The sequence below is a fragment of the Parashewanella spongiae genome, assembly GCF_004358345.1.
Lineage (GTDB): Bacteria > Pseudomonadota > Gammaproteobacteria > Enterobacterales > Shewanellaceae > Parashewanella > Parashewanella spongiae.
Window position 1 is genome coordinate 3,460,293 of the sequence record NZ_CP037952.1, and the last position, 115,343, is coordinate 3,575,635.

Here is a 115,343-nt window from a genome sequence, read left to right on the forward strand (position 1 = left end):
AAACATTGTAGGTGTCTACCAACGAATTTTAGAAGTCCTTATATATTCATGGTTTATATTCTTCGGTTATCAGTTAAGCAGGCAAAGTTGACTAACAACGTTATAAATCGAGAAGGTTGTACTTATAACTTTCGTACCAATTTACGATGTTATAGTTTGAGTATTTTTTACCAATACTGCGTTGCTTATCCTTACAATAGAATAACTATTACCTCGAATAAGCGCCTTGTCTAAATTAGGCCAACCGCACGAGTGAGTGATCCTAAAAACAACAGTTGAACGCTGAGTATATGAGTAACTGTTTGAGCAATTGGATGATTTTATTATCATGTTTTTCACCCAATGAGTGAAACGCTCTACGCTCACAAGCTTGCTAAAATGGCTGCTATCTGCGTTGTAACTTTTGCAAGTAGAATAACTACTTGCTGCAAGCTACGTCTTAATATCAGCCATTTTTTCTACGCATGAGAACACAGTCAACTGATGTTTCTAGGGTGATATATAAACAACTCCATGTGGTAATTTCGTCATTCCCACGAAAGTGGGAATCTAGCGCCTGATAATTGAACACCCAATGTCACTGAATACCAGCCTTCGCTGATATGACAAAGATTGGTACTTTCTAAATTGCTAGATCCCTAACAAGGATAGAGTTTCTACCCTTTATACATCTGGTTAGTGATGAACAACTTTTTGAGCTAAAACAACACCAGCTAAATTAAATATATGATGTGATTTTACAAGCTTAAAACCACATAATGTTAGGTGTTCTAAAAATTGATGATGATCAAAGCGATTATGCTGAGGGTGTTCGAATAATCGTTTTGAAACAGGATTGGTAATAGCAAGACGGTACAAGTCTTCAACCACAAAAAAACCGTTCGGTTTTAATACCCTATACACTTCTTTGACCGCTTTTTGCCAATCTGGAATATGATGAAACACGGCAAAGTTAAAAATCAAATCAAAGTTATTGTTTTCAAAAGGTAACTGGCTTGCATCAGCTTGACTCACCGATAGCCATTTTTCATCAGCATATCGAGCTTTAGTGGCTTTAACCATTTCAATATCATAATCAACGGCTGTGAGTGATTCGGGGAAAAAATGCTTTCGTATTAACCCTACCCCATTGCCATAACCACAGCCAATCTCAAGCGCTGAACTTAAATATTGCGGCACAATGTCAAATAACGAGGTAATAATAGGCATTTCTATTTTATCTTGAGCCCAACAACGAAGTGGGTGCTGCACTATTGTCTTTTCGAATTCATTCAATTTCATTTATGCATCCTTTCGACTTAGTGGAAATAAAAAAGCGACTATCATAATCTTATTGATAGTCGCTTTTTTATTTTAGCACGGCAAAATAACCTTGCTATTATTGGGAGGTTAAACGGCTGATAAAGCCTGCTTGCAAAGCTCGGTAATTTTCTCCCAATCGCCTGATTCCATCGCATCTGCTGGTGCAATCCAACTACCACCGACACAATCAACATTATTTAATGCCAAATAGTCTTTATAGGTTTTTGGTGTTATTCCACCTGTTGGGCAAAAGCGTATATCCGCTAATGGACCAGAGAACGCTTTTAATGCACTCACACCACCTGATGATTCAGCAGGGAAAAACTTAAAATGGGTGTAACCCAACGCCATTCCTTTCATGACCTCTGAAATGCTCGCCACACCAGGGATTAATGGAACCTTTCCTTTCATAGCCGCTTTTAATAAGTCACTTGTTGCACCCGGGGTAATAATAAACTGTGAGCCTGCTGCAATGGCTTGCTCAAGTTGCTCTTCATTCAAAATCGTGCCAGCTCCGACCAAAGCTTCAGGCACTTCTTGTTTGATTTGAGCGATGGCTTCCAGCGCACATGAAGTCCTTAACGTCACTTCAAGCACGTTTATTCCACCCGCTACTAATGCTTTTGCTAGCGGCACCGCATCTTCAATTTTATTGATAACCATTACTGGTACAATCGGGCTACATTTGAATATTTCATTGGGTTGTAATGACCAATTATTGTTAACCATTTGTTTTCCTTACCTCGTTATCAATACAATTCATCGACAGCTTGAGTGCTGCGAGCGCCAGTCTCAGGGCTACTGAAGTTACTTCTCAGTGCGCTAAATAGCTCTCTTCCCATTCCATAGTGAGACTTTCTTAGATCCAACGCCTCTACTTCGCGAGAGTGCAATTCCAATTCACTGACGAGCAAAGTAAGCTCACCAGTTGTTGCATCAACACGAATTAAATCACCATCTTGAATTTTACCTATCAAACCACCATCAATAGCTTCAGGAGTTAAGTGAATGGCAGCGGGTACTTTTCCTGATGCACCAGACATACGCCCATCAGTTAATAAAGCAACCTTAAAGCCTTTATCTTGTAACGAACCAAGTAACGGTGTCAGTTTGTGTAATTCAGGCATTCCATTCGCTCTAGGACCCTGCCCTTTAACGACCACAACACAATTACGATCGATATCACCATTTTTAAATAATGCATCGAGCTTGTGTTGATCATCAATCACAACGGCAGGGGCTTCTACGATACGATTGTTAGCAGGAACCGCTGAAACTTTGATAACAGCACGACCAAGATTGCCTTTCATCAGTTTCAAGCCACCATTGGATTGGAAAGGCGCATCAACAGAAGCCAACACTTCTTTATCAAGACTCTCGGTAGGACCTTCGACCCAGCTCAGCTGTCCGTCAAGTAATTTAGGCTCTTGGGTATAACGGCGTAAACCGAAACCAGCAACTGTATTAACCTCTTCATGCAATAAGCCTGCATTGAGTAATTCATTAACCAAAAATGCCATGCCACCAGCGGCATGAAAGTGGTTTATGTCTGCATGACCGTTCGGGTAAACACGCGCAATCAGAGGAACAACATCTGAGAGCTCAGAAAAATCATCCCAATTAACAATAATACCGGCAGCACGAGCCACAGCAACAATGTGCATGGTCAAATTAGTAGAACCACCTGTAGCCAAAATAGCCACAATGCCATTAACTATGGACTTTTCATTAACTATTTCACCAATGGGTGAGTATTGACCGCTATGTTCAGTCAGTCGGCAAACTTGATGTGCTGCCTTCGTAGTCAAGGCTTCACGTAATGGATTATCAGGATTGACAAAAGAAGAACCGGGAAGCTGAAGCCCCATCACTTCAAGCATAAGCTGATTGGAATTTGCCGTACCATAAAAAGTACAGGTACCTGCGCTGTGATATGAGCTTGATTCGGCTTCAAGCAATTCTGCTCTGTCCGCGAGCCCTTGAGCAAAGCGTTGCCTAACCCTTGCTTTTTCTTTATTTGGAATACCAGATTTCATTGGCCCAGCAGGAACAAATAACATAGGTAAATGACCGAAGCTCAATGCACCAATAAGTAAACCCGGGACAATTTTGTCACAAATTCCTAGAAGTAAAGCGCCATCAAACATGTTATGAGAAAGGCCAACTGCGCTTGCCATTGCGATAACTTCGCGACTAAGCAAGCTAAGCTCCATACCGGGCTGACCTTGAGTCACGCCGTCACACATGGCTGGAACACCACCGGCTACCTGTGCAACACTGCCGATTTCATGACAAGCTTTTTTCAACTTATCTGGATAGTCGCCATATGGCTGATGCGCCGATAACATGTCATTAAATGCAGTGACGATACCGATATTCGCCTTACTAAATTGTTGAAGTGCTGATTTATCATCTTGGTTACAAGCCGCAAACCCATGGGCTAAGTTTCCGCAGCTCAGCGAACTTCGGTGAACACCATTTAATTGTGCTTCTTTAAGCGCGGATAGATAACGACTTCGGCTTTCTTTACTTCGCTTAATGATCCTGTCTGTGACAGATTGAACTACTGAATGCATTTTTGCCTCCATGTACCAGTTCTTCTACTAGTTGTTAGAACTCTGGTTACGCACTCCAATACACATCAACTGGGGTTTTATGTTGTGATAAAACCGCGCGTATTGGCATTGAGTAAACATCATCATTTTCTAAGACCTGACGGTAAACCGTCAGTTTTTGCTCACCGACTAGATGTAAAAAGACTTGTCGACTCGCAAGAATTCTTTGTTTTGTTAATGTGATCCGCTCATGTGGTGCTGTAGTCGGCGTGACGGCAACACAGGTTGTATCCGTAGTAAGTGCTACCTCTAAAGACGAACGATTTGCACACGGGAACCAAGAACATGTATGGCCATCATTACCCATACCTAAAACCACAACATCGAATTTAGATGGAAAGTGTTGCAGCTTTTCTGAAGCCATTTGACAGCCTTCAACGGCCGTTTCAAACATATTTTTTAGGCCGGTAAATTTAGCTGATGACGCTTTATTTTGTAGTAAATGCTGCAACACCAAGTTTTCATTAGAGTCTTTATTTTCAGAATCAACCCAACGCTCATCAGCTAAAGTGATATAAACATCTTTCCAACCTATATTCTTTTTACTTAATAACTTAAACAACGTAATGGGAGTTGAGCCGCCCGATACCACTAGACTCGCTTTCCCTCGTGTATCAATACCTTCTTGAAGCAAGCCTGCAATTTTTTCTGCTAATTTTTCAGCTAACTGATTTGCATCATCAAAGGATTTAAAAACAGCTTCTTTCATTTCTTCATCTCTATTTATACTTTCCAAAAAACGGACTTACTCATCCCATGAACGACCGTCTTTACTTATTAGCGCTACAGATGCAACAGGTCCCCACGAACCAGCAGGGTAAGCTTTCGGTTTTTCGCCACTTTCTTCCCAAGCTTCAATAATTCCATCTACCCAGCTCCAAGCTTGCTCAACTTCGTCACGACGAACAAACAGTGCTTGATTTCCTAACATAGCTTCTAACAATAAGCGCTCATAAGCATCAGCAATACGATCGTTTTTAAATGTGTCAGAAAAACTTAAGTCGAGTTTTGTGGTCTGAAGTCGATGATTCTGCTCTAATCCAGGCACTTTATTCATCATCTGAATTTCAACACCTTCATGGGGCTGAAGACGAATCGTTAATTTGTTAGGCGGAAGGTTACGTAAAGTTGAACGATACAAATTATGTGGTGGGTTTTTAAAATAAACAACAATCTCTGAGCTTTTACCTGGCATTCGTTTGCCGCTGCGTAAGTAAAATGGAACGCCAGCCCAACGCCAGTTATCGATATCGACTCTTAGCGCAACAAAAGTCTCAGTGCCCGATGCTTTATTTGCGCCCTCTTCTTCCAAGTAGCCCGGAACTGCCTTTCCGTTTAAAAAACCACTTCCGTACTGTCCGCGTACCGTATTTTCATACATGTTATCTTGATTGATAGGGCGTAATGACTTAAGTACTTTCACTTTTTCGTCACGTATACTATCGGCATCTAGATTCACAGGTGGATCCATGGCAACCAAAGTTAGAACCTGCAACAAATGGTTTTGGATCATATCTCGCATCTGACCAGCTTTGTCGAAGTAACCCCATCGCCCTTCAATGCCCACTTCCTCAGCAACTGTGATCTGAACGTGATCTATCGTTCTATTATCCCATTTAGATGCAAAGAGTGAATTAGCAAAGCGCAGTGCTATCAAATTTTGAACGGTTTCTTTACCTAAGTAGTGATCGATACGATAAATTTGTGACTCATTAAAATAAGTAGAAACTTGGTCATTAATGATTCTTGAGGATTCGAGATCTGAGCCAATTGGTTTTTCAAGTACAACTCTTGTGTCTGGTTGAATCAGCTTTTGCTCGTATAAGCTCCGACAAATGTCTCCGAACAGTGACGGTGGCGTTGCAAAATAATTGACAAGAACTCTTTTTTCAGGTTCCACTAATGCCTTAAACGCCACATAATCTTCTGATTTGGTAAAGTTTGCGCTGACATATACACACCGTTCTATAAAACGGTTGACGGTTTCTTCGCAAAGCTCATCTTTAACAAATGTTGTAAGTGATAAACGAACGGCGTCATGAAATTGGGCAAGAGTAAAATTATCTTTAGCAACCCCGATCACACGAGTGTCATTCGATAATAAATTTGCTTTATCTAACTGATATAAGGATGGCAGTAATTTTCTACGAGCCAAATCACCTTTTGTTCCAAAAATTACGAAATCACAAGCTTTAGTTTCTGATGCTTTTTTGACCATCACCTACCAATCTCCTTTAAACTTCTGTGACGCCTGACTAAAATTTTAACCAGCACCACATAATTTTGTTGTAATATAACAACAGAATTAATTAAATGCACCTGTAAAACAAAAATAATCATCATTTTACCCAGTAGCCAATTCAATGGTAAACCTGTTATTATTTTTGTAGTTAACTTACTGTTGAGATAATAATCTTTTCACATTTGATGTAAAAAATGACGTAAAAATAATTCCCTAAAACCTGAGCAACACCAATACGCCGTCTGATCACTCAGGTATTAAACATAAATAAAATTACAATATTAATTGGAACGGACATTCGCGTATGAATACCTTAGAAAAGGTTCAAAAAAGCCTCATTCATTTTAGTAAATCCGAGCGAAAAGTTGCTGAAGTAATACTCTCAGCACCGCAAACGGCAATTCATTCAAGCATTGCTACATTAGCTAAAATGGCTGATGTCAGTGAACCTACGGTTAATCGGTTCTGCCGCCGTTTGGACACTAAAGGGTTCCCTGATTTTAAATTACATCTTGCTCAAAGTCTCGCTAATGGTACTCCTTATGTTAGCCGACATGTAGAAGAAGATGACTCCCCTGATTCTTACACAACAAAAATCTTCGAATCTTCAATGGCGTCACTTGATACAGCAAGGCAAAGTCTCGATGTTGTTGCTGTTAATAAGGCTGTAGATATTCTTACTCAAGCCAAAACGATTTCGTTTTTTGGCTTAGGTGCATCTTCATCTGTTGCCCATGATGCACAAAATAAGTTTTTCCGTTTCAACGTACCTGTCATGTGTTTCGACGACGTGTTAATGCAGCGTATGAGTTGCATTAATTGTAATGAAGGTACTGTTGTTGTGCTGATCTCGCACACAGGTCGTACGAAATCACTTATTGAAATAGCTAAACTTGCCCGCGAAAATGGAGCTGCTGTAATAGGTATTACAGCGAGGAACTCTCCACTCTCGGAAGAATGTACTCTTGCGGTAACGCTTGAGGTGCCAGAAGATACAGACATGTACTTACCTATGGCATCTCGACTTGCGCAACTTGTTGTTATTGATGTACTTGCTACTGGTTTTACATTAAGACGAGGCCCGAGATTTAGAGATAACTTAAAACGCGTTAAAGAAGTATTAAAAGAATCACGGACGACAAAAGATACCATCCTGTAATTTTTTATCGTTTAGAAGGTTGCTAGAACAACATTTTTTGTTCTAGCAACTCACCAATAAAACCGTTTCAATTACAAAATTGAGTTGTTCCTCACAAAAATTATTCTTTCACACCTCTCATTTTGGTGTAACTTTCCTACATTAATAATTTTTCTTTGTTAATATAATCAAAGAATTTTTTATATACACAAACGGAGTATCCCATGTTCCGCAGAACTAAGATCGTTACCACACTTGGCCCAGCAACTGATCGCGATGACAACCTACGTAAAATCATTGCAAAAGGCGCGAATGTAGTCAGATTAAACTTCTCTCACGGCTCACCAGAAGATCATCTTAAACGTGCTACTGATGCTCGAAATATCGCGAAAGAACTAGGTGTTCACGTTGCCATTTTAGGCGATCTGCAGGGGCCGAAAATCCGTGTATCAACGTTTAAAGACAATAAAAAGGTACAACTTGACTTAGGTCAGCCATTCATCCTAGATGCTGATTTAGCGAAAGGTGAAGGTACTGTTCAACAAGTAGGCATTGATTACAAGCAGTTACCTCAAGATGTAAACATTGGCGACATTCTGATGTTGGACGATGGTAGAGTACAGCTTAAAGTTGAACGTGTTGAAGGCCAAAAAGTCCACACGACAGTTACCGTTGCGGGCCCATTATCAAACAATAAAGGCATCAACAAGCAAGGTGGTGGCTTATCAGCCGCAGCATTAACAGAAAAAGATAAAGCAGACATTATCACTGCTGCTGAAATTGGTGTTGAATACCTCGCCGTTTCATTCCCTCGTACAGGGGCAGATCTCGACTATGCACGTGACTTAGCAAAACAAGCGGGTCATGAACCTATGATTGTTGCAAAAGTAGAGCGTGCTGAAGCTGTTGCAACTGATGAAGCTATGGACGATGTAATTAAAGCATCCGATGTAGTAATGGTTGCTCGTGGTGATTTAGGTGTTGAAATTGGCGATGCTGCACTAGTTGCGGTTCAGAAGAAACTTATCCAACGTTCTCGCCAATTGAACAAAGTAGTCATTACCGCAACTCAAATGATGGAATCTATGATTACCAGTCCAATGCCGACTCGTGCTGAAGTAATGGACGTTGCCAACGCTGTCCTTGATGGCACTGACGCAGTAATGCTTTCTGCCGAAACCGCTGCTGGTGACTTCCCAGAAGAAACTGTTACGGCAATGGGTAACGTATGTATTGGTGCTGAGGCTCATCCAAGTATCACAGCTTCAAAACATAGATTAGATGAATCTTTCACTACGATTGAAGAAACCATCGCACTTTCAACCATGTATGCCGCCAACCACTTAAAGAGCATTAAGGCTATCATAGCATTAACTGAATCTGGTGAAACGCCTAAGTTAATGTCTCGTATTAGCTCTTCATTGCCTATTTTCGCTTTAGCTCGTCATGACAAATCGCTCGCTAAAATGGCACTTTATCGTGGTATTAAGCCTGTCTATTTCGACTCAACTAAATATTCAGCGGACACTCTAGCGAAAAAAGCACTGGAAGAACTAACATCTTCAGGTTATTTAAAGTCAGGTGATACAGTGTTGATGACTAAGGGTGACTCAATGGAAACGGTTGGCGGAACAAATACTTGTAAAGTACTCGTTGTTGCTTAAATATTTAGTTTTATAATACCAATTACAGTAATTAATCTCTCACTCAGCAAGAGCTAAAGGGTTTCAGTGCAAGGCACAAGCTCGAAGTACTATATTCCCTACGGCCGCCATACAAAGCTGGCGTTCAACGCACTTAGTGCTTTTGTCGGGATAATTCAAGTGCTTGTAACACAGTAATGGAACCCTTTAGCCTTGCCCTTCGGGAGTTTGTATGTGCTCAAATTACTTCTCAAAATTGCCTTGACGTAGCAATGTAATAACGACAGCTGTATATGTCGGTAACAACTATGCCTTCATCAATTTCGATTGCACTTTGAGCAAATACATAGCTCTGAGTTGAGCATTTAATTACTGTAATTGGTATAAGTTATAGCTTTCTATATGTCATAAAAAAACGCCACAGCTGTGGCGTTTTTTTATGGGGAAAATACAGGTTATAACGTCTCGAAATCGTCCACATTTATGGCAGCTAAACGCAAGTCATCAGCCTCTTTTAATTGTTCGAATTCAGTTTCCGAAATGACCTCTTTTTCTAGGGCTAAATTAAATAACGCCATGCCACGTAGTTTACGGTGCAATTGTCCGTCTTTTTTCGCTTGATTCATTTTTTCATACAAGCTCCTACATTCATGTTGAGCCAAGAATGCACGTTCAACTTCTGCTACCCCACTCTTATCACCTTCATAAACATGACTTAAAAAGGTAATACGATCACGCGCAGGGCTTGGCTTCAACATCGCGTTAGATAATATAATAGCTTGTTTATCCGACGGCGCCTTGAATCGGTTACCTAACGGAAAGATTAAAACAGTTAACAGCCACGATATCGGTTTATTCGGGAAATTACGGATTGCTTCCTGCATAGCTTGTGCGGCCTGATACAAACGATCACGCATAACATAGTGCACAATAGGTAAATCATCCTGTTGGTGCCCATTATCTTCGAATAATTTTAAGGCAGCTGAGCCCAGATACAACTGACTTAATACGTCACCTAAGCGAGCAGATAGCATTTCCTTTCGCTTCAACTCTCCACCAAGTACCAACATAGACACATCTGTCATAAATGCCAGTGCAGCAGACATACGTGACATGTCTTTATAATATTGCTGGGTTTCACCACTTACCGGAGCTTGTGCAAGCCAGCTTGCTGTCAAAGCATGGCCTAAAGCACTAAAGGCATTTCGGCAAGCATAACCAATGTGTCCCATTAACAATTTGTCAAAACGATCGACTGCCGCTTTTTGGTCTTCCATTACTGCGGTTTCCATTTCAGGAATCACGTAAGGGTGGCAGCGTGTTGCACCTTGTCCAAAAATCATCAATGAACGAGTAAGTATGTTTGCACCCTCAACAGTAATCGAAATAGGCAGTCCCATGTAGCCATGCCCTAAATAGTTTTTAGGCCCTAGCTGAATACCTTTACCCGATTGGATGTCCATTGCGTCATTGATTACCTTACGACCCAGTTCGGTCATGTGATATTTTGCAATAGCCGTAACAACAGATGGTTTAACTTTTAAATCTATACCTGTTGTCGTTAATCGACGTGCTGCTTCTAATTGATATGAATTAGCAACAATTCTTGATAATGCTTCTTGAACACCCTCGAATTTACCAATTGATAAGCCAAATTGCTTACGAACATAACTATAAGCCGTAGTCGTTTGAGTTGCTAAGTGCCCTGAAGCTGTTGCCAATGCAGGTAATGAAATACCTCGACCTGCTGATAAACACTCAACCAGCATACGCCAACCTTTACCTGCATACTGTGGGCCTCCAATGATCCAATCTAAAGGAATAAAAACATCTTCACCTGAGGTTGTGCCGTTCATAAAGGCCAACCCCATTGGATCATGGCGGCGGCCGATTTCCACCCCCTTATAATTGGTTGGAATTAACGCACAAGTAATCCCTAAATCGACTTCTTCACCCAAAAGTCCATCAGGATCTCGCATCTGAAAAGCTAAACCCAAAACTGTCGCGACGGGAGCCAGCGTAATGTATCGTTTATTCCAAGTTAAAGATAACCCTAGAACCTCTTCGCCTTGATATTCACGACGACATACAACACCGATGTCAGGAATACTGCCTGCATCACTTCCTGCTTCTGGTCCAGTCAATGCGAAACAAGGTAATTCACGACCATCGGCTAATCGTGGAAGCCATTGATCTTTTTGTTCAGTTGTTCCGTAATGTGTTAATAGCTCACCAGGGCCCAAAGAGTTTGGCACCATAACTGACACTGCTGCACTTACGCTTCGAGTTGCAAGCATGGTAACAATGGTCGAATTCGCATAAGCAGAAAACTCTTTACCACCATATTTTTTAGGAATAATAAGCGCGAAAAAGCCTTCTTTTTTAAAGTAATCCCATAACTCTGGCGGTAAATCACGACGATTTTGCACAATGTCATAATCGTCTATCATTGTCAGAGCCGTTTTGACTTTGCTCTCAATAAAATCTTTTTCTTCAGAATTTAGCGTTGGCTTTCCATAACTGTGAAGGGTATTCCAATCAGGACGCCCTCTAAACAACTCTGCTTCCCACCATACATCCCCCGCTTCCATTGCTTCACGTTCAGTGTCTGATAATGGTGGTAACACTCGCTTGAAAAAAGCAAATGCTGGCCGGGTAATAAATCGCATTCGAATACTTCTAACTCCGAATACGACAGCAATTAATATTAAGAGCAGTACTACAATACTCATAGCAAAACCTTTTGCTTGTTATTTAAATGGTAGCGACAGGTACAGCAACACCTGCAGCCATATAAGGGATCAACTTTCGTATCACAGCCTCGATATCATTTTGTTCTTTAAAATCTGCAGCCGCAATTTCCATTAATGCATCCGATGATGCCATAGTGAAAACCACAGTTCCTAAAGTAAAGTGTAGACGCCAAAACATTTCTGCTGCAGGAATATGAGGTGCACAAGTTTGAACGGCATGAACGAACTCCATTAAAGGTTCTTGATAATGTGTGGTGATAAACCATCGTAAATGGCCTTGGCTTTCGATATAACCCCGACCAAGTAGTTGTAAAAAATTACTTGTTCCGTCGGTATGCAATTGATCTAAGTCCAATAAAGGTTGCACTAAACAAGAAAACACATCGTTCAAATTTGAAGATTCTGTAAGTTGTGATAATGATGCAGACGCAGAAGGCATAAATGCGTCTAAATATCTAGCGAGTACCGCGCGTATAAGTTCTTTCTTTGAGCCAAAGTGATAATTAACAGAAGCTAAATTTACTTCAGCTTTGCTGGTAATAAGTCTGAGAGACGTTTCTGAAAAGCCTCGCTCAGCAAACAATTTTTCAGCCGCATTAAGTATCTTAGATTTAGTGTCGGGTCTAACCGCCATTCCTTGACCTTCATTTAATTTAAAACAGTTGTTTAAAATTAAATGTTCTATGTGAAATTGTCAATGTAATTGGTATAAAAGCCAGTATTTATGCAGATTTCAGATAAGAAACTTCCACCTTCAGTTTATGTATACATCAATATTTAAATTGCGATGAACTAAAGACTTGTTATCGAAGCAGTGAATGGATTACTGATTAATAATCATCACCATACTCACAAATGCAAATTAATTTTAGTTTAGGTAAACTAACTTGAAAAATAATATCGAGGAAGTCCGTAAAATGAAGACAACTACTCCCAAACCCGCTCGTCTCGCCCTAGCCATAGCGCTGACTTTAAGTATTGGAGCTTGTGCTGAACAACAAGCCGAAAAATCAACTGAAAACGAAGTCACAGTAGCACAAGCAAATGAATTTATCGACAACGCAGAGCAACAGCTATCACAACTCTCAATTGAGGCAAATCGCGCCGAATGGATATACAGCAACTTCATCACTGAAGATACAGCATCACTTGCTGCCGCAGTAGGTGAAAAAGTTACGGCCAGCTCAGTAAAATTCGCGACAGAAGCTGCAAAATATGCAGACTTGAAACTCGGCCCAGTTAACGCTCGTAAACTCAATACATTGCGAACTAGCCTAGTGCTACCTGCACCATTGGATCCCAAAAAGAACGCTGAGCTCGCTGGTATTAGTGCTGAGCTAAACGGATTATACGGAAAAGGAAAGTACTGCTTTGCTGATGGTAATTGTATGACCTTACCTGAATTGTCTGCCATTATGGCTGAATCACGTGATCCAGCTTTGCTTTTGGAAGCATGGAAAGGCTGGCGAGAAATATCGAAGCCTATGCGACCATTGTTTAAGCGTGAAGTCGAATTGGCAAACGAAGGGGCAAGAGATCTCGGTTTTAATGATTTATCGGAGCTTTGGCGTAGTCAATACGACATGAAGCCTGACGAATTTTCTCAAGAACTCGATAAACAATGGGGAAAGATTAAACCATTATATGATTCTTTGCATTGTTACGTTCGCGGCGAACTAAACCAGAAGTATGGTGATGAGGTTGTTTCAAAGACTGGCCCTATTCCAGCCCATTTACTTGGTAATATGTGGGCTCAAACATGGGGTAATATTTATGATGAAGTTTCTCCAGAAAATGGCGATCCTGGTTATGATTTAACTAAGCTTCTTGTTGATAATAATTACGACGAAAAGAAAATGGTCCAGCAGGCTGAAGGCTTCTTTACTTCACTTGGTTTTGAGCCACTTCCAGAAACCTTCTGGACTCGTTCGTTATTCACCCAACCTAAAGACCGCGATGTTGTCTGCCATGCTTCTGCTTGGGATTTAGATAATTTAGATGATATTCGTATCAAGATGTGTATCCAGAAAACCGCTGAAGAGTTCTCTGTTATTCATCATGAATTAGGCCATAACTTTTACCAACGTGCGTATAAAGGTCAACCGTTCATATTTAAAAATAGCGCGAATGATGGTTTCCATGAAGCCATTGGTGATACTGTCGCACTTTCAATTACACCTAAGTACTTAAAGAAAATCGGCCTACTTAACGAAGTACCTGATGAATCTAAAGATATCGGTTTACTTCTAAAGCAAGCTCTGGATAAAGTTGCCTTTCTACCATTTGGCCTGATGATCGATCAATGGCGCTGGAAAGTATTTAATGGTGAAATTTCACCAGAACAATACAATCAAGCTTGGTGGGATTTACGCAACAAATATCAAGGAGTAGCTAGCCCAGTAACACGTGATGAATCAGACTTTGACCCAGGGGCGAAATACCATGTTCCAGGTAATGTGCCTTACACACGCTATTTCTTAGCACATATTTTGCAATTCCAATTCCACAAATCATTGTGTGATATTGCAGGAGATAAAGGTCCAGTACACCGCTGTTCAATTTATGGCAATAAAGAAGCAGGAACAAAGCTTAACGAAATGCTGGAAATGGGCTCAAGTAAACCGTGGCCTGAAGCTCTCGCCGTTGTAACAGGTAAAAAAGAAATGGATGCACAAGCTGTGCTTGATTACTTTGCACCATTACAAGTTTGGTTAAACGAGCAAAACAAAGTTAAAAACAACCAATGTGGTTGGTAAAAGAAAACAACTAGCTTAGCAACAGCCCGTAATTTTACGGGCTTTTTTAGCTCTTCACAGAATCACCGACACACTTTGTAAATATTAATACCTGTAGCACTGAATACGAATGCATTATAATTACCATATCTTCATTCAGTATTTATTTATATGCGATTACTTTTAGTTTTTATTAGCTGTTATATCTTTTCCGTTAATTTTTCTTTTGCTTCAGAAACAGACTCATACAACAATCAATTAAACAAAACCTACCAATCATTTATTGAGTCATTTGAAAAGCTCGATGCTGATCAGATAGATCAAATGTACGATCGAGACATTTTGTATATTTCAGAAGGCAAGAGCCAACCTATCTTGCAAGGAAGCAACGAAGTTAAACTCATTTATCAACGCTTTTTTGATCGTGTTAAGCAAAAAAATATCCGTTTAAAAATCGGATTTAGATTATTGAGCCGTGACATCGCCGATGAACAAGCTACTGACATTGGTTATTACATAATCCGCTTTATACCCTCCAAAAAATCTGAAGAACCGGTTTCAGAATTTGCAGGTAAATTTTTAATCGTTAGTAAGAAGGCCAAGAATGGCCAATGGTTATGGTCAATGGAAATGAACAATCGTGCTAAATTAGAGTATTACTTTAATTCAAAAAGTAAGAAAAATTTGTTCTACAGTAAGACATTGAAAGTTGATAAATAAAATGATCTATAAATTATTAGTACATGATGTGAGTAGCTTATGAGTAGTAATCATTGCCCTTGCGGATCATCATTATCATACACACAGTGTTGCCAACTGCTTCATATAAGTAAAATAACAGCTAGCTCACCTGAACAACTAATGCGTTCACGTTATAGCGCCTTTGTAAAACATGAATTTCAATATTTATTAGATACACATGCGCCTGAATTTAGAAGTGAATTATCGATTGAAATTTTAAGCCAGCCACCTCTTCCAAACTGGATAGCACTTGAAGTAGAAAAATCTTCTCAAGATCACCACTCAGGTACAGTGACTTTTAAAGCTTGGTTTCATCTAAATAAAAAGCTCGATGTTATTTATGAACAATCGAATTTCGTATTGAGGGATGGCTTATGGTATTACACCGATGGCAAGCATTTATCAACAGAACTGCCTAGCAGAAATGATTCTTGCATTTGTGGGAGTGGTAAAAAATTTAAGAAGTGTTGTCATAATATTTACACTGGTTAATCCTTTACAAAATACATCACCAAAACTTAGTCATAAAATGATAATAGTGGCAAGATGACGAAAATGTCATCTTGTTGATTGATAACTAGTGTTTACTGTGATCCCTTTTATATACCTGATATACGGAGTGCTTTTTAAATCCATATTTAGAAGAATGCTTAGACGTCCAATCTTGTCCTATGATTCGGTTAAAGCTACCATTATTGACACTATAAAGCCCTTCTGAAGCTACAGAAACAGCGTGCTGGTCATTATCATGATTGCCACCATGACAATAATACTGACTAACATTCTGTCCAAGTACCGCGCCAGCAAATCCAACAACCTGATAATTATTGAAGCCACTGGCAGCTAACACTCGGGCAAAGCGACGTAAATACGGTTCTCTTTTACCACGCCCACAATGCCTTTTCGAGTATGGGTTGCTGTCCAACAAGAGAATAAATAAATAACTACCGGTTGAGCAGGTGAAGGCTCTAATCCATCACGTATAAGCTGTTGAATCAAGGCCATTGCTCCATACACAATCCTAGTACCAATACCTTTGCCAAAATTTCCATGACCAATAATAAATAATTTACCACCATCATTAAGGCTATTTAAACTGTTATGTCCTCTTCCTGACCTAATCTCTTGTTTATATCTGTCCGCACAAAGAAGCTCCCTTATATGATATGACGTGCTAATAATTGCATTATCATTATCACCATTTGCAGGAATATAAATTTCATGGGGTAGATTTATTCTTGACGCTCTGATTAGCCCAAGCCTTGGCCTAACCCTATTAGCTTGTTCAGCTGCAATTCGAGCATTGTCACTTGCTGCCAATATATCAAGGCCATTTGATCTTATTTCCGTGTGATTAGCACACAGCTGAACATTCATTAGAAACTGAGTCCGGCATTGAGCAACAGAGATAGCTTTAACCTCAGAAACAACCTTGCTAACCTCATTTCGTAATATGCTCACTTTCAATAGAATTATTGCTCGACGAAATTGTCACTCTTCTTTAGTTCCAGATTTGCCCAAATGCATTTTTTCACTCACACGATAAATTTCATAATCTGATACAACTTGCCCCCATTGGTAAACTTTTTCTGCAGCCTCTTGGTTTTGTAAGCGAATAAACTCAACGGTTTCAGTGAGTCTAGTTGCAGCATTTTTGGTAGAAAAAATGGAAAACAGTGTAATTAACTCGTCTACACTCTTCAAAAGCAGGTTAGCCAAGATTATAGCGAATTCCTGAAGTCACAAACAAGATTGATTACAGCAACGTAATACATAGAAAAATGTTAACCGTTTATTTTCATTTGCCTTTAAATTTGTAGATTACAAAATTGTCATCTTTTAAATATAAATCACAATCCATTGAGGTTTTATCTCTGTAGAAATGATGAAGCTATTGGCAATTGCAATAAAAATATGGAGTAGACAAGAGTCTGCTCCATAAAGAAGAGCAAGCTTTACTCTTGGCTTTAAATAAAGCTAAATTTATTACTGGAAGCTCGCAAGTGATAGATGGCGGCTATGCTACAAAGTGAAATCATTAGAGCAATTTTCCTAGGAGAGGCTAATGAATTGCCTCTCCCTGAATTTCATTCATCGAACTTGCTAAAAATTCATTGAAATCAGCTTCTCTCAACGCTGGACTATACAAGAAACCTTGAGCCTGATTGCAGTTTTGTTTACTTAAAAAGAACTCTTGTTCTTTTGTCTCTACACCTTCAGCTGTCAGTGAAAGGTTTAATGCTTTTGCCATTGCAATAATTGCACTCACAATCTCCCTACTCTCTTTACTACTATCGATATCGGTTATAAATGAGCGATCAATCTTAAGCTTCGTAATTGGAAACTGTTTTAAATAGCGCATAGAGCTATAACCAGTGCCAAAATCATCGATCGCCAACCCCACTCCAAGCTCCGACAATTCATTACATAAGCTAGTCGCGTGACGGATGTCTTCCATCAACTCAGTTTCTGTGATTTCTAAAATCAATGACGAAGGTTTGATTTTGTAACGTGTTAATAATTCCCACACTTCATTAAACAAGTTCCCACTAAAAAACTGCCTAGCTGACACATTCACGTGCATAGTCATATCAGAATTAAAGCGCTGCCAGAGATTCAGTTGCCGACAAGCTGATTCAAGAACCCAGCTACCAATTAAATTTATTAGTCCTGTTTGTTCAGCAATATCAATAAAGCTACCCGGATATAACACTCCCTTTTGAGGGTGATGCCAACGAATAAGTGCTTCTGCGCCTGTATAAGCTTGTGACTCTAAATCCATAAGCGGCTGATAATATAACTCAAATTGACGGCCACGTATGGCGTAATGTAGATCATGCTCAATATTTGAATCTTCTTTAAAAGCCGATAATAGAGCCGCATTAAAAAACTGTATTCGCTTACTTTGCTTCTTTTTAGCGTGTTGAATGGCAATATCTGCACTGGCTAATGGAGATAATGAGTTGATCACTGACGCGATATCCACAACAGCAATCGCAGGTTTAATAGCAATAGACTCACGATCGATTTGTATAGGATGCATTAGATGATGATATAACTTGTTCGCAAATGATTCTAACTCTTCAACGGAATGTGTTTCAGTCAGTAAAACAGCGAACTCATCGCTCCCTACCCTTGCGATTTCTTTTGCCAAATTTGCTTCAGAAAAGTGTTTCATTCTTCTCGCAGTTTCTCTGAGTAAAAAGTCACCTCGACTATGACCATATGTATCATTAAAATGTTTAAAGCCAATAATATCAATTAGCACTAAATTGCCAGATTTGGTCTTTTCTAATTCGTTAGTAAAATGAAAGCGGTTATAAAGGCCAGTTAAGTTACAACGCCACGCTCTTCTTTCTAGTTCCTGCTTTGCTTGTTGTTGAGACGTGTAATCATCGATACTTACGAGTACAAGACGCTCATTAGTATTAGTTAAAAATGGTCTCGAACAAAATTTAGCCCATATTGCAGTTCCATCTGGCCGTTTAAGCTCTACGACATCTCTAACCGTCTCACCTTGTTTTAACTTATTAAGATGTGCCATTCCATATTCAGGTTTTTGTTTAAATAAAATGAGATTCCAAATAGATTTATTGAGGAACGACTTAATGGGAAGCCCAGTAAGATTGGCATAAGCTTCATTGACGAATTCGACAACTTCATTTTTTAAGTTAAACAACATGGTGACTTGATCGGATTGATCAACAGCCGATTGGAAAAAAGAAAGTAATTCGTCTTTACGATAACTTTGTTGAGTCGCTAACGTTAACGCAAGTTGATCAGCAACCTGACAAGCAATTGAGATTTCAGTGTCAGTCCAATCTTTTTGAATATCAACTCGCTCCAAGTTTAATATTCCTTCTAAAGATCCGTTTATTCTAATTGGAATATCTAATAATGAGCCAATATTAAATGGTTCTAAATATCGATTTCTTAACTCTGCAACGCGCTCATCTTGTTTAGCATCAGCGACATCGATATGCCGGCTGCTTTTAAGAAGATTTAAATAGTCTGGATATTCACTAAGAGGAATAACATCAGATGATTCACTCACTGATAACGGTCCATTGTGAGCAATTAAATTGAGTTTAGTTTGGCATGGTGAAAGCAACCAAATACTCGTTCCTGATAGCTGCAAATGTTGACGCAACAGCTTCGTCGATAACGCAGAGGTTTCTGCAAAATCACCTTTATGCTTTGCTTCTGAACAAACAATTAACTCTATGATGGACTGGTACTTTCTAGGTTCCACATAATATCCTTGTGAGAATGTTAAGCATAACTTCACTAAACAGTAATGATTCTTATTTTAACTAACATCATCATACTAAAACTAGGCTGGCACCTTCAAGACTTTTAAATCAGGTTAGACCTTGCTGCATTTGGAAGATCATTTTTTCAGCAGTGACGTTAAATTTGATGACTAAACTAACTTTATCTACCCCTTCATCAAGTTTGTAATCAACATTTGTAAAATTCTGTGTCGCAATTGTCGCTAATCGCTGAGCTTCAGAATTGGCGTCAGCACCAGTAAGCTCGATTAAAAGCTCAGTATCGTTTTCATTTATAACGGCACCGAGATCTACAAAAGCCCCACAAGTGTTGCAAGTGTCATTAACATCAATAGATTGGGAGTTTTTAATTTCTTTCATTATAATTTTTCGAAAAGTTGAATTTCGGAATTATAGAGAAATCATTGGCGAACTTTGATGACTTAGATCACGCTTGAGCAATCAATTTACTCATTGTTCGCTGTTGCTCTAACTGTGTAATAAAAGGCACTGACTTCAATTTTTTGTCTCCATCAATCCCATTGATCTTACGAGAAACGTGAATATCACAGTTATTTATGGCCTCGGTAAAATCAGCTGGATATTTCCCTCTAGATACTATCGCTTCAGGTTTAAGGTTCTGCTGTAATCTGAATTCAATTACACCTTGAGCTTGAAAAGTTGCACTGTGATCAACAGGTAAAGTTTGAGTGGATAAATCAGCGATTAACGTTTCTTCGGCAGGCAACTTAAATTTTTTGCGTAATTTTAACTTTTCAGCATCAGCCTGTGAGTGCTCAAGCTCAAACTGCGCCATATCTCTAATATCTTGAGACATCAGAGCCAGTAGCAGTGAAAAATCACTACGACGATTCGATACCGTCGCTAAATTAAGCGACAATCCTGTATCTAATTCGTTTATTAGCGCTCGCTCAAGCTGCATAAAAAATCATCAAAAATTCATTCACTAGATAATAAATCGGCCACTCTACCAATAACTTTAATAATATTTATCTTTCCCTCTTTACATGATGTTCAAATATGACTACCATTCAGCCCGCAAATTGAGGAGGGGTTCCCGAGTGGTCAAAGGGATCAGACTGTAAATCTGACGGCTCAGCCTTCGAAGGTTCGAATCCTTCTCCCTCCACCATTTTGCACATGATAGATGAATAAGTATTCAGTGGAGGGGTTCCCGAGTGGCCAAAGGGATCAGACTGTAAATCTGACGGCTCAGCCTTCGAAGGTTCGAATCCTTCTCCCTCCACCACTTTCTCGTTTCGTTGATCAAAATCCTATTTTTATTTATCACAATTCTTTATGCTATTTGCCATCAACTCAGTGATGGAATTTAAAATGCTTAACCGTTGGATCAGCCAAGCTATTCAAAAAATTGAAGCCGACTTTCAACGCAGTGCTGACACTCATTTAATAAAGCTAGACATCCCTTCGTTACATGGAATCAATATATACCTTAAGGATGAAAGCACTCACCCAACAGGTAGCTTAAAACACCGTCTAGCCCGTTCGTTATTTCTCTATGCCCTTTGCAACGGTTGGATTAAAGAAGGCAGACCTATTATTGAATCCTCATCAGGTAGTACGGCTGTTTCTGAAGCTTATTTTTCACGCTTACTTGGGCTTCCTTTCATCGCTGTTATGCCTAGAAGCATCGCCAAAAAGAAAATCCAACAAATCGAGTTTTACGGTGGGAAATGTCATTTTGTGGATCATTCCAGTGAGATTTATGCTGAATCTGAGCGTTTAGCTAACGAGTTAGGTGGCCACTATATGGATCAATTTACCTACGCTGAACGCGCTACAGATTGGCGTGGTAACAATAATATTGCTGAATCCATTTTCACCCAAATGCAACTTGAACCTCATCCCATCCCTAATTGGATAGTTATGAGTCCAGGCACTGGTGGTACATCTGCAACCATTGGACGATATATTAGGTATCAATGCATAAAGACCAAACTATGTGTTGTCGACCCTGAAAACTCAGTGTTTTACGACTATTACCACAGCAATGACAAAAGGTTATTTTGTGATAGTGGAAGCAAAATAGAGGGCATTGGTCGTCCGCGTGTTGAGCCTTCTTTTATCTCTGGCGTGATCGATTATATGCAAAAAATCCCTGATTCAGCCTCTATCGCTACTGTTCATTGGTTAGAAAACTTAATAGGTCGAAAAGCGGGTGCATCAACCGGAACTAATTTATATGGGGCGCTAAAACTCGCCAAAGAAATGCAGTTAGAGGGAAAACAAGGCTCGATTGTTACGCTGCTATGCGACTCAGGAAATCGTTACCTCGATACCTACTACAACGCGCAATGGGTACAAGAACATATTGGCGATTTATCCGAGCATAAAAGTTGGCTATCTCAATTTACGTGAGAAGCAGGTATAAGATGAGTTATACCAATTACAGTTATACCTAGAGGCATTGGCATCTACACAGAATGATTAATAGTTGACCACTTGAACCATGATCATTGTTTTTTCAGGAACTGATCTTATGCTCTGTGATCACAGAATTAAATTTTGCTTTTAAAAACAAATTCCATGGACTTGTTCGCTGAAAATAATTTATCTTGCCTGTTAGAATTTCGCCTTAAACCTAAATAAATTGGGTGGGAGCGTTCATATACGCAGAAAAATTACTGATAGCAAGGCATGAATAGCAGTAAGTAGTGGTTACCGACATACAAAACTGTCATTACTTCGTTTCTACTTGCAAAATTTATAACGCAGCTAGCGGTGATTTTGGCAAGTATATGAATGTTCAGCACTCACCTGATGGGTGAATTCAGGTTGTTTAATTTTGTATTTAACTTAAATAGATTGAAGTTAAATTGTGCGTTCAACCGATTTATTTAAGTTAAAGAAAGATAACAAACTTTGGTTAAACCTAAAAACATCAGTTGAACGCTGAGTATATGAGTAACTGTTTGAGCAATGCGATGATTTTATTATCATGGCTTTCACCCAATGAGTGAAGTGCTCTACGCTCACAAGCTTGCTAAAATGACTGCTATTTGCGTTGTAACTTTTGCAAGTAGAATAACTACTTGCTGCAAGCTATGCCTTACTATCAGCCATTTTTTTACGCTTGAGAACGCAGTCAACTGATGTTTCTAGGTTAATTGATGGTAAATCGATCTAGATTGAAAAGAAATGTAAGCAAACAATATCATCTCACAAATATTGTCTATATTTAATTTATGATCTATCAATCAAAATTCACTACATGATAAACACTAAAAATAAGCTGTTTCCTAAGAATTATGTCTTTCTCATCTTGCTTTTTACACTTTCAAATCTGTCGTTTCTACCTGACGTTAAACATTATATAAAACAACAAGACCACAGCACTTTTATGTTTACGTTTAATAGTGAGTTATTAAGCCTCTTTGGCTTTGAGTTTATGACAAACACTTTGATGACAGTTCATATTCTGGCGGCCATTGGTCTTATTTTCTTAATGTTTACCCAAATTATGATCACTTTCTATAGTTCACCAAGTGCAAACATTAGAAAAGTACACAAAATCATGGGCTGGTTTATCACCACAGTTTCATTACCCACCTTCTATGTATTATCGATACTTTCTTGTCTATTAATCATTAAAACACCTTTTAACCAGTTTTTATTTTTACTCATAGGCACTGTGGTATTGTTCGCTTTTATCAGAAGTATTATGTGTGCGACAAAACGTCAGTACAAAAAACACGTCGATTATATGCTTGTTGCTTATTTGTCATTATGTACAGCAGGTTTTTATCGAATCATCCTTTTTTGTCTATCAAAGCTTGGACACGACGTGCTTTACATGAGAGGTGCTGAGCCGATAGATGGTGGTTTAATACTTACCTACGCTTTACTTGCGACTGTGTTATTTATGGCCTTTTACCAACAAAAAACCATAAAAGATAATGCTAATTCTCTTATCCTTATTGCTGGCGGCTTAGTTATTTCTCTTATAATTCTTCCATGGGATTTTTGGGGGCATCCTAACTGAATCACTTTCAGTTAATGATTTGATAGGATTGGTATTCACTGATAATGCGTATACAATGATGCCAATTTTTATGGTTTATCAGTCGATTAGTATTCAATGGCGATGTTTTCAGTATTTACTCCACCTAAAATAAAAAAAACGATTAAAACTCAATATGTTTCAACTCTAGGAGGTATTTCTCAGGCAATAGCGCTAAAGCAAACAATAAAGCAATTTGCTGGTACTTCACTTTTAATCACTGCTGACACACCGACAGCAATTTTACTTGAAACTGAGTTAAGTTATTTACTGCAAAATGAAACTATTGAAGTTTGCTTGTTTCCTGACAGAGAAACCCTGCCTTATGATAATTTTTCTCCGCATCAAGATCTTATCGCTCAGCGCTTAGAGACTTTGTATCGATTATCAGATAACCAGCAACGCGTTATTATTGTTCCAATAAATACGCTTGTCGTGCGTTTGCCGCCACAGTCGTTTTTATCTGGTAATGTTTTGCTGCTTAAAAAGGGCGATACTTATTCTTTACAACTCGTTCGTCAACAGCTTATTGATGCGGGCTATCACCACGTCGAACAAGTGTATGAACACGGTGAATTTGCAATACGTGGCTCCATTATTGACATCTTTCCCACTGATTCCAAGCAGCCTTTGCGTATCGAGCTTTTTGATGACGAAGTAGAATCTATTCGATATTTTGATGCGGAAACCCAGCGTTCTGAAAAAGAAATTGACTCGGTGCGTATGTTACCCGCAAAAGAGTTTCCTACAGATAACAAAGCGATAGAAACCTTCAGGCAAAATTATCGCAACCGGTTTGAAGCTACAAGTAAAGCCGCTGAGTCAGTTTACCAACAAGTAACCCGTAAGATATTACCCTCAGGTATTGAAAATTATTTACCTTTGTTTTTTGACGAATGTGCTACCTTGTTTGATTATTTGCCCGAAAACTGTCAACTACTGACTGTTGGCGATATTGAGGCCGCCGCAAAACACCACTTTACTGACATTGAGCAACGATTTGAAAATCATAACGTTGATATTTTAAGGCCACTACTGAAACCACAAGAGCTTTACTTACTGTTAGAGCAAGTATTTGCAGCATTTAAACCAATGCCACGTTTTCAATTTGAAGCCAATACTGAAAACGAAAAATATGTACAAGCCGATGTCGAAAAACTACCTGAAGTCAGTGCTAATCACAAATTAAAACAACCAATGTCGTTGCTTGCTGAATACTTACCATCTTCAAAAAGAACACTCTTTATTGCTGAGTCGGAAGGTCGACGAGAAGCCCTTTTAGACTTATTCAATCAAATTAATGTTAAACCGAGCCGCTTTGAGCATTTTGATGACTTTGTTGATGATAAATCATCACTCGGTATTATTGTTGCGCCTCTCAGCCATGGTTGTTTATTGCGGCTAACAAAAACAAAGATGATCAGTGTCATTTGTGAAACCGAGTTATTTGGACAGAGGATCAGCCAACAACGTCGACGAGACAAGCAAAAACAAGTCAGTAGTGACACCCTGATCAAAAACCTTGCTGAATTAAAAGTGGGTCAACCTGTCGTTCACCTTCAACATGGGGTTGGGAAATATCAAGGACTCGAAACCCTTGACACAGGTGGACTTATTGCCGAATACCTTAAACTTGAATACGCTTCTGGCGATAAATTATATGTCCCTGTGAGTGCATTACACCTCATTAGCCGTTACAGCGTTGGGAATGATGACGGCGCAACTCTTAACAAGCTAGGCAATGAAACATGGGCTAAAGCCAAGAAAAAAGCCATCGAGCGGATCCGTGACGTAGCGGCTGAATTATTGGATGTGTATGCAAGACGTGAAGCACGTCCCGGGCATGCTTGTGAAATCAACCAGCAAGAATATGCTCAATTCGCGCAAGGTTTTCCATTTGAAGAAACCGCTGATCAAGAAACAGCGATTAATGCCGTTGTCACTGACATGAGCGCCAACATTTCGATGGATAGACTGGTTTGTGGCGATGTTGGTTTCGGTAAAACCGAAGTGGCAATGCGGGCAGTTTTTGTTGCTGTGAACTCTGGCAAACAAGCGGTTATTTTAGTTCCCACTACCCTACTCGCTCAACAACATTATGAAAACTTCCAAGATAGATTTGCTGATTGGCCCTTCCAAATTGAAGTTCTTTCAAGGTTTAAAACCGCAAAAGAACAGCAGCAAATAGTGGAAAACCTAGCTTCTGGTAAAGTCGATGTTGTCATTGGAACGCACAAGCTGCTCAACGCGGACATGTCATTCGATCAATTAGGTTTGTTAGTTATTGATGAAGAGCATCGCTTTGGTGTGAGACAAAAAGAAAAAATTAAAGCCTTGCGAGCCCACGTAGATATTCTGACTCTCACTGCTACACCAATTCCACGAACATTAAACATGGCTATGTCCGGAATGCGAGATTTATCCATTATCGCCACTCCACCAGCCAAACGCTTAGCGGTAAAGACCTTTGTTAGAGAATATGATAAAGCCACAGTAAAAGAAGCACTTCAACGTGAAATTTTACGCGGTGGCCAAGTGTATTTCCTGCACAACAATGTTGAAACCATTGAAAAGTGTGCCGAAAATATTCGCGAATTGTTGCCGGATGCTCGGGTAGTAGTGGCCCATGGTCAAATGCGTGAACGTGATTTAGAAAAAGTCATGTCAGACTTTTATCATCAAAGATTTAATGTACTTGTTTGTACCACAATCATTGAAACAGGCATTGACGTACCAACGGCAAATACCATTATTATGGATCGTGCTGATAACTTCGGCTTAGCGCAACTGCATCAACTTCGTGGTCGTGTTGGTCGTTCCCATCACCAAGCTTATGCGTACTTACTTACACCTCATCCCAAACGGATGAGTAAAGATGCCCTAAAACGCCTCGAAGCCATTGCTGAACTGGAAGATCTTGGCGCAGGATTTATGTTAGCGACTCAAGATCTCGAAATTCGTGGTGCCGGTGAGCTTTTAGGTGACGAACAAAGCGGCCATATTTCGAAAATGGGTTTCACCCTTTATATGGAGTTACTTGAGTCAGCGGTTAAGTCATTAAAGCAAGGTAAAGAACCTTCGCTCGATCAGTTAATGAATCAGCATTGCGAAATAGATTTAAGAATACCTGCACTCTTGCCGGAAGATTATGTTTTTGATGTTAACATTCGCTTATCACTCTATAAGCGAATTGCTAACTGTGATTCGGAAACGTCGATTGATGAAATGAAAGTGGAGCTCATTGACAGGTTTGGTTTACTTCCAGATGCCGCCAAAAATCTAATGGATCTAACTTTATTAAAACACACGGCCAGTGAGTTAGGTTTAAGCAAAATTGATGTTCATTCTAAAGGCGGTGGCATTGAATTTACACCAACTCATAATATCGACCCTATGTTTATTATTGGTTTATTGCAATCTCAACCACAAATATATCGAATGGATGGACCGAATAAGTTAAAGTTTACTTTACCAGCCGAGAGTAACGAAGATCGTTTAAAGTTGGTAAAACTATTATTACAACAACTTGCTGAACACCGTACGGGAGATTCATAAGTGTTACGTTTATTAAGTCTAACTACAGTTTCCTTGATAATTGCGATAGTTACTGCGTTAATATCAGCCTTCAAGGTTCAAGCTGCAGCTCCTGAGCGCTGGTTTGAAGTTGAGCTTTATATTTTTAAACGTGACACTTCAAGCACTGAGCAATGGCCGGAAACATTTCTCCCAAACAAACTACGTGGTAATGTAGATTTGATCACTCCAATCGTTCGTACCGAGCAAGAAATTCATCCAGCAGTGGTGTGCTCTGAGTTAGATAATGCTTTTGCTCTAGAGGCTGATTTAAGTAGCTCAATGATGGATGACTGCGTTTCACAAGAAGCCATTACTCAAGAGCGACTTCCTGTTCGAATCCCATTTGAAATATCCCAAATTGACGCGCCGCTAGTCTATCAAGGAAGTCCTGCTAGTTTACTGACTTTATCTCAAAGTCAATTTAATGGATTAATTACTAAGATAGAAGCAGAGTCTGGCAATCAAAGTTTACTTCACATGACTTGGCAGCAAGCCATGCTGCCTAAGCGTAAAGCCAAAGCGTTACATATTTTTGCAGGAAAAGATCTCAGTAATGAATTCCAAGATGATGGCTATCCAATCGTCACTGAAGAGGCCATTACTGAGCTAGATAAAATACTATCTAAAGATTCTGGATCAGTTTCACCATCCGTTAATGATAATCAAGATGCTGGTATAAACGCTTATACAGACAATGTTACTTTAGCCAATGATAATGCGCCTAATTCATTAGATCTCAAACCTCAAAAAACACCGATATGGCAATTAAATGGTAAACTCAATATTTATCTAAACCATTATCTTTATATCGAGGCTGATTTGCGATTGCGTGAGCCTGGAATTATAAGGTCCCACGCACAATCTACTGATAGCTTTCCTATGGGTGAAGACGGTTTCACACCTTCCGCTATTAAAGCGACACCAGATCATGTCGCAAGCGTTCAACACTTTTTGTACTCCATTCCGCTCATTCAAAACCGCAGAGTGCGAAGTAGTGAGGTACATTATTTTGATCATCCTAAAATGGGGATGTTTATCCAAATTAGGAAAATGACTCAACCAGTAGAAAAACCTATAGAGTTAACCGATGACCATACTCTACAGCCTAACCCTGATCTTTAAACGATTTAATCACAGGTAAATGAACACCAAGAGCTGAAAATTTATGGCTTTGGTGTTCATCCCATATAATATCGTAGTAATCACTTAACACATCATAGCTTTGCAGATTGTCCATGACTTCATCATGGCGAGATAAAATACACATCGCTTTGTTTTTACTTCTAAACTCGTGCACACATTTATTGGCAATGTCGGCATATTCTTCGGGCCTATCTATTCGACCATTCATAGTCAGTTCTGGCCGCAAATTAGGGTTGATTAATACTGATCGTAATCCCGTTAAAAAACCTATACGTTCAGCCCAGTAAGCCCCAAGACCTACCCCAATAATTAATGGTGACTTATCATCAGAAAGCTTTATCTGTTTGACAACTTCATTCAATAAATATTGCATATCATTTTTTGGATGTTGTGTGCTGTAGCTCAGCAACCTTACATCATCATCAATAAATTGTAATTGACGCATTTTTTCGTGATTGCCTAGGCTCGTTGCATCAAAACCATGAAGATATAAAATCATTTCATAAACTCGTTGTTGAACGTTATACCAATTACAGCAATTAACTTCCCACTCAGCAAGAGCTAAAGGATTTCAGTACAAGGCGCAAGTTTGAAGTATTATATTCCCTACGGCCGCCATACAAAGCTGGCGTTCAACGCACTTCGTGCTTTTGTCGGGATAATTCAAGAACGTGCAACGCAGCAATGGAAACCTTTAGCCTTACTCTTCGGGAGCTTGTATGCGCAAAAATTACTTCACAAAATTATCTCAACGTAGATAACTATGTTTTCGCTAATTTCGTTTGTACTTTGTGCGCATACATAGCTCTGAGTTGAGCATTTAATTACTGTAATTGGTATTATTGCAAAATACCAAAATAAAACCATTGCATGTATGAGTTACATCAAACATTAACACTTCACTCATTCGCTCTATTCCTATTTCTCTCCTATTATTTTTAAAGCGTAAAGAAATAAAGACAAGGTACAACTTATGGATAAGGTATTGCTAATTACTGGCGGTAGCCGAGGGATAGGGAAAGCAACTTGCCTGTACTTTTTAGAAAAGGGCTATCGAGTTATTAACCTTTCCAGAAATAATTTAGCGCTCGAAGGCGTCACTCAGTTTTATATTGATTTATCATTTCCTGACTCAATTCATCAACAAAAAGAGCTGCTACTTTCTGAGTTAAAAGATGCTGAAAAAATTGTATTAGTCCATTGCGCAGCCAGTCATAACAAAAATAATATTTTAGATATTGTTCAACAAGAGCTAGTGAAAAGTCTCGCCATCAATATTGTGTCTCCTACCGTGCTAACACAAATTATTTCATCTATTATGCCAGCAGGATCTTCCATCATATACCTCGGTTCATCTTTGAGTGAAAAAGCCTTACCTAATACATACTCATACAGTACCAATAAGCACGCTGTTATTGGTATGATGCGAGCAACTTGTCAGGATTTATCTGGTACAGGTATACATACTGTCTGTGTGTGCCCTGGATTTACGGATACTGAGATGTTGCGTCATCATATAAACAACAACCCAAATGCTCTTTTTGCTATAACACAAAAAGTATCATTCAAACGTTTAATAACCCCATCAGAAATTGCAGAGACATTGTTTTTTTGCTCGAAAACCCCTGCAATTAATGGTTCTGTCATTCACGCGAATTTAGGGCAAGTTGAAACTTAAGGTTCACTTATATCCCAAATGTTTTGAGCTACTTCTGTAGCCATTTGCCAGCGTGTTAAATTTTCGAGTGCCGATAGTAATTTCCCATTGTCAGGTTTAAGTAAACTTGCTGGGAATAATGGCTGACTTTCTGGCCAGACATAATCGTTCAAGAGTAAATTAGCAGCCTCGCTATTGTTACAGACTAAAATCATATCGCAACCTGCATTCAATGCAGCATCCGCACGCTGTTTAAAGTTTCCAGCAATAGTCGCTCCTTCCATTCCTAAATCATCTGAAAAGATGACTCCATCGAATCCGAGTTCACCTCTAAGTACGGTTTGAAGCCAGTATTCAGAAAAACCAGCAGGATTTACATCAACTTTAGAGTAAACAACATGAGCAGGCATAATACCCTTGAGCTGCTTATTGGTAATGAGCGACTTAAACGGCAAAATATCATACTCGAAAATCTCATTTTTGGCTCGTTCGTCAATAGGCTGCTTAATGTGTGAGTCAGCCTTAACAGTTCCATGACCTGGGTAGTGCTTACCCACAGCGCCCATACCAGCATCACTCATGCCATCAATAAATGCATTAGCAAGCTCTATGACTTCTAACGGATCGGAACTAAAGCTGCGACGGCCTATAACATCACTGACGCCATCAACATCAAGTACTGGAGCAAAACTCAAGTCGATATCGCACGAAAGCAACTCAACAGCCATTAAAAAACCTAACTCTTTGGCCCATTTTTTAGCTTGAGTCATCTCATTATTTGTTGCTGGAAGAATCGCTCCCATAGCTGGAATATGAGTAAAGCCTTCTTTAAAGCGTTGAACGCGTCCACCTTCATGATCGACAGCGATAAGTAGATTCGGACTGGCGGCACGAATTGAGGCGACTAATTCAATTAATTGCAATTTAGACTCGAAATTACGAGAAAATAAGATAACACCGCCAACCATAGAGTGTTTCAAGTTAGCTATTTCATTCGAGGTTAACTCGGTTCCTTCAAGATCTAGCATTAAGTAACTCAAAATATGCTCCAAAATAATGATAAAACTGGCTCATTAAGTCATACATTTTGGGGTTATTCAAATATCTAAACTCTAATGGCTTATTGTTATACAACGAAATATTTAACTAACAAACAACAAAAGAACTAACTCGAATTATTTACATTAGAAAATCTAATGTAAATAATTCATGTCACTTATGTAATACTAACTGAATAAAACAACTAATAACCCTATTATCTAGACCCGAAGAATATCGGCCAACAGATAATTATAAGGGAACACCGATTAATAAATTAAAATAACAAGATCAAAAAATAGGCTTGCAGATATGATTAGTGTATTCGATATGTTCAAAATTGGCATTGGCCCATCTAGCTCTCATACAGTGGGTCCAATGAAAGCTGGTAAACTTTTCATGCAACATGTTGCAGATAAAGGTTTACTGGATCAAGTTGACGAGCTTCGCTCTGAATTATTTGGCTCTTTAGGTCAAACGGGCAAAGGCCATGGTACAGGTAAAGCTGTAATACTTGGTTTGATGGGAGAAGATCCTGAAACTGTCGACACGGATACCATTGACGCAACTCTTAAACAAACGGCTGAAACAGAACAACTCACTCTTGCTAACGGTGAAAAAGTTATTTTCACTCGTGAGAACGGCATTACTTACCATAGAGACAAGAGTCTTCCAGCCCACGCAAATGCGATGACTTTATACGCTTATCATAACGGCGAATGCATATATGAGCGTTCATATTATTCTGTTGGTGGCGGGTTTATTCTCGACGAAGATGAAATAAACCAACAAGACGCCTCACCAGCTACGCCAATTCACTGCGCGCCGTTTGATTTTCATAATGCAGCCGAGTTACTCGAACAATGCAGTAAAAATGGCTTATCAATTTCGTCTTTAATGCTTGAAAATGAATTGAGCTTAGCTACAGAGTCTGAAGTAAAAGAAAAATTGTGGGCAATTTGGCAAACCATGAAAACCTGCATAGAGAAAGGTTATCACAAAGAAGGTTTGCTCCCTGGTGGATTAAAATTACGCCGGAGAGCACCAGCACTCTATCGTCGTTTGAAATCAGAAGGCAAAACTTGTAACGATCCATTAAACGCCATTGATTGGGTCGATTTATTCGCTTTGTCTGTAAATGAGCAAAACGCAGCGGGTGATCGTGTTGTTACGGCACCGACCAATGGCGCAGCAGGAATTATCCCTGCCGTATTATGCTATTACGACACCTTTGTTGAAACTGTAGATGTTGATATTGCATCACGTTTCTTATTAACCGCAGCGGCAATCGGAATTCTTTATAAAAAGAATGCTTCGATTTCTGGCGCTGAAGTTGGCTGCCAAGGTGAAGTGGGAGTAGCCTGCTCGATGGCAGCTGGAGCATTGACCGAGATCATGGGTGGCACTGTAGAGCATGTTGAAAATGCCGCTGAAATTGGCATGGAGCACAATTTAGGGCTTACCTGTGATCCTGTAGGTGGTTTAGTGCAGGTTCCTTGTATTGAACGAAACGCTATGGGCTCAATTAAAGCCATCAATGCTTCACGTATGGCATTAAAAGGCGATGGCAATCATAAAGTGTCATTAGACAAAGTCATCAAAACAATGATGGATACAGGCCAAGACATGCGCAGTAAGTATAAAGAAACAGCTCAAGGCGGCTTAGCGGTTAATATTGTAGAGTGCTAATTCAGGTATATTAATACCAATTACAGTAATTATATGCTCAACTCAGAGCTATGTATGTGCTCAAAGTACAATCGAAATTGATGAAGACATAGTTGTTCTATGTCAAGACATTTTTGAGAAGTAATTTGAGCACATACAAGCTCCCGAAGGGCAAGACTAAAAGGTTCCATTACTGCGTTACAAGCACTTGAATTATCCCGACAAAAGCACGAAGTGCGTTGAACGCCAGCTTTGTATGGCGGCCGTTAGGGTATATAGTACTTCGAGCTTGCGCCTTGCACTGAAACCCTTTAGCTCTTGCTGAGTGAGAGATTAATTACTGTAATTTGGTAATAAGTTGATACTCAAAAACCACCAGTAGGCTAATGCCAATCAGATAATGGAAAACGTCATACCTGCGAGGCAGGTATCAAGTGACTTAAGTAAAATCAAAGTCGCTAGGCTCCTGCCTTCGCAGGAGCGACGATAATTTGTTGGTGTTTTTTTATATCAAACGATTTACTTGATGGGTAAGTCAATGCCTTCAAACATTTGATCAATTAGCTGCTGATCTCTTAACGCTACCGCTTTCTCCACCATATCCCTCGTTAGGTGCGGTGCGAAGTACTCCATAAAGTCAAACATATAAGTTCTTAAAAAGTTACCTCTTCTAAAGCCAATTTTTGTCGTGCTGTGGGCAAACAAGTGACTTGCATCGATAGCAACTAAATCCTTGTCAATAACAGGATCTATTGCCATCGTGGCTATAACGCCAACACCTAGTCCAAGCCTTACATAAGTTTTTAATACATCAGCACTGGTTGCTGTAAACACCACTCTTGGCTCTAAATTAGCTCGTTTGAATGAGCGTTCAATTTCAGAAGCTCTATCAAAACCGAACACATAGGTTACCAGTGGGTACCGAGCAAGCTCCTCAATTGTCATAGAGCTTCTTTGTGCTAAAGGATGGTCTTTAGTGACAACAATCGAACGGTTCCAATGGTAGCAAGGTAACATGACTAAATCTGAATAAAGATGCATGGCTTCAGTCGCAATTGCAAAGTCAGCATCGCCACGGGCAGCCAATTCACTAATTTGACTCGGAGTGCCTTGATGCATGTGTAAATTAACTTTAGGGTAACGATCAATAAAACCTTTAATAATACTCGGTAACGCGTATCGTGCTTGTGTATCGGTTGTCGCGATATTTAATTCACCTTGATCGGGTTGAGTATACTCCTCAGCTACTTTTTTAATGCCCTCGACTTTGCTCAAAATATCATTGGCTATGTTGATTACCTGCTGTCCTGCTGGCGTGACATGCGTTAAATGTTTTCCGCTTCGACCAAAAATTTGTATTCCTAGCTCATCCTCGAGCATTCTTACTTGCTTGCTGATCCCTGGCTGCGATGTATACAAATTTTCTGCAGTGGCTGATACATTAAGATTATGGTTTACAACCTCTGCAATAAAACGTAGTTGTTGCAGCTTCATTAGTAGCCCTCTTTAAACCACTCGCCTTATCTATCGAGCAGACTGGAATAATCAAATTTATCTATATCCAAACGTTATAGTATATCTAAAATTTTATTTCAATTTGGAATATTTCGTACACAAGACCGTTAAAACCCGTTTTTATTCACAGCTTTTTTTTCGAATTAGATAAAATTTTTCTTGCACACTAGCGCCACTGTGCAAATTTAACGTAGAATTACCAATCAAGAATTTAGTAAACGATAACTATTGTTGACTAAATACTTGTTAGATAATTTATTAAATTTGAAAAACATTCAGCTGTTGTACAAGAACTACGCATTGTTTTAGTACTTCTTATATCTCAAGCTTCGCGGCCGATAATCATATCAGGTTGTTGTTAATACAAATGGAAAAACTATGATATTTACCGTTGTACTCGTTGTCATCAGTGCGTTGTTATTACTCATTATTGGTATTAATATCTTTCAACAACATAAACAACGAATTGACTCTGAACGTCGTGTGCAACACCAACGCCAACGAGCCATCATTGACGAAACAGAAGCCGTATTAGATAACATCGCTTTATTTCCATGTTCAGATGATGTGATGATTGTGCTTTATCGAAGACTTGCTGAAGCCGTTGAAATTGCTTCTAATGTCGCACAACAGCCAAAACAACAAGAGTACCAACGCCGCCTCATTGATTTGCAAAACCAAATTCAACAACTGCTAAGCAGTAACACTAAAGCTCCTTCAATTGATAGCATTCAAATTCCTGATAATGATAAGCAGCTCATAACTTTAGTTAAAATGCTGAAAAAATTAAAAGCGATATTACGTGTAGAGCATAGTAAAGGAAAAGTAGAGCCGAGCATTTTTACTGTTGAAGAGAACCGTATCAATAACATGCAACTGCGTATCAACGTTGATGCCATGCTTGATCGAGCAAAAGTCGCTAAGAACATGAAGCAATATGGCTCTGCTAAGCAACTCGTTCATAAAGCGTTATCCACATTAAACGCCATTAAACTTAAGCATCCTGAAGATCCTTTTATTACTTTGAAGCATAAAGAAGCAAAAGAATTAGTGAATGAACTTGATGGTTCACAAGTAAAAAATACTCCAGCACCTTCAGTTAAATTAAACGGTGACACTGATATTGATGCTCTCTTTCAACCGAAGAAAAAATGGTAGCCAACTGGTTTTATTTTAGATACTAAAAAGCACCTATAAAAGGTGCTTTAACTAGCAATAAAACGGTCTAATTTGGATTAGAACGTGTAACCAACGCTAACCATATAAACCATTGGGTTTATATCTGTTTCTATGCTCACATCTGCATTAAGCGCTGTTGAGTTGAACTTCACATCAGTACCAATATCGGCATACCAAACTGAAGCATTGACCAACCAATTTTTATTTATTTGGTAATCAGCGCCAATTTGCGCAGCAAATCCCCAAGAGTTTTCAATGCTTAAGCTATTTAATCCTAAAGGTGCTGCTTTATCATTTTCGGTAAATTCATTATCAAAGAAATTAGTAAAATTGACACCCGCGCCAACATAAGGGCGGAACTTCGAGTTCGCATTACCAAAATAGTATTGAGCAACTAAAGTAGGTGGCAGTTGCTTAGTTTCAGCGATTTTCCCTACGCCTTCTAATGAAACATCGTGTGTAAAAGGAGTCGCCGCTAATAACTCAACACCAAAGTTGTCCGTTACCATGTAACCAAAATTCAAGCCTAATTGAGTATTATTACTTACTTGGAACTCTCCAAAGCCTGCAACATCTTGGCTAGATTCATCAGGTGCAACATTGGCCACACCAGCACGCACGATAATATCACCAGCTTGATGGGCATGTGCTGCAAAACCAGCAGAAAGAAGACCAGCAGCAATTAAACTTTTAACGATATATTTGTTCATCATTTAACTCCATTTAGGAAGAATTATGTTTATTCAGATATGCATCTCAATTGCCGCTAATTTGCCAGAATGAAGGTGATAAAATGTTGATCCAAATCAACCGTATTTAGTCACAAATAACTCATTAGCACATATCATGATCGAGATCATAAAAGTGAGTCATATTGACAACTAAGTCTGATTTTTTGACACTCATATTGGATTTAGAGCCATCAATAAATACGGTTGTTAAACTGACATTGAGCACATCTATTAAAAACCCAAAATTAATGAATGGTTACTCACTTTGCGTTGTAAAAATGTTCATATCGGTTAATTTTAAGTAAAACACAGATAAAAAGTGATTTTTTATTCAACCTTAACCGCATAACTATTCCGTGTGCGCAATGTCAGTTTAACTAGGGTCTGTTGAACTTTCGTGATTGTTTTTGCAGCGATAAATTGGTTATTTTATGCAAGGTAGAGTTTGTGAGGTTTGGTTATTATCGACATACAAAACTGTCGTTACTTCGTTTCCAAATAAGAAAACGATAACTCAGCATCTTTTATTTAGAAAGAGCGACCAATTTACGCTCTCTCTTTTTTCGATATTTTGAGCATTCACTGTTCTGTGTTATGACCAGCTCACTTAGATGGCTAAGCATCACTGCTCACGCCTTGAACCTAAAACATCAGTTGAACGCTGAGTATATGAGTAGCTGTTTGAGTCAATAAGATGACTTTATCATCATGGCTTTCACCTAATGAGTGAAGTGCTCTACGCTCACAAGCTTGCTAAAATGGCTGCTATCTGCGTTATAACTTTTGCAAGTAGAATAACTACTTGCTGCAAGGTACGCCTTACTATCAGCCATTTTTTCTACGCTTGAGAACGCAGTCAACTGATGTTTCTAGGCTGAACAGATAAATGCTCAAATAGCACAAAATTTAATCCTGAAAGATCAACAGACCCTAATACCAATTACAGTAATTACTGTGTTTGGTATAAGATTATGTGACTCTATTTATTACAAATAATAGATAAAAGAGGATATATTTTTTGCCAGTTTTTTTGTTCAATCCTTTGCTGGAAAGTTTTTATTTCTCGTTTCAAATTATGGGAGATGGTTAAATTAAATACTAAGTCTAAGCCAAATACTGATACAAACTTTAACTCTCCATCAAGAAGTTTAATACCATTGGCGGTTTCTTGCTCTGGCCAATAACTCATGGCATCTGCTATTGATGTATAAGGAGCATCTCCATTCCTGATGTGCATTCTCGCTTGGTTTCTCACTGACCAAGGCACTTGTGGGGATAGAATAGTTAAAGCTTGTTCTATATTCTTTTCAGTTTGAATAGAAATATCATTCGGTTCAAAATATATAAAATCAACATCAGTTAAGGTATTGTCTGTTAGACAATGTAATTTATCCCAAACAAGGTTTCGAACAAAACCAGCTGCAAGCAAGTGCTCCTCAAGTTGAAACATTGCTGCAACTTGAGAAGCAGTCTTTAAAGCGTGCATTCTTACTTCATCGCTCTTAATCCATGACGTTAGCTGCTCTAACCTGTCACCTTGCCTATTAAGCATCGAGACTATCGCTTAAAAAAACATGATTCCTCTTTAATCTTTCATTGCAAAAAGTCATAAATTTTAATTCCGTTAAAGGCTCAGAAATAAAGAATCCTTGTATTGCATAGCAGTGATTTTGCTGTAAAAAGTTGAGCTGATGTCTATTTTCAACACCTTCAGCGACAATTTTCATATCCAGACTCTTTGCCATTGACTGAATCGCTTCAACCAATTGTGTTGCATCACTTTCATGAGGAATATCACTGATAAACGAACGATCAATTTTTAGAGTATCAAACGAAAAGCGCCGTAAATAACTCAAAGATGAGTAGCCAATACCGAAATCATCAACAGCGAGCCTAACACCAATATTATGCAGAATATCAAAGGTTTGTTGGTTTTCTTTTGTGTGTTCAATCAAGGTCGACTCGGTAAGCTCTAGCTCAAGAGCTGAAGGAGGAAGCTGGTGTAACGTGAGTGCTAACCTAACATCATCAATAATGGCTTGGCTGCGTAATTGCTTACTAGAAACATTAACTGAAACATATTCAGGGCCATTCTCAATTTTCAGCCACTGTTTCACTTGTCCACAAGCTTGATCTAACACCCATTCCCCAAATAAGTTAATTAATCCAATTGACTCAGCAAGTGGAATAAATTGCTCAGGCGATACCTCGCCCAATTTCTCACTGTCCCACCTAAGCAAGGCTTCTGCACCAATCACGCGACCTGAAAAACCGGAAATTATGGGTTGATAAACGATGTAAAGCTCATCTCGTCTTAGTGCGTAACGTAGCTCATTTTCCATCGTTAGCCGTTCTTCAATCGCCAAACTCATTGTGGTGGAATAGAGCTTATAAGAATTGCGCCCAGATAACTTACTTTCGTACATTGCGGCATCAGCATTTTTAGTCAAAGATTCGTAGTCGATACCATCGCTTGGGAATCTGGCCAATCCTATGCTACACCCAACAACCACTTCATAATGTTGAAGTAAAATAGTTTTAGAGCAAACGTTGATCACCTGTTTAGCAAGTTTTTCGGCGTTTTTCACCGATTCAGGAGAAGATAGAATAATTACAAATTCATCTCCTCCTAGTCTTCCGACTATATCAGGTGCTGAAATTACACTTTTAATCCTGTGTGATATCTGCTTTAAAAGTTCATCTCCTGCATTATGGCCAAAACTGTCATTTACTTTTTTAAAATCATCAAGATCAAGCAACATCAACACTATTGAGTCACGAGTTTGTTTGGCCTTATTAATTGCAGTTGTTAGTCGTTCGAATGCCATGCTCCGATTAGGCAAACCTGTTAAGTCATCAAAATTTGCTTTTTGATAGAGCTGATCTTGATAATTACGCTGCTGAGTTAAATTAGTGATGGAAGTGATCACTCCTTCGCCTTCAGCAAACTCTACAATTTTAGACGATAGAGAACACCACAAAAAACGCCCTGAATCATTTCGCAATTTAATTTCAAAGTTATCAACTCGACTTTCTTGGTTAAGCAAGTCTAAAAATAATGCACGTTCTTTTAAATCAGCATAAAAATCAGTGACGCAACGCTTTACGAGATCTTCGCCTGAAGAAAGTAATTCTTCTGCTCTCGAGTTCGCATAAAGGATAATTCCAGATTGCGGTTGACTAATAATCACTGCAATAGGGGCTGAACTCACAATCGAATGAAAATGAGCTTGAGATTCAATCAGCGACTTACCTGTACGCCACACACGATTACTCTCTCTATATTGCAGCCAAAAGCTAAAAATTATACTTATAATAAAAAGCGAAAGGATCAAAATGATCGACTGAATACCTTTTGCAAAATTCTGTTGTTTGGAACTTAAACTGATCCATAAATAGTTATCTAAGCTAGGTAGCGGCGCTCTCACGCTATCTCTGTTTGAGCGATTCATCACGCCAGATGAATACAAAGGCTGTGCTAATCCATCTTGCACACTCACTGTATATTTACTTTGAATATGAGTAGGAACAAGATGAGAGATAAGTTTTGGTAGTGAATAAACAGCACCAAGAGTACCTATGAATTCATCATTTTTAAAAATGGGGACATAAAACTCAAAAGCCGCGTCACCTTGTATTACACGAAAGGGTTTAGTAAAAATTGTCCGCTTTGTATTTTTAGCTAGTCGAGATGCTCGCTTCGGCTCTGGTAGCGATAGTGTTAACCCTATAACATGCTTGTTTGGTTCATAAGGCGCTGTATGTTTTATCACAAAATTTTCATCCGAAAGCGTAACGTTAATAAGGCTAGGATGGTCTAATGAATATTGGGTAACTTTACTTACAAATCCTTCTTCTGATATTCGTTTTTCTGCTAATTCGACGGCCAATATTTCTAAATAGGCTTTATTAGAATCCAATTGATTTTCGATATCATTGATCACCGCTGAGATATTTTGGTTTAATGTATTATTGGCTGACTGTTGGTTATGGCTCTGAACAAAATAAATCAATGCAATACAAGCCATTACAATCGCAATCGTCGCGAGAGCCGGCAATAGCAATGTAGGCTTAGCTGGTTTTATTGAATCAATGAGCCCACTCGATAACTTTCCTTTTGTTAACCCAAACTCCAACAATAAACGTTCTGAAGATTTTGACATCTTAAAGTGGTGGTAAAATGCATAAGTTGCACCTAAAAAAAGTAATAAAAAAGCACCAACAAACATTTGAAACATACTCGAATGTTTTTTAACTTCACCAAACGATTTTTTGTATTCAGTAGCAATCTCCCAATATCCATTGGGTAAATCAACTTTTCGAGTCATCGCCGAGCGAGAAAACAATACAGGATCGCCATAAAACACTTCACCAGAATCGCCTCGAAGAGCAATATTTAACCTTGAGTTTTCATGTAATAGACCAATTGTTTTAAGTGAAGGAATAACATCAATAACTACCGCAACAACGCCCCAAAGCTCATTTTTGTGAAAAACAGGTAAACGTGCTACGACACCTAAGCCTCCCTGTCTTAATTGATAAGGCGCTGAATTAGTAACTTTTCGAGTTTCTATTGCCTGATTAACTGCAGCAAACACTACCTGATCTGTTGGCTCTAATAAATTATGCCCAATTGCGTTTGTGTTTGCATCAAGTGGAAAAATATCAGAAACAATACAGTTAGGAGCAATACTAAAGGCTCTGATTCCTTCATTTGATTTATAAAGCGCTGACATAAAGTTATGTACACGCTGCTTACTAGGTTGACCAAAGTCACTATCAATGTCTAACTCGGCTTCAATGGCTGTCGCTAAACTATGGACAAGATGAAATCGTTGAGATATGAGTTCATTTAGATTGGAAACTTGTTGATTAAGTTCTTTTTCAGAGCTGGCATGGTGGTTATCAAATAAGTAATCATCATACCAATGAGTTATCTGGTTCCAAATAATGACGGTAAAGCATAATATAAATATTGATACAACTTTCTTATTAAAAAACATAGTATTAATTTTTCATTCTTCGAATTTGAGTAGTCAATAAACAGTAAAATCAATACACAAATGTTTATTCTATTACCAGATTGAGGTAAGCATTATAACGAATTTTAAATGAAATGACGTTCAAATAAAGCTATCTATTACAAAAGCCTTATTACAATTCAGTAGCAACAACAACTTCGCTTTTAGCCAACGAGATTGTAATAAGTACCCATCATTTTTTTACCATTTTCATTAATATTTCAACAGTATAGGAACCATTATTAATAATTTGATATCGGTCATAAGTCTGGAAAAGTAATTGGCCTTGATTTTTGATCAAGGCAACTACACCATAATTTATCGACTTATCAATGCTTTTAGATGGCAAAATAAATTTGAATGGAATAGGTGCTCTCGCCACATTAAAATTCTTTTGGGCAATAATGACTCCAGGAGTGTCCAAATCAATAATGGCAATTGTCACTGTACTTCCCGGTGGCAACATCACCCGTTCGTTATAACCCGCTGCACCATTAATCACGATTGGCGGTTCTTCTGTTACTGTGACACAAGCCGCCAAAGTCGTTAAGATAAATAGCATGATGAGTTTTTTCATTGTTTCACTTCCTCTGTCATTCTTAGCAAGCCTTCCTGTGTGGCTGAAGCTATTAAGTCACCATTTTGGTTGAAAAACTGCCCTCTAACAAAGCCCCGTCCACCACTTGCATTTGGGCTTTCGATACAAAATAACAACCACTCATTTAAATCTACTTTCCTATGGAACCACATGGAGTGATCAATCGTTGCCATTCTCATACCCGGAGTAAAAAATGATACACCGTGTGGCTGAGCAGCCGTGATCAGAAAATTAAAATCTGAAGCATAAGCGAGTAGATAATCATGAATGCAAGAATTATCTGGCATATTGCCGCTTGCCCGTAACCAAACATAGCGTACAGGCTCAGAAACTTTAGAAGAAAATGGATCAGACGGTTCTACAAGCCGCATTTCTAGCGGCGAATCGGCCTTGAGCCTGTCTAATAAAGCTTTAGGCATTTTACCCACCATTGACTCTGCCAGTTGCTGCTGGTTCATCAAACCATCCGGCCCTGCAACGCTAGGCATAACATCATGATGCTCAAATCCTTTTTCAGGTTCTTGAAACGAGCAACTCATATAAAAAATAGGACGACCATTTTGAATGGCTTGAACACGTCTAGCACTAAAACTCCCACCATCACGCATGTTCTCAACATCATAAATAACGGGTTTGTTATGATCTCCTGCGCGCAAGAAATAAGAATGTAAAGAGTGGACTCGCCTACTGGAAGGGACGGTTTGCTTTGCAGCAGACAATGCTTGCCCCATCACTTGTCCGCCAAACAGATGCCCAAAGCCTAAATCTTGGCTTTGCCCTCGGAACAAGCCCATTTCTATTTGCTCTAAAGATAATAAAGATAACAAGTTATCTAAAGCCTTACTCATAAAATCCCACAAAATACATTGACATGAAAAACAAGATTAACTCAAATAGTTTATCGACACTACGAATAATTCCCTTTCACATTATTACGGCCAAAGCGTACAATTCTATTTCCGAAAATAACAAGCACACACTTAATATGGAATCATGGTTAATAGCAATTCGCCCTAAAACGCTTTTCGCCGCTTTAAGTCCACTTATCCTTGGTAACAGTCTGGCTTTTGCACATGAAAGTTTTAGCTTTTTTATTGCCATAACCTCTGTCATTTGCGCGCTTTTATTGCAAATTGTAGTGAATTTAAGCAATGACTATTCGGACTTTATTAGAGGGGTAGACTCGCCAGCTCGGTTAGGTCCAGCTAGAGCCTGCCAGTCAGGCTTATTAACGCCTAAACAGGTTAAAATCGGTGTTTACATCAGTTCCTCTTTGGCTGTCCTAACTGGATTAATCTTAGTTAGTTCAGGTGGTTGGCCAATATTTTTTTGTGGCTTATTATCACTGATATGTGCCATTTGCTACAGTTCAGGTCCTAGACCGCTTGCCGATTTTGCCCTCGGAGAAGTCACCGTATTTATATTTTTTGGACTTGTGGCGGTAACCGGTAGCTATTACTTACAAACTCAGCAAATTAGCCTGCAATCCATCGTAATGGCCTGCTCCATTGGACTACTCAACTCAGCAATTATGTTTGTCAACAATACAAGAGATATTGTAACTGACAACAACGCCGGTAAAGTAACGCTGGCCGTTAAGCTTGGAAAAGAAATGTGCATACCGGTATACCGCTCACTTTTATACGCCGCCATTGCCATTACTGTTACAGCATTTTTATTAGGCGTGTTGCCCGGTTGGCCTGTGTTTCTATCAGGGTTATGCTTTATTTATGCTCGTAAACTAGCTGAAAAATTTGAGTCTGCTAAAGGCATAGAGTTTAACGACATTCTGAATAAAACAGCCTTAATAACCTTTATATTCAGTTTGCTATTTAGTGCAGGGTACTTTTTAGACATCCATTTACAAGTTTAAAGTAGAGTAGGCTACTGGCTTCGCTATCGCTTATCCAGCAGCCCCTCTTCGATTCCGTGCATGAGGTTTTCCCTCACACGGCTCTGTTGTTACACTTCTCTCAGCCCCTTCACTTTGCTTATCATCTTGTCGTGGGTAAATACTCAAGACCAGCTTGGCGTAATTTTTCGTAAGCACCTCGTGATAGATACTTGCTTCGACGTTGACTTAAGCGACGATGCCATCGATAGAATCGGTTTACTACAAATCCATTTATTCTGAAAAATACTCCTCTGGGATATCCTATCCCACCAAAATAGTGTTTCCATCCCCTCAGAACTTGATTAACTTTATTTATCAGTACGCCAAGTGTATTTGAGGTTCGATGCTTCACTATGTCTCTGAGTTTATTTTTCAGCTTTGTTTGGCTCTTCTTAGACGCCTGTATCTTAATGTAACTGGTGCCTTTGATGAAGCCTGTGATCCGTTGAAAGTTAAAACCGAGGAAATCAAACTCATTCATCAGCTTTCCCATATCCACACAGTGGGTTTTACTTTGATTTAGCTTCAGACCTTCATCACTTAATTGCTGTGCTATCCAGTCCAGTTGCTCTTGTGTGTAGGTTTGCTTATGAAGTACAACAAAATCATCTGCATAGGTAACGATTTTACACGGTGTTTTTTCGTGTATTTTCAAACAGAAATCGTTGAGATAGATGTTAGCCAGTAGTGGAGAGATAACTCCGCCTTGCGGAGTGCCACATCGGCTTGCTTCTATTCGCCATTTTCTGTTGACCGTCTCTACGCTGATGGGCGCTTTGATAAAGCTTTTCAGCAAACTCAGAAAGCTGCTGTCGCTTATTCGCCTTTCTACTTTTGCCATCAACTTAGCGTGCGGGATGGTATCGAAATAGGCGCTCAAGTCAGCATCAAGTACGTGCTGATAGCCTTGTTTTAGGCTCATTTCAATGACTTTTACCGCTTGCTGGGCGCTTCGACATGGACGATAACCATAACTGTGTTCATGTAAATGAGGTTCGTAGACGGGTTGCATCACTATTGTCATCGCCATTTGCACAATTCTGTCACTGATTATCGGGATCCCAAGTTTCCGCGTTTTGCCGTTGTCTTTGAGTATTTCTACTCGTTTGACTGGGCTAGGTCGATAGTTTTTCTGTTGTAATTGAGTTTGAATTTCTTTTAACAGCGCAACGACTTTCTTTTGCTGCTCTAGACAACTGAATGTGATGCCATCAATTCCTGCTCCGCCTTTATTGGCTTTGCATCGTCGATAGGCTTCTTCGAGTATATCTAGGCGACTGAGTTTATCGTACAAGCTGTAAAATCGTAGCTCCGAGTTAAGCTTTGAGCGTAAGTAAAGTTTTCGCTGTAATATTCTGATATTTACTGGAGTGTTAGCCATATGGCAATTTCACCTCAAAAGTTACGTTAAAAAACGGGTGTAACACTGAGCCCCTTCCCTGATGTGAAGTTATGTTGTCTTCACGGTTAACGGTACTATGGGCTCATCCGACTGCCTGAGCGCCCTATCTGAAATTTCGGTTTACCTTATATTCGGATAGTGGAAGTCACTACCTTCCAACACTCAGGCTCTCCCACGTTCACTTTATTTCCTTCAATACATGCCACTTCATATTACGCCGGAAGATCAAACAGATGCATTTACCAGTTGCTTCTCTGTTTGTGTCAGGGTTCGTCAACTAGGAAAGACTCCCCATCTTCATTTTTTGATTTACGACGCTTAACTGAATTCGCTTGATGCTGCGGCCTACATTGCATCTCAACCTTTATTCAAGGCCTTTGTCACAGGGCTTCATGTCATAGCGGTTACCCATTATGCATGCCCGTCAGATTTCGGGATGAACTGGTAATTATCCCGTCAGGTACGTTTCAACCTGATGGACTTATTATAAATAATAACGTTGCTGTCTCTGGTTTATGGCCATGTAATCGCTTGGCTGCGTATACGTTGAGACAAATCCCGCAACAGAATAAAGCGCTTCGTGGCGCTCCCTAGATAAATCGGTTGGGAATAGTCATATACGTAGAAAAAATTACTGATAGCAAGGCATAAGTTGCAGCAAGTAGTGGTTCTACTTGCAAAATTTATAACGCAGCTAGCGGTGATTTTGGCAAGTATATGAGCGTTCAGCACTCACCTAACAAGTGAAGAAACATCATTAATTTTTGCAATATGCTTCAGTAGGTTAAGGGGGAATTGTGCGTTCAACCAATTTACTTAGGTTAAACTCAACACAGCATAAAAAAAACTTCCCGAAGGAAGCTTTTTTTATGCCAATTACAACTTAATTTGTTTTCTATCCATGCTACTCCATTCCAAATGGAATTTTTCGCCTTCTGGCTTATCCTGTCTTTGATAAGTATGAGCACCAAAGAAGTCACGCTGACCTTGCAGAAGATTTGCAGGTAATATTTGACTGCGAAAGTTATCGTAATATGAAAGCGCAGAACTTATACAAGGGATTGGAATACCATTTGAAATTGCAAATACAGAGGCCGAACGCCAATCCTTTTGCAGATCAGACAATTCTTGAGCAAAGTTTTGCGAAAGCAATAAATGAGGAAGCTCCGGATCTTGTTGGTAAGCTTGAGTGATTGATTGCAAGAAAGTCGCTCGAATAATACAACCAGCGCGCCAAATTTTGGCAATTTCAGCAAAGTTTAACTTCCACCCATGCTCAGATGCCGCCATATCCATAAGCTGAAAACCTTGCGCATAACAACAAATTTTGGCGCAATAAAGGGCATTTTCTAGCGATGAAACAACATTTTCTTTTTCAGAGTCACTGAGTTCATTAACAACTGGGCCACAGAGCTTTTGACTAAGTTGTTGCCTTAATGCTTTTTGATTACTCACGGCGCGGGCTGAAACCGCTTCAGCGATCGTTGGTGCTGGAGCACCAATTTGCAAGCTGCTGACTGCAGTCCATAAACCAGTGCCTTTCTGCCCAGCTTTGTCTAAAATCATTTCAACTAACGGCTTGCCAGTCTCAGGATCGTCTTGTTGTAAGATGTCAGCGCTGATTTCCATCAAATAACTGTTTAACCGGCCATTATTCCAGCGCTCGAATGTTTGACCAATTTCTTTTGCTGAAAAGCCACATCCATCATTAAGAATATGATAAGCCTCACAGATGAGCTGCATATCGGCGTACTCAATTCCATTATGCACCATTTTTACATAATGGCCCGACCCTGTGTCACCAATATACGTCGTGCAAGGCTCTCCATGATCAACCCTATCACCCGGTTTAGTGCGCTCGATAGGCAGTCCCGTATTCGGATCGACTTTAGCGGCAATGGCTTCCCACACAGGAGAAATTCGTTCCCACGCTTTAATACTACCACTAGGCATCAACGACGGACCAAACCGAGCACCAACTTCGCCGCCCGAAACCGCTGAACTAAAAAATATAAATTGTCCATGATATCTGGCTTCACGCTCTACGGTATCGGTCCATAAGCTGTTTCCAGTGTCAATGACAATGTCATTTTCACCAATACCAGCATGAATTAATGCCTGACAAACACCATCTACAGGCTTTCCTGCCGGCACTGACAATACAATGATTTTTGGAGAGGATAATTGGTTCAGCATATCTTCGATAGATTGACTACCGAATACTCTTTGCTTGCTATCAAGAGTCGAAAATGCAACCTGCTCTTGCAAGGACTGATCAACCACTGAGTTAGTTTTGTCATCATCAATATCAAATGCGGCAATGCGATAGCCATTATCAGCAATATTTAAAGCAAGATTTTTCCCCATTACACCAAGGCCGATGACCCCGATATCCATGAGACATTTAGTTTTTGGCATTATTTTTTCCGAAGCGATGATGTGCATCAATAAAATTCGCGGGATTATAACGCCAAGTTTACCTAAACACTATTGCATACGAATGGAAAGAGGTTTTCTTGTAAAGGATAATCAGAACCGAGTCGCTGATAAAGGCCTGCGTCCACCTTTACTGTATTTAGAAACTTTATACTGCCTCAATTCTACCTTACTATCGCCACACAGAAGATCGAATCCTTCATCAGTTGAAGATTTTTTTATTCTGGGCTTTTCCAATGAATTAGGCCTAGGTAAAGAACTCCAATTTGTAAACGATTGCGTGGTTTCCGAAAACGGTGACGGTAGGGGAGAAATAGAAGAGGATACTGAACTAGCTGTGGTCCTAGATGAATAAAAACTATTATTCTCTGAGGCGCTGCTCACATCATATGAATCTTCCCCCTCATCAGTACCTTCTCTGTCGGTGTCGTCAAACCAACTATTCTCGAGCGTATCAGCTTCATCTCCGCTTTCTTCCAAGGACAGACATAAATTCAGTTCAGCCGAGACTCTTTCCAGTTCATCTTCACCGGATAGCTCTGCTGCCGTAAGTTCTGTGTACGAGCCTAAATTTGCTAAATAACTAGATAGGCTGATAGCTCTATCCTTTTCAAACTGTTGAAATTGCCTCATGGCATCAAGCTCGATTAAGTGGAAGTCGGATCTTGCCATATCTAAGTCTAAGGTTTTTAAACTACTCCTTAAAAAAAACAAAATCACGCTTGGATCTTTTTTTGCTGCTTCGATATCAAATTTTTCATACTCAAATACAGGCGTTCTTAAAAGTGTTTGATAGGCAAACTCTTTAACTGACAATCTTTCTTTTTCAATTCTTGCTTGGGCGGTTTTAAACGCAATGACTAATTTTCGTTCGCCTTCTAAGTAGAAATATGGGGTGTTATTTGTAATACCGCCGTCACTTAGAGACACTGTTTTGCTATTTTTTCCAAAAAGGATATTTGGCCGTTTAGTGAAGACCGAAGAATTAACCTTAAGTTTCCCAATTTTTACCGGAAATCCACAACTGGCTCTAGCCGCAAGAGAAATAGACATACTGGGTGTTTTTTTAGCGGATAGCTCTACTTCTTTCTTGTCAGAAGTGGCAACCAAAACTAATCGTTTTAATTTAAGTTTACTAACGTTTGGTAACTCTTGTTCTCCCTCATAATTTCTTAATAATTCAAGCTGTTCAAAGCTCAGGTTATTTAAAGCCGAAGTAGATTCACTCAATGATAAAGCGTTTCCGAAGCTATCAAGTAAGGGGCGGCGACTTCTTGCTAAAAAGTTATGAATTTCAATTACAAATGGGTTTAATTTTCGCCTTATTGCTTCTTGAGCATTTCGAATGATTGACTCTGGATTGAGTTCCGCATCATATTCAGAAAAAAAAGTGGAGACTTCTTCAACATTCATCCCGCAAGCAATGGGGATTGCAGCTAACGCTCCTATAGAGCTTCCTGAAACTTCCTTTATTCGATTGACTAACCTTTCGTTTCCTAATTGCTTGAAAACACCACAAAAGCCAACTCCGCGAGCACCGCCACCTGATAAACATAACGCATCATATTTTATAAATTCAGATACATCGCATTGATGTTCATCATATTTCTTTTCTGCATAAGCTTTAAGTGCTGGTTTACAATTAAGGGCTGCGATTAACTCACCGTATTCTGGTGAACGCTGCGAATGAAACGCAATTTCCACTTCAACAGGATAATTATCAAGGGATCGTTTCCAGTGCTTTAACTGCTTAGACGAGATGTGTTTCGCTTTCCCAATTTCATTGAACTCTATAGTATATAAATAGTCGCCAATCTTTAAACACTTAGTGCCCTCCCTTCTCAGGCCTGATTCACTCAAATGAAGCCAAAGCGGGGTTATTTCAGAGCTTGGTGGACAAAACGCCATAGAATTTTTGATTGAGTACCATGTAGTCAACTAACATATAATATGAAAGATATACAATAGCATGAACAATAATTAACAGAACGACAATCTGTAAAAGTTAGATATAAAATCGATTTCAAACATAACCACCAGCTACAAACTTTACCTTTACGTAAACTTCCTGTACCTTTCAGTAAATAGTTTTTATACGGTAATTCAAGTTCAATGAGCATAATCAGCAATTCCCCTAGTAGTTACTCCATTAGTGACTTATCAAGAGAGTTTGATATTACTACACGTAGTATCCGCTTTTATGAAGATCAGGGCTTGCTTAAGCCTAAACGCCGCGGTCAAACTCGTGTTTACAGTCTCAAAGATAAAGTGCGTCTAAAGCTCATTCTCAGAGGAAAACGTCTCGGATTTTCATTAGCAGAAACCAGACGCTTATTTGAAATGTATGACACAGACAAAACCAGCACATCGCAACTCAGCACCATGCTTGATTTGATTGAAGAAAAGAAAGCTGCATTGCAGCAACAAATGGATGATATCAAAGTTGTGTTGATGGAGTTAAATTCAGCTGAACAACAATGCCTAGCAGCACTTAATAAATAACAAATAGTTCAAAATTAGTTTTAAAGATAAAAAAATTACAGGACCTTACTATGAACGCACTATACTCAAGCCTAAATTTCGGACTTGGCGAAGAAGTTGATATGCTGCGTGATGCAGTTCAACAATTTGCCGCCAATGAAATCGCCCCACTCGCTGAAAAAGTTGATAAAGAAAACGAATTCCCAAATGAATTATGGCCTGTATTTGGTGATATGGGTTTACTAGGAGTGACCGTTGACGAAGAGTTAGGTGGTGCCCAAATGGGTTACTTGGCTCATGTTATAGCAATGGAAGAAATTTCCCGAGCCTCCGCATCCATTGGCTTGAGCTATGGCGCTCATTCAAACTTATGCGTCAATCAAATTAATCGCAATGGCACCCCAGAGCAAAAAGCCAAGTATTTACCAAAGCTCATTAGCGGTGAGCATATTGGCGCACTTGCCATGAGCGAACCTAATGCAGGATCAGATGTCGTTTCCATGAAACTGCATGCCCGCAAAGAAGGTAATAAGTTCATACTAAATGGCAACAAAATGTGGATCACCAATGGCCCAGATGCTGACACACTGGTTATTTATGCCAAAACAGATTTAGACAAAGGTGCTCATGGTATTACCGCCTTTATCGTCGAAAAAACCTTTAAAGGTTTTTCAACCGCGCAGAAGCTAGACAAACTTGGTATGCGTGGTTCAAACACTTGTGAACTTGTCTTTGAAGATTGTGAGGTGCCAGAAGAAAACATTCTGGGTGAATTAAATGAAGGCGTTAAAGTTCTTATGAGTGGCCTTGATTATGAACGCCTTGTACTCGCAGGCGGGCCTCTTGGGATTATGGCGGCTTGCATGGATATCGTAGTGCCTTATGTCCATGACCGTGTTCAATTCGGCAAGTCAATTGGCGAGTTTCAGCTAGTCCAAGGTAAAATTGCTGACATGTACACACAAATGAACGCTGCACGTTCTTACGTTTATGCTGTGGCTAAGTCCTGTGACCGCGGTGAAACTACCCGTAAAGACGCTGCTGGTGCGATTTTATATAGTGCCGAATTGGCAACCAAAATGGCACTCGATGCCATTCAACTGCTTGGTGGTAATGGTTACATCAACGAATATGCAACAGGTCGCCTGCTTCGTGATGCCAAACTTTATGAAATCGGAGCTGGCACTTCAGAAATCCGTCGAATGCTTATTGGTCGTGAGCTGTTTAGCGAAAGTAAATAGTTAATAAACATTAACATAAAGGTGTAACGCTCGTTACGCCTTTTTGCTTTATCCCTTTTACAAGGATTTAGACGATGACACAATTGAGCAGTCGAATTAATACTCGAAGCGACGAGTTTAAAATTAAGCACGATGGCATGTCCAAACTGGTTGATGAGCTTCAAACCAAACTTGCCAGTATTCAACAAGGTGGCGGTCAAGTATCAATGGATCGCCACTTATCTCGCGGCAAACTTGCACCAAGAGACAGAATCGAAAAACTACTTGATCCCAGTGCACCATTTGTAGAACTTTCGCAATTTGCGGCTTATGACATGTACGACGCGAATATCGCTGCGGCTGGCATTATTACTGGTATTGGTCGTGTAAACGGTGTTGAATGCATGATTGTCGCCAATGATGCGACAGTAAAAGGTGGCACTTACTATCCTCTAACCGTTAAAAAACATATTCGGGCTCAAGAAATTGCCGAACGTTGCCACCTACCCTGTATTTACTTGGTTGATTCTGGCGGTGCTTTTCTCCCGTTGCAGGATGAAGTTTTCCCAGATCGTGATCATTTTGGACGAATATTTTATAACCAAGCCAAGATGTCAGCAAAAGGTATTCCGCAAATTGCTGTCGTCATGGGTCTATGCACAGCAGGCGGCGCTTATGTACCGGCAATGGCTGACGAATCGATTATCGTTAAAGAGCAAGGCACCATATTCTTAGCGGGTCCACCATTAGTAAAAGCTGCAACGGGCGAAGAAGTCTCCGCTGAAGAGCTTGGTGGCGCGGAAGTCCATACCAAAATTTCAGGTGTTGCCGATCACTTAGCTCAAAATGACGAGCACGCTCTAGAATTAGCTCGCAATGCGGTTTCAAGGCTTAACCATAATAAGCACATAGAAAATACGCTTTCCGCAGTCAAACCACCAAAATACGACCCCAAAGAACTCTACGGCATTGTGGGAACCGATTTAAAAAAACCATTCGATGTAAAAGAAGTCATCGCTCGAATCGTAGATGATTCAGACTTCGACGAATTCAAAGCTAATTATGGTGCCACATTAGTTTGTGGGTTTGCCAAAATTCATGGTAATCCAGTCGGCATTATTGCCAACAATGGCATTCTTTTCTCAGAATCAGCGCAAAAAGGCGCTCACTTTATTGAGCTTTGTTGCCAACGCAAAATTCCGCTTCTATTCCTGCAAAATATTACTGGCTTTATGGTCGGGAAAAAATATGAGCACGAAGGCATAGCCAAACACGGCGCGAAGATGGTAACAGCCGTGACCTGTGCCAACGTACCTAAGTTTACTGTTCTTATTGGTGGCAGTTATGGTGCTGGTAACTATGGTATGTGCGGCCGAGCTTTCGATCCAACCATGATGTGGATGTGGCCAAATGCTCGTATTTCAGTCATGGGCGGTGAGCAAGCGGCTGGCGTATTAGCGACCGTTAAAAAAGATGGTTTAGCGCGCAATGGCGAAAGTTGGAACCAACAAGAAGAAGCTGATTTTAAATCACCAATTGTTGAACAGTACGACAAAGCGGGCCATCCTTATCACGCTAGTGCTCGCTTGTGGGACGACGGCATTATCGACCCAGCTCAAACACGCGATGTAGTAGGCTTAGCTTTATCTGCAGCGCTCAACGCACCTATCGAAGAAACGCGCTTTGGCGTGTTCCGCATGTAATTTGAAGGTAACTATAATGACCACAAAAACTATCTTCGAAGATCAAAATTATCAACACATAATCTGTGAGATTGATGATCGCGGTGTCGGCTCGCTCATTCTGAATCGAGTCGATGTTCATAACGCCTTTGATGAAGTGATGATTGCAGAGTTAATTTCAGCATTACACAGATTTGCCAATGACAATCAATGTAAATTACTCATTGTTAAAGCCAATGGTAAACATTTTAGTGCTGGGGCTGATCTCAATTGGATGCGTAAACAAGTCAAAATGGATTTCGACCAAAATCTGGCCGATGCAAATACCCTTGCAAAGCTCATGAATGACTTAGATAAATTCCCTAAGCCAACGATTGCTCACGTTCAAGGCGCAGCATTTGGCGGAGCGCTAGGTTTAATCTGTTGTTGTGATATGGCTGTCGCGACGCCGAAATCGAGCTTCTGTTTAAGCGAAGTAAAACTTGGGTTAATCCCTGCAGTAATCAGTCCTTACGTAGTTCGTGCTATGGGTAATAGAGCCTCTCGTCGCTACATGTTGACTGCCGAACGTTTTACTGCTGAAAAAGCATTACAACTGCAAATTATTCATGAAGTTGGAGAAGACTTACAAAAATTGAGTCAACCAATGGCCGATGCATTACTTGCGAACAGCCCTCAAGGGATGAACTGGTGTAAATCATTAATTGCTCACCTCGAAAGTGGCGAAATCAATGCCCAAACCTTATCCCATACGAGTGATCGAATTGCCCGAATTCGTGTTTCAAGTGAAGGACAAGAAGGACTCAATGCCTTTTTTGAAAAACGACAACCGAACTGGCAGCAAGTAGAAGGGGATTAACACTATTTCGCATTGATATTTTTGTTATTCAACGAAAGCAAAAAGCTTTCAGAATAAGGCGGAAGGTTGAAAATTTATCGGGCATAAATTAAGAGCTGACAACGAAATTATGAAAGCTTTTAGCTTCGCCCGAAGGGAGTGTTACTAGATGAATGTAATGTGTAAAAAACATTTCGTCATCACTAAATAAGAAAAACAACATTTACAGTAACACTTTGAGTTTAAAAATATAAATAAGGAATAGTGTCCGATGTTTACCAAACTACTGATTGCTAACCGCGGTGAAATTGCTTGCCGAATCATTGATACAGCAAAAAAGATGGGCGTACGTACGGTGGCAGTTTATTCAGATGCAGATTCAAACGCTCGTCACGTCGCTATGGCTGATGAAGCTTTCTATCTTGGAGCCAGTGCTCCAGCTCAATCATACCTGCGTGGAGATGCCATTATTGAAGTGGCAAAAAGAGCAGGCGCTCAAGCGATTCACCCAGGTTATGGTTTTTTATCAGAAAACGCAGAATTTGCTCGCCAATGTGAGCAGTCTGGTATTGAATTTGTCGGGCCAGGTTCGGACGCGATTGATTCAATGGGCAGTAAAAGTGCCGCTAAAGTCATTATGTCTGCCGCCAATGTACCACTCGTTCCGGGTTACCATGGTGACGATCAAACAGATGATGTGTTATTAAAAGAAGCTCACAAAGTGGGTTATCCGCAACTTATCAAAGCCGCTTATGGCGGTGGTGGCAAAGGCATGCGGATCGTTGAAAACCAAAGCGAACTGCAAGGCGCCATCGACTCAGCGCGTCGTGAAGCGGCCTCTTCTTTCGGTAACGATAAATTATTGATGGAGCGTTACCTTCGTCAACCAAGACATGTTGAAGTGCAAGTGTTTGCTGATAAACACGGTAATTGTGTTTATCTATCAGACAGAGACTGCTCAGTGCAACGCCGCCATCAAAAAGTTGTTGAAGAAGCACCTGCTCCGGGTTTATCTGATGATTTACGCAAACAAATGGGTGAAGCTGCGGTTGCAGCTGCGAAAGCCATTGACTACGTTGGCGCTGGTACCGTTGAGTTTTTGCTTGATACCGACGGCAGCTTTTATTTCATGGAAATGAATACTCGTCTGCAAGTAGAACATCCTGTAACTGAATTGGTCACAGGCCAAGATCTAGTAGAATGGCAATTAAAAGTGGCACATGGGCAGACTTTGCCACTAGAGCAGTCTGAAATTCAAATTTCTGGTCATTCTTTTGAAGTGCGCGTTTACGCAGAAGATCCTAAAAACGAGTTTTTACCAGCCAGTGGCAAACTCGAATTTCTTCGGGAGCCAAGCCAAAATCAACACGTGAGAATTGACTCCGGAATTCGTGAACACGATGTGATCAGTAATTTTTACGATCCAATGATTTCAAAACTCATTGTGTGGGACGAAAATCGCCATCTTGCCTTGCAGCGTATGGAAAATGCATTAGACAATTATCGGATTGTTGGACTCAAACATAATATCGCTTTTTTACGCAGTATTATCACTCACTCCGCATTCGTAAAAGCCGATTTTTATACAGACTTTATCGAGCGTTATAACGATAACTTGTTTACCAGCAAAAGTGTAGATCCAGCGAAAGTGTTAGCGCTTGCTGGTTTATCCCAAGTGTTACACCGCCAGCAAGCTTTGCAAAGCGACACATCGCCTTGGGCTAGCTTAACAGGGTTTAGAGTCAACAGTGCCAATCGCCAACAAGTTCGTTTGCTTGATGATGACAATCAACTCGTTGAACTAAACATTATCGAACAATCAAATGGTTATGAAATAAAGGTTGGTGAACAGATCATTACTATTAATGGTGAACTGGCATCAAATGGTTTACTCGCGCAAATTGGTGATCATCGTTTTCTTGTGCCTATCGCTCAAATTGAAAATGATTTCACCCTATTTATCGACAACCAACAATTTCATTTCAAAGCGGTGCAAGCCCAGCAGTTGAGACAAGAAGACAATAGTGAAGATCAATTAAACGCACCAATGAATGGCACCATTGTCACTCATTTAGTTGATGTTGGCGCTCAAGTAAAAGCCGGTCAAGGTTTGATGGTAATGGAAGCCATGAAAATGGAGTACACCATCCAAGCCCCATTTGATGGCGTAGTGAGTGAATTTTTCTTTCACCCCGGTGACCTTGTCACTGACGGTTCTCCCCTTCTCGATGTTAACCCTAATGACGCTCTTGACAGTAAAAGGGACGGAGAATAGAGCATGACAGTCAATATATTTGAAGTCGGCGCACGCGACGGATTACAAAATGAACCCCATGTGAGCACTCAAGACAAAGTGACGCTAATCAATGAGCTTGCACAAGCAGGTGTTCGTCGAATCGAAGCCGCCAGTTTTGTGTCACCCAAGTGGGTGCCACAAATGGCCGACTCAGCGACAGTAATGGATCAAATTGAGCGCAACCCATCTGTGCAGTACAGTGCCCTCACCCCAAATTTAAAAGGACTTGAAGCAGCACTTGCCGCTGATGTTGACGAGATAGCTATTTTTGGTTCAGCCTCTGAGGCTTTTAGCCAAAAAAACATAAACTGCTCAATTGAAGAATCCATTGCGCGTTTTAAGCCTGTAATCGAATTAGCCAAACAACACAACTTGCCTGTTCGTGGTTACGTATCGTGCGTACTCGGTTGTCCATACGAAGGTGAAATCGCGGTTTCTGAAGTGGTAAGAGTCACAGAACTTCTACACACCATGGGTTGCTACGAAGTATCGCTCGGTGACACTATCGGCGTTGGCACACCGAAAAAAGCACTGCAAATGCTTCAAGCGGTTTCACAAAGCGTTTCAATCGATAAGTTGGCACTGCATTTTCACGATACTTACGGGCAAGCGCTCGCTAACATTCAAGCCTGCTTAGAAACCGGAGTGTCAGTATTTGACTCATCCGTGAGCGGCCTTGGCGGCTGTCCATATGCAAAAGGCGCTTCTGGTAACCTTGCTACCGAAGACTTGGTTTATATGCTGCACGGTATGGGATTAGATACTGGCATCAATATAGAAAAACTGTCCCAAGCCGGCAATAAAATATGTAAAGCATTAGGCAAAAGCAACGCTTCAAAAGTTGCTCAAGCGATTTTAACTCATTAAAAGGAACTGACATCGATGGCAGGACTGAATAAAGTAGTCAGCAGCTACACCGAAGCACTGGCAGGGCTCAAAAGCGACATGACAATCATGGTTGGTGGTTTTGGTTTATGTGGTATTCCAGAAGGATTAATCAACCAAATGACCACAATGGATGTAACCGGCTTAACGGCAATATCAAACAATGCTGGTGTCGATGACTTTGGCTTAGGTTTATTACTGCAAAAGCGTCAAATCAGCACCATGATTGCTTCGTACGTCGGTGAAAACGCGACCTTCGAAAAGCAAATGTTGTCCGGTGAGTTAAATGTCATTCTCACACCACAAGGCACATTAGCTGAAAAAATACGAGCAGGCGGCGCTGGTATTCCAGCATTTTTTACAGCAACCGGTTACGGCACGCCTGTCGCAGAGGGTAAAGAAACCCGCGAAATTAAAGGCCGTCATTACGTCCTTGAAGACTCGCTCACCTCGGATTTTGCATTAGTTCGCGCATGGAAAGCCGATACTATGGGTAACCTCGTATTCCGTAAAACCGCTGCTAATTTCAATCCAATGATGGCAACAGCAGGCAAAATAACCGTAGTAGAAGCCGAGCACATTGTTGAGCCGGGTGAACTCGATCCTGATCATATCCACACACCGGGAATTTATGTAGATCGCGTCATTCAAGGTACATTTGAAAAACGCATTGAACAACGCACGGTTAAGGCATAAGGAAGATCCTAAAATGGCATTATCAAGAGAACAAATGGCTCAACGAGTAGCCAAAGAACTTCAAGATGGCTTTTACGTAAATTTAGGCATTGGCATCCCAACTCTGGTGGCAAATTATGTTCCTGAAGGAATGGAGTTAATGCTGCAATCAGAAAATGGTTTGCTCGGTATGGGCGAGTTCCCAACCGAAGATACCATAGATCCTGATCTGATCAACGCGGGTAAGCAAACGGTAACCGCAGTAAAAGGCGCTTCTTTTTTCTCATCAGCTGAAAGCTTTGCCATGATCCGCGGCGGCCATGTTGATTTAACAGTACTTGGCGCATTTGAAATTGACGTGAACGGCTCAATTGCATCATGGATGATCCCCGGCAAACTCATTAAAGGCATGGGCGGCGCAATGGATTTAGTCGCAGGTGCAGACAACATTATCGTGATGATGACTCATGCTGATAAACGAGGTAACTCAAAGCTACTGCCTTTATGTGAGCTGCCGTTAACGGGTTATGGCTGCATAAAACGAGTCATCACCGACTTGGCGCTACTAGAAATTAAAGATGGCGCTTTCCATTTAATTGAAAGAGCTCCTGGCGTTTCAGTTGAAGAAATCCAATCAAAAACAGCAGGTAAGTTAACCGTTAATGGTGATGTACCTGAGATGGTTCTTTAAATCTAAGTTTGACTATTAAGCTTTAAAATTTCATTGAGTTCAAGCATCATAATTGTTTATGAATATAACCACTCTCTCGAAAGTTTGAGTGGTTTTTTATACAGTTCCCTTTCTCGTTTACACGAAATCTTTAATAGCTAAAAAAATAAAGTTTGTTTATGGTTGAACTTCAAACATAGTTAGCCTTATCCATGAATAATACCAATTACTGTAATTAAATGCTCAACTCAGAGCTATGTATGCGCACAAAGCACAAACGAAATTGGTGAAAACATAGTTATCTACGTTGAGATAATTTTGTGAAGTAATTTTTGTGCATACAAGCTCCCGAAGGGCAAGGCTAAAGGTTTCCATTACTGCGTTGCACGTTCTTGAATTATCCCGACAAAAGCACGAAGTGCGTTGAACGCCAGCTTTGTGTGGCGGACGTTAGGGGATATATTGCTTCGAACATGCGCCTTGTACTGAAAACCTTTATCTCTTGCTGAATGAGAGATTAATTACTGTAATTGGTATAATCAATAAAGCCGAGAAAATACGTGAGCACAATCGATATCAATCAAACAAGACGGGCATTACTAAAAGGGTTATCTGCCCTCGCCGCAAGTAGTTCACTGTTATCCATTCCGGTTTTGGCGCAAAAAAAACGAATGTATATTGATGGACTTTCATTTTTGCCGGAAGATTTGGCTGATTTAAGTAAGTCCAAACTCTCAGCCTATATTTGTGATATTTCCGACATTGAGGCCATTAAACAAGCCGATGGCACAACTAATTACAAACGGACTTATAAAGCCTGCTTAAGTAGCATTAAAGCAGCCCAAAAGCGCGTAGATGATAATCCAAAACAACTTATTTTAGGTTTGAGTAGCAAAGATATAGACAGAGCACTTCAAACAGACAAAACTGCCGTTTATTTTCAAATACAAGGTGCTGACTGCGTAGAAGCTGACAACTTACAACAAAGCTGGCAACAGTTAGATTCGCTGCACAACCACGGGCTTCGTGTATTGCAATTAACCCACCATTACGGCAATCAGTTTGCGGGCGGAGCACTTGATAACAACGGCAATCATTCATTAGATTTACCCTTAACAGCAAATGGTAAACAGTTAATCACTGAGCTTAATAACAGAAAAATCATAATTGATGCCAGTCATTCAAGTCCCAAAAGCGCCTTAGAAACAGCTAAATTGTCTCATTCACCCATAGTGCAAACACATGGAGCCTGCCGAGCCATCGTGAATCACGCAAGGTGTTCACCCGATGAAGTCATAAAAGCCATCGCAGATACAGGCGGCGTTTTTGGCATTTTCATGATGAGTTTTTGGCTTTCAACGGCAAACGAACCTCAAGTCTCTGATTACATTCGCCATATAAAGCATGTTATCAAGGTAGGAGGCATCGAAGCCGTAGGCGTAGCCAATGATTATCCACTTAAAGGTCAAAAGAATTTGCTTACTTTGAGCAATAATAATCTTGAAGGCGTAAAACAATATTTAGAATGGTGGCACAGCTTACGCCAAAAGAATGTTCTCGGTTATCAACACGAACCTAAACATGTTGTGATCCCTATGTTTAACCATATCGATAGAATGAACCGAATTGATCATGAATTGAGCAAAGCTGGCTTTTCAGCTGCCGCTCGTGACAAAATTATGGGCCAAAACTGGAAACGCGTCATCCACCACATACTTTAGCGCTTGGGAAATCTAAACACAAATGAATAGCTATTTTAAAATACTTATTATCGTTACCACTTTGATCAGTTCTTTCTATACAAGAGCTGATGATTTCACTTGGAACAAGCTTATTGAGTTTACAGACAACCACGGGTTACGTCCCGCGGGCTCGAAAGCAGAAAAGCAATCAAAAGAGTGGCTCATAAACCAGTATAAACAACTGGGTCTCACAGCTTTAGTTCAGCCTTTCACGCATAAATTTAGAAATAAAAAAATTCAATCCGCTAATGTTGAAATCGAAATAAAAGGTCGTTCAAACAAAACAATTATTGTGGGTGCTCACTATGATTCGATACAAGATGGTAGCGGATCTTTAGGTTTTACGGATAACGCTTCAGGTGCTATCGCTCTGCTAGGTTTAGCTAATGCATTAAAAGAAAAGACGCTGCCCTTTACTGTGCGACTTATTTCATTCGGCGCTGAAGAAGTCGGCTTACTCGGCTCAAAAGCTTATGTAAAAGATAACCAGTCTCGCTTAAATAATGTGATTGGAATGATAAATCTTGACACCATCATTGGCGGAGACAAACTCTATATACACAGTGCAAGTACAACGCCTTACCGTTGTCATTATTTGAATGAGCCTAACTACAATAATGATACAGCCTTACGCGACGCGCTCATTTCATCATCAACAAACATATTCGATGAAAGCGCCCATCAACTTCACCCTGCCAATCAAACTTTACCTCAAGGGGAAACAGCTTCTTGGTCAGATCATGCACCGTTTGCGTGTACTGGTATCCCAATTGCCTACATTGAAGCCACCAACTTTTCTATTGACGGTAAAGACGGTCACGATGGGTACTCACAAACAGTCAACAACAACTTTTGGAGTTGTTTTAATAAAAAAGAGGCAACCGCGTGTAATCGTAAAAAAGAGCAACAATGGGGGCAAATTTGGCACACTAAATTTGATTCTGCGGAAAAATTACGCCCTATATTTGACGCTAGATTACAGTCACAAATGAATATTAACCTTAAACTGCTCAAAACATATTTAACACAGCCAAACAAAACATAGTGCCATCACAAATCACTCAAAGGGCTTCTAACCCCGTTAGCGCCCGCTTGAATAACATGAGTATAAATTTGAGTCGTTCGTAAATCAGAATGCCCAAGTTGTTCTTGAACTGTTCGGATATCTGCCCCACGTTGTAATAAATGCGTCGCAAAAGAATGTCGCAATGTATGGCAAGTGACATTCTTCTGTATCTTCGCTTGTTTTGCTGCCAACTTCACGGCTTTTTGAACCGATGTTTCATCAATATGATGCCGCCTGATACTACCCTCAGATTGTGGATCAGAGCTTAAACGCGTCGAAGGAAACAAATAGTGCCATTGAAACGACTGAGCCGCACCTAGGTTTTTCTTTGCAAGGGCAAATGGCAACCAAACACCACTGTACTCTTCTCTTTCAATATCATTTTCAAAATAATTATGACATAGGTTTATTTGGTGTTTTAGCGGTTTATATAGTTCCTTGGCTAAGGTAACGCGCCTGTGCCGCCCGCCCTTTCCGTTCCAAATTAAAACAGCACCGAAATCAAAATCAATGTCCTGTACTCGAAGCCTAACCGCCTCCATTAGCCGCAAACCACTGCCATACATTAGCTGAACAATAAGTTTTTTATTACTTTCTACTTGCTTAAGAAATGATTTTATTTCTTCGGTGGTAAGCACTACTGGCAGTTTAGTTTCTTTGCGTGATTTATTAAATTTTAAGTCTAAAGACAACGGCTGATTAAGAATATCTTTATATAAAAACGATAACGCATTTAATGCAATTTTTTGCGTTGATGGAGCTACATTTTTATCATTAGATAAATGAGTTAAAAAAAGCTCAACCTCTGTACTACCTAACTCTGATGGATGCTTCTTTTCACAAAATAAGATATAAAACTTTATCCAATGCTGGTAGGTCTCAATCGTCCTTTTCGCATAGTGACGAGTGACCATAAACTCAGCAACATGATTCAAAAACGGAGAGTTCGACACGTAAAAAAATCCTTTTTTATACTGTTGTTAAAAACAGTAGCACCAAAAACCCTTATTTCCACCACTTAGGCTGAATAAATCTGCCTTTTATCTAGTTCGAATTTCTAAATTTTACTATTGTTTATTGATTATATTAAAAAAGATAGGTACTTTTATATGAATCAAATAATAAAAGGCAGATTTAGTCTGTGTTTAAACATGGAATTTGTCTGTCTAATATGCTGTTAGCTCGCTGAGTTCGATAAAGTTTATGTTTGCTCTATAGTCGTTTATTTGTTGAGTGAGTAAGCCGTATAAATCTTGCTGGTTACAAAAGAAGTAGTTTTTCAGTTCGTCGTAGTGGCTATCACTACTCTCATTGTGCCCTGCCGGGTCAATCACTATTTGCATATGCCACTTTCAGTATTTTCGCTACTTGTTGGTAGTTATTGGTTTAATCTTCAGCTACATCATGGCTGCAAGTAAAAGTGGTTGGTTTTGTGCCAGCCCAACATGTCGTTGCTGCACGCTTGTAGCCAGCAATAAAGTTCAAACCAGTTTCGCAAGCTAACAAATAAGGATAGGCGTAGCGAAGCCTGCGCCTTATCCAGTTGTTGAACAAGCCCGACGCCACTTATATATGCAAATATCTCTGATATGTTTTTAAGATTGGAGTGAGCCATTTCTCGACTCACTTTTTAAAAGGTGTGACTCATCCTTGATGGCGATCTTGCGATTCTTGTTACCATCAATACCTTGTTTCGTTTGATTGTCGTTTTTTGCTTATTTATGCCCTCTAAAATTAACCATTACATTATCCTTATTATTCGTTTCAATCGTATTTTCAGCCATAACCGAACGGTCTAGTAATGCCTAAAAAGATCATAGGCTGCTGACAACAACGGCACAGGCATTGTGCTTTTTTCCGAGCGACTGGCTTTATAATGCTTAAATCCAACTTGTGCGCCATTATTAAACACAGCTGAATTTTCTTGAGCGTCTTGCTTGCTCCGCCATGCAGTAATCCATAATCTCTGACTCGCCGAAATCCTTTAGGGATGACGTGTTGCAGTATTTGCCACAAGAACTTAAGTGTCGGCAATGTCTTAATCTGTGTTTGTTTGGTTTCACTGTCGATGTAGCGAAAGCTAACGGTGTCATCGGCTACCTTAACGATATCTCTGTCGGGTAATACACCACGGTAAAGGTATCGAGACAGATACTTAAGCGCAGGCAAACCTTTACCCACATGGCGACAATTCACGACCCATTTTTTAGGGATTTTACTGGGCAGCTTAAGCTTGAGTTGATGGTTCAAGGCTTCGAGCATTCTTGCTCGCCAAACCTTGGCAAGGCTATCCGTATTAAACAGATAATCTCCTTTATTTTTGCGCCATTCATTACGGCCTTTATGGTAGCCGCCAGCGGGTATTATCACGTGTATGTGTGGATGAAATTGACGCTGGCGACCATGGGTGTGCAACACGCAGGTGAAACCGATATCGGCCTGCCAGCTTTTTTTATTGCGGCCAAAGTCTTTCAAAATACTGGCTACTACTGCGAACATGGCATCAAACACGGCTTGCTGATGTTGAAATGTCAACGCTCGCAACTGTGATGGCAAAGTGAACGTATCCATATAGTAATCGACAGGCAACAATTTCATTTGCTGACGATTAAGCCAATCTTGAGTCGTATTGTGTTGGCATAAATTACAGCTGCGATGACCGCATGACAGTGGCAAGTCTTGATAACGATGACAGTCATCGCATTGCCATTGGCTGCAACCTTTATTGAAGGTCTTGCAACTGAGCATGGCATTCATGGCCTGATGGTGTTCATTGGTGAGCTTATGCTGATATTCAAGTTTAAAGGCGTCAAGGTGCTCAGATAATATGTCTACGAAGTGCATCACTTATCCCTCCAAGTGAGAGGAAGTGAGTCGGTTAAGTCATTAATGGTGTCTCTTGTAGATTGTGATTTAACTTCGGTCAGCTTGGTATAAATGAGTGTGGTGTTGAGGCTTTTGTGACCGAGCGCCACTTGAATGCTGCGTAGGTCAACGCCTCGCTCAAGAAGATGGGTTGCATAGCAATGACGTAAAGTGTGGGGACTGATTTTTTTTAAAAATGCCACATTCAGTGACAATTTTTCTCATGGCTTTTTGTACTCCGCCCTTATCCATTGGTTGGTTAGAGTGGCTATGTTTACTGGGGAATAACCAATTGCGATGTCGATGTGTTTGCCAATAAGCTCGAAGTGTTGCAAGCGTTCTTCGAGGAAGTGGAACCAATCGGTCTTGACCTCCTTTGCCGTCACGCACATGGACTTGCATACTGGCCTTGTCGATGTCACCGATTTGTAAATGAATGCCTTCATTGAGTCGAAGTCCTAGGCTGTAAAGTGTCAACAAGAACACTTGATATCTCAGCTGCTCGGTACGACTTATTATCAAAGCGACTTCATCAACGGATAACGTATCAGGTAATCGTTTTACCTGCTGAGGTTTAACAATATCGAGCCATTGCCACTTCTTATTGAGGGTGAACGCATAAAAGAATTGCAAGCCGTTACGGTCAACCTTGACGGTGCTCCATGAGTGCGAAAGTATTAATGCATTAAAATAATCTTTGAGTTCTTGGGTACAAAGGTTATCAGGACACCGACCGAAATGGTTGGCAATGCGCCTCACGGCACGACTGTAACTGTCAATCGTTGCCTTGCGCTTGCCTTGCAGTCGTAAGTTGGTAATATGTTGTTTATATAGAAAATCAAAACGTTGTTGTTCGTAGGGTGTCATAAAATACTCCTTAAGTTATCCAGCCACATGGCGGTAAGAGAAGTATTACTCAGAGCTTATAATGATATGATTAATTGTTGTTTAACCGCTGTTTCTGCCGCACAGCGGCTTCGTTCAACAAGCGCTTCAACAAGGACAAATACTGGTTGGCTTTTGTCGCTGCGCTCCAAATTTTAGCCAACCACCATTTGCCTGTTAAGCGGGCGTTAGGCTTCACAGGGAATAAGTGAATATGAAATTGCCATTTTCAAAATTAGAACATGATTCTCTTCAACTGGTTGTATGGGCATCCCGATTTTTCTTTATGTTTGGAAGCGTCTTTATATTGTCAGGTATAGGGAAAGAAATATACAGAGTTGTGCGTTGGCTCTTATCCCCAATTCACTTTAGTGATGGTTCTTGGGCTAGTTACCGCTACAAATTGGATTTAACTCATATAAACTGGCAGTTAATATTACTGGGTTTAATTTTAACCTTCATTTCTTGCTGGTTAGCAATAAAACTTAACTCAAGTAGAAAGAAAGCCTAACAATTCAAGCGGGACTTTTTAAAGTTTGCTTGGTTTCGCTTCGCTACACATTTTGGCAAACTATAAAAAGCCCCTTAATTGGGCGTTATATATTCAGGAAAGTTTTGTGGAAGTCGAAGAGTTAGGTCCTCTATATTTTGATGAGAGATTTGAAAGTGATATCGAGTCAATAAATGATTCGGCTAATGGGCTTTTCATAATCATTGAATCAAAAAATGAATTAGGCAAAGATATGCGGCTTAAACTGAGCTTTGAGTTGTCTATGGCTTATAGATACCTTGATGAAGCAGATCTTTCATATTATTGGGATACAGGATTATTTTCTTCACGCTATCATATTTATCAAATATTAAATGGTGGCTGGTCGAATGGCGAGCCTCGACATAAAGGTGTTATGGTTTTTACCGACGCTTGTAAAAATAAAGAATATTTCATAGCTACTTCAAATGGTTGTATGAATGTAGTTAGTGATAACCCTCCAGTGATTGAGATATTGAATATATAACAAATAAGGATAGGCGTAGCGAAGCCTGCACCTGAATTGGGCGTTACATTGCTCAATAAATTTGTGCAAAACAGCACCTTAATTTTCTTTTTTCTTAATGCGTAATAAAATATTTTCCTTTTTACAGGTCATAATATGTTCACTGATTTCAAGTCTTCCTACTCGTGCGTCAGAAGTGCTATTCATGTGAATATGTTTGACATGGTTATGAAAGTAACTTGGTAAAAAAGAACCCAGCACCTCTCCATCTTCTGTAATAAAATCTATATTAGCTTCTACTATTGTTCTTTTTTCTTCTTTAGGTTTTGCTTTAAAGGTAAGTTCTTCATTACAAGGGCAATACTTGAGCTCAAACTTATAGTTTTCTCCATTCCAACTTCCATCTACACCAGCTATATCTAGATAGGTTCTGGAATTTTTACATTTTTTGACTTCTTTCAAAGGAATCATTATATATATTTCGTCATCACTATCTTTTTTTGATTGAAATATGCTTCTAGAAGCCAAAAGCTGTGGGTATAGATTAATTGGACATTCACTTCGTGTTTCCACTGGCTTATTTAAGCCTATGTGAACAAATGAATCATGGTAAGAGCCTGTCCATTCACAATGTTTATCGCGGCAACGGAGCTCTGTATTGTGTAATGAGCGATTCAAATTTTCTTGTAGAACTTGTTTAACTTCACGTGATTCAATTTTTTCCGCTTTGCAGAAGCCGCATGATTCTATTTTTGGCTCACAAAGATCACAGATACTATGGAAAAGATCAGTGCATACTGGAACACTAGTTAAATTATCTTTACATACATAGCACTCACTAATATTTGCCCCCAAAGAAATAACAGTCCACTCCTTACCTCTTATACTAATAACAGTATCACGGTTTTCTTTTAGGTCTTGAATGCCTGGGCCAGTAAATCCAGTTGCCCTCGCAGAATCAGAAATCATTATAAGTGCTCTTTTTAGAATTTCGTTTCATAATATAGACAATTGGTTACAATTGGTTAAGTTAATCGTTCAATCTACCTGTTAGTAATTCTTACTTGTTAGTTAATCAGAGATTTTACAAGCCGCAATGTAACAAAAAAATCAGGACTGATCAAAACATAGGTCTTAAAGGTAATAAATCAAAGAGAGATCGCCAGCTCAACCTCAGTTGAACCGCTACCGTAAATCACACAAAGTTTGTGAGTGCTTAGTGGTGTAAATCCGAAGGTTGAAAATTCAGCATTGTTAGCCAGTCATCAACTTTTTTCCCTGTGATATTCTGATACGATGAAGTTCCTTTATGTTTCCCCCAGCGTCTTGAGCGAAGGTTGTACCAAGCTTTAAATAACTCGAGGAAACCTTGATTGACTCCTTTACGGACATAAAGGTAAGACCGTAGAGTGGCATTAAATCCTTCAATGGCACTTGATGCTCTGTGGCGAGTTTGATGCAACGCTTCCACTTGCAGCATAAGTTCGCTGGCACTCTTGCCTAAACGGAGTCGCAACCACTGATAACTGCCAACTAATTCTTTCTGATACCGCGCTATTTTCCAAGGTTTAGCTTTTCGTAATTGGCGCTTTCGTTCAGAGAAGCGACAAGCCACTTCAACGCATTCTTGAGGATAAAGTTCGCCAAGTTTCAGTAACTTTTCGTGAAGTGCTTGAGTTGCTAATGTCAGTCCTTTCAAACGATTTTTTATGTATCTAGCAGCGGTGATGCCATCTTTATGCTCAGTATTTTTTAAGCCATCAACAGCCTTCGTTAGCAAGGCTTCAGCCTGTTTTTTCGTCATGAGGCTACCCGTTTTCATGGAAATACTGGTCAAAGCTTGGTGGAGATGATTTCTGCTTTTCGTTCCACTTTCATATTGCTCAATCGCTTGCTCACATTTCGCTTGCACGCCTAAGAAATCAACCATTGCCTGCTGCTTTTTCTCTGTATCGAATACATCTTTATGCAATCTTTTTTCCAAACTAGCCTCTTTATCAATGTAGTAGTACGCCCGACGTTCAACCTTTCTCAGCGCCTTACCTACGATATACAACGCATGGAAAGCATCATCACGTTGCTCTGCATGTTCAAAGCTCATGCTAACGCCTTTCGCTATTCCTTTTGCTCCATCTTTAACGACGTGCTGAGGTGATAATCCTTGTGATTTAGCTTCACCTAAAACTCGTGCCCAAGTTTCACCGTCACGCTTTTGTTCGTGAGAGAGTGAAAATAAATAACCACTTTCGAGATCTATCCCAGCAAGTACGGGGTCACCTTGGCTGAACATCTCATCGATGGCCACACTCTTTATGGCTGATAGCGACACTTTTTCGTTAAATAACTTAGCCTGCTCTTGAGCTTCAACGATAACGCCTTGAATGTAACCGTAACTGACTTTACAGCCTGGATAAATGAGTGGGATTTGTTCTTCAATTGCTCGAATAGAGTTAGGTGCTGTGATTGATAAAGCCACAATAGAACGGCGAAGATGTGGTACGTCAACATTTACAGATGTAATGACATCAGATTCGTCGTTGGTAGTAACAAGGCACTTTAGTGCCGATTGAGCCGCATATTTAGCGGAGTAAACGGCTTTACGAGAAACATTAAATTCATCAGAAAGAGAAGAAACTGCACCATGCACTTGGCAAGCGATAGTTTTTAAGATAAGTTCGAATTTGTCTGAGGAGTTAAGCGGTGTTCGGTCGAGTATCGGCATTTTATTTTGAGAATAGTTTTAGTCGGCTTATTATCTCAATAAATAACGTTTTTCTCCTCAGATTTTCTCATTTATTTGTTACCCGTATCTTATGGGTTCCAAAAAATCCAGGGGACTGCGCCTGCGGCGCAGCCCATGAATTTGGCGCTATGTTTCTTTGAGAAAACGAATTTAATTATTCATATTTAGCAGTAGCAGCACAGTCTGGATTAGATTTTATAATGTAAAATTATTCGAGTGAATTTACATTCCTGACGCATTTATGTCCAGAAATAAGTTTAGAAATTATCAAACTATATTATTGTGTAAGCTGACTCTTTTACTGAAAAAATATCAAACTCTACAAGAGTCCTTGTCAATTTTGTGCATTTTTAGCGCGTGTTTTATATCAAACTTTATTATAAGCTGACACATGCAGTAATCCATAATCTCTGACTCGCCGAAATCCTTTAGGGATGACGTGTTGCAGTATTTGCCACAAGAACTTAAGTGTCGGCAATGTCTTAATCTGTGTTTGTTTGGTTTCACTGTCGATGTAGCGAAAGCTAACGGTGTCATCGGCTACCTTAACGATATCTCTGTCGGGTAATACACCACGGTAAAGGTATCGAGACAGATACTTAAGCGCAGGCAAACCTTTACCCACATGGCGACAATTCACGACCCATTTTTTAGGGATTTTACTGGGCAGCTTAAGCTTGAGTTGATGGTTCAAGGCTTCGAGCATTCTTGCTCGCCAAACCTTGGCAAGGCTATCCGTATTAAACAGATAATCTCCTTTATTTTTGCGCCATTCATTACGGCCTTTATGGTAGCCGCCAGCGGGTATTATCACGTGTATGTGTGGGTGAAATTGACGCTGGCGACCATGGGTGTGCAACACGCAGGTGAAACCGATGTCGGCCTGCCAGCTTTTTTTATTGCGGCCAAAGTCTTTCAAAATACTGGCTACTACTGCGAACATGGCATCAAACACGGCTTACTGATGTTGAAATGTCAACGCTCGCAACTGTGATGGCAAAGTGAACGTATCCATATAGTAATCGACAGGCAACAATTTCATTTGCTGACGGTTAAGCCAATCTTGAGTCGTATTGTGTTGGCATAAATTACAGCTGCGATGGCCGCAGGATAACGGGCACTCAATGTGTTGCTGCCACTGGTTGCAGTCCCATTGACTCACGCCTTGGGTTTGAGTTTTACAGCGGAGCATCGCATTCATCGCTTGGTACATGGATGAGGTTAATCGTGATTGATACTGCTTGATAAAATCAGAATGATTGTCGGACAAAATATCAACAAAGCGCATTATTTCGCCCTCCACTCAAGCGGTAACTCATTCGTCATTTGCTCCATGGTGTTGCGTGAACTTTGCTGCGCCACCTCCGTTAATTGGGTATACATTAAGGTTGTGTTGAGACTGGCATGGCCGAGCAACGTTTGCAAGCTACTGCTACCTAAATCAACTCCACGCTCTAATAAATGAGTGGCGAAGCAGTGCCTCAGTGAGTGAGGGCTGATTTTCTTATAGATGCCACATTCTTTAATGACCTTGCGCATGGCTTTTTGCACACCGCCTCTGTCCATTTGGCTGCCAGGCTGATGGTCTTTGCCTGGGAAGATCCACTGAGGGTGTCGATGGGTTTGCCAGTAGGTGCGAAGTGCGACTAAGGTGCGCAGGGGCAAAGAAACAAAGCGGTCTTTGCCGTATTTACCATCACGCACATGCACTTTCATTGAGGATTTGTCTATATCACCTATTTCTAGGTTAATCGCTTCACCGAGTCGTAATCCCATGCTGTACAACACCACAAAAAACACCTGATAACGCAACTGTTTTGTACGATTGATGACTAAGGCCACTTCTGTCGTACTGAGGATATCAGGCAATCGTCGAACTTGAGGTGGTTTAACAATATTGAGCCACTGCCATTGTTTGTTGAGCGTGTGTTGGTAAAAGAACTGTAAGCCGTTGCGGTCTATCTTCACGATACTCCATGAATGAGTGCCAATCAGTGCTGTGAAATATTGTTTCATCTCCTGTTGACATAGGTTATCTGGGCAGCGGTTAAAATAGTCAGCAATGCGCCGAACGGCACGACTATAACCATCAATGGTTGATGGTCGCTTGCCTTGTAAGTGTAAATTGATAAGATGTTGTCTATAAATGAAGTCAAAACGTTGTTGCTCTGAAGGTGACATGATTAACTGCTCCTAAATTCACAGCGAATATGCTGGAATAGAAGTATTCAGGACGGTTTAAAATCATGTGATGAATGATCGTTTAGGTTTCACATTGCCGCACAGCGGCTTCGTTCAACAAGGCATTCAATCTGATTTCCTAACTCAATTGTTATGCGTAATAGGGATATATTGAAAGAAATCATCATCTAATTACATAGAGAGCAATACCTAAGAGAAGTTAGGGACGTGGCGGAAGAATGTATACCAATTTTATCGTCACTCCTGCGAACGCAGGAGTCCAGAGTCTTTGGTTAATTTGGGCACAAGTCTCTGGATACCTGCGTTCGCAGGTATGACAAATTAAGCGTTGAAATTTAAATTGGTATTATTTGAACTGCGACATCCCTTACCTAGTGCTAGGTATTTAACTTAAAATAGTTATAGGATATGGTGAAATATATGAACTCATTACCCCCTCTGCATATGTATGAGAGTTTCAAGCTCAGTGATTCGGAACCTGATACTGTTAATGCAAACATGAAATTAAGTCATTTTTTGAAATCTCAAAATACACATGAAATATTTTCAGCTGAAGATTTTGATCAATCAGTTGAAAGTGAGATTGACAAATTATTATCAACAGAGCTTAATCATATACCAATAAATAGGAGAATGTTCTCATCGTTGTATAAAATCGCTTTGCTATCTAATAGGTTATACAAGAATCTAATTATTAAAACGCCAAGTAATTTAGATCTTAGTGATCTTCACGCTAAACCTAGGTCATGTGAATTTAATACTGAAGTATTTAAAAATAAATTTGAAAGTAATTTACACGAAATATCAAATCTTCGTAGACTGCTTACGGCTGTACGGCAAGGTGTGATTTTTCAAGGGGCTGAGCCTTACGGGTTATTGGGAAATAAAGCTCTTGACGGATTAATAGCTTATTTGAAACAATTTCATGAACAGGCTCATAATATATATACAATTGTAGAATGTGATAAATCTGAAGTTAAAATACAAACAGGTTGCTGCATTGGTGTTCATTTTTCAGAAAATGAAGATATAGGTGATGGAGTCCTTTTCTTCAGTAAATCCTTTAGAGATATTTCAAAGATAGGTTTTTACAACACAAGCCTCGGATTTCACTTAGTTGATGAAAGTAAACTTGATGAGTTAATAGAATCTTGGATAGGCCATGACAGAGAAGGTTATTCGATCAGTATATTGCCGTTGCAAGAATCATTAGTTAATACTCATTCAAGTAGAAAGATAGTGCAATTAAGACCTGATGAATTAAAGCTTGTTTCTGATTTGCATGTCTCATTAAAAGCCTACTGTCACTTTTCAGGTAAGGATAAACCAACGTTATTAGAGATTAACGAGTTAAGAACCGATGTTGGGGATAAAGAAATTAAGAAAATGCATTTGAGTGATATTTTTTCAAAGTTCAAAGAGCGGGGTGTTCAGCCTAATTAATGTAGTAACTCATTTCAAACAGTTTGATTACATAAGCAATTAATAGTTGTGCATTAACGGAAATCCATAGTTACTTATTTTTGCCCAGAATTTATCCCAAACTCCGGTCGAGCATACCAACGCTCTAAGCGTGAGTAACATTGATGCACCTTCTTTCTTCCATCTCATTCCAGAACGACACATTCTACTTTTTATCAGAGTCTTACATGCTGCCTCAGTGACACCTGACCCTATCGGATAACGATTTTCTAACGCTTGTGCATAACCCATTTGATGCCAGTGATTTTTAAAGTAAGTTTTCACTTTTTCTAATTTGGCTATTGTTGTTGGATAATGGTTTGAAGGCTCTGACTTTTGCAATATCTGATTAAGACACTCTGCTTCGCCTTGATTACGCTTAAGGTTGTGAAGCGTTTCTCTATACCACTTTTTACGCTTATCTTTTTTTGTTTTTCCCGCATAAAGAGCATTTGCCGCCTCAGAGATATACTCTGAAACGTGATAAAAGTCTAAGATACATTCAGCAACAAAGGGCTTAAGAAATATCCAGTTATCAGGAGCTCCATCTGCGACTCCGACATAAGTCGCATCCGGAAATCGTTTTTTGAATTTGTCGATTTCACGTGTAAATCGTTCGATAAACGAAACCTTACCGTATTCTGGTGCTTCGGCGCAGTAAGACGAGAACATTCTATTTCCAGCAGCATCGTACAGGGTGATTGAGCCGCACATAGCTTCTCGATACCCTTCATGATAAAGCATAATTGCACCATCAAGCCCTATTGACACGGTTGCAACAGGCTCTGGCAAATCAGGAATGGCGTACGTCCATGAATCTTCTTTAGACTGAGCAATTGCACCAACTACATCAGCGATATCTCTTAATGTAGCTCGACTCGTTGTACGTTTATGATTTTGTTCAAAATCTTTTTGTACCTGTGGCGACGCCATTTCTGCATATTTCCAACTCACCATTTGTGCAAATTTAGGGGTTGAATTAACAACAATCCGAGCATTGTGATCAAGAGGGCTGTATGTAGAGCCGCCCTTCGAGTTTTGATACACATAACGAGGAACTTCAACAGAGCCATACGGAGTTTCATAGACTTTAAGCTGTTTTCTCTTCTTACTGGTCATTTTCACGTTGCCTAGAAAAAAGGGAGAGCCGTCGGTATCGAGGTTTTCCAATTGCTTACATTCTGCCAACCTTCCTGCAGCATTTAACTCTGATTGAAGCTGATCTTCGAAGGAAAGCATAGAGTCATTATGTTTAATGGTGAGCAGGATTTGAGTTCCTGAGGAATTCGAAGATATGATGACTGAAGACATAGCGTTATGCAAAGTGGTATAAATTTAAACTCCATAATACTCCATATTTTAATTCAGAGTCTCACATTAGTTGGGCTGAACACCCTTCTGTGTTGTGACCAGCTCACTTAGATGGCTAAGCATCACTGCTCACTCCTTAAACAGATAAGTGCTCAATATAGCACAAAATTTAATCCTGAAAGCTCAACAGACCCTAGTCATTTTCATTCTCCAGTTAAGTTATTATCTCTTAACTGGGGTGGTCATATCCATTAAACCACGTCAGTCCCGAGAGGCGGGGAATTAAACCCGCAACGATTAAAATACCTAGTTTATTTTTTACAAATGAATAATAATTAACGGGAACATTTTTGATTAATGAGTAATATCCTTAATATTCATATAAAAATATAAAAAATATTTTGGCAATCAGTGTTCCCCTATCAGGCAAAAATACAAGCGTTTCTTGCACAGAAATGAGCAATACTCCTGACTTACCTTGTAATGGAAGTTTAACGTCCTCTCTTGAACTTAGCTTTTTTGGTACTTATCAGAATAATCCAGATCAAAAAAAATATTCGGTTTGCTCAAAAGGTACTTCTTCAATCACTAATTTTGAACATTGGCACACTCAGGATGCTAGAAGAGAATACGAGGGGATGGAAGAAAATCTTGGTGCCGAAGTTGAAATAGTCGAAAGTTCACCTCCTTTACTTGAATCATCTATGGATGACACTGATGAGTTTCAAAGATGTTTAATTGACGAAGCACATTCTTCGGATTTTTACCAATTCGAAGCTCAAGAAGATAATAGTTTTATTCACAGTAGGATGTTACAGGCCAGTAACCTTAATGCTGGTAAAGAAATAAATGAAGGATTATGCATAAACGACACTTGTCATCTTATGCACAAGGCATTAATTTCAATAATTAAATATGTAAGCGTTAAAGTATTCAACGAGAGTGTTTTACCCCTATTACAACAATGTAAAAAAGATAGTGAAATTCTTGAAGATGGGTTTCTTTTTTTATTCTATCCTCCATTTAACAGCTTATCGTTTAATGAGTGTATCGCGGCATGTCAGAATTATCAGATGGGAGTCATTAATGAACACTCTCAAATTTTAAGGGATAGTCAACCTGTTACTAAAACTTTAGAAGAAATTAACCCCAGTTTACATCCATGCTTATCGTTGAAAATAGCAGAGGAAATAGAGCTTTCGCATGAAAGTGAAGGTTTTGAAGCTCATACAGAAGTCCCAACCACTAATGACGCCCAAACGAATGCCATAAAACCTACAGTACATAAGGTACTGAGTAACCAAATTGCTTTGAAGGATGTTCCAATTGTCCGGATAAAAACATACCTAAGATCAAAAAATGCGTCGTCTTTACCTCCTTCAGTTGAAACATTCCTTAATACCCATATCAAGTTTGGAATATTAATAAAGATTGATAACCCTAAAGCCTGTTACTCTAGGATTATTCCGTGGTTACGGGACAACAATGTAACAAATTACGATTTATCATTAATGGTTAATTTAAAGGACCATGGTGCAATTAACTTAATGTTTAAAAAGGGGGAAAAGGGGGGAAAAAGAATAAACCTACTTAATTTTTGTGCATTAGCAATGATACTGGGGAAAAATCCACAGTGGCTTTTGACAGGGCAGGCTTTAAACAGGGACTTGCCACCTTTTGCCCCCTTTGATGCTGCAACAATGATGTTAGAAAGTGGTTTAACCTACCGTAGACGATTCATATTGTGCGGTCTGAATTCAATCGAAAAAAGTATACCTGAACGTAAGCTTGAAAAAGAAGAACAACGGTTCTTATTACAATTTAAGAAAACCGAATATTTCTCAAGTGACACGCTAATAGAAAATAACACAATATTTCAAACCAGTAAGTTGAGACAATTTATAAATCGATTTATTGATGACAAATTGCCAAACGTACATAAATCTAAAGCTGTTATACAAAATGTTTTACTGAAATTTATCAATTTATTGGATAGCGATTATCGCTTAACGCCTCACGTAGTCTGTAGAGTGGCAAAAATCATGTGGGTTACACCTTATGAATTAATCAAAGGTGAATACCCATCAAAGCGGCTTGAAGCGGATAAAAAATCAAAAGAAACGCCCATAAGTGAAATATATTATAAAAAATCCATTCTATTTATAATTCGGCAGTATAGTTTGCATAAGAAAAATCCGTTGCCAAAGAGTATTATTGAATTTCTCGATACGCATACATGCGGACAAAAATACTTATCAAAAAAAGCCCTGTTATCTAAATCAACAAAGTCTTATGAATATTATAATGAAGCGGAATATCATATTAGACTGGAGTGTCAATGTGAAGTTTTAGGTATCAGTAAGGCTGACTTGCACAGAATTGTAACTGGTAATCCTGATGGAGTAAGAATAGGTGTAAAAACTACATATAATAGGAGCTTATTGGTCGAAGAACTTTGTGCTTCCGCGTATGTATTAGGTGTAAGGCCGCAATGGCTTTTGTCAGGATTAGGGGCGATGATAGATGATGGTCAATTACCTTACCTCACACTTCCAAAACACACGCATAATGCACATAGAGTGATATTCAACCTATTTGATCAAGCATTAAAAATAAATAAGTCTCTTGAAATACCTGAAGTGATTTTTACGAGATTATCGGGACTAGCATCTTGTGTCGATACGCCATACGTTACTTTTAACAAGTCACATTTGTTTACTCATTTCTACGATAGATTATCAGAAGAAATTAGAATACAAGGTAGTAAAGAAGCATTTGTCAGCATATATGTAACAGGGATCAGCACTACCATTCAATCTATACGGCGGCAAGGTGGAATTAAGCATCACGCATTATTAGGATTTGCGATGGCACTCAATTTACATCCAGATTGGTTAATAAAAGGGACTGGAAACAAATATATATCAAATAGAACCACTTCATTAATCCGTGCTCATGTTAAGCGAGATGAAAAAGAACTGAAGATGCTAGCTGAGTATAGTAACCATGACCATCCGGAAATAGAAACACCATTAGCTTTTTTTTCACGTTATGTGGAAAGTGAAAACATAAGTATTCAAGATGATGTAATGCTTTTTTTTCTGACTAACCCAATTACGGGGGATCAGAGTCTTAGAGAATTTTTGATTGCGAGTAAGGCCACCAACCCAAATGTAATAAAAGATCAGTGCGAAGATAAACTTTTATACGACCATGTCAATTTCACCAAAGAGAAGATGTTCAGTAGAATAAAAAGAGTCGCCGAAGGTCGTGGGGTAACACTTACCGATATATCAAGAAGAATAAACAAAAGTTCAGCGTACTTAAGCTCAGTTTTACATCATCCAGCAGAAAAGAAGGGAAGTACATATTTTAAACGAGGCGATTTAGCGCTTATTTCACACCTACTAGGGTGTGCTCCTGCTTATTTTATCACAGGGGTTGGGAGAATACGTGAAGAGTCTGTCTTATCTAAGCTCCCATTAGGTTGCATGAAGTGCAATGCTAAGAAGAATATGCCGCCACAGTTGAAAAAGCTTGGAAATAATGCGATGAGATCAAAAAACGCTCAATCTAAATTTGTCAATGCTGAAACGCGTGCGCCTAAAAGGTCGCGAGTAAAAAGTCGAGTAGATGTATCTCTACCACCCAGAAAAAAAGTACATGTAAGTGAATTTAAGCTCATGAAGTTACAACTTAAAAAAGTTAACAAACACGTAGCAATTCATACCCAGAAACGTCATTACCTCAGTATCAATAACAAGTCATCAGTCCTCAAGTGACATGTATGGCACGTTGCATTTATCCCCCCCCCCGAACACAAGCGAAAGCGAGTCGCTTTTGAATTAACGTCCGCTGAACGACGTTTGGACCGACATTCCGCACCTAGAAAATTGCATTCTAAAAAACTCGGCCGCAAGCAACCGAGTTTTAGAAAAGCCCAAGTTGATCCGCACTTTTCTCTTTTTTATCTAATTCCGACAATTGATCCTGAACATACTTTCGTATGACCTCTTCAGTAGCGTTTCCTATAGTTTCGACAAAATAACTTTGTGTCCAAAGCTTACCTCCCCAAAAGTAACGCCTTTTTATATCTGGGTAACCCTTGAAGAATTCTCTCGCTGAAATACTTTAGATTATTTGCATGACATTGCTTGGTGATATCTTCGGCTCACCTCTAATGACCATGTGGATATGATCAACTGGAATTTCTAATTCAACTATATCAATGTCATAGTCGTAACCAATTTTATAACTAATTGATTTTAAGCCTTCACGATAAGGCTCTATAAACACTTTGCGCCGATATTTTGGTATCCATACAAAGTGATACATTAATCTGTATACGTGATGTGAATTTCTTAGAAGTTCCATATACAGGATAATATAGACCGAGCTTCGCCCAGTCTACACTATCCAGCACGGGGGTAAGCCCCCGAAATTTTCGCTACGCGCGTTAAACAAACTTAGATCGCTCCACGCTGATGAGTGACTTTTGCTGTACACCTCTGACAATTTTGAACGAGATACATAAGTACCTGTCGATAAGTTCTTTGATAATTATTGTGTTCAGGTTTAGTGCTATACAAGACGCAATGTAGGGCGCACAGCCGTAGCTATGTAAGGGAACTAGCGATTTAGAAAGTACCAATCAATATTTTAAATTTTTTTTGTCATACCTGCAAAGGCTGGTATCCAGTGACTTTTATAGAAAAGCTTAAAGGCACTAGACTCCAGCCTGCGCTGGAGTGACGAGGATTCATCGGTATACTTTCTTCCGCAGCGTCCCTAACCGAAGTTGCAACACCGTAGAGTGCTGAAACTGGGCACTAGATTTCTTGTCCTTGCTGTGTGCAGACCAACTCGGGTATCGCATTAATACGGCTGCGATTAATTACATGAAACAAAAAAATTACCCATAGCACAGCGGAAAAGTCTTGCCAATCATCCATGTCAATTTCTTGGGATCTATTTTCAAAATTTTGGGTTCCCACTAGTTCCCAATTTATATTGGACGCACAGTAATGCCCCCCAGAGGGCAATGGCACTAACTTAAGAATTACTTCTGATATACCTTAAGCCTACGTGCTTGCTTTCTTGAATGTTGTAACCTTGGTGTCGGTTTCGGTCGCCTTTTCTTTGCTCTCGGTTCTTTTCTCCCTGGGCGATTGCCAACGATATGCTCGCCGATAATATCTGCTATCACATCCAATAAAGTGTCAATGATCCCTTCGGTGGCTTGCAAAAGTAATATCTGAAAATCTTGTAATGCGTCATGTGCGGCTTTAAAACTTGCCTCTCTAGGCGATATTCCTTTTTTTTTCTGCCGCTCGGCACATAAGTGCCCTTATCATGTTGTAAACTAACAAATGAACATCAATTTCCTTACGCACCATATCTGGACTACCACACCTTAAAATATCCATTTTCATCATGGTCTTGATTGACCTAAAATCCAACTCGATATGCCATCGTGAAACGTATAAATCAATAATATCTTGCTTCGGATAGACTTCTTTATCCGTGAGCGTGGTAACAATGATACGTTTCTTTGTTCCTACCATTCTGACGATAAGCTCTTCTGGCACTTGAGCGTAATCCTCTGGGGTCATCCATTCTGGACAGGATGGACGAATTAGCTTAAATAAACCATCTCGCTTACCCAGCTTTTCTTCACAGGTTCTGAAATCGACATTTCTGGCTCCGTTTTTTTCGAAAACAGCATCAACGCCTAACCCCATTAGTCCTGCAAGAACAAAGTAGTTTTCGAAATTAGCATCTCCCAGCACAATGTCACCTTGTTTCAAGTCTGACTGCATACTTCTTAATAGTGCCTGCTCGCCAGTACCTTTCCCTTTACAAGGTGAAACAGCCGAGTCAATGACTGCACCGCTTCCCAAAGAAATTAACACTAAAATCCGCAGCTGAGGAAAGCCCAGCCCTTCTTTTTGTGATTTAGGTTGAGGGAATTGGGCTTGGTTCTCGTGCGTATCAGGCATAGATAGTGTTGAGCCGTCAGTTAATAGCACTCTACGGCCATGCCATAAGTATTTCCCTTGAATCGCTTCATCTAAGTTTTTTCCTGATTTCTTCAATAGCGATTTAATTGATTCTGGAGATAACCGTTTTCTTGCTTTGCAGTAGGGACCTGTAATTGTGCTGTTTTTCTCTCGACCTATAGCAATTTGATCTCTAGCGTCACTGATTAGTGTGCAACGACAAGATTTGTTTTCACTGGCAACTTGCTTCATGAAAAGCGAAAGAGTGTGGCAAGCGGGATATTTGCGTACTCTTTGAGTATTATCTTTTTGAAAATCTTCTAAATCTTGCAGAGTGAGAATTGAAGAAAGTTCATCTTCTTCCGTTTGAGCAAAGCGACGTAACAATTCTGGGGCATCATTGAAGAATTGGCGAGTTGTAGTATTCATGGCGTGACACTAGAAAAACCTTAATCTGTATGATTTACTCTCTATTGTTCAATTAGTAAACCTTCAGCTAAATCTTAAGTTAGTGCCATTGCCCCAGAGGGGGGGAAGTATCGTTTAACATTATAGTCACTCTAGCTAAGGCTAGAAACGAAGTAACGATAGTTTTGTATGTCGGCAGTCTAGCGTCATTTTCTTGTTTAGTGAAAGTCACTGGATACCAGCCTACGCTTGTATGATAAAACACAAACCTTTTGTGTTAGTTCGCCCCAAGGGGCGAAGAATTAAACCCAGAGTGATTAAAAACCTAATTGTTTGGACATGTCATTTTGCAAAGTACATTTTACGAGATTGACATCAAGGTTCAAAATGAAAACAAAGATCAACAACCGTAAATCGCTAATCTCTGTTTCATGGTTCACCCAAGGTGCTATTGATTAATATGAACGATTTTTGTCTCGCTCTTACTCGGTAAACGGATTTCAGATTTTTGTTGCCACACTAGATCACAAATGCCATCAGTGGGTGCAAAACCAGTCGGTGCATCCAATAAGATAGAACGAATTTCTTCATGGTTAAAGTAATGGCAAGCTGTGTCTAACCGTTCTAAAATTTGCTCAAGCGCCTTCCAAGATAAACACGCCTCATTAGCGGTCATGATACGTTCATGATCGGTTCCAGTTACATTATCACCAATCAGCAGTTCTTCATAAAGCTTTTCACCGGGTCTGAGCCCGCTGAATTCAATCGCAATATCGCCATCTATATTGATTTCGTCTTTAACCGTAAAACCACTCAATCGAATCATTTTCGCAGCCAAATCAACGATTTTTACTGACTGTCCCATATCGAGGACGAAGACGTCACCACCTTTGCCCATTGCACCCGCTTGGATCACTAACTGAGAGGCTTCAGGGATCGTCATGAAATATCGGGTGATTTCAGGGTGTGTCACAGTCACTGGACCACCACTGGCAATTTGGTTTCTGAATAAAGGAACCACAGATCCTGACGAGCCCAGTACATTACCGAACCGAACCATACAAAAGCGAGTGTTATGGTTTTCGTTGGCCAATGCTTGAAGGGACAGCTCAGCCATGCGCTTGGTCGTACCCATCACATTGGTCGGACGTACCGCTTTATCTGTCGAGATCAAAACAAAGGTTTCGACATTGCTCTCAACCGCCGCTTGTGCCGTGTAAAGGGTACCAAAAACATTATTTCTCACACCTTCAACCACATTATGTTCAACCAGTGGCACATGCTTATAAGCCGCAGCGTGATAAACGGTCTGTACATTGAACGCTTTCATCACAGCCAATACGCGGTTTTTACGTTGCACCGACCCCATTATTGGCAAGATTTCAACGTTAATGCCGAGTTCTTCCGCTGCTGTACAGCTTAGCTCTCGTTCAATTGAATATAAACCAAACTCAGATAGCTCGAACAACACCAACTTTGTTGGCAACTGTCTCAATATTTGTCGACATAATTCTGAGCCAATTGAGCCACCAGCACCGGTCACCATCACTACTTTATTTTTAATGTTGGACGACATTAAATCATTTCTTGGCGCAACAGAATCACGCCCTAGAAGATCATCAATCTCAACTTCTTTGATGTCGGTGTAAAGCTTTTCGCCACTGACTAATTCAGCCATTGCAGGTAAGGTTAAGACTTGTACCGCTAATGGTTCAAGTTTGAGTAAAATTTCTTGTCGACGCGCACGACTGGCGCTTGGCATCGCCAGTAATATTTTAGTGACTGACTTTTGGGCAATGAGTTTTTGAATGATTGAAGGTGAATGTACATGCACACCTTGGACAACACTGCCATGCAAAGATACATCATCATCCACAAAGGCAAATGGAAAATACTCACAGCTTTGCGTCAACGAGGTCACTAATTGTCGCCCACCAACACCAGCCCCATAAATAATCACGGGCTCGCCCACACGCTTAGTACCACGGCCCACCCAACTACGCACTATACTGCGGCTGCCTCCAATAAAAAAGAGCGCAAACATGCCGTAAATAATGGGGACGACGCGAGATAATTCGGCATCAAACGCCATACCAATGAACGTCATCAAAAAAGCAGAAACAGCCACGCCCCCAACGATGGCGAACATAGCTTGTGTTCCCATATAACGCAGCACCGCACGATATAAGCCGAGTTTGGCAAAACAATAAAGGCTCATTGGAAGAGTGAATAAAAATACCGACCAATGATGAGATAATGACAATACACTCATATCAAATGAATGAAATAACAACGCTGCCCAAAAAGAAATGGCCAAAAAAACGGTATCTAGCATAATACTAATAATACGTTTTTGACTACGTTTTAACGAAAAAATTAATTGTAAAAAATCCATTTTACTCACTCTATATTTAACACATTCATGTTCGAAAAATCTTAACGGCGTTGCGATTCACAATGAATAGCCACATTCAAACATACTACATTGCCAGATTGTAGCACACTTCATATCAATTAAAGCAACAGTTCAAGTACGCGTTGTGATGCTCTTCTTAATACAATAAATAACTCATGTTACGCACTAACAGCTTTTAGAGTTTGAAGTTCTGTAAAGGCTGTTTTTAATGCTTTTATATACAGTTTCGCCCTCAGTTGAAATTTATTCATTTTCAGTTTTAAAGCTAAGGTTTCAAGCCTAAATGCACTATAAATTGATAAAAATTGATGATTACTTTGTGTTTTAACTGTATGTGCTGGAGAACGGGTAATTGCCGCATTTGACTTCAGGTTTTTATGGAAGAGTTCAACGTTCCATCGTTTTTGATAGACCGCTTGGATGAACTCATCATCACAACTTAAATCACTGCATAACAAGTAAAGCTCGCCTGTACTTCCATCTTTGTTTTTAAAGACTTTCTTGGATAACTGTAACTCAAAATCTACCCCAGATATCCAAACTTTGACAGACTGCCCTTCTTGAAACTCAAGTGTATCAACCCGTTGTGATTTCTTATGCTTCTTATCATCTTCACTCAAAGAAACAAGACGATTAGATTTGCACGCCATGATAAAATCCTTGTGGCATTTGTGTTTGATAAACAGCATATTTTCATTTGAACAGAACCAACTGTCTGCTAGAACATATTTGAATTTAAGTTGGTTTTGGTAACTAATTTCTAAAAGCTCTCTAAAATCTTCATTCTTAGTTGTTTCAGACATTCTGCGAACTTTCTTAGTTTTCAGATCACAATAGGGAATTGGCTTAGTGATCAACTTATAAGATACTGGAATTGATACACCTTGGGAGTAGTAAAGACAATTAAGAAGGTTAATCTCTTTAACGGTTCGATTTTTTGTGTGGTCGTAGTGGTAAGCGATCAAGTCGCTTTCGTCCGTATAAGGCTTTTCTTCAATCGTATCATCGAAAATAAGAACGGCATCATCTTCTTCGACCTGTCTTACAGTGGATTTAACCATTCCTCAAAGAGTTTTACTGGTGAACTCGTTAGTAGAAAGGAGTCTTGTTACCTGATCATGACTGTAAGCACCATCTAGTAAGTCTGACATCCCTGTTGCTGTTACTTGTCCAAAGCTAGATAGTTCGTAATCGCTATACAGCTCTAGTAATTCATCGTTCATAGCTTGATTATGCCACTAATTTTTAGGCGGTGCGTAACATGAGTAAATAAAATAACTGATGAATGATCCTAGATCTCGGGTATACATATAAAATAAATAATTGTAACTCGAGTAGCCTATTTTATTTAAAAATAGACAGTTAAGCATTACAGTTCGTTTTTTAAGTGAGTGCTAAACGTCCTTGGAGACGGTTAAAAACACGCTTCCATAATCTGAAGGATGACCTAATTTCAACCTCTGAATGAACATTTTTCAGGCATCGTTCTTACTTTTGTATACGCGGTTATTTCCTTCATCATTTACCTATTCATAAACAATGAAGTTTGACTCTCAGTAATACCTAAAAACTGTCGATATTGTTGTGTCATTGTATTTTGCGAACTAAACCTCCTTCACCCATTCAGAGAAGGAAATGGCCGGACACTAAGGTTCTTTTTTGAAGAACTTCTTTACCTATTAGGTTATGACGCAATGGCACTAACTTAAGAATTACTTCTGATATACCTTAAGCCTACGTGCTTGTTTTCTTGAATGTTGTAACCTTGGTGTCGGTTTCGGTCGCCTTTTCTTTGCTCTCGGTTCTTTTCTCCCCGGGCGATTGCCAACGATATGCTCTCCGATAATATCTGCTATCACATCCAATAAAGTGTCAATGATCCCTTCGGTGGCTTGCAAAAGTAATATCTGAAAATCTTGTAATGCGTCATGTGCGGCTTTAAAACTTGCCTCTCTAGGCGATATTCCTTTTTTTCTGCCGCTCGGCACATAAGCGCCCTTATCATGTTGTAAACTAACAAATGAACATCAATTTCCTTACGCACCATATCTGGACTACCACACCTTAAAATATCCATTTTCATCATGGTCTTGATTGACCTAAAATCCAACTCGATATGCCATCGTGAAACGTATAAATCAATAATATCTTGCTTCGGATAGACTTCTTTATCCGTGAGCGTGGTAACAATGATACGTTTCTTTGTTCCTACCATTCTGACGATAAGCTCTTCTGGCACTTGAGCGTAATCCTCTGGGGTCATCCATTCTGGACAGGATGGACGAATTAGCTTAAATAAACCATCTCGCTTACCCAGCTTTTCTTCACAGGTTCTGAAATCGACATTTCTGGCTCCGTTTTTTTCGAAAACAGCATCAACGCCTAACCCCATTAGTCCTACAAGAACAAAGTAGTTTTCGAAATTAGCATCTCCCAGCACAATGTCACCTTGTTTCAAGTCTGACTGCATACTTCTTAATAGTGCCTGCTCGCCAGTACCTTTCCCTTTACAAGGTGAAACAGCCGAGTCAATGACTGCACCGCTACCCAAAGAAATTAACACTAAAATCCGCAGCTGAGGAAAGCCCAGCCCTTCTTTTTGTGATTTAGGTTGAGGGAATTGGGCTTGGTTCTCGTCCGTATCAGGCATAGATAGTGTTGAGCCGTCAGTTAATAGCACTCTACGGCCATGCCATAAGTATTTCCCTTGAATCGCTTCATCTAAGTTTTTTCCTGATTTCTTCAATAGCGATTTAATTGACTCTGGAGATAACCGTTTTCTTGCTTTGCAGTAGGGACCTGTAATTGTGCTGTTTTTCTCTCGACCTATAGCAATTTGATCTCTAGCGTCACTGATTAGTGTGCAACGACAAGATTTGTTTTCACTGGCAACTTGCTTCATGAAAAGCGAAAGTGTGTGGCAGGCGGGATACTTGCGTACTCTTTGAGTATTATCTTTTTGAAAATCTTCTAAATCTTGCAGAGTGAGAATTGAAGAAAGTTCATCTTATTCCGTTTGAGCAAAGCGACGTAACAATTCTGGGGCATCATTGAAGAATTGGCGAGTTGTAGTATTCATGGCGTGACACTAGAAAAACCTTAATCTGTATGATTTACTCTCTATTGTTCAATTAGTAAACCTTCAGCTAAATCTTAAGTTAGTGCCATTGGCCCATAACCAAGCATGGTTTATGAATTTTTCCGATGTGTGAGTTGGAGCATTATCAATATAAACAATGGCTTTCTTATTGCTTGAAAGCTCTTTTGCCAACTTTTCAAAGGCTTCGATAACGATGTCTGTATTCACTGTGCACTCAACTTCGTGGTAAACAACCTTACCTTGCCTACTCAAAAAGCCAAGTACGTTTAGTTTCTTGCTGTTTTGATATGCAGTGCATTCAATAGCAACGCCTTTTTCACTCCAACCATACGGTAAGTTCGACTTCTGGGAAAAGCCAGATTCATCAAAATAATAAAGATCTATTACCCCTTCCTTTTCCATTTCTACACAACTCACTAATTCATCGTAGGCTCTTTCAAAATAGACTTCATTTCGCTGTTTTTTAAATGAATGTCTCATGCGTTTATGGCTGTAGTTAAATTTTTTTTATCGTCCGTTTTACTGTGCCTAGACTGCACTCTTTACCTGTTGAATTCTGTATTAAAGACTGCGCTCTTTTAAGTTGATGAGGCTCTTCATCAACAAATGATTTTAAGAGTGAAGCTTCCTCTTGAGAGTAAATACTAGGTCGACCTGAACGTTTGTCATCAAATAAACTTGAGACACCTTGCTCGTACCAAGCGGTAATCCAGTTTGATACTGTAATTTCGCAAACTTCGAAAATGTCAGCTATCTGTTTAATTGAAAACTTCTTATTACTTAACAGAAATGCGTGTGCTCTGGTTCGACTACGATGTTTGGAATGATGTGCTACGGCTGCTTTCAATGTTTCAATTTCAAATTCTGAAAGTGCTACGACTCTTTTCATGATAACTCTCGCACATGAGATAAAACTATATTTAGGGTACTAATATTTAAAATAAAATTTTATGAGGAACTTCAATTTTCTGAATAGTTTTGTGATTTAAAAAACTTTTAGTCGACTACTTAATTTGATAAAAGCAATTAATGTGAGCAAGCTCGTTTTTATAAAGTCATTTATTGTGAGCAGAAAATGACGGATAAATGCGAGCAATTACAGTTAATGGGCAGACTTGCTCAATACTATCATTCCTAAGTTGAATTCATCCTCGATAAACTCAAGTCCAAATTCATCTTTGAGAAAACTTATCATTCCATTTTTTAACGTATTATTGCCATGGTATCCAGTTATGATCGATGTTATCTTGGGGTCATTGTTTTTTTTGTGGTAACAAAATAATAGTTTTGCGAAAGCTAATGGAACACCTCGAATATGTGTACCATCGCCTGAATGTCCTTCGAAGATTTTATCCATATGCAAATCGATACAATGATTCATTAAGCCAACACTTTTTTTATATATTCCTTGTGTTATCCCTTTATCAATCATGCTTGCGAAATTATCTTTTTCAAGCGGCGCAAGTTGAGCATATATTTGTGAAGGAGTACTCATGTTACATTCGTTCATAATTTTTTCTAAATACCATATTCCAATATCAAATTCTTTTGCCTTAATACATACTTTAGTAAAGGCATTGTAAATGGCTATATCAGGTTTGATACCCCATTGCTGCATTAAACTGGCTGAAACTGTATCGCCATCACCCAACACCAATGTTTTGGCTTCTGTATAACGCCCCGTTTCAGCGCAGGCCGTCAGCAAATTCAGGCAGGTGATTGAATCTGCCCTTAGTGGTAGATGAGGTGCCATCACGGGCTTATCCCCACACACCAGTTGCCAAGCTCTATCAAACTGATCCGTTTTAGCGCATACCGTGATAAAGGCATTGTAAATGGCAACGTTAGGCTTGATGCCCCATTGTTGCATTAAGCTGGGTGTAGCTGTATCGCCATCGTCATCGGCCAACACCAATGATTTGGCTTCGGCATAACGCCCCGTTTCAGCGCAGGCTGTCAGCAAATTAGTGCAGGTGATTTGATTAGCTTTTAATGGCAAATGAGGAGCCATCACGGGCTTATCACCACACACCAGTTGCCAAGCATTCTCAAACTGGCCTGTTTTAGCGCATACCGTGATAAAAGCATTGTAAATGGCAACATTAGGCTTGATGTCCCATTGTTGCATTAAGCAGGCTGTATCTGTATTGCCCAACACCAATGATTTGGCTTCAGCATAACGCTCCATTTCAGCGCAGGCCGTCAGCAAATTCATGCAAGTGATTTGATTGGCTTTTAATGGCAAATGAGGAGCCATCACGGGCTTATCACCACACACCAGTTGCCAAGCACTATCAAACTGGCCTGTTTTAGCGCATACCGTGATAAAGGCGCTGTAAATGGCAACATCAGGCTTTATGTTCCACTGCTGCATTAAGCTGGCTGTAGTTGTATCGCCATCACCCAACACCAATGATTTGGCTTCTGCATAACGCCCAGTTTCAGCGCAGGCCGTCAGCAAATTCGTGCAGGTGATTTGATTGGCTATTAATGGCAAATGAGGTGCCATCACGGGTTTATCACCACACACCAGTTGCCAAGCGCTATCAAACTGGCCAGTTTTAGCACATACCGTGATAAAGGCATTGTAAATGGCGACATCAGGCTTGATGCCCCATTGCTGCATTAAGCTTGCTGTAACTGTATCGCTCAACACCAATGATTTAGCTTCTATAAAACGCTCCACTACAGCGCAAGTGCTCAGCAGGTTCATGCAGGTGATTTGATTAGCTTTTAATGGTAAATGAGGTGCCATCACGGGATTATCACCACACACCAGTCGCCAAGCACTATCAAACTGGCCCGTTTTAGCGCATACCGTGATAAAGGCGCTGTAAACGGCAACATCAGGCTTGATGTCCCACTGCTGCATTAAACTGGCTGTAGCTTTAACTGTATCGCCCAACACCAATGATTTGGCTTCGGCATAACGCCCTGCTTCAGCGCAGGCCGTCAGCAAATTCAGGCAGGTGATTGAATCTGCCCTTAGTGGTAGATGAGGTGCCATCACGGGCTTATCACCACACACCAGTTGCCAAGCATTATCAAACTGGCCCGTTTTAGCGCATACCGTGATAAAGGCATTATAAATGGCAGTATCAGGCTTGATGCACCACTGTTGCATTAAGCTGGCTGTTGCTGTATCGCCCAACACCAATGATTTGGCTTCTGCGTAATGCCCCGTTTCAGCGCAGGCTGTCAGCAAAATCATGCAAGTGATTGAATCTGCCTTTAGTGATAGATAAGGTGCTATCACGGGCTTATCACCACACACCAGTTGCCAAGCACTATCAAACTGGCCAGTTTTAGCGCATACCTTGATAAAGGCGTTGTAAATGGCAACATCAGGCCCGATACCCCATTGTTGTATTAAGCTTGCTGTAGCTGTATCGACATCGCCCAACACCAATGATTTGGCTTCTGCATGACGGCCCGTTTCAGCGCAGGCCGTTAGCAAATTCATGCAGGTGATTGAATCTACCTTTAACGGTAGATGAGGTGCCATCACGGGCTTATCACCACACACCAGTTGCCAAGCACTATCAAACTGGTTCGTTTTAGCGCATACCGTGATAAAGGCACAGTAAATTGCAACGTTAGGCTTGATGTCCCATTGTTGCATTAAGCTTGTTGAACCTTTATCGGCCAACACCAATGATTTGGCTTCTGCATAACGTCCCCTTTCAGCGCAGGCCGTCAGCAAATTCGTGCAGGTGATTTGATTGGCTATTAATGGCAAATGAGGTGCCATCATGGGTTTATCACCACACACCAGTTGCCAAGCGCTATCAAACTGGCCAGTTTTAGCACATACCGTGATAAAGGCATTGTAAATGGCGACATTAGGCTTGATGCCCCATTGCTGCATTAAGCTAGCTGTAACTGTATCGCTCAACACCAATGATTTGGCTTCTGCATAACGCCCAGTTTCAGCGCAGGCCGTCAGCAAATTAATGCAGGTGATTTGATTGGATTTTAATGGCAAATGAGGTGCCATCAAGGGCTTATCACCATGTACCAGTCGCCAAGCACTATCAAATTGGCCCGTTTTAGCACATACCGTGATAAAAGCATTGTAAATGGCAACATTAGGCTTGATGTCCCATTGTTGCATTAAGCTGACTTCAGCTGCATTGCCTAGCACCAACCTTTTGCCATCTGAAAAATTTAAATTTAACTTAATTAGTTTCAGTAATAGAGTGCATGTTTTCGCTTCATAGGACGATTTAAATCGTATTATGTCACTAAAAATGCCGTCGAAATTAGATGAACGGCTGTCAGAAAACTCGGCCGCTTTGTGTAACATTTTATGGATTAACCTTATGTCCCATGATGTTTCCATGGCCTGTTTTTCGTTTTTTAGGGTGTGAATGATTTCAATAAGCTGCGAAAGTTTAGTGCAACCACCAATTAATACATTTAACTCAATACCCAGTTTACTTTTGGTTTTCTGTTTAAGTTTCCAAGAGTGAATAAGCGCACTGGTCTGAGTAAAAAAGGGCTCAGGGGAGGAAGGTGGTTGTTGTATTTGTTTGGTATATTGAGTGCTCCGTTTTGGAGTAATGGAGCGGGGCTCAGTTGCAAAATGTCGGTAAGCATTACTTGGCTTCATACAGTAATGAGTCTCTCGTGTACGAGAGTTAAAGCGAGTCGACGATGATTTATTGTTGAAAAAATCATACAGCTTTTGTCTATTGGTTTTGCTTAATCTTTGATAACACTGTTGTAAGTTTTCATCACCATCAAACTTTGAAACCTCAAAGTTAAGATATAATACGGCTTCGCTTGGGTATTCTTGGAGACTTGTAAGCATGAATTTATATATTGATTGTTGCTCAGCAGGAGTGCGCACTGTCGCCATCACATTACTCAATAAGTGAGTGAATTAACAAGCTAAGAAATAACGCACTGAAATGATAAATACAAAAATATTCAGCTTTAAGGCATTCTATAAATGTATAACAAAAAATTTTCCACCGCACAGGGGAGCCGTTTCATAGCTCATCGTTGTATCTCAGACTCAAAAAAATAATGAAATTGAGCGTAAATTGGTTTTAACCGATGCACTTATTAATGCCTTCTCGTTGTTTTAATTTCCGTTTTGTTGCACTGATCCCAAGGCCTTTTGCTACTTGTGACGCATTACCTCGTAAGATTTCAGTCGCTCGCTTTTCTATCCAATCTTCGATTTCTGGATCATCTTTTTCAAATAAGCACCACGCCGCTTTCCAGAGATATTCAAGCACATGGATGAAATCCATGACCACCGTTGCATTGATGTTGAGTTTCTTCATCACCCGATAAATTTGTTTTAGCTGATGAGGATGACCATCAACGAGTACAACCCACTGACAGCTTTGAGTTGGGTCTCGTTCCAGAGCTTCTAAAAATGCTTCTTCAATCACAGTCGCAGCGCTTCTTTCTACGCTTGCCCACACACGTTTATTTCTTGGTGGCACACGTAATGGACGAACATTTGAATTATCGTTTCTAGACATGATTGATTCTGGGGTACGATGCAAAGGCTTGGTGGTGTATACCGCTGCAACTTCTGCCATTCGTTTGCGGTCTTTTTTTTCTCCAGCACTTAGGCGTCCTTTGAGCTTCTGTTGTTTCGCTGCTTTTTGCGTGCCCTCTCTCAAGCTATTAGGTTGCATAACGATGCCTTTTCCATCCATAGTCAATACCAGTAAATCAGATGTATTTTCTGGCTTAAGGTATCTCTGCTGGAGATAAAAACCATCAAAATCTTGTGCAATATCCTGCACAATTTGCCTTGCTTGTCGCTTGGGCACGTGCGCACCTGTGGTGGTATCTATTGAGCTTACTGCATCATCATATGAGCCTTTGACTGCTTCTGTAGCGAGTCTTAGGCGTACACCATCAGAGTATTTATCTTTCGAAAGATTCAGCTCACCATCCATTGGAAACACGCTATCACACCGACGTTGACTGTAACCTTTTCGATGCATCGTTACGGTACCAAATAAACTTTCTAAGTTTCGTTTGCAGTTATTTTTCAAATGATTCAATGCAATGTCACGGTTGGAACAAACTTGCTGACGGGGCTCTTCAGCGGTTTTGATATCTAAGAAACCCTGTAATAAACACCGCAACAACTCAGTTCCTTCGGTATCGATATAAGCTTCAACTTCTCCATGGCTCTCTTGCTTAACTTGCTCGTCTTCGAGGTGCGAAATAATACGTTCAAATTACAATTTTGCTTCAGAAAAGAATGAAAATTCGAGTGAGTTTGAGTATGCTAGTTTCATGAAAGGAGCCTTTTTATATACTTGTTGTGTGTGGAAACTGATAAGTACTATAAAATTGCTCCTTTCGCACCATTTATTAAACCCATCCAATTGATAATGAATGATCTTTTCATGCTTTTCGTCGATCTAAAAGATCTACACCCAATTTGATTACTGTAATTGGTATAGTTAGCCAACACCTTGATATATCAAGTGGTCAGAACAACAATATCCACTACTGTTGTTTAAGTTAGTTACCAAGGTTCTCTAGATATTTAACGAACGCAGTAAAATCACCTTTGTCTGCTTTCTTGAGGCAAGAGATATAAGCTTTGCGCTCTTCGCTCACTTTCTCTAGATTGCCTTCTGCCCAGTTAATTTGTGGCTCTTCTAGTAGAACTATGCGAACTACATCGGTAAATATACGCGAGTGCCTGCCATTACCATTTTGGAAAGGATGAATCTCAACAAGCTTGTGCTGTATGCGAGCACTGAGCTCTAGATTTGAGAAGTGTTTGAACTCTACCCAGCACTTAGCATCTTCTAAAAAGTTGTCGAGCTTGGGCCTGATTTGGAAGGGATCACAGCCTATGCTTAGCTCTTTGTTTCGAATGGCCCCGGCCCAGATCCAAACATCACCAAATAGGTTTTGATGGAGAGCCAGAACAAATTCAGCTGAGAAAATAGAATCCAGCGTTAGGCCAGAGATACCACTAACCCATTGCTGGCCTGCTAGTATATTGGATTGTTCAAGTTCGTTAAGTTGTTCTCTTGTTGTTACGTGTGGGTGTTTCAACCCTTCCATATCATCAGGATCAAGCGGTGTAGCCCCTTCTAGCTCATCAATGATCAAAATACCTTGCCTTCCTTATTTTTACCCCATAGCTTACGCCCACCGGCACGCATAATTTCTTCGGCTAGTTCACTTATTAAGATATTTTCTTTCTCTTTGCTAATTGATTGCGCCTCTAGAAACATATTTTTAGATGCTTTCTTTACCTCAACTTTCGCAACCTTAAGCGCACGTTCTTGCATTATGTCAGATATAGTCTTTTTAGGCTTTAGAGTGTATGAGAAATCACAGTCTAGAGCTTCAGCTAGTTGCTTTAACTGATTTAGAGTTATGTCGCCATCAACCTCGCGCCTTTCAAGGACTGAAACTCTATTTCGTGTCAAGCCAGCTCTATCTCCTAGCTGGGCGCCTGACATATCAAGAGCTTTTCTTACTGTCCTAATCCAGCCCTCTTTAGGTGTTAAGGGAAATAGCGTTCCCTTAACTGCATCAACCAGTTCTCTGTACTGCCTTAAAACCGTTTTCTTAACGGGTTGTTGCTTGTTCGGATTGCTTTGAAAAGAGTACATAGTGATCTCGTTTTTCATTGTTTATGAATTAAGTGTACTAGAAGTCAGATACAGCTTCTAATTTTATGTATTTAATTGAGATGACAAATAACCTTAACTGTATCTAAATATGAATACAAATCTACCTTTACTGTACTATATTTTAATTACAGATCAATAGTAGTTGTATGTCAATTAATATACTAGTTTTACTTTAGTATGTAGTTAAAGATACAACAATTAATTAACGCACCTAAAAGAAGATACAAAATAACACTTCATTGCTTCCTTTTTGTGTTTAACAGCTAGGTGATGTGAGTCGCTAGCACAAGGCAATGGGGGCAAAATCGTGTGATAAACCACCGTTCTGATTCGAACTTGATGTGAGGATAATCATGATCTTCCAAGATAAGGATACAAAAATTCACTAACTTCTCTTGAAGCGACACCAATATCAACTTTTATGCCCTCTTTCTCTAGAGCATAAATACCATTTCCATTGTTCCTTTCATCAGGATCTAGAAGAGCAACTACAACTCTCTTTATTCCTGATTTAATGATTACAGAAGAACATGCAGGAGTTCTTCCAACAAATGAACATGGCTCAAGAGTGACATATGCAGTCACTTCATCCATAAGGCCATCATAAGCACTAATAGCTTCAATCTCAGCATGATTGCCACCAATTTTTTGTGTGCATCCTTCAGCAATGACTTGCCCGCCTAGAACGAGAACACAACTTACTGAAGGACTTGGTTGGCATTCAGGCAAAGCAGCCTGAGATATCTGTAATGCCTTAAGCATAAATAACTTGTCTAGATCCATCTAAAATATCTTTTTAAACTTTTATCATACATTAGGGGCTGTTTATCATTCGTGATTATTTTTACAGCGATAAATTGGTCGTTTTATACAAGACAGAGCTTGTGCGGTTTGGTATTCCAAATAAGCAAGCGATAACGCAGTACCTTTTATTTAGAAAGAGCGACCAATTTACGCTCTCTCTTTTTTCGATGCTTTTGAGCGTTCACTATTCTGTGTTGTAACCCGTTTACTTAGATGACTAAGCTTCACGGCTTACGCCTTGAACAGATAAACGCTCAAATAGCACAAAATTTAATCCTGAAAGATAAACAGCCCCTAACAAACCTATGGCAAAAGTGGTGTAAAAAAGATGAGTTAACGAACTAAACTAGCAAGGAAAAGAGCATTTTCGAGCTGACAGCAAGCAGCTCGACTTTGGACAAAAACGAATTGGTTTATCCAGGTAATGAACGGTACAAACAAGCAAAAAATGAAAAGTTTCAAACTTAATTATGGTCATACGCTTTCATGAACAAACATGACTCAGACCCTTCGATTTGAGCTATGTTTAAAATGTTATTTGATTTTAATACCCAAGCCTAACGATACTAATGTGCCTATCACGGTCGTTATTACTACAGACAAAAGGGAACCAATTAATACATATTCAGTCATACTGCGATCTTCTGACTTATTGAGCTCTCCGAATCGGAAGATTGATTTTGCTGCAAAAATAAACCCAATAGCAGCATAACTCCCAGCAATGGTAAAAGTTAAAATTAACACACGCTCAAGATAACCGATTAACTCACCACCAGCTGCAATGCCACCAACTTCAGCACTAGAAACAGCATCAGAATCTGTCTCAGAAGCAGCGACACCTTCACCTTGTCCTGATGAACTAAGGGGGAAACGCTTTAATACGCTAGCAATAATGATTGATGTTGGTTTGAGAGCAATTAAATATCCAAGAGATATAAAAATAACATCAAAAAAATGCTTATGATTCAATAGTGCATCTAGGGTTAGATTGGTTGACATATGGTAAGCAATAAACACAAGCACCAAAACGTGAAGGCATTGATCAAGGATAAAATAACCCAATTTTTCTCCGTTGGGTAACATAGCCTTCCCTAAATCAAACAAATAATGTGTGACCATCACGATTGCAACCAAGCAAACAGTAGAATGAACACCGAGACCGAGTATAAATGCGGGAATAATTAAAGCTACTCCGTGCAACACTGAGTGGAAATAAAGCTCAATTGCGCAGTATGTTGATTCCCTTTTAGCATCTACCCAGCTTTTAGGTTGCAGATAAAAGTCACAAATCACATGTATTACTAAGAGTGGAATTAACGCATTAAAGAAATTAAGCATTTCCATGTCCTTCTAAATTGGTTGCTAACACTTTAATTTCAAACTGCTGAATTAGTTCGTGAACCAAATGCCAACCAGACGCTTTAAGGGATTTACTTATCGTTGATGGGGCAGTTTGCAGATTAGCCGCTAATTGCTTTAGCGATATATCTGTACTTTGAAGCATGAGCAACATGACTTCACATTGGCGAGAGGTTAACTCTGTAATTTGTCTGTCGAGATATTTAACCAGCAATTTGAAAATCTCAACAAGTACCTGGCAATCAGAAGTAAATGTCATTTTGTCATTCTTCAACGTGTTCAATCCACGCCCAGATAAAATAAATGCTTCTCCCATTGATTCAGGGAGTGACTCACGTATATCCGCATTTGAAGCAATAGCAAAGCTGATCCTACAATCAAATTCTTTACCAAGGGACTTTATGGCCAAACGATACATCAAGGTATACTTAAGCGCGTTATGAACATCATATATAACGGATTGAAATTCATCGCCTCGTTTAATGTTATGTATGCATGATGGAGACTGTTCTGATATCCATTTTTGTATTGCTTTCACTTTTATAAGGTAGGTATCAAACTGCTCAGTAGTTAAATCCGTTGAATCTACTATATCAGCAATGATAACAGCGATAGGCTTGGTGATTGATTCCACAATTAAACTCCACATTTTAGTGGCCACTTTTGGCTAATAATTCAAATTTAGCCACTTTTGGCTAATAATTCAAATTTAGCCACTTTTGGCTAATAATTAGAAATTGGCCACTTTTGACTAATTAGAGTGTCATACTGAACGAAATACGGTTTTGGGCATAACTTTATCTAGGGGCTGTTTATCTTTCAGGATTAAATTTTGTGCTATTTGAGCGTTTATCTGTTCAAGGCGTAAGCAGTGAAGCTTAGTCATCTAAGTAAACGGGTTACAACACAGAACAGTGAACGCTCAAAAGCATCGAAAAAAGAGAGAGCGTAAATTGGTCGCTCTTTCTAAATAAAAGGTACTGCGTTATCGCTTGCTTATTTGGAATACCAAACCGCACAAGCTCTGTCTCGTATAAAACGACCAATTTATCGCTGCAAAAATAATCACGAAAGATAAACAGCCCCTAATACGCACAAGTTAAGTTGCTAATAAGGAAAGGTCGGATAAGCGACACCTGTTGCCAAGTGCCACTCTCCTCAGGACCCAAGCCTGCAACTTTCACTGCATCCGGCTCAAGCCTCCGCTAAGGCGTATAATGTTACCCAGCAAAATAAAGAGCAAAACGGGCTTTAGCCCATGCTTTTTCTGACGTCAGAAATAGTGATAAACAGCTTATTTCCAGCATCCTTAAAGGCAGCGAACCCATAGCGTTCATAAAATTGCTTGGCACCGTCTTTGGCATTAACTATCACAAAAGGAAAGACTACGCTATCACTAGCTGATAACAGTTTTCGCAAGGCGTCGATCAGCAACCATTCACCAAACCCTTTGCCTTTGTAACGTTGATCGACTGAAAGACGTGCGATTAACCCGCCTGACGTTGAAGGTTGGTGTTTCTTTTGGAGTTTGTCAGGTAAGGCTTTTAGGTCTATCGGGGTCATGGTTAGCGTGTAAAAGCCGATGATGTGTGATGGCTCCAGCTCATCTTCAAGCACAAAAGTTCTGCTGTTGTCCTTTTTGGCTTGTTGACTTGCCATCACTTTTACATAGTTGTTTAACACTTCTACGCCGCAATTAAAGCGCTTACGATCGTGTTTTGCTTTATCGAGCAAGACCACATTCATTGTGTTTTCCCATGATAGCACTGGGCTGCGGTTTGCAACTTGGTGCGTACCTGCGCTGGACGGTCTAACGCTTCCATCAACTGCATAGCATCGGCTTGACTGAGCTTAAGCGATTGTTCACGTTCAATCACTTGTTTGGCTCTTTCAATGGCCGCATTTAACACAAATGAATTAATACTGGACATACCCGCTATCGCTGCGGCCTTGGCTAGTAAATCTTGTGTATCAATATCCACTCTGGCGGTGATACGAGGTAATGTTGTTGGCATATCCATCCTCCTACAATGTGCCAATATGACACACTAATAGTATAAGCGTCGAAGTTAAAAATAACAACACTTGTGACAATCTGGCACACGAATCTGGCAACTAAGGTTTTTCTTAGCAGCTAAAAAAAGAACATGAATACGATTTTGAAAGATGAGGCTTAACGAAACAATTCGTAACTTCTCAATAACCCGTGGCAAAACACCGAAACTGTAACAGTTAGTTACGATCGCAAGATCATGCTTGACCGATCTTGCCATGCTTTCATCCTAAACGTTCATGATAGGCATAGATGTCATGAGCGTTTAGGTTGAAGCACAGTACCCAATTGGATCACTTCCAGCGAGCGGGTTATTCATAATATATGAGTATGGATTAATAGGCTGCGTCGATGTAGGTGCTTGAATTACAGGATCAACTGACAAGAAACGCCCAATGTTGTAATCGAACACCCGACCGTTCATGTGGGCGCTTAGAATTTACGCTACAAAAACAGCTAAAAACCTATAATAACGAAGCGATGAACTTTGTAAAAGGGGTAATATTTTGCTCTACACTGGCAGCTTCCAGTGCCTGCATATACTCATATCTTCGCTCTACGGGCACAACCGTCCACGAATAACCACCTGCGGCCATCATCAAGTTCATAATGAATCGTCCCATACGACCATTGCCATCAAAATAAGGGTGAATATAAACGAAGATAAAATGACCTAATACCACTCTAACTGCTGGGTGTTCCTCTTCCATTAATAAGTCGAATAGTGCAGGCATCAACTCCCTAACAGCTGCTTTGGTTGGTGGGGTATGCCTTGATTTTTGAATATAAACAGGGTCTGTTCGATAACCTGCTAAATCAGATTGTTTGATAATGCCAGCAACAACACTTGGGCCGAATAAAGCTAAATACCAATCAGCATGAACTGCTTCGAACACTTCACCAGGATTTGCACCTTCTAAGACCTGCTCAACAGCTAGCTTTACTTGCTGAAAGGCATCCCAATAACCTTTTGCGGCCATTGCATCTAAATGCTTTCTACTGCCATCAGACTGTTCAGGATTCCAGTTGCCCGAACGTACATGTTCAATTAGCTCATGCGTTACTCGATAACCTTCAATGGATAACGAATGGTAAGCATCAGTAACAAACTTGTCTTCGACCTCAGCTAAGTAGCCCTGAACATTGGTTTTTGCATCCGGTGCATCAGGAAAATGGGCAATCACATCTGCTCGCATGCTTTGCCATAGTAAACGCAATCGATTTACGTAGGGTGAAACCTCACGGCGACCAAAGGTTATCGGTGTTTTATCTTCAAACGGGTCAACTTCTTTCACCTTATAGTCAGCGGCATCCATACCCTTGAGAATATTATCAGCTATCAAGTCTCGGCCAATATTACGAAATGCTCCAGCTAAACGACCAGCACTGGCCACATAGCCACCATCAAGTAGGACACTTAACACCTCTGAGGCATCTGTCACCATTGAAAGTAGTGTTCTCATTTTAATGGGCTTTTGGGCAAAGGTAGCTTTAGCACAATGCACTAAACTTGCAGCCAAGCTATACACTCTCAAACCATCAACGACGGTTAATTGTGCTTGCTCTGGCATCGCAGAGCGGATATCAAATACCGAAGTATTGTGAAGTAAAGCCGTTGGCTTATTGCGCCCTTTAGGCGAACGAACTAATAGCTGAGAAGGAACAGTTTTATCACCAATGTGAATTTGAATGGATTGCTCTGGTGATAAACACCAGTTCTGCTCAAGGCGCTCATCAAGATATGCACTACAAAAACCCCAAAATGACGTATACCATGCGGTACTATCACCTTGTTGTTTATCAGGGCTTGAAGGAATATACCAACCTCGCATTACTTCTTTGATGAAGCCATGTTTAATTAAGCGCTCTCTATCGGTGCGCTCAAGCATTTTTGATTGCACTGCAATAATCCCACTACCTTGTAATAGCTTTAATTGCTCTAGCGAATGTGCAAGCTTTTCTGATACTTGATTCATGTTAACACCGTTAGCTTTTAGCGAATTTAATCATTAGCTTTTAGTGTAATCTAAATTTAGCTTTTAATGCAAAATTCGATTAGCTTTTAATGTAAAACTGATATTATTTACAGCACTATAATCTTTACCTATGCTTACTTAAAGCCATTAAATATCTATCATTATGCAGAATCCATTATCTTGAAACGTGAGCGCATTGTACTCATTATTTTTGTGTTTCAGGAGCCATCGTTAGCTTGGAAATTTGTTCAGGCTAGAGAAAAAGTAGAAGATAGAAGAATTCAGCCAGAAACCTTTATTGAGCAATTCTTAGGTGCGCAATCAGTAATACGCCAAGTTAAAACGAAATACGGTGACGCCGTTAAGGTAGATTTGTTGTTAAAGAACACGGACGATAGCCCTAAAGAATACAGAGATAACATCGCAGATATGGAGCAGCATACCAATAAAAATACACAGTCACAGCGATTTGGAAAGGCTGTTAGACTTATGATCCTAGAAACATCAGTTAACTGCGTTCTCAAGCGTAGAAAAAATAGCTGATAGTAAGGCGTAGCTTGCAGCAAGTAGTTATTCTACTTGCAAAAGTTACAACGCAGATAGCAGTCATTTTAGCAAGCTTGTGAGCGTAGAGCACTTCACTCATTGGGTGAAAGCCATGATGATAAAACCATCATATTGCTCAAACAGTTACTCATATACTCAGCGTTCAACTGATGATTTTAGGATGATATTCATACTTTACATTGGTGAGGCATTATGGCTGTAAGGCATTCGTATCTACACAGGCTGACCAAAAAACGAACTGGCTAATTCTCTGTACATTTCAATTTCTTCTGTTGAATAATTATTGAGCATTTCCATGAGCTGTAAAAATACCCACAAGCCTGCTAATAATGCTGGATGGGTAACGGGCTTACTTCGTTTCGTCAGTCGACCACTGAGCTTTATCATAAACGTTTTTAGTTCTTTAGCACCAGACGACTCATCGTTGTAAAGTTTCCAAACTAAAACGCAAGCCATTGAACTGACTATTAATCTTCTAAAAATTCTGTCTGCTGTTTCTTGTTGCCAGTGTTCAAGTTGAAATCCATGACCTTTCAGTACCTTGAACCAAGACTCAATTGACCAACGCCAGTAATACCAATTTCCTAATGTAAGCGCGCTGACTTCTTTTACATTCGAGAGTAATAGCCATTGAGCGAGTTGTTCGCCTTTATCGTTACATAAGGTACTAACTACAAATCGAACGGTAGGTGCATTTTTAACTTCTCCCTCTGATTTTCTCTGTAAAATAACTTCTGCTTCACCGACAAATAAATAGGCATCTTTGCCTTTGAAATCGACAATACCATGTACATCGCTATCGATTCTGTTGGCTAGTTTTTCTAGTGAAATGAATTCTTCACCGTATTAAACAGTCGAATTTTTCTTCCCTCTCGTTAACCACTGAGTGCCCATTAGCTGTCGTAGGTGTTGCGCTGAATCAGCTTCTCTATCAACAATATGAACAAGTGTTTTATCTAATGGTAAATTATCTTGCCATTCAATACGTTCTACAAGTTGCTCAAGGTGGGGTTGAGTTTTTTGATATTCAAAATCTCGGCAGCGGTAAGTGCCTTTTTCGGTTTTTAAATCTAAACCCAGTGGTGCAATCGGTTGGCCAGTATCTGAGTCTAGCAATAGTGAGGCAAATAATTCATATCCTACATCTTTTTCGTGAGACATCTGGGTTTTATCTAATTTGCTGTCGTGCTTTAGATAGTTGTTCCTGCACCAATCATGAGCGACTAATCCATACGATGAATGACTTGATGCTAATTCTTGTCTTGCTGATTGAAGCAAAGGCAAACTAAGTGCTGGAAAAGTGACATTATCATTTGAGAAAAATCGCCAAGCGCCTTGAGTGTTAGACCATGCACTTTCATGATGAGACAATGCTTTTACGCCTTGAGCAAGTTTAGGCGCGACATTAAGATGCTCTTTAATCAAAATTTGGTATCTTTCTTTAAGGCGAGATTCTAGTAGGCAAGATAAATTATTTTCAGCGAACAAGTCCATAGAATTTGTTTTTATTGGCAAAATTTGATTCTGTGATCACAGATCATTAGATCAGTTCCTTAAAAATAATGATCATTGCTCAAGTGGTTAAATATTGACCGTGCTGTGTAGATACTAATGCTGTAAGGTGGTAAAAAATGATGGATATCAAATCCAACTATCTTAATTAAGCCCAAAACTATAATACCCACAAAAAATAAAATTAATTTGGCTTAAATTGATTTGTTTAATATACTGCTGTAGCTGTATATAATAACAGTGGTTATTGTAATTACGGTTCTATAAAGAGTTAAGTCGACGGTCTTACGATATGCATTGTGAGCCGTCTTGATGATGAAGAGAAGCAGTTGGGGTAGAGTGGCGGCAACCACCCTACCCCGTACCGGCTGCGCAGACTATTAACCCAACCCAGCCGATGAGTAAATTCTAACGAATTCCATTGGTAAGGGATAGATCTATTTAAGATCTAATATCAATGGAGGCCACGATGGCCCATATTCGCATACGTCCTAATGGGCGCATTCAGTTCGATTTACACCTGTACGGTCAGCGTTTTCGTGAAGGTACGAAAATGCTGGCGACGCCACAGAATATCTCAAAAGCCAAAGCCATCTTGAAAACCATCAATGCTGAAATTGATCTTGGTCGTTTTCAATATCGTGCTCATTTCCCTAAGAGTAAGAAAGCCTCTGTATTCGAACAATTGCAAAGAGAAAAGTATCCCGATCATCAATATCCCTTTTTTGACCAATTTTCAGAGCAGTGGTTTTTACGTCAACAAGCCAAGTGGAAGAACTCTTATCAGCAAGCGGTGAGAAACAACTTGGACAAATACTTAGGGATGTCGCAGTTCAAATAATACCAATTTAAATTTCAACGCTTAATTTGTCATACCTGCGAACGCAGGTATCCAGCGACTTGTGCCCAAATTAACCAAAGTCTCTGGACTCCTGCGTTCGCTGGAGTGACGATAAAATTGGTATACATTCTTCCGCCACGTCCCTTACTGCCGTATTTTGGCAACACCCTGGTGAGTGAAGTCACGTTAGCACAAGTGGATTTTTATCGACAAGACTTGATGGAGAAAACAAAAAACGATGGTCAGAGAATGCTGTCCAATCGCCGCATCAACAACATACTCTGGCCACTGGTGGCGATTATTAGCCTCGCAGCAGAAGAGCATAAGTTCGATTATCCTCTGAGGCGATATCGCTCATTAAACCTAAATAAATCGGTTGGGAGCGTTCATATACGCAGAAAAAATTATTGATAGCAAGGCATGAATAGCAGCAAGTAGTGGTTCTACTTGCAAAATTTATAACGCAGCTAGCAGTGATTTTGGCAAGTATATGAATGTTCAGAACTCACCTGATGGGTGAATTCGGGTTGTTTAATCTTGTATTTAACTTCAATAGATTAAAGTTAAATTGTGCGTTCAACTGATATATTTAGGTTAAAGGAAGAACGAGCAGAATCTTCCCCAATGACCATCAATGAAGTCAGCCAATTTTTGAAGACCGTTGAGCCTAGCTGGCGAGACTACTTTTTGATCCGATTTTGGACAGGGCTTCGCAGCTGCGAGATCCACGGGCTGCAATGGCAGCACATCGACTTTGAACATCGTTTGATCCGCATCTGCCAAAACTGGGTTAATGGAGAAGCTTGCGATGTCAAAACGCCAAAGTCACGACGCACACTCAAACTGTGCGACACTCTGTTGAATGCCTTTAAACGTATACAAACTGCCGCTCAAGACAACATTGGTGACCATCATTATATCTTCACAGATGCTAATGGTATTCCGCTCGATACACACTTCGTGAGTAAAAAACTCTGGTATCCGACGCTAAAAAAAGCCGGTTTGAAACGCCGACGCGCTTATGAGACTCGCCACACTGCTGCGGTTTTACATATTTCAGCCCATGAAAACCCACTGTATGTTTCACAAATGCTCGGACACAGTGACACTCGGTTATTGTTTGAGATTTACGCCCCTTATGTTGCAAATGCTTCACGCATTGATGGCAGTGCCTTTGATGCTCTTATGCAAAACAAAGGCATTGTTTAACTCAGTATTTACGCCAGTGGCGTCGTTTTCGCAATACCAGGAACACATGAGTGATTCATTATGAGGTGCACGTAATCCGTGACCAGAGGAACCTCTTTGTCGCGAGGTTATTGCTTAAAAAAATTGGACTCAATGGTCCAGCTAAAGATGAGGTAAGATGATGAGTAAAAAGAAGGTTGGAGTCCAAAGCTTTGCCCAAACGTTGATCAGAGAGCATGGTAAAAAGTTTGCTGAGCTAACGATGCAATTAACGCAAATGCCAGCACATTCCACGACGTTCAGTCGAGTGTTCAATGTGTTATTCAGACGCACGTACACAAACTATCAATCGAAAGCAATCACGTCTATTTTTGCCTCTGCCATTAAGAATATGACCGATGATAAGGACAACTTTGCAGATTATATGAAAAAACACTGGGGACTGCCTGTCGCTTATTCAATACCGAACGGATTACGTTTTGATGCATCGAATTTTTGTTACGACAAAGCATCACATCCCACTATTTACCGATTGAATTTAATGAAACAACTTGAAGGTGTTTCATTAGTTGATGAGCTCGTTAAATTGTCTATCAATACCCAATATTCAAGTAAAAAAAACAATGCTAAAAGTCAGGTAAAAAAGTATCTACATTGTCCATTTAATGATTCAAAGCAGTATTTGATGAACATTGATACTCAAATATTTCCTTTATGGTTTAAAAGAGATAATAGCCGTTATCTTTGTGAACAGTTAGCTTCTGGGCTCTCATTTGATGAAGCCTGCGAAATAACCAATCAAAATATTTTTCAAATACTAGGATTTATACATAACAAGCTCAATCTGTCACACCAGCAAAAAATGAAAATCATACACCGATTAGACGATTTATTTGATGACGTGAAACAGCAATTAGCCCATCAAGCATCGAAAAAAGACAGAAAGGTCGCCAGTGAACACGTATACTTTGTTGCACTTGATCATCAGCAAGTTAAGGTAGGTGGTTCAAAAAGCAATGAACGTTTAGAAGAGCGTCTGAAAGAGCATCACCGAAACTATCCTGAACTCCGATTGTTTATATCCTTCCCCGTAACAGATTATAAAAAAATTGAAAACGCCATTAAAAGCATTTTTTGTGCGAAATTTCAGGTATTGGTTTCACACTATCAAGATCCGTTAAAAGCTCAGGAACTTGACCAAGGTGCATACTTTACAATAAAAAGTCAATTACAAGAGTAGGCTAGAGAGCTATTCATCAGGGCGGGATCGTGCTTTAGATCTTGAAAATAATTAAATCAATTTTGAACTTTCCTGAGTAACGATGATCAGATCGACAAATGAATACTGATTTGAGTCTGATTATGGACGTAATGAAAGAGATTGAACAAGTTGAAGATCATCGTGTTGAAGCTAATAAAGAGTATGATTTAGCTGATATTATTTTTCTTACAATTGCCGCAGTGCTTTGTGGTGCTACAGGCTGGAAAGCCATCAACATTTTCGGTGAAGCTCAATTAGATTGGTTAAGACAATATCGGCCATTTAGTAATGGCATCCCGACACGACACTCAATCGGACGGATAATTAGAGGTGTTAAAGCCGAAAGTATGATGTCTTGCTTTATTAACTTTTCCGGAACCAATCAAACTTGGGTAACAGTTGATATCAGTTATTTTAAATATCTAAGTGCATATAATTACTTTAACTTTAATGTATTTACTCGAAATTACTCGATAATGAGTATCGAACTGATTTGTTACCTCGATATCCTGTGATTTGATGGGTTCCACTTTTCCAATACATTACGGGAGCGAGATGGTAAAGAGCATATCAGTTTTGATGGTAAAGTTGCTTGTGGCTCTAAACACGGTGATGACATAGCGGCGCTTCAACTAATGACGGCAATGGTTGTGGATAATGGACTGATAATACGTCAAAAAGAAACGTCGACTAAAACGAACGAAATCCCTGTAATGCAATCCATGCTAAAACACATGGACATTGAAAATGCAGTGATTACCGCTGACGCCATGCACTGCCAGAAAGAAACTACAGCCTTAATACGTGAGGGAAAAGGTGATTACGTTCTTCAAGTGAAAAAGAATCAAGGTAAATTACTTGCTGAAATTGAAGCTTATTTTCATAAGTGCTATAGAGATACACCAGAGCTTTTAAAAAAGAATCACTTTACAGAATTAGACGGTGAGCACGGACGAATTAATGAAAGACATTATCGCCTTTTGCCAATTACAAATTGGTTTGACGAAGCAGCTAAATTTGTAGGCAGTCATGCCGTTGTTGAAGTCACTCGAATGCGAGAGCTGAAGAATAAATCAAGTCAAGAAACGTCTTACTACATAACTTCGTTAGCCAGTGATGTGAAAGATATCGCTAAATATATACGGAAGCACTGGGCAATTGAAAATAGTCAGCATTGGGTTCTCGATGTCACTTTTAAAGAGGATGCCTGTAAAATTTATGCTGATGATGGTGCAAAAAATTTGGCTACTATCAGAAGAAAGATTTTGAACTTAGTTAAAAGTCACTCTTCAAAAGACAGTGTTGCTGGCAAGATGCAGAGAGCCTGCTGGGATGCAAAATTTAGGGCTGAGATTTTGTTTGGTGAATATTTCATCAAAGCATAATCCCGCCCTGAGCTATTCATTCAATCGGTCAAACTGATACAAAACTAAATGTTGTTTGTTAACGCCGGCGTAATTAAGGTACTTGACAAAGATACACGGAGAAGAGTTGAAGTAGTATTCGTTCGAGCGCTGCGAAAGGCTTGAACTTGCTGGCGTTATGGTAAACCTTCACCAGCATGGTGTTGACCGAACGCTGGTGAAGGTTTACTAAAAAAGCACGAGTCTAGTGACTTACGGGGCTTTCAGCGAGTGTCAAAATAAAACTGAGGTTCTAACGGTGCTCAGTGAGCATTTTTTCAAGCGAAGCTTTAAAATCAGCACCTAATTTAGGGTCGTTTAAACCGTACTGAACAAAGGCTTTAGCATAACCGAGCTTATCGCCACAGTCGTGTGACTTGCCCGACATATGAAATGCTTCAACCGTTTCTTGCTCAATCAGCATATCAATGGCATCGGTCAGCTGAATTTCATCCCCTGCACCAATAGGCGTCCTTTCAAGCAAAGGCCAAATGTTTTGCGAAAGTACGTAGCGACCAACGACCGCTAAATTTGATGGTGCTTCATCAACAGCAGGTTTTTCTACCATACTGGTAATTTTAGTTGAATCCCCTGGGTATAAACCCACACCATCACAATCGGCAATGCCGTACTTATTCACCTCATGATCTGGTACGGGTGTAACCATAATTTGGCTTGCCTGAGTTTCAACAAATCGTGCTTTCATTGCGGCAAGATTTTCAGTTTCTTGGCAAGCTGTATATTCATCTAAAATAACATCTGGTAAAAGAACCATAAATGGATTATTACCAATGCAAGGCTTTGCACATAACACCGCATGCCCAAGCCCCTTCGCCTCACCTTGGCGAACGTGCATAATGGTGACGTCTTTTGGACAAATGGATTGTACTTCTTCTAACAGCTGACGCTTAACACGTTTTTCCAGGGTTGACTCAAGCTCATATTGCTTATCAAAGTGATTTTCAATGGCATTTTTACTCGCATGAGTAACCAAAACAATTTGCTTTACGCCTGCCTCAACACATTCATCAACAATGTATTGAATTAATGGCTTATCAACTAAAGGTAGCATTTCCTTTGGGATGGCTTTGGTTGCAGGCAACATCCGGGTTCCTAAACCTGCAACAGGAATTACTGCTTTCATTTAACTTATATTCCTTCAATTAATGGATATATTTGTAACATAGTGAACTTGTCGCTACACCAAGTAATATTGAGCATTCAGTAGCTATTTATTCTTCACACTTTCATGCCCGAGAAATCGGGTATCCAGTGACTTCACCTTCTGCGGCATAACTGCAAAAGCAGGAATCTAGCGGTTAAAAGACAAAGGCGCAGGATTCTCGATTAAAACATTCGGGAATGATGTTGGATCGGTTATCACTGTTCAATCATCTTCATTGTGTTTGGGCACTAGAGTGACAAAGAGTACGAGAACAGCAAAAAAATCAAACCGAGTAAAATTCTTTATACCATTTTACCAATTCAGCAACACCTTCTTTGATTGAAACCTGTGGCTTATAGCCAGTAGCGTCAAACAAATCTTGTGTATCGGCAAATGTGCGATACACATCACCAGGCTGCATTCCACGAAAGTTCTTCTTGGCCACAATACCCAATTCAGATTCAATGGTCTCAACAAACTCCATCAAATTAATGGGTGAACCATGACCAATATTAAACACTGCATAAGGTGCTGAGCTGGTTGCAGGCGTACCTGATTCAACATCCCAAGTATCATTACGATTAGGTATCACATCGGCAATACGCATGATGCCTTCAACAATGTCATTCACATGCGTAAAGTCACGCCACATGTCACCATTGTTATTGATGTCGATTGTTTCACCATTGATGATTTTATTGGTGAAAATAAACGGCGCCATATCAGGTCTTCCCCAAGCACCATAAACGGTAAAAAATCGTAATCCTGTTGTTGGAATATCATAAAGGTGCGAATAGCTGTGCGACATCAACTCATTGGCTTTCTTGGTTGCTGCATATAAAGATACAGGATGGTCAACCGAGTCTGCAGTTGAAAACGGCACTTTCTCATTTAAACCGTAAACAGAACTTGATGAAGCATAAACCAAATGCTTAACCTGAGTTTGTCGACAACCTTCAAGGATATTCAAATGCCCCACTAAATTTGAGTCAGCATAAGCATGTGAATTTTGAATTGAGTAACGAACACCAGCTTGAGCCGCCAAGTGAATCACTTTATCAAATTTTTTTTCTTCAAAAAGTGATGCGATGGCCTCTCTGTCTTCCAAATCCATTTTAATAAACGTAAAGCTTTCGCTTTCAATGCGCTTTAGTCGAGCTTCTTTTAACGATACATCATAATAGTCATTCATATTATCAATACCGATAACACAATGCCCAGCTGCTGTTAAGCGCTCTACAACAGCATTACCAATAAAACCTGCTGCACCCGTTACTAAATATTTCATAATTTCACCCATAAAAAAACCAGCAAACAGCTGGCTATTTTGTCTAATCTACTTCAACTTTAGGTTAACAAGTCTTAATCGCTACCAAACAGGTCGCGCGTATAAATCTTGTCTGCAATATCTTTAATATCATCGACCATTCGGTTGGCTACAACCACATCACAACTTGATTTAAATGCATTTAAATCTTTAATCACTTCAGAATGGAAAAATTCGTCTTCATCCAATACTGGCTCATAAACAACAACCTCAATACCCTTTGCTTTCAGTCGCTTCATAATGCCTTGAATCGAAGAGGCTCTAAAATTATCAGACCCTGATTTCATGATTAGGCGATAAATACCCACACGCTTTGGATTTTTCGCAATGATAGAATCAGCAATAAAATCTTTGCGAGTCGTATTAGCATCAACAATGGCGCTAATAATATTGTTAGGTACTTCTTTGTAATTGGCTCTTAGCTGCTTAGTATCTTTAGGTAAACAATAACCTCCATAACCAAAAGATGGATTATTATAGTGACTACCAATACGAGGATCTAAACCTACTCCTTCAATAATTTGACGAGAATCTAAACCATGAGCCTCAGCATAGCTGTCTAGCTCATTAAAATAAGCGACACGCATTGCAAGATAAGTGTTAGAAAAAAGTTTAACCGCTTCGGCTTCAGTAGAATCAGTAAAAAGGACTTCGATATTTTCTTTTATCGCTCCTTCAGCCAGCAAATTAGCAAACCTCTTAGCACGCTCGCTTTGCTCACCCACAATAATTCTTGAAGGGTGTAAGTTATCGTATAATGCTTTACCTTCACGTAAAAATTCAGGTGAAAAGATGATATTATTGCAATTAAACTTTTCTTTAATTTCTATTGTATAACCAACAGGAACAGTAGATTTAATCACTATTACTGCATCAGAATTAACTTCAAGTACGTCTTTTATTACCGTTTCTACTGAACTGGTATTAAAATAGTTTGTTTCTACGTCATAATCCGTAGGTGTTGCAATAATGATAAAGTCAGCATTTTTGAATGCTACATTTTTATCAGTGGTTGCGATGAGGCTAAGAGATTTAGTTTGTAAATAGTCAGTAATTTCAGCATCAACTATAGGTGATACTTTATTATTCAATAAGTTAACTTTTTCTTGAATAACATCTAAAGCAGTAACTTTATTATTTTGTGCTAGTAGTACAGCGTTTGACAGACCTACGTAACCTGTACCTACAATTGTAATATTCATAAACTCAACTTCTTAATAAGTGTTGACTAACTAGAAGCTTGAAGTAAAACTTCTCGAATAACTGAAGCTGTTTTACTTACTTCACCTTCGGTAAGGGTTGGATGAACTAAAAACATCAAGCTTGTTTCGCCAAGTTCAACAGCATTAGGCAAGCGTGTTTCAGGTCGCCAAGGGGTGCCATCAAACGCTTTTTCTAAATATACTTCTGAGCAACTACCTTGAAAAGCTGCTACACCCTTCGCAGTAATTTCAGTAACTATACGATCACGCGTCCAGCCCGTTTTTAATTTTTCTGGCCTAACGAATAAATAATGCTTATACTCTGCATGCGTCGAGTAATTAGGTACATCAACTACTCTCACACAATTAATATTTTCTACAGCCTCATCAATTGCATTTGCATTAAATCGACGTTTAGCAGTCCAGTTAAGCATTCTTTTTAGTTGAATACGTCCAATAACGGCCTGCATCTCGGTCATTCGCCAATTAGTACCAAAACTTTCATGTAACCAGCGGAAACCTGGGAGATGTTCACGGTTATAAATAGCATCAAAACTTTTACCATGATCCTTATAAGACCACATCTTCGACCAAAGTGTTTTGTCATTGGTAGTGACCATTCCACCTTCACCACCAGTTGTCATGATCTTATCCTGACAAAAACTCCAAGCACCTATATGACCAATACTGCCAACTGATTTACCCTTGTAATTAGCGCCATGTGCCTGAGCACAATCTTCTATAACATAAAAACCATGTTTATCTGATAAAGCCATAATTTCATCCATTTCAGCAGGCATTCCTGCCAAATGAACAACAATAACAGCTTTAGTTTTTTCTGTTAAAACTGCTTCTATTGAGTCAGCAGTTATATTCTGACTGTTTAAATCAACATCAGCAAAAACAGGGGAAGCACCAGACGTTACAATAGATGAAGCAGAAGCCAAAAAAGTACGAGGCGTTGTAATAACTTCATCACCATCACCTATGTCCATTGCCTTTAAAGCTAATTCCAGTGCAAGAGTACCGTTTCCTAAAGCAACTGCATATTTGACATTAGACCAAGCCGCGAATTCTTTTTCGAACTCACGACCTTCTTGACCAGTCCAATAATTAACTTTATTTGAAAGTATTACATTAGAAACAGCATTAGCTTCTTCTTGCGTAAAAGAAGGCCAAGGAGAGAAAGGGGTATTTAACACAGAGACACCTTGATAGTTTGTTCTTTGAATTTGTCTAATGGTTTTGCAGGGGTACCGATAACAATTTGATTATTCGAGATATCATTGACTACAGTTGAGCCTGCACCAACAATAACTTGATCACCAATATTAATTAACTGTTTAACTTGAGCGCCGAGCCCTATCCATGAAAGTTCACCAACAGTAACTCCGCCAGCTAAATTAACTCCTGGGCTAATATGCACACCATTACCAAGCTTACAATCGTGATCAACCGTTGCGCTGGTATTAACGATACTAGCTACACCAATGCTAGCAAATGAATTTATAACTGCATTTGCCATTACAACCGTTCCAACATCTAACTCGGAGTACCGGCTAACGATAGCAGAGGGGTGTTTAAGCACCGAAAAATTTGCACCTTTTGCTTGAAACTCTATTTGCTTTTTAAGACGAATAGTATTGTCGCCAATAGCAATTACAACAATGTCGTACTGACTAACTAGCGCTAGTAATCTTTCTGAATTGCCTAATACCAACCAATGATGCACCGTCTTTAACTCAGGCCAAGTATCATCAAAAAAATCGACTTTTTTATAACCATTTAACTCCGCAATCTCCGCAATCACCTTACCATGACCACTGGCTCCGAGAATTGCACAACTATTCATTATTATTACCTCTGAAAGGTTCGATAGTGGCATGACCATCTGCAGAAATCCCTTCTTTAATTAAGACTTTTTTTACTGTTAAAAGCAGAATTCTAATATCTAAACAAAAAGTTTGATTTTCTACATACCATACATCAAGTTCAAACTTTTGTTCCCAACTAATAGCGTTACGGCCGTTAACTTGAGCCCAGCCAGTTATGCCAGGTCTTACATTATGACGAGAAGCTTGCACTTTGCTGTACAAGTGCAAATACTGAGATAAAAGAGGCCGAGGACCCACCAAACTCATGTCACCTTTGAGCACATTCCATAACCCAGGTAATTCATCTAAACTACTTTTTCTTAAAAACGAGCCAAATGAATTCAATCTTGCGGAATCGTCGCCTACAATATCAACCATAGTACGAAATTTATATATATTGAATAACTTCCCATTTAATCCTGGTCTAACCTGTATAAATATAATCGGTGAGCCCATAAATATATAAACAAGTAAGCAAAGTAAGCAGAATATTGGTGAAAGAATTAGTAAAGCAACTGAAGAAACGAATATATCAAACAACCTCTTTAACATCTAAATACCTAATATTTCAAAAATATGTCTATTAACATTATGAACACAATATTTTTCTGAAGCTAGTGCATAAGAATTTTTACCTAAAGATGTAACTAAATCTCTATTATTCAGAAAATGTTCGCATGATTTTTCCAGACTACAGGTTGACTTAGTAGTAATTAAATATCCATTATATTCAGGTAAGACAGTTTCTCTGCACCCGACTGAATCAGTAGTAATTATTGGCATACCACTTGACATGGCTTCAAGTATTGTTCGTGGTGTACCTTCAGGGTAATAAGAAGGCAAGACAAAAATATCACATTTGTTAAGAATCGTGTATACATTGTCAAGTTTTCCATGGAAAATTATATCTCCATTCAAGATATAAGGTTGTAAATCACTAGACAGAATATCACTACCCTCATCGAACCAACCAACCAAATGAAACTCAACATTTTGATAAGTTTTTTTAATGTTCCTTGCACATTCGAGGAAGTGCATAACTCCTTTAGGTTTAATAATTCTTGAGACCATTACAAACCTCAACGTATCTAGTGCAGTTAGATATCGTTTCCGGAAAGGGTAATGAGCTAAATTCACGCCACTTCCATTTGTTATATTCATATTATCACTTCGAAGAGAACTACTTTCTAGGATCATATTTTTATCATCATTATTCTGAAAAAGAATATTTGTACTGCAATACAAACCTAATTTAAACAACGAACGTGCACAATATGAAATTAAATAACTTTTAAAATCAGTAAATGAACGAAGATTAAAAGTTCTTATTGAAGAAAAAGACTCTCCTAAACCTGTTACTAAGCTAACTCTCAGCGGAACTTTACACAAGAATGATGCGATCGAGGAATATATTACTGGCTTAATTGTATACGCAAGAACAATACTCGGTTTTATAGATCTAATCTTTTGAATCAGACTTAAAAAGTATTTTATATCTGAAAATATATTAATACCTTTCCTATCCATTTCTACATTAACGAATTCGGCACCTAAAGCAGTAATTTTTTCAATTAAAACATTATCACTTGATGGTGCTAAGCATGTAACTGACCATCCCTCATTTACAAACTTAGTAATTAAATCTCCGCGAAAAGTGACTAATGAAGGCGCATAAGAACAAACGAATATAATTTTCTTTTTCATAATTTATTACTTATACATACCAAACTTATTAATAATACCATGATAAATACCTTTAAGCATAAATTTAAACCTAGAAAACTTATCATCAAAAACAACTAAGTAAATAAAAAACTTAACTGGCATTTTAAGTAATGTTTTCAGTTTGAACTCAAACGGAACATAGTTTAACCTGAACAAATAAAACCAGTTTCTAAATGAATAATAATAACGTATCGGACTGCCTTTCCTTATTGCCAGACCAAAAAAATTGATATCTCCTTCGCCAAACAAATGACTCATTTTAATATTAAGATCCATTAAATTAATAAATCCGAAATTAAGTATTCGCCATGACCATTCATGATCTACTGAATCAATAAAAAGTTCGTCTTTCATCAGACCGCACTTTTTGACAACGCCTACATTTGTTACTGAACCTGATGAGATTAAACAGTCTAACTGAGTATACCGAGTATCCAACCCCACACACCCTTGACCATAACAAGCCGATTTTATTGGATAATCAACACCAGTAGCTTTATTGACAGGTAAAGGCCCTAACAAGCCGACAGGTATTTTTTTACTTAACAAAGCATTAAATGATTCTGACATTCTCAAAATAAAGTTAGTGCTGACCTTACTGTCTTGGTCAAAGAAAAACACTTTATCTAAATCATTTTCACTAGAATTCAATATTTTCTTTAAAGCAAAGTTTTGAGCAGTTGCAATACCTAAGTTACTTCTTAAAGGTAGGTAGGATATTTTATTATCATCATATGAAGATAATATATCATAATTATTGGAACTAGAGTTATCCACAAAAAAGGTCATGTCAGATTCATCAACAATCTCGACATAATCATCGATAGTCGATGTTTCTTTTGGATTATACAGTATAACTATGGAGTAAATCATTTACTAACACCTGAATTTCTAAACTTATATAAATTATTAATATAGATATTAAAATACAATGGAAAGAATATAACCCACATATAATCAAACTTTGCTAAATATGGATTACTACCATTTGCAATCAAAAAACTCAAAAAACCAGATACGATACAGAGTATCACTATTTTTTCATTAATATAGACATGTTTTAGCTTCAATTTATGAAGCAGCGAAAGTGTGATATAACAAACTCCAAATAAATAAAAAATACTGCCAAATGTTCCATACTGGAAAAGAAATGAGAGATAAAAAAGTTCGTATGCCCAAGGTTGTTCTGGTGACCTGATATATTCACCAACAGCCCCAGCACCTAATCCGAATATGGGATAGTCTGCATACCCATTATAAAGTGAAAAAAACTGCATTAACCTTTCATAATTATCAGCATTTGTTTCAAAATCAGTTATTGTTTTAATATTTTCGACAACAGAAACCATGCTGAACTCAGTGAAACTTAAAACTAATATAATAGCAATTATTATTAATGATGAAAGATAAAATATTTTTCTGGAAAGCTTTTTTGAGTACAACTTAAAAAACATCATGGGTGGAATAATAAAAAGTACTGATAAGAACACTGAAACAAAAAAAGCTCTTCGCCCACTAAGTATTACTATAATAAACATTAATAATAGAAGGGTTAAGTCAATATAACTTGCGTTATCATTGAGCATGTAATAACAAAAGAAAAACGGCAGCAAAAACAGTAAACTTCCAACATTAGGTAATGTGAAGATCAAATGTGTTGAACCTGAGTCAATAACAGCCAAATCACTATACACATTGAGAATTAAGTGATAAAAAAATTGGCCATCTAATCCAAAAAATGAAGTAAGAAACGCTAATTGAACAAACACCAGAGACCACGAGCAAATTTTAAAGAATCGGATTACACTTCTCCCCTCCATTTCATGTTGATATAAAAAACTAAAGAAACAAAATAAAAGCGGATAGACAGCCATAACAGATAAAAGAGGCAAAGCACCGGGGTTACCTAGAAGTAGGGCCGTAAAGACTCCAAGACAAACCAATAAAACTAAACATTAATATAAAAATCAAATTATATTTTGCATAAGTAATATTAAATTTACATCTGCAAAAATATATAAATGAAAAAAAAGTGTAACACAAATCAAAAATAATTTGAAACTTTGGAAAACTATCGGAAAAACCAATGAAAAGTACACAACTGAACAAAAAAGAAATTTTGCTATTCGATAATCGATTTGTCTAGACATTCGTTTTTAACCAAGTGAGAGT

91 protein-coding genes, 2 tRNA genes and 8 pseudogenes (2 of these 101 cut by a window edge) are annotated in these 115,343 nt (G+C 39.5%); 38 read left to right on the forward strand and 63 right to left on the reverse strand.

The genetic code is table 11. The features are described 5' to 3' along the window. On the forward strand, nucleotides 1–91 hold the 3' end of the coding sequence (locus E2I05_RS13580) for a DUF998 domain-containing protein (protein WP_121852742.1). The gene continues 518 nt to the left of window position 1, outside the view; only the last 91 of its 609 coding nucleotides appear in the window; its start codon lies off the left edge, out of view; its stop codon occupies nucleotides 89–91. 584 nt (nucleotides 92–675) lie between these two features. Here E2I05_RS13580 and E2I05_RS13585 read toward each other — a convergent pair. The 5 genes from E2I05_RS13585 to zwf form a co-directional block, all read right to left on the reverse strand. Next, nucleotides 676–1,281 (reverse strand): class I SAM-dependent methyltransferase, encoded by a 606-nt coding sequence (locus E2I05_RS13585; protein WP_121852743.1) that lies wholly within the window; start codon nucleotides 1,279–1,281, stop codon nucleotides 676–678. 108 nt (nucleotides 1,282–1,389) lie between these two features. Next, a complete protein-coding gene (locus E2I05_RS13590) occupies nucleotides 1,390–2,031 on the reverse strand; it encodes a bifunctional 4-hydroxy-2-oxoglutarate aldolase/2-dehydro-3-deoxy-phosphogluconate aldolase (protein ID WP_121852744.1) in 642 nt (213 codons plus the stop codon). 20 nt (nucleotides 2,032–2,051) lie between these two features. Next, nucleotides 2,052–3,878 carry a phosphogluconate dehydratase gene (gene edd, locus E2I05_RS13595; RefSeq protein WP_121852745.1) on the reverse strand — a complete coding sequence of 609 codons (1,827 nt, stop codon included), beginning with the start codon at nucleotides 3,876–3,878 and terminating at the stop codon, nucleotides 2,052–2,054. A gap of 46 nt (nucleotides 3,879–3,924) precedes the next feature. Next, nucleotides 3,925–4,626, reverse strand: coding sequence for a 6-phosphogluconolactonase (gene pgl / locus E2I05_RS13600; protein WP_121852746.1), 702 nt, complete (start codon nucleotides 4,624–4,626; stop codon nucleotides 3,925–3,927). 36 nt (nucleotides 4,627–4,662) lie between these two features. After that, nucleotides 4,663–6,135, reverse strand: a complete 1,473-nt coding sequence (gene zwf / locus E2I05_RS13605) for a glucose-6-phosphate dehydrogenase (protein ID WP_121852747.1) — start codon at nucleotides 6,133–6,135, stop codon at nucleotides 4,663–4,665. A gap of 328 nt (nucleotides 6,136–6,463) precedes the next feature. Here zwf and E2I05_RS13610 point away from each other — a divergent pair, with 328 nt between their 5' ends. Both E2I05_RS13610 and pyk read left to right on the forward strand, forming a co-directional pair. Further along, a complete protein-coding gene (locus E2I05_RS13610) occupies nucleotides 6,464–7,318 on the forward strand; it encodes a MurR/RpiR family transcriptional regulator (protein ID WP_121852748.1) in 855 nt (284 codons plus the stop codon). Nucleotides 7,319–7,521: 203 nt separating this feature from the next. Then, complete coding sequence (gene pyk / locus E2I05_RS13615) at nucleotides 7,522–8,961, forward strand: pyruvate kinase (protein ID WP_121852749.1); 1,440 nt, start codon at nucleotides 7,522–7,524, stop codon at nucleotides 8,959–8,961. 434 nt (nucleotides 8,962–9,395) lie between these two features. Here pyk and E2I05_RS13620 read toward each other — a convergent pair whose 3' ends face one another. Continuing rightward, complete coding sequence (locus tag E2I05_RS13620) at nucleotides 9,396–11,672, reverse strand: acyl-CoA dehydrogenase (protein WP_121852750.1); 2,277 nt, start codon at nucleotides 11,670–11,672, stop codon at nucleotides 9,396–9,398. A 22-nt stretch (nucleotides 11,673–11,694) separates the two neighbouring features. Then, nucleotides 11,695–12,327 carry a TetR family transcriptional repressor PsrA gene (gene psrA / locus E2I05_RS13625; RefSeq protein ID WP_121852751.1) on the reverse strand — a complete coding sequence of 211 codons (633 nt, stop codon included), beginning with the start codon at nucleotides 12,325–12,327 and terminating at the stop codon, nucleotides 11,695–11,697. 283 nt (nucleotides 12,328–12,610) lie between these two features. On the opposite strand from psrA, the gene E2I05_RS13630 reads away from it, so the two are divergent. From E2I05_RS13630 to E2I05_RS13640, 3 genes are all read left to right on the forward strand, one after another. Further along, a complete protein-coding gene (locus E2I05_RS13630; protein ID WP_121852752.1) occupies nucleotides 12,611–14,449 on the forward strand; it encodes a M2 family metallopeptidase in 1,839 nt (612 codons plus the stop codon). Between the two features lie 150 nt (nucleotides 14,450–14,599). Continuing rightward, nucleotides 14,600–15,148, forward strand: a complete 549-nt coding sequence (locus E2I05_RS13635; protein WP_121852753.1) for a nuclear transport factor 2 family protein — start codon at nucleotides 14,600–14,602, stop codon at nucleotides 15,146–15,148. 39 nt (nucleotides 15,149–15,187) lie between these two features. After that, entirely contained in the window at nucleotides 15,188–15,661 is a 474-nt protein-coding gene (locus E2I05_RS13640) for a YchJ family protein (protein ID WP_121852754.1), read from the forward strand. Nucleotides 15,662–16,012: 351 nt separating this feature from the next. Here E2I05_RS13640 and E2I05_RS13650 read toward each other — a convergent pair whose 3' ends face one another. From E2I05_RS13650 to E2I05_RS13670, 5 genes are all read right to left on the reverse strand, one after another. Further along, nucleotides 16,013–16,546 (reverse strand): hypothetical protein, encoded by a 534-nt coding sequence (locus tag E2I05_RS13650; protein WP_145964473.1) that lies wholly within the window; start codon nucleotides 16,544–16,546, stop codon nucleotides 16,013–16,015. Nucleotides 16,547–16,660: 114 nt separating this feature from the next. Beyond that, nucleotides 16,661–16,888, reverse strand: coding sequence for a hypothetical protein (locus E2I05_RS13655; RefSeq protein WP_121852757.1), 228 nt, complete (start codon nucleotides 16,886–16,888; stop codon nucleotides 16,661–16,663). Nucleotides 16,889–17,231: 343 nt separating this feature from the next. After that, on the reverse strand, nucleotides 17,232–19,421 hold the full coding sequence (locus E2I05_RS13660; protein WP_121852758.1) for a putative bifunctional diguanylate cyclase/phosphodiesterase: 2,190 nt from the start codon (nucleotides 19,419–19,421) through the stop codon (nucleotides 17,232–17,234). Nucleotides 19,422–19,530: 109 nt separating this feature from the next. Continuing rightward, on the reverse strand, nucleotides 19,531–19,821 hold the full coding sequence (locus tag E2I05_RS13665; protein WP_121852759.1) for a DUF406 family protein: 291 nt from the start codon (nucleotides 19,819–19,821) through the stop codon (nucleotides 19,531–19,533). A 67-nt stretch (nucleotides 19,822–19,888) separates the two neighbouring features. Continuing rightward, nucleotides 19,889–20,383: a VC2046/SO_2500 family protein gene (locus tag E2I05_RS13670; RefSeq protein ID WP_121852760.1), complete on the reverse strand. Its 495-nt coding sequence runs from the start codon at nucleotides 20,381–20,383 to the stop codon at nucleotides 19,889–19,891. A gap of 125 nt (nucleotides 20,384–20,508) precedes the next feature. Here E2I05_RS13670 and E2I05_RS13675 point away from each other — a divergent pair. From E2I05_RS13675 to E2I05_RS13700, 6 genes are all read left to right on the forward strand, one after another. Next, nucleotides 20,509–20,593 (forward strand) — tRNA-Tyr (locus E2I05_RS13675). 32 nt (nucleotides 20,594–20,625) lie between these two features. Continuing rightward, a tRNA-Tyr gene (locus E2I05_RS13680) sits at nucleotides 20,626–20,710 on the forward strand. 86 nt (nucleotides 20,711–20,796) lie between these two features. After that, complete coding sequence (locus E2I05_RS13685) at nucleotides 20,797–21,840, forward strand: PLP-dependent cysteine synthase family protein (protein WP_121852761.1); 1,044 nt, start codon at nucleotides 20,797–20,799, stop codon at nucleotides 21,838–21,840. A 1,030-nt stretch (nucleotides 21,841–22,870) separates the two neighbouring features. After that, complete coding sequence (locus tag E2I05_RS13690) at nucleotides 22,871–23,464, forward strand: hypothetical protein (RefSeq protein WP_133309693.1); 594 nt, start codon at nucleotides 22,871–22,873, stop codon at nucleotides 23,462–23,464. Nucleotides 23,465–23,560: 96 nt separating this feature from the next. Then, a complete protein-coding gene (mfd, locus tag E2I05_RS13695) occupies nucleotides 23,561–27,037 on the forward strand; it encodes a transcription-repair coupling factor (protein ID WP_121852763.1) in 3,477 nt (1,158 codons plus the stop codon). Beyond that, nucleotides 27,038–28,180: a peptidoglycan binding protein CsiV gene (locus E2I05_RS13700; RefSeq protein WP_121852764.1), complete on the forward strand. Its 1,143-nt coding sequence runs from the start codon at nucleotides 27,038–27,040 to the stop codon at nucleotides 28,178–28,180. It begins immediately after the preceding gene. On the opposite strand, the gene ycfP is transcribed toward E2I05_RS13700, so the two are convergent. After that, a complete protein-coding gene (gene ycfP, locus E2I05_RS13705; RefSeq protein ID WP_121852765.1) occupies nucleotides 28,164–28,700 on the reverse strand; it encodes an alpha/beta hydrolase YcfP in 537 nt (178 codons plus the stop codon). The two genes, E2I05_RS13700 and ycfP, sit on opposite strands and share 17 nt — an antisense overlap. 474 nt (nucleotides 28,701–29,174) lie before the next feature. Here ycfP and E2I05_RS13710 point away from each other — a divergent pair, with 474 nt between their 5' ends. Further along, nucleotides 29,175–29,879, forward strand: a complete 705-nt coding sequence (locus E2I05_RS13710) for an SDR family oxidoreductase (RefSeq protein ID WP_121852766.1) — start codon at nucleotides 29,175–29,177, stop codon at nucleotides 29,877–29,879. Here E2I05_RS13710 and nagZ read toward each other — a convergent pair. Continuing rightward, the gene (gene nagZ, locus E2I05_RS13715) at nucleotides 29,876–30,898 is read right to left on the reverse strand and encodes a beta-N-acetylhexosaminidase (RefSeq protein ID WP_121852767.1); all 1,023 of its coding nucleotides are present in this window, start codon (nucleotides 30,896–30,898) and stop codon (nucleotides 29,876–29,878) included. The two genes, E2I05_RS13710 and nagZ, sit on opposite strands and share 4 nt — an antisense overlap. A 310-nt stretch (nucleotides 30,899–31,208) precedes the next feature. Between nagZ and E2I05_RS13720 the strand changes: the two genes are divergently transcribed. After that, a complete protein-coding gene (locus E2I05_RS13720; RefSeq protein ID WP_121852768.1) occupies nucleotides 31,209–32,585 on the forward strand; it encodes an L-serine ammonia-lyase in 1,377 nt (458 codons plus the stop codon). Between the two features lie 498 nt (nucleotides 32,586–33,083). On the opposite strand, the gene cysB is transcribed toward E2I05_RS13720, so the two are convergent. Next, nucleotides 33,084–34,058: an HTH-type transcriptional regulator CysB gene (gene cysB, locus E2I05_RS13725; protein ID WP_121852769.1), complete on the reverse strand. Its 975-nt coding sequence runs from the start codon at nucleotides 34,056–34,058 to the stop codon at nucleotides 33,084–33,086. A gap of 399 nt (nucleotides 34,059–34,457) precedes the next feature. Between cysB and E2I05_RS13730 the strand changes: the two genes are divergently transcribed. After that, nucleotides 34,458–35,237 (forward strand): hypothetical protein, encoded by a 780-nt coding sequence (locus tag E2I05_RS13730; RefSeq protein ID WP_121852770.1) that lies wholly within the window; start codon nucleotides 34,458–34,460, stop codon nucleotides 35,235–35,237. A 77-nt stretch (nucleotides 35,238–35,314) separates the two neighbouring features. On the opposite strand, the gene ompW is transcribed toward E2I05_RS13730, so the two are convergent. The 5 genes from ompW to tesB form a co-directional block, all read right to left on the reverse strand. Then, entirely contained in the window at nucleotides 35,315–35,971 is a 657-nt protein-coding gene (gene ompW, locus E2I05_RS13735; RefSeq protein WP_165905449.1) for an outer membrane protein OmpW, read from the reverse strand. A 997-nt stretch (nucleotides 35,972–36,968) separates the two neighbouring features. Continuing rightward, entirely contained in the window at nucleotides 36,969–37,541 is a 573-nt protein-coding gene (locus tag E2I05_RS13740) for a nucleotidyltransferase family protein (protein ID WP_121852772.1), read from the reverse strand. Beyond that, entirely contained in the window at nucleotides 37,534–40,992 is a 3,459-nt protein-coding gene (locus tag E2I05_RS13745; RefSeq protein ID WP_121852773.1) for an EAL domain-containing protein, read from the reverse strand. Before E2I05_RS13745 ends, E2I05_RS13740 begins: the two co-directional genes overlap by 8 nt. 211 nt (nucleotides 40,993–41,203) lie before the next feature. Next, nucleotides 41,204–41,587: a YbaY family lipoprotein gene (locus E2I05_RS13750; RefSeq protein WP_121852774.1), complete on the reverse strand. Its 384-nt coding sequence runs from the start codon at nucleotides 41,585–41,587 to the stop codon at nucleotides 41,204–41,206. Beyond that, on the reverse strand, nucleotides 41,584–42,456 hold the full coding sequence (gene tesB, locus E2I05_RS13755; protein ID WP_121852775.1) for an acyl-CoA thioesterase II: 873 nt from the start codon (nucleotides 42,454–42,456) through the stop codon (nucleotides 41,584–41,586). Before tesB ends, E2I05_RS13750 begins: the two co-directional genes overlap by 4 nt. Before the next feature lie 107 nt (nucleotides 42,457–42,563). On the opposite strand from tesB, the gene E2I05_RS13760 reads away from it, so the two are divergent. Next, nucleotides 42,564–43,481: a 1,4-dihydroxy-2-naphthoate polyprenyltransferase gene (locus tag E2I05_RS13760; protein ID WP_279387025.1), complete on the forward strand. Its 918-nt coding sequence runs from the start codon at nucleotides 42,564–42,566 to the stop codon at nucleotides 43,479–43,481. A gap of 121 nt (nucleotides 43,482–43,602) precedes the next feature. On the opposite strand, the gene ltrA is transcribed toward E2I05_RS13760, so the two are convergent. The 3 genes from ltrA to E2I05_RS13775 form a co-directional block, all read right to left on the reverse strand. After that, nucleotides 43,603–44,883, reverse strand: coding sequence for a group II intron reverse transcriptase/maturase (gene ltrA, locus E2I05_RS13765; protein WP_133309452.1), 1,281 nt, complete (start codon nucleotides 44,881–44,883; stop codon nucleotides 43,603–43,605). An 897-nt stretch (nucleotides 44,884–45,780) separates the two neighbouring features. Continuing rightward, nucleotides 45,781–47,322, reverse strand: coding sequence for an NADP-dependent phosphogluconate dehydrogenase (gndA, locus tag E2I05_RS13770; RefSeq protein WP_121854439.1), 1,542 nt, complete (start codon nucleotides 47,320–47,322; stop codon nucleotides 45,781–45,783). A 111-nt stretch (nucleotides 47,323–47,433) separates the two neighbouring features. After that, the gene (locus tag E2I05_RS13775) at nucleotides 47,434–49,248 is read right to left on the reverse strand and encodes a patatin-like phospholipase family protein (protein WP_121854438.1); all 1,815 of its coding nucleotides are present in this window, start codon (nucleotides 49,246–49,248) and stop codon (nucleotides 47,434–47,436) included. A gap of 204 nt (nucleotides 49,249–49,452) precedes the next feature. Between E2I05_RS13775 and E2I05_RS13780 the strand changes: the two genes are divergently transcribed. The 10 genes from E2I05_RS13780 (at nucleotide 49,453) to E2I05_RS13825 (ending at nucleotide 60,874) form a co-directional block, all read left to right on the forward strand. Then, nucleotides 49,453–49,842 carry a MerR family transcriptional regulator gene (locus tag E2I05_RS13780; protein ID WP_121854437.1) on the forward strand — a complete coding sequence of 130 codons (390 nt, stop codon included), beginning with the start codon at nucleotides 49,453–49,455 and terminating at the stop codon, nucleotides 49,840–49,842. A 50-nt stretch (nucleotides 49,843–49,892) separates the two neighbouring features. Then, nucleotides 49,893–51,062 (forward strand): isovaleryl-CoA dehydrogenase, encoded by a 1,170-nt coding sequence (locus E2I05_RS13785; RefSeq protein WP_121854436.1) that lies wholly within the window; start codon nucleotides 49,893–49,895, stop codon nucleotides 51,060–51,062. 74 nt (nucleotides 51,063–51,136) lie between these two features. Continuing rightward, the gene (locus tag E2I05_RS13790; protein ID WP_121854435.1) at nucleotides 51,137–52,744 is read left to right on the forward strand and encodes a carboxyl transferase domain-containing protein; all 1,608 of its coding nucleotides are present in this window, start codon (nucleotides 51,137–51,139) and stop codon (nucleotides 52,742–52,744) included. Nucleotides 52,745–52,760: 16 nt separating this feature from the next. Further along, on the forward strand, nucleotides 52,761–53,582 hold the full coding sequence (locus tag E2I05_RS13795; protein WP_121854434.1) for an enoyl-CoA hydratase-related protein: 822 nt from the start codon (nucleotides 52,761–52,763) through the stop codon (nucleotides 53,580–53,582). A gap of 250 nt (nucleotides 53,583–53,832) precedes the next feature. Continuing rightward, nucleotides 53,833–55,836 carry an acetyl/propionyl/methylcrotonyl-CoA carboxylase subunit alpha gene (locus E2I05_RS13800; protein ID WP_121854433.1) on the forward strand — a complete coding sequence of 668 codons (2,004 nt, stop codon included), beginning with the start codon at nucleotides 53,833–53,835 and terminating at the stop codon, nucleotides 55,834–55,836. Nucleotides 55,837–55,839: 3 nt separating this feature from the next. Further along, nucleotides 55,840–56,724 (forward strand): hydroxymethylglutaryl-CoA lyase, encoded by an 885-nt coding sequence (locus E2I05_RS13805; protein WP_121854432.1) that lies wholly within the window; start codon nucleotides 55,840–55,842, stop codon nucleotides 56,722–56,724. A gap of 15 nt (nucleotides 56,725–56,739) precedes the next feature. Further along, complete coding sequence (locus E2I05_RS13810; protein ID WP_121854431.1) at nucleotides 56,740–57,438, forward strand: CoA transferase subunit A; 699 nt, start codon at nucleotides 56,740–56,742, stop codon at nucleotides 57,436–57,438. Between the two features lie 13 nt (nucleotides 57,439–57,451). Then, nucleotides 57,452–58,108 (forward strand): CoA transferase subunit B, encoded by a 657-nt coding sequence (locus E2I05_RS13815; RefSeq protein ID WP_121854430.1) that lies wholly within the window; start codon nucleotides 57,452–57,454, stop codon nucleotides 58,106–58,108. 548 nt (nucleotides 58,109–58,656) lie between these two features. Beyond that, complete coding sequence (locus E2I05_RS13820; protein ID WP_376707904.1) at nucleotides 58,657–59,808, forward strand: membrane dipeptidase; 1,152 nt, start codon at nucleotides 58,657–58,659, stop codon at nucleotides 59,806–59,808. A 22-nt stretch (nucleotides 59,809–59,830) separates the two neighbouring features. Then, entirely contained in the window at nucleotides 59,831–60,874 is a 1,044-nt protein-coding gene (locus E2I05_RS13825; RefSeq protein WP_207805306.1) for a M28 family metallopeptidase, read from the forward strand. 5 nt (nucleotides 60,875–60,879) lie between these two features. Here the strand turns inward: E2I05_RS13825 and E2I05_RS13830 are convergent, their stop codons facing one another. The 4 genes and pseudogenes from E2I05_RS13830 to E2I05_RS13840 all read right to left on the reverse strand — a co-directional run bounded on the left by E2I05_RS13830 (nucleotide 60,880) and on the right by E2I05_RS13840 (nucleotide 64,627). Next, nucleotides 60,880–61,830, reverse strand: a complete 951-nt coding sequence (locus tag E2I05_RS13830; RefSeq protein WP_165905537.1) for an integron integrase — start codon at nucleotides 61,828–61,830, stop codon at nucleotides 60,880–60,882. Between the two features lie 231 nt (nucleotides 61,831–62,061). Then, nucleotides 62,062–62,238, reverse strand: coding sequence for a hypothetical protein (locus E2I05_RS22090; RefSeq protein WP_170179637.1), 177 nt, complete (start codon nucleotides 62,236–62,238; stop codon nucleotides 62,062–62,064). Nucleotides 62,239–62,671: 433 nt separating this feature from the next. Then, nucleotides 62,672–63,739, reverse strand: coding sequence for an IS91 family transposase (locus E2I05_RS13835; RefSeq protein WP_133309854.1), 1,068 nt, complete (start codon nucleotides 63,737–63,739; stop codon nucleotides 62,672–62,674). After that, nucleotides 63,739–64,627: pseudogene (locus E2I05_RS13840) on the reverse strand (site-specific integrase). Before E2I05_RS13840 ends, E2I05_RS13835 begins: the two are co-directional and overlap by 1 nt. Before the next feature lie 232 nt (nucleotides 64,628–64,859). On the opposite strand from E2I05_RS13840, the gene E2I05_RS13845 reads away from it, so the two are divergent. Next, the gene (locus tag E2I05_RS13845; RefSeq protein WP_121855276.1) at nucleotides 64,860–65,156 is read left to right on the forward strand and encodes a hypothetical protein; all 297 of its coding nucleotides are present in this window, start codon (nucleotides 64,860–64,862) and stop codon (nucleotides 65,154–65,156) included. 106 nt (nucleotides 65,157–65,262) lie between these two features. After that, a complete protein-coding gene (locus E2I05_RS13850) occupies nucleotides 65,263–65,661 on the forward strand; it encodes a hypothetical protein (protein WP_121855275.1) in 399 nt (132 codons plus the stop codon). A gap of 78 nt (nucleotides 65,662–65,739) precedes the next feature. Here the strand turns inward: E2I05_RS13850 and E2I05_RS13855 are convergent, their stop codons facing one another. From E2I05_RS13855 to E2I05_RS13875, 4 genes and pseudogenes are all read right to left on the reverse strand, one after another. Further along, nucleotides 65,740–66,609, reverse strand: coding sequence for a hypothetical protein (locus E2I05_RS13855; RefSeq protein ID WP_121855274.1), 870 nt, complete (start codon nucleotides 66,607–66,609; stop codon nucleotides 65,740–65,742). Between the two features lie 247 nt (nucleotides 66,610–66,856). Further along, the gene (locus E2I05_RS13860) at nucleotides 66,857–68,362 is read right to left on the reverse strand and encodes a transposase (RefSeq protein ID WP_133309695.1); all 1,506 of its coding nucleotides are present in this window, start codon (nucleotides 68,360–68,362) and stop codon (nucleotides 66,857–66,859) included. 403 nt (nucleotides 68,363–68,765) lie between these two features. Continuing rightward, nucleotides 68,766–69,671, reverse strand: a pseudogene (locus tag E2I05_RS23065) (IS91 family transposase); the annotation flags it as partial. Beyond that, nucleotides 69,671–70,564: a site-specific integrase gene (locus tag E2I05_RS13875; RefSeq protein WP_121854898.1), complete on the reverse strand. Its 894-nt coding sequence runs from the start codon at nucleotides 70,562–70,564 to the stop codon at nucleotides 69,671–69,673. The pseudogene E2I05_RS23065 and the gene E2I05_RS13875, both read right to left, overlap by 1 nt. Before the next feature lie 441 nt (nucleotides 70,565–71,005). On the opposite strand from E2I05_RS13875, the gene E2I05_RS13880 reads away from it, so the two are divergent. After that, entirely contained in the window at nucleotides 71,006–72,028 is a 1,023-nt protein-coding gene (locus E2I05_RS13880) for a hypothetical protein (protein WP_121854897.1), read from the forward strand. Between the two features lie 39 nt (nucleotides 72,029–72,067). Here E2I05_RS13880 and E2I05_RS13885 read toward each other — a convergent pair whose 3' ends face one another. After that, nucleotides 72,068–73,357: an ISKra4 family transposase gene (locus E2I05_RS13885; protein ID WP_121854896.1), complete on the reverse strand. Its 1,290-nt coding sequence runs from the start codon at nucleotides 73,355–73,357 to the stop codon at nucleotides 72,068–72,070. A 455-nt stretch (nucleotides 73,358–73,812) separates the two neighbouring features. Here E2I05_RS13885 and E2I05_RS13890 point away from each other — a divergent pair, with 455 nt between their 5' ends. Continuing rightward, nucleotides 73,813–77,139, forward strand: coding sequence for a helix-turn-helix transcriptional regulator (locus tag E2I05_RS13890; protein ID WP_121854895.1), 3,327 nt, complete (start codon nucleotides 73,813–73,815; stop codon nucleotides 77,137–77,139). A 148-nt stretch (nucleotides 77,140–77,287) separates the two neighbouring features. Here E2I05_RS13890 and tnpA read toward each other — a convergent pair. From tnpA to E2I05_RS13915, 5 genes and pseudogenes are all read right to left on the reverse strand, one after another. Beyond that, a pseudogene (gene tnpA / locus E2I05_RS22605) lies at nucleotides 77,288–77,731 on the reverse strand (IS200/IS605 family transposase). A gap of 685 nt (nucleotides 77,732–78,416) precedes the next feature. After that, the gene (locus tag E2I05_RS13900; RefSeq protein ID WP_133309406.1) at nucleotides 78,417–78,602 is read right to left on the reverse strand and encodes a hypothetical protein; all 186 of its coding nucleotides are present in this window, start codon (nucleotides 78,600–78,602) and stop codon (nucleotides 78,417–78,419) included. A gap of 55 nt (nucleotides 78,603–78,657) precedes the next feature. Then, nucleotides 78,658–79,785: an IS4 family transposase gene (locus E2I05_RS13905; RefSeq protein WP_133309613.1), complete on the reverse strand. Its 1,128-nt coding sequence runs from the start codon at nucleotides 79,783–79,785 to the stop codon at nucleotides 78,658–78,660. 427 nt (nucleotides 79,786–80,212) lie between these two features. Then, entirely contained in the window at nucleotides 80,213–82,159 is a 1,947-nt protein-coding gene (locus E2I05_RS13910) for a polysaccharide biosynthesis protein (protein ID WP_121855269.1), read from the reverse strand. 179 nt (nucleotides 82,160–82,338) lie between these two features. Next, nucleotides 82,339–83,403: pseudogene (locus E2I05_RS13915) on the reverse strand (IS701 family transposase). A 369-nt stretch (nucleotides 83,404–83,772) separates the two neighbouring features. Here E2I05_RS13915 and E2I05_RS13920 point away from each other — a divergent pair. Continuing rightward, nucleotides 83,773–83,865: pseudogene (locus E2I05_RS13920) on the forward strand (Fic family protein); the annotation flags it as partial. A gap of 27 nt (nucleotides 83,866–83,892) precedes the next feature. Here the strand turns inward: E2I05_RS13920 and E2I05_RS13925 are convergent. The 15 genes and pseudogenes from E2I05_RS13925 to E2I05_RS13995 all read right to left on the reverse strand — a co-directional run bounded on the left by E2I05_RS13925 (nucleotide 83,893) and on the right by E2I05_RS13995 (nucleotide 99,106). Beyond that, nucleotides 83,893–84,078: a hypothetical protein gene (locus tag E2I05_RS13925; RefSeq protein ID WP_133309406.1), complete on the reverse strand. Its 186-nt coding sequence runs from the start codon at nucleotides 84,076–84,078 to the stop codon at nucleotides 83,893–83,895. After that, nucleotides 84,036–85,172, reverse strand: a complete 1,137-nt coding sequence (locus tag E2I05_RS13930; RefSeq protein ID WP_133309699.1) for an IS4 family transposase — start codon at nucleotides 85,170–85,172, stop codon at nucleotides 84,036–84,038. The genes E2I05_RS13925 and E2I05_RS13930 overlap by 43 nt, the downstream gene beginning before the upstream one ends. Before the next feature lie 150 nt (nucleotides 85,173–85,322). Beyond that, entirely contained in the window at nucleotides 85,323–85,760 is a 438-nt protein-coding gene (locus tag E2I05_RS13935; RefSeq protein WP_133309700.1) for a transposase, read from the reverse strand. A gap of 16 nt (nucleotides 85,761–85,776) precedes the next feature. Further along, the gene (locus E2I05_RS13940) at nucleotides 85,777–86,169 is read right to left on the reverse strand and encodes a helix-turn-helix domain-containing protein (protein WP_133309701.1); all 393 of its coding nucleotides are present in this window, start codon (nucleotides 86,167–86,169) and stop codon (nucleotides 85,777–85,779) included. 213 nt (nucleotides 86,170–86,382) lie between these two features. Next, a complete protein-coding gene (locus tag E2I05_RS13945; RefSeq protein ID WP_133309702.1) occupies nucleotides 86,383–90,141 on the reverse strand; it encodes a pentatricopeptide repeat-containing protein in 3,759 nt (1,252 codons plus the stop codon). 193 nt (nucleotides 90,142–90,334) lie between these two features. Then, entirely contained in the window at nucleotides 90,335–91,483 is a 1,149-nt protein-coding gene (locus E2I05_RS13950; RefSeq protein WP_133309703.1) for an ISKra4 family transposase, read from the reverse strand. Between the two features lie 298 nt (nucleotides 91,484–91,781). Continuing rightward, the gene (locus E2I05_RS13955) at nucleotides 91,782–92,384 is read right to left on the reverse strand and encodes a mobile mystery protein B (RefSeq protein ID WP_121855015.1); all 603 of its coding nucleotides are present in this window, start codon (nucleotides 92,382–92,384) and stop codon (nucleotides 91,782–91,784) included. After that, nucleotides 92,381–92,911, reverse strand: coding sequence for a mobile mystery protein A (locus E2I05_RS13960; protein ID WP_244935389.1), 531 nt, complete (start codon nucleotides 92,909–92,911; stop codon nucleotides 92,381–92,383). The genes E2I05_RS13955 and E2I05_RS13960 overlap by 4 nt, the downstream gene beginning before the upstream one ends. A 354-nt stretch (nucleotides 92,912–93,265) precedes the next feature. After that, nucleotides 93,266–93,697 (reverse strand): bifunctional diaminohydroxyphosphoribosylaminopyrimidine deaminase/5-amino-6-(5-phosphoribosylamino)uracil reductase RibD, encoded by a 432-nt coding sequence (locus E2I05_RS13965; RefSeq protein ID WP_121855016.1) that lies wholly within the window; start codon nucleotides 93,695–93,697, stop codon nucleotides 93,266–93,268. 555 nt (nucleotides 93,698–94,252) lie between these two features. Then, the gene (locus E2I05_RS13970; RefSeq protein ID WP_244935390.1) at nucleotides 94,253–95,062 is read right to left on the reverse strand and encodes a DUF3307 domain-containing protein; all 810 of its coding nucleotides are present in this window, start codon (nucleotides 95,060–95,062) and stop codon (nucleotides 94,253–94,255) included. Then, a complete protein-coding gene (locus E2I05_RS13975; RefSeq protein ID WP_121855024.1) occupies nucleotides 95,049–95,711 on the reverse strand; it encodes a hypothetical protein in 663 nt (220 codons plus the stop codon). The genes E2I05_RS13970 and E2I05_RS13975 overlap by 14 nt, the downstream gene beginning before the upstream one ends. Nucleotides 95,712–96,328: 617 nt before the next feature. Next, nucleotides 96,329–96,823 (reverse strand): GNAT family N-acetyltransferase, encoded by a 495-nt coding sequence (locus tag E2I05_RS13980; protein WP_121855018.1) that lies wholly within the window; start codon nucleotides 96,821–96,823, stop codon nucleotides 96,329–96,331. Then, the gene (locus E2I05_RS13985) at nucleotides 96,820–97,092 is read right to left on the reverse strand and encodes a type II toxin-antitoxin system TacA family antitoxin (protein ID WP_121855019.1); all 273 of its coding nucleotides are present in this window, start codon (nucleotides 97,090–97,092) and stop codon (nucleotides 96,820–96,822) included. The genes E2I05_RS13980 and E2I05_RS13985 overlap by 4 nt, the downstream gene beginning before the upstream one ends. A gap of 312 nt (nucleotides 97,093–97,404) precedes the next feature. Beyond that, a pseudogene (locus tag E2I05_RS13990) lies at nucleotides 97,405–97,557 on the reverse strand (RHS repeat-associated core domain-containing protein); the annotation flags it as partial. A 37-nt stretch (nucleotides 97,558–97,594) separates the two neighbouring features. Beyond that, the gene (locus E2I05_RS13995) at nucleotides 97,595–99,106 is read right to left on the reverse strand and encodes a Fic family protein (protein WP_121855021.1); all 1,512 of its coding nucleotides are present in this window, start codon (nucleotides 99,104–99,106) and stop codon (nucleotides 97,595–97,597) included. A 180-nt stretch (nucleotides 99,107–99,286) separates the two neighbouring features. Here E2I05_RS13995 and E2I05_RS14000 point away from each other — a divergent pair, with 180 nt between their 5' ends. Further along, complete coding sequence (locus tag E2I05_RS14000) at nucleotides 99,287–99,649, forward strand: zeta toxin family protein (protein WP_243641154.1); 363 nt, start codon at nucleotides 99,287–99,289, stop codon at nucleotides 99,647–99,649. A 237-nt stretch (nucleotides 99,650–99,886) separates the two neighbouring features. Here the strand turns inward: E2I05_RS14000 and E2I05_RS14005 are convergent. Then, nucleotides 99,887–101,167 (reverse strand): annotated as a pseudogene (locus E2I05_RS14005) (transposase). A 487-nt stretch (nucleotides 101,168–101,654) separates the two neighbouring features. Here E2I05_RS14005 and E2I05_RS14010 point away from each other — a divergent pair. The 6 genes and pseudogenes from E2I05_RS14010 to E2I05_RS14035 all read left to right on the forward strand — a co-directional run. After that, nucleotides 101,655–102,026, forward strand: coding sequence for an Arm DNA-binding domain-containing protein (locus E2I05_RS14010; protein WP_121855239.1), 372 nt, complete (start codon nucleotides 101,655–101,657; stop codon nucleotides 102,024–102,026). Nucleotides 102,027–102,197: 171 nt separating this feature from the next. Then, complete coding sequence (locus tag E2I05_RS14015; RefSeq protein ID WP_207805351.1) at nucleotides 102,198–102,437, forward strand: hypothetical protein; 240 nt, start codon at nucleotides 102,198–102,200, stop codon at nucleotides 102,435–102,437. 159 nt (nucleotides 102,438–102,596) lie between these two features. Next, the gene (locus tag E2I05_RS14020) at nucleotides 102,597–103,235 is read left to right on the forward strand and encodes a site-specific integrase (protein ID WP_243641170.1); all 639 of its coding nucleotides are present in this window, start codon (nucleotides 102,597–102,599) and stop codon (nucleotides 103,233–103,235) included. 157 nt (nucleotides 103,236–103,392) lie between these two features. Beyond that, nucleotides 103,393–104,454 (forward strand): hypothetical protein, encoded by a 1,062-nt coding sequence (locus E2I05_RS14025; RefSeq protein ID WP_121855241.1) that lies wholly within the window; start codon nucleotides 103,393–103,395, stop codon nucleotides 104,452–104,454. 98 nt (nucleotides 104,455–104,552) lie between these two features. Then, complete coding sequence (locus tag E2I05_RS14030; RefSeq protein WP_133309704.1) at nucleotides 104,553–104,990, forward strand: transposase family protein; 438 nt, start codon at nucleotides 104,553–104,555, stop codon at nucleotides 104,988–104,990. 24 nt (nucleotides 104,991–105,014) lie between these two features. Further along, a pseudogene (locus tag E2I05_RS14035) lies at nucleotides 105,015–105,860 on the forward strand (ISAs1 family transposase); the annotation flags it as partial. A gap of 271 nt (nucleotides 105,861–106,131) precedes the next feature. Here E2I05_RS14035 and galU read toward each other — a convergent pair. From galU to E2I05_RS14085, 10 genes are all read right to left on the reverse strand, one after another. Next, complete coding sequence (gene galU / locus E2I05_RS14040; RefSeq protein ID WP_121852777.1) at nucleotides 106,132–107,022, reverse strand: UTP--glucose-1-phosphate uridylyltransferase GalU; 891 nt, start codon at nucleotides 107,020–107,022, stop codon at nucleotides 106,132–106,134. 304 nt (nucleotides 107,023–107,326) lie between these two features. Further along, nucleotides 107,327–108,331, reverse strand: a complete 1,005-nt coding sequence (locus tag E2I05_RS14045) for an NAD-dependent epimerase (RefSeq protein WP_121852811.1) — start codon at nucleotides 108,329–108,331, stop codon at nucleotides 107,327–107,329. A 74-nt stretch (nucleotides 108,332–108,405) separates the two neighbouring features. Then, complete coding sequence (locus E2I05_RS14050) at nucleotides 108,406–109,572, reverse strand: nucleotide sugar dehydrogenase (protein WP_121852778.1); 1,167 nt, start codon at nucleotides 109,570–109,572, stop codon at nucleotides 108,406–108,408. Nucleotides 109,573–109,598: 26 nt separating this feature from the next. Continuing rightward, nucleotides 109,599–110,774 (reverse strand): DegT/DnrJ/EryC1/StrS family aminotransferase, encoded by a 1,176-nt coding sequence (locus tag E2I05_RS14055; protein WP_121852779.1) that lies wholly within the window; start codon nucleotides 110,772–110,774, stop codon nucleotides 109,599–109,601. Beyond that, on the reverse strand, nucleotides 110,768–111,424 hold the full coding sequence (locus tag E2I05_RS14060; protein WP_121852780.1) for an acetyltransferase: 657 nt from the start codon (nucleotides 111,422–111,424) through the stop codon (nucleotides 110,768–110,770). Before E2I05_RS14060 ends, E2I05_RS14055 begins: the two co-directional genes overlap by 7 nt. Continuing rightward, the gene (locus E2I05_RS14065; protein ID WP_121852781.1) at nucleotides 111,417–111,998 is read right to left on the reverse strand and encodes a sugar transferase; all 582 of its coding nucleotides are present in this window, start codon (nucleotides 111,996–111,998) and stop codon (nucleotides 111,417–111,419) included. The genes E2I05_RS14060 and E2I05_RS14065 overlap by 8 nt, the downstream gene beginning before the upstream one ends. Continuing rightward, the gene (locus E2I05_RS14070) at nucleotides 111,999–113,150 is read right to left on the reverse strand and encodes a glycosyltransferase family 4 protein (protein WP_121852782.1); all 1,152 of its coding nucleotides are present in this window, start codon (nucleotides 113,148–113,150) and stop codon (nucleotides 111,999–112,001) included. It abuts the gene before it with no gap. Nucleotides 113,151–113,156: 6 nt separating this feature from the next. Beyond that, complete coding sequence (locus tag E2I05_RS14075; RefSeq protein ID WP_121852783.1) at nucleotides 113,157–114,044, reverse strand: glycosyltransferase family protein; 888 nt, start codon at nucleotides 114,042–114,044, stop codon at nucleotides 113,157–113,159. Then, nucleotides 114,041–115,114, reverse strand: a complete 1,074-nt coding sequence (locus E2I05_RS14080) for a hypothetical protein (RefSeq protein ID WP_133309706.1) — start codon at nucleotides 115,112–115,114, stop codon at nucleotides 114,041–114,043. The genes E2I05_RS14075 and E2I05_RS14080 overlap by 4 nt, the downstream gene beginning before the upstream one ends. Nucleotides 115,115–115,313: 199 nt before the next feature. Continuing rightward, a protein-coding gene (locus E2I05_RS14085) for a glycosyltransferase family 2 protein (RefSeq protein WP_121852785.1) crosses the window boundary here: on the reverse strand, nucleotides 115,314–115,343 show its 3' end. Its footprint extends 861 nt past the window's final position; only the last 30 of its 891 coding nucleotides appear in the window; the start codon falls outside the window, past its right edge; it ends in the stop codon at nucleotides 115,314–115,316.

What these genes read in the sequence shown, in the direction of transcription:
- E2I05_RS13935 (WP_133309700.1), bottom strand. Translation starts at nt 85,760, where the DNA reads ATGAGACATTCATTTAAAAAACAGCGAAATGAAGTCTATTTTGAAAGA.
- E2I05_RS13965 (WP_121855016.1), bottom strand. Translation starts at nt 93,697, where the DNA reads ATGGATCTAGACAAGTTATTTATGCTTAAGGCATTACAGATATCTCAG.
- ycfP (WP_121852765.1), bottom strand. Translation starts at nt 28,700, where the DNA reads ATGATTTTATATCTTCATGGTTTTGATGCAACGAGCCTAGGCAATCAC.
- E2I05_RS13825 (WP_207805306.1), top strand. Translation starts at nt 59,831, where the DNA reads ATGAATAGCTATTTTAAAATACTTATTATCGTTACCACTTTGATCAGT.
- E2I05_RS14060 (WP_121852780.1), bottom strand. Translation starts at nt 111,424, where the DNA reads ATGAATAGTTGTGCAATTCTCGGAGCCAGTGGTCATGGTAAGGTGATT.
- E2I05_RS13960 (WP_244935389.1), bottom strand. Translation starts at nt 92,911, where the DNA reads ATGAAAAACGAGATCACTATGTACTCTTTTCAAAGCAATCCGAACAAG.
- E2I05_RS13650 (WP_145964473.1), bottom strand. Translation starts at nt 16,546, where the DNA reads ATGAATGTTCAGCTGTGTGCTAATCACACGGAAATAAGATCAAATGGC.
- E2I05_RS13995 (WP_121855021.1), bottom strand. Translation starts at nt 99,106, where the DNA reads ATGAATCAAGTATCAGAAAAGCTTGCACATTCGCTAGAGCAATTAAAG.
- gndA (WP_121854439.1), bottom strand. Translation starts at nt 47,322, where the DNA reads ATGCCAAAAACTAAATGTCTCATGGATATCGGGGTCATCGGCCTTGGT.
- E2I05_RS13745 (WP_121852773.1), bottom strand. Translation starts at nt 40,992, where the DNA reads ATGTTTTTTAATAAGAAAGTTGTATCAATATTTATATTATGCTTTACC.
- E2I05_RS13635 (WP_121852753.1), top strand. Translation starts at nt 14,600, where the DNA reads ATGCGATTACTTTTAGTTTTTATTAGCTGTTATATCTTTTCCGTTAAT.
- E2I05_RS13585 (WP_121852743.1), bottom strand. Translation starts at nt 1,281, where the DNA reads ATGAAATTGAATGAATTCGAAAAGACAATAGTGCAGCACCCACTTCGT.
- E2I05_RS13945 (WP_133309702.1), bottom strand. Translation starts at nt 90,141, where the DNA reads ATGGCGACAGTGCGCACTCCTGCTGAGCAACAATCAATATATAAATTC.
- E2I05_RS13785 (WP_121854436.1), top strand. Translation starts at nt 49,893, where the DNA reads ATGAACGCACTATACTCAAGCCTAAATTTCGGACTTGGCGAAGAAGTT.
- E2I05_RS13740 (WP_121852772.1), bottom strand. Translation starts at nt 37,541, where the DNA reads ATGCTTAATAGGCAAGGTGACAGGTTAGAGCAGCTAACGTCATGGATT.
- E2I05_RS13620 (WP_121852750.1), bottom strand. Translation starts at nt 11,672, where the DNA reads ATGAGTATTGTAGTACTGCTCTTAATATTAATTGCTGTCGTATTCGGA.
- E2I05_RS14065 (WP_121852781.1), bottom strand. Translation starts at nt 111,998, where the DNA reads ATGTTAAAGAGGTTGTTTGATATATTCGTTTCTTCAGTTGCTTTACTA.
- ltrA (WP_133309452.1), bottom strand. Translation starts at nt 44,883, where the DNA reads ATGGCTAACACTCCAGTAAATATCAGAATATTACAGCGAAAACTTTAC.
- E2I05_RS13855 (WP_121855274.1), bottom strand. Translation starts at nt 66,609, where the DNA reads ATGATTTCTGATTCTGCGAGGGCAACTGGATTTACTGGCCCAGGCATT.
- E2I05_RS14075 (WP_121852783.1), bottom strand. Translation starts at nt 114,044, where the DNA reads ATGATTTACTCCATAGTTATACTGTATAATCCAAAAGAAACATCGACT.
- E2I05_RS14030 (WP_133309704.1), top strand. Translation starts at nt 104,553, where the DNA reads ATGAATACTGATTTGAGTCTGATTATGGACGTAATGAAAGAGATTGAA.
- E2I05_RS13665 (WP_121852759.1), bottom strand. Translation starts at nt 19,821, where the DNA reads ATGAAAGAAATTAAAAACTCCCAATCTATTGATGTTAATGACACTTGC.
- edd (WP_121852745.1), bottom strand. Translation starts at nt 3,878, where the DNA reads ATGCATTCAGTAGTTCAATCTGTCACAGACAGGATCATTAAGCGAAGT.
- E2I05_RS13610 (WP_121852748.1), top strand. Translation starts at nt 6,464, where the DNA reads ATGAATACCTTAGAAAAGGTTCAAAAAAGCCTCATTCATTTTAGTAAA.
- E2I05_RS14070 (WP_121852782.1), bottom strand. Translation starts at nt 113,150, where the DNA reads ATGAAAAAGAAAATTATATTCGTTTGTTCTTATGCGCCTTCATTAGTC.
- E2I05_RS13670 (WP_121852760.1), bottom strand. Translation starts at nt 20,383, where the DNA reads ATGCAGCTTGAGCGAGCGCTAATAAACGAATTAGATACAGGATTGTCG.
- E2I05_RS13710 (WP_121852766.1), top strand. Translation starts at nt 29,175, where the DNA reads ATGGATAAGGTATTGCTAATTACTGGCGGTAGCCGAGGGATAGGGAAA.
- cysB (WP_121852769.1), bottom strand. Translation starts at nt 34,058, where the DNA reads ATGAAGCTGCAACAACTACGTTTTATTGCAGAGGTTGTAAACCATAAT.
- tesB (WP_121852775.1), bottom strand. Translation starts at nt 42,456, where the DNA reads ATGAGTAAGGCTTTAGATAACTTGTTATCTTTATTATCTTTAGAGCAA.
- E2I05_RS14050 (WP_121852778.1), bottom strand. Translation starts at nt 109,572, where the DNA reads ATGAATATTACAATTGTAGGTACAGGTTACGTAGGTCTGTCAAACGCT.
- E2I05_RS22090 (WP_170179637.1), bottom strand. Translation starts at nt 62,238, where the DNA reads ATGCAAATAGTGATTGACCCGGCAGGGCACAATGAGAGTAGTGATAGC.
- E2I05_RS13985 (WP_121855019.1), bottom strand. Translation starts at nt 97,092, where the DNA reads ATGCCAACAACATTACCTCGTATCACCGCCAGAGTGGATATTGATACA.
- E2I05_RS13690 (WP_133309693.1), top strand. Translation starts at nt 22,871, where the DNA reads ATGACAAACACTTTGATGACAGTTCATATTCTGGCGGCCATTGGTCTT.
- ompW (WP_165905449.1), bottom strand. Translation starts at nt 35,971, where the DNA reads ATGATGAACAAATATATCGTTAAAAGTTTAATTGCTGCTGGTCTTCTT.
- E2I05_RS14025 (WP_121855241.1), top strand. Translation starts at nt 103,393, where the DNA reads ATGATGAGTAAAAAGAAGGTTGGAGTCCAAAGCTTTGCCCAAACGTTG.
- E2I05_RS13805 (WP_121854432.1), top strand. Translation starts at nt 55,840, where the DNA reads ATGACAGTCAATATATTTGAAGTCGGCGCACGCGACGGATTACAAAAT.
- E2I05_RS13940 (WP_133309701.1), bottom strand. Translation starts at nt 86,169, where the DNA reads ATGAAAAGAGTCGTAGCACTTTCAGAATTTGAAATTGAAACATTGAAA.
- E2I05_RS13860 (WP_133309695.1), bottom strand. Translation starts at nt 68,362, where the DNA reads ATGCCGATACTCGACCGAACACCGCTTAACTCCTCAGACAAATTCGAA.
- E2I05_RS13720 (WP_121852768.1), top strand. Translation starts at nt 31,209, where the DNA reads ATGATTAGTGTATTCGATATGTTCAAAATTGGCATTGGCCCATCTAGC.
- mfd (WP_121852763.1), top strand. Translation starts at nt 23,561, where the DNA reads ATGGCGATGTTTTCAGTATTTACTCCACCTAAAATAAAAAAAACGATT.
- E2I05_RS14010 (WP_121855239.1), top strand. Translation starts at nt 101,655, where the DNA reads ATGGCCCATATTCGCATACGTCCTAATGGGCGCATTCAGTTCGATTTA.
- E2I05_RS13880 (WP_121854897.1), top strand. Translation starts at nt 71,006, where the DNA reads ATGAACTCATTACCCCCTCTGCATATGTATGAGAGTTTCAAGCTCAGT.
- E2I05_RS13835 (WP_133309854.1), bottom strand. Translation starts at nt 63,739, where the DNA reads ATGCACTTCGTAGACATATTATCTGAGCACCTTGACGCCTTTAAACTT.
- E2I05_RS13685 (WP_121852761.1), top strand. Translation starts at nt 20,797, where the DNA reads ATGCTTAACCGTTGGATCAGCCAAGCTATTCAAAAAATTGAAGCCGAC.
- E2I05_RS13875 (WP_121854898.1), bottom strand. Translation starts at nt 70,564, where the DNA reads ATGTCACCTTCAGAGCAACAACGTTTTGACTTCATTTATAGACAACAT.
- pyk (WP_121852749.1), top strand. Translation starts at nt 7,522, where the DNA reads ATGTTCCGCAGAACTAAGATCGTTACCACACTTGGCCCAGCAACTGAT.
- E2I05_RS13790 (WP_121854435.1), top strand. Translation starts at nt 51,137, where the DNA reads ATGACACAATTGAGCAGTCGAATTAATACTCGAAGCGACGAGTTTAAA.
- E2I05_RS13730 (WP_121852770.1), top strand. Translation starts at nt 34,458, where the DNA reads ATGATATTTACCGTTGTACTCGTTGTCATCAGTGCGTTGTTATTACTC.
- E2I05_RS13910 (WP_121855269.1), bottom strand. Translation starts at nt 82,159, where the DNA reads ATGGATTTTTTACAATTAATTTTTTCGTTAAAACGTAGTCAAAAACGT.
- E2I05_RS13640 (WP_121852754.1), top strand. Translation starts at nt 15,188, where the DNA reads ATGAGTAGTAATCATTGCCCTTGCGGATCATCATTATCATACACACAG.
- galU (WP_121852777.1), bottom strand. Translation starts at nt 107,022, where the DNA reads ATGAAAGCAGTAATTCCTGTTGCAGGTTTAGGAACCCGGATGTTGCCT.
- E2I05_RS13905 (WP_133309613.1), bottom strand. Translation starts at nt 79,785, where the DNA reads ATGAATACTACAACTCGCCAATTCTTCAATGATGCCCCAGAATTGTTA.
- E2I05_RS13980 (WP_121855018.1), bottom strand. Translation starts at nt 96,823, where the DNA reads ATGAATGTGGTCTTGCTCGATAAAGCAAAACACGATCGTAAGCGCTTT.
- E2I05_RS14045 (WP_121852811.1), bottom strand. Translation starts at nt 108,331, where the DNA reads ATGAAATATTTAGTAACGGGTGCAGCAGGTTTTATTGGTAATGCTGTT.
- E2I05_RS13810 (WP_121854431.1), top strand. Translation starts at nt 56,740, where the DNA reads ATGGCAGGACTGAATAAAGTAGTCAGCAGCTACACCGAAGCACTGGCA.
- E2I05_RS13815 (WP_121854430.1), top strand. Translation starts at nt 57,452, where the DNA reads ATGGCATTATCAAGAGAACAAATGGCTCAACGAGTAGCCAAAGAACTT.
- zwf (WP_121852747.1), bottom strand. Translation starts at nt 6,135, where the DNA reads ATGGTCAAAAAAGCATCAGAAACTAAAGCTTGTGATTTCGTAATTTTT.
- E2I05_RS13845 (WP_121855276.1), top strand. Translation starts at nt 64,860, where the DNA reads ATGAAATTGCCATTTTCAAAATTAGAACATGATTCTCTTCAACTGGTT.
- E2I05_RS13800 (WP_121854433.1), top strand. Translation starts at nt 53,833, where the DNA reads ATGTTTACCAAACTACTGATTGCTAACCGCGGTGAAATTGCTTGCCGA.
- E2I05_RS13775 (WP_121854438.1), bottom strand. Translation starts at nt 49,248, where the DNA reads ATGGCGTTTTGTCCACCAAGCTCTGAAATAACCCCGCTTTGGCTTCAT.
- E2I05_RS13780 (WP_121854437.1), top strand. Translation starts at nt 49,453, where the DNA reads ATGAGCATAATCAGCAATTCCCCTAGTAGTTACTCCATTAGTGACTTA.
- E2I05_RS13970 (WP_244935390.1), bottom strand. Translation starts at nt 95,062, where the DNA reads ATGGAAATGCTTAATTTCTTTAATGCGTTAATTCCACTCTTAGTAATA.
- E2I05_RS13885 (WP_121854896.1), bottom strand. Translation starts at nt 73,357, where the DNA reads ATGTCTTCAGTCATCATATCTTCGAATTCCTCAGGAACTCAAATCCTG.
- E2I05_RS13750 (WP_121852774.1), bottom strand. Translation starts at nt 41,587, where the DNA reads ATGAAAAAACTCATCATGCTATTTATCTTAACGACTTTGGCGGCTTGT.
- E2I05_RS13630 (WP_121852752.1), top strand. Translation starts at nt 12,611, where the DNA reads ATGAAGACAACTACTCCCAAACCCGCTCGTCTCGCCCTAGCCATAGCG.
- psrA (WP_121852751.1), bottom strand. Translation starts at nt 12,327, where the DNA reads ATGGCGGTTAGACCCGACACTAAATCTAAGATACTTAATGCGGCTGAA.
- E2I05_RS13795 (WP_121854434.1), top strand. Translation starts at nt 52,761, where the DNA reads ATGACCACAAAAACTATCTTCGAAGATCAAAATTATCAACACATAATC.
- pgl (WP_121852746.1), bottom strand. Translation starts at nt 4,626, where the DNA reads ATGAAAGAAGCTGTTTTTAAATCCTTTGATGATGCAAATCAGTTAGCT.
- E2I05_RS13590 (WP_121852744.1), bottom strand. Translation starts at nt 2,031, where the DNA reads ATGGTTAACAATAATTGGTCATTACAACCCAATGAAATATTCAAATGT.
- E2I05_RS13890 (WP_121854895.1), top strand. Translation starts at nt 73,813, where the DNA reads ATGAGCAATACTCCTGACTTACCTTGTAATGGAAGTTTAACGTCCTCT.